This window comes from Curtanaerobium respiraculi (genome assembly GCF_024609215.1).
Lineage (GTDB): Bacteria > Actinomycetota > Coriobacteriia > Coriobacteriales > Eggerthellaceae > Curtanaerobium > Curtanaerobium respiraculi.
Map to the genome: position 1 here is coordinate 1 of NZ_JANIPD030000041.1, position 115343 is coordinate 115343.

Sequence of the window (115343 nt, forward strand, 5' to 3'; positions counted from 1 at the left end):
GACGCCATCATGGCGCGGATCGTGGAGGAGCTGAGCGCCTGCCTCGTCCCGATCCGCCGCGAGAGGGCCTATCCCCGCGACGGGGTGGATCACAAACTACGCGAATCGCTACAGCAACACGCACAAACGGGTCTTCTGAGTGCAGCCGCACGGCAATCCGCGGCGGAGCCATGGCAAAAACACCCACCGCCCCCAGCGGACGAAAACCGGGCGAACAGAAAAAGCCCCCGCGGCGAATCAACCGCCGCGGGGGCTTGTTCTAAGCGATGCCGGCTTGCATGTCACTCGCTTAAGTTAATGACATTGGTTAAATCCCCTCGGAACTGAACTCACCTGACGTTAACAGACATAGGAGCTGCGGGTGTAGAAGCTTCAGGCGTAGGAGCTGCGGGCGTAGGAGCTGCGGACGCAAAAGCTGCTGGGCGTAAAAGCTTCAGGCGTGCAAGCATTATGCTCGTGGCACTCCGAAAGCCTCGAGAATCTTTGCGAAGTAGGGCCGGTTACCCACGTCGGATGGTGAGAAGCGGCAGACGCGAGCGCCGGATGCAGTCAGTCGTGATTCGCGCTGGCGCTCGGCTCGGAGCACACCAGTAACATCTTTGCCGTTCATGAATGCTGGATCGTTGTATTTCTGGTTGCCGTCCAGTTCGCCGATGATCAGTCCTCCGTCCTCGGTGTTCCACAAAAAATCAACGCGGTAGGTGCTTCCATCTAGGGGATCGGTAAACTCCTTCTGCAGTTGAGGTATCGCGAATCCAAGTTCGATTATTGCCGCGCGCGCTACCGATTCACCGCCGTTTTCGGCTTTTCCATTGGCGTACTTCACCACTTTGCGCGCAGCCCCCACCCCTTTGTATCCTGCTTTGCCCCTCACGTATGCGTCAAGCTGTTCCTCGTCGATTAGTCTAAGCCGGAGTGCGGAATCGGCTACTGCCAGCCCATCCTCAAACGCCATGGAGCGTGTGCAGTCGAACACCGTGCGCAGGGGCGAAGTTACCTTGAATCGTTCCACTCGGCGTGGCTCGTCCCCTTCCACAACGCGGTAATTTACAAAGCCGGTGCTTCGGGCGTTTTTCTTTCGGGATGTTGCAAGTTTGATAGTTCCATACGAGTTGTGTGGAACGCATATGCCATAGAGGAAGGCGGCAGATTCGTAGCAGAAAACCGCACCCGGATGTTCATTCGACGCCGTACATAGCACGTATCGATAGCGCTGGTCGATAGAGAGGCTATTCCAAGTGGAGGCACGAACGAACATCCCTCGGAGTGGTTCAATCGCCTCGCCTTTGGCAACCCGGCGTCGGAATGCACGTGAACGGCGGCTATCGGTGGCAAATACACAAGCGGTGCGGGCTTCGGCGTTGTTGAATTCGTTGTTGATCTTTTCTTCGACGGTTGCGCTCATAACGGCATGGTCTCTTTCATGCTTGAAGTTGTGCATTGTAAAAATACAGATTTTTACATAAATAACGGTTTAAGAATTGGAAAAAAAGCAAAGATTTGTATTTTAATATCCTATCGCCAGAAGATGGAAGGAACGCTGCGAGACATCTTGTCGGTCGATGATTGTCTGCTGGCGGCGTTTGCGCTCCGCGACGGCAGAGCAAAGGGCATCGAACTCGTCGGCATCGAGCGACGAGACCATGCTCAGGCAGGGATTTGCGGCGGCCATGGCCGATTCCTATCCGCCCAAGCGACCATCAAGCCAGGGATGTCGCCAAACATAGGGTCGGATGGCCACTCGGGCAAATCTATGTTTGGCTTCGCCAATGGTATCATGCGGGTGTCAGGAAACCGAGTTTCGACCCGCACGCTCCGAAACTCTCGGAAAATCCCGTCATTGACCCGCTCGCTTCTACGCTCTCGGAAATCTTTAAACGTAACGGCGGGAGCTCAGCCATGCAATGAACCGCCTGGGCGAGTGATGGGCGCCAGTCCACTGCGAGCTGGCAGCTTTTTCTTTTTCGATGGTAGGTTGGTGAGGGTTGGCGGGCAGGTTGGTGAGGGTAGGTCGGTAGGTCGGTGAGGGTAGGCGGGTAGGAGGTTATGGTGAAGGTGCGGAAGGGGGTTGGCGAATTCCGGTTCGCTCTGTATAATCACATCATTGCTTTAGCACTATACTGTACTAAAGTGATACAGATTGGAGACTAATTATCCTATCTGGAAAGTTATCGCAGTCGAGACGCAATGTGCTTTGCCTGCTGCAATATTAAAATGAAGCGAATCGAGGGGAAAGGCGCGATCATGAACTTTGTGACTCCTGCCGGCCTGCGGGATGTGATGCCCGAAGAGGCGTCGCGGCGCGAGCAGATCACCACGAGTGTGGCAGATCTGTTTGCCCATCATGGCTATGCGCCGATCGAGACCCCCACGCTCGAGCGGATGGACGTGCTACGTGCGGCGGGGCGCATCCCGCCATCGCCGTTCAAGATGTTCGATACCACGGGCGACCTTCTCGCCTTGCGTCCCGATGTGACCATGCAAGTTGCGCGCATGTGCGCCACGCGCCTGCGCGGTCAGGAGGGCCCATTCCGTTTCCGTTACACGCAGCGTGTGTTCCGCGAGCCCGACCAACAGGCATCGCAACGCGAGCTTACGCAGATCGGTCTGGAATGCATCGGCGCTGAGGGTCCGGCAGTCGATGCCGAGATCATCGGCCTTCTCGTCGAAGCTCTGCAGACGGCGGGGCTTGACGACTTCAAAATCGCCCTCGGCACCGTGGGGGTTCTGCGGGCGCTGCTCGAAACATGCCCTGCCGAGGGCTCGTGGAAAAATGATGTCCTCGCTGCGTACCATGCCTCGGATTTCATCGAGCTCGATCGTCTGATCCATCTGGAAGGAGTGCCCACGGCCTTTGCCGGGGCGATTGCCAAACTGCCGTTCATTCGCGGAGGCCGCGAGGCGATTGAGGAGGCACGTGCCTTGGCAAAGCCCCTTGGGTGCGCGCGCGGCCTGGACGACCTGGCCGCGACCTACGATGAGCTATGCGCTAACGGTTTCGAGGGTGCGTTGCTCGTCGACTTCAGCATCATGAGCAGTTTCGATTACTACACAGGGGTCGTGTTCGAAGCCTACGTGCCGGGAATGGGAACGAGCCTTGGCAGCGGCGGACGCTACGATGGCATGCTCGCCTCCTACGAGGGCGCACCGTTGCCGGCGGGCGGATTCGCCTTCTACTTGGAGCAGGTCATGGCTGCACTGGCCAAGGACAGAACAGAGGAGCGGCCGCTCCGCATCGCGGTGCCCAAGGGCTCGCTCAACGCCGACACGATCCGCGCGCTTTCGGATGCGGGACTCGATACAGCCGGTCTGGACGATCCGGGGCGCCAGCTGATCATCGGCAATCCCGGAGTCGACTTCATCATCGTGCGCCCCACGGATGCTCCCGTGTTCGTCGCCATGGGCGCCGCCGACTGCGGCATCTGCGGACGCGACAGCCTGGTGGAGGCGGATACCGACGTGGTGGAGCTCGTGGATTTGCGGTATGGCGGGTGCAAATTCGTGGTTGCCCAGCCCAAGGGCGCCACGCCGACGGTGGAAAAACGCTATCGCAAGCTAGGCAGCATCCGCGTGACCACAAAGTATCCCAACATCACCAAAGCTTACTATGACCGCATCGGCCAGCAGGTGGAGGTCGTGCAACTGCACGGTAACATCGAGCTCGGTCCGCTCATCGGCATGTCCGACCGCATCGTGGACATTACGGCCACGGGCACTACGCTGCGCGAGAACAACCTGGAAGTTGTGGACGACGTGATGGGATCCACCGCGCGGTTCTTCGCCAACCCCTGCGCTTTCCGCATGGACGAGCGGGTGCTCGCCCTGTCCTGCTCCCTGAAGGAGAATGTGAGATGACGATTCGGGCCCAACGTGCGACCCCAGGAATTGCGGGACGTTTCGAGCGACATAACGGGCGGAAAGCGCTCTAGCATTCCCGTGCTTTCCGCAATTTACTTTGTTACGTAACCGCATGTGCCGGCACCTCGAAGGAATCGGCGCATGGAAGAAGGAGAAAAGCATATGAGACGAGTAACCCTGCAACCTGGTGAAATCCTGAGCAACGAGCAGATGCAGCGCTTCAGCGCATTCGACGCTCAAGCCATGCGCGCTGCCACCGATATTGTGGAAGCTGTGCGCGAGGGCGGCGACGCGACGCTGCGCGAGTATACGGCCAAGTTCGACGGCGTTGATCTGGACGACTTCCGCGTGAGCCAGGAAGCAATCGACGCGGCTCTGGCAACGCTGGACCCCAAGCTGGCTGCGAGTCTGCAGCACGCAGTGGACCAGGTGCGTGAATTCCACGAGCGCCAGCTGCAGGAGAGCATGTTCGCCGTGCGCCCGAATGGTGCGCTTGTCGGCAGCAAGATGACGGCGATCGAGGCTGTAGGCATCTATGTTCCCGGCGGCCGTGCGCTGTATCCCAGCAGCGTGATCATGAACGCCATCCCGGCGCAGGTTGCCGGTGTGGAGCGCATCGTGTGCGTGACCCCGCCCACAAAGGACGGCTCGCTGGATGCGGCGGTTTTGGAAGCCTGCCGTCTATGCGGCGTGACCGAGATCTACTCCATCGGCGGCGCCCAGGCCGTGGCGGCGCTAGCGTACGGCACCGAGTCCATCAAGCCCGTGAACAAGATCACCGGCCCGGGCAACGCGTATGTGGCGGCTGCCAAGAAGATCGTGATGGGCGATGTCGGCATCGACATGATCGCCGGTCCCAGCGAGGTGCTGGTTGTGGCGGACGAAACGGCCGACCCCCGCATGGTTGCCATCGACATCATGGCCCAGGCCGAGCACGACCCGCTGGCCACCTGCTACCTGGTGTGCTTCAGCGACGAATACGCCGACCAGGTGGAAGCGAACATCGCCGAGCACATGAAGCGCAGCACGCGTGCGGAGATCACCGCCGCTTCGCTGGAACACGGCCTGATCGTGGTCTGCCCGGATATGGAAACCGCCATCGGCGCCGTGAACGAGGTTGCGCCCGAGCACTTGGAAATGCACATCGACAACGCCATGGGCCAGCTGGGTGCCATCAAGAACGCCGGTGCGATCTTCCTGGGCGAGTGGACGCCGGAAGCCGTGGGCGACTACGTTGCCGGTCCCAACCACACGCTGCCCACCGGCGGCACCGCCAAGTTCAGCAGCCCGCTGGGCACCATGGACTTCATGAAGCACAGCAGCGTGATCCAATACACGAAGAAGGCGCTGGCCGACGATGGCGAGTCCATCGTGTCCATCGCCGACCGCGAGGGCCTGTGGAGCCATGCGGAAAGCGTGCGCCTGCGCCTGGCCGAGCTGTAGCGGGATAACACGTCGTTCGCTTTGTCCCATTTGAAAGGAGCGAAGGTGCTGCGTTCAAGCAACCCGCTGTTGGCAGGGGTGGAGCCCTACGACCCCAAATACCTGCCGGCGGATGTGATGGTCTCGGCTAACGAGATGACCTTCGACGTGCCTGCCGCCGTGCGGGCCGCCGTGGTCGATCGCTTGGCGGACCTGGCATTCAACCGCTATCCCGACCCGCTGGCCAACGAGCTGCGCGATTCGATCGCTCAGTGGTACGGCCTGGCGCGCGATAACGTGATCTGCGGAAACGGCGGCGACGAGCTTCTGTTCAACCTGGCGCTCGCCTGGGGCGGCGCGGGAAATTCCCTGATCAACGTGCCGCCCACCTTCAGCGTGTACGCCGCGAACGCGCACTTGACGGGCACGACGGTGGTGGATGTACCGCGCCGCACCGACTTCACGCTCGACGAAGATGCGATCGTGGAGCGCGCGAGCAAGGGCGATGTGGGCACGGTCATCATCACCAGCCCCAACAACCCCACGGGCGATTTGGCATCGCGGGAATTCGTGGAACGCCTGCTGAATGCAACCGATGCGCTGGTTCTGCTCGACGAGGCCTACATCGAGTTCGCGCCCGAAGGCTCCAGCTGCCTGCCGTTGCTTGCCAAGCACGAGAACCTGGTCATCCTGCACACCTTCAGCAAGGCGTTTCGTTTGGCCGGGGTGCGCCTGGGCTATCTGCTGTGCAGTCCGCGCGTGGCAAGCGAGCTCACCAAGGTGCGCCAGCCGTATTCGGTGGACGCCGTCTCCCAGGCCATTGCGCTTGAAGTGGTGAAGAATCGCGCCGCGTTTGCGGAGGGAATCCAGATGGTGAAGGCCGAGCGCGAGCGGTTGGCAGCGGGCCTGGCAGAGCTTCCCGGCGTGACGGTGTACCCCAGCTTCGCCAACTTCCTGTGCGTGCGCTTCGACCGCGATGCCGGCAAGCTGTGGCAGGATCTGTACGACCGCGGAATCCTGGTGCGCGACTTCAGCGCCAACCCCGCCACCCGCAACTGCCTGCGCATCAGCGTAGGAACCCCCGAGGAAAACGACAAAGTATTGAACGCCATCAAGGAGCTTGCGAATGTCTAAAAAGAAGAAGCAGAAGGCTGTCGCACCTGCGCACTGCGTGGGCCACGTGCAGCGCACCACTGTGACAACCAACCGTGTGACAACCAACCGTAGGGTGACAACCAACCGTAGGGTGACAACCAACCGTAGGAATTGACACATATGAGTGCGATAACCAACCATGGGGATGGGCATAGACACGTCGGCGGCAGCGTGCCAGTCTGCCGGAGGAAATAGCACGTTTTTGAACGAACATGGGTAAGAGAGACTGTGGCAAGCAACTGGCAAGCAACCGCAGTATGGCAAGCAACCGCAGTGTTCGTCACACCTCCGTTCGCTAAGTTGAAGAAAGGATCTCAATGGGTAAGAAAGACAAGAAGGCGAAGGCGCCGCGGCATCGCGTGGGCCACGTGCAGCGCACGACCAAGGAAACCGATATCGACCTGACCATCGACCTCGACGGCGTAGGAACGGTCGATGTGGAAACCGGTGTGCCCTTCTTCGACCATATGCTGAACGCGTTCGGCCGTCATGGTCTGTTCGACCTGACGGCGAGAGCGAAAGGCGACATCAAAGTCGACGCGCACCACACCGTCGAGGATGTCGGCATCGTCATGGGCCAGGCAATCGCCCAAGCGCTCGGCGACAAGCGCGGCATTGTGCGCTTCGGCAGCAGCTACGTGCCGATGGACGAGGCGCTTTTGCTATCCGCCATCGACATCAGCGGCCGCGGTCAGCTGCACTACGCCGTGAACCTGCCCATCGAGATCATCGGAACGTTCGACACGACGCTCGCGAAGGAGTTCTTCGTGGCGCTTGCCTCCAACGCTGGCCTCACGCTGCACATTCGCAGCCTGGCGGGCGAGAACAGCCACCATATCATCGAGGCCGCGTTCAAAGCGGCGGGTCGCGCTCTCTGCGATGCGACGCGGATCAACCTGCGCATCGCCGACGTGCTTCCCACCACGAAGGGGGCGCTGTGATCCCGCCGTCCTACGAAACGGCGGATTCGCCGACGCTGCAGACGGTTCTGGCGGCACATGGGATCCGCTCGGAGAAGGGGGCGGCGCAAAGGCCAGCCCTCATCACCGAGCGAATCCCGCGCCCTCGCCAGAACCGTACTCGCCGACTTCCTTGGGCGAACCTAGGAGTTTTTCATGATCGCAATCGTTGACTACGCGAAGGGGAACCTGCGCAGCGTGCAGAAGGGATTGGAAGCCGCAGGTGCGGAAGCAGTGGTGACGGCCGATCCTGCGGAAATCGCGCGTGCTCAGGCGCTCGTGATGCCGGGCGTGGGCGCGTATGCCGACGCCATGGCGAACATGACCGAAAACGGGCAGGTGGAAGCCGTGCTCGAGCGCGTGAAGGCGGGCGTACCGTTCCTGGGCATCTGCCTGGGCATCCAACTGCTGTTCGAAGGCGGAACGGAAGGCGCGCCCGAGGGCGGCGTGGTGAAGGGTCTGGGAATCCTGCCTGGTATATCCGACCGCCTTCCCAATCACGATACGGCTGGGGCTTTTTACAAGATTCCCCATGTCGGTTGGAACACGGTTGATCCTGTCGTTCTGCCGAACAACGGATTCGCCGACGCTGCGGACGGTTCTGGCGGCACATGGGATCCGCTTGGAGAAGGGGGCGGCGCAAAGGCCAGCCCTCATCACCGAGCGAATCCCGCGTCCTCGCCAGAACCGCCCTCGTCGACTTCCTTGGATGAACCCAGGAGTCCTTATTCTGATTGTCCGCTGTTCGAGGGCATTCAGCCGGGCGAGTACTTTTATTTCACGCACAGCTACGTGGCGCCGACGAGCGACTTCACGGTGGCCACCACCACGCATTCCATCACGTTCCCCAGTGCCGTGCAGCATGGCAACGTGTTCGGCGTGCAGTTCCACCCGGAAAAATCCTCGGATGCTGGCATGGCCGTGCTCCGCAACTTCGCCGATCTCGTCCGAAGGTGATGCAACCATGCTCGTGGCGCGATGAATCCTCGCACGAGGCGCTTGCCGAATGGTGAAAGGAATCCCATGCCATGTCGACCGTGTCATTCACCATGGAAGGCTGGCGCACGACGCAGTGCGGAACGCCGACGTAAGTTGCGCACCGTTTACAAAGAAGGTGAGGACGGCCGACGCGTATTCGACTGGGCGGGGTGTCTGGAATGCGGGACCTGCCGTATCGCCTGCGGAAGCACCATTGTCAAACGATGGGACAACCCCGGTCCACTGATGGGTGTGGGCTACCGATTTGGCTAAGGGGAGCCAGGAGCTCTGGTAAAATGCGGGGTCAGCAACGTGAAAGGACCCGCAATGTACCTACTTCCCGCAGTTGACATCCTGGACGGCAAGGCCGTGCGCTTGGCAAAGGGCGATTACGCAAAGGTCACGGTGTACAATGACAGCCCCGTTGACCAGGCGAAGGAGTTTGAGCAGGCGGGTGCCACGTGGATCCATGTGGTGGACCTGAATGGTGCCAAATCCGGCAAGCAGGAGAACCTGAAGCTGATCGAGCAAATCGCCGCGCAGACCAGCCTGAAGGTGGAAAACGGCGGCGGCATCCGCGACATGGCGGCCGTGCGGCGCCTGTACGACTCCGGCGTGTCCCGCGTGGTGCTGGGCAGCGCGCTCGTGGTGGACAAGGCTTTCGCTGAAGAGGCCATCGCCAAGTTCGGCGACCTGCTGTGCGCGGGTATCGACGCCAAAGGCGGGGAAGTGGCCATCCAGGGCTGGCGCGAGGGTGCGGGCGTGCCTGCGGAAGAGCTCATCGCGGAAGTGGCCGATCTGGGCTTCCGGCACTTGGTGTACACCGACATCGCGCGCGATGGCATGCAGACCGGCATCGACGCGGCGGCCTACGAGCGCATCGCCAAGGTCTTCCGCAATCCTGTGACGGCAAGCGGTGGTGTGACCAACATGGACGACCTGCGCAATCTGGCCCATGTGGCTGCCAGCATCGAAGGCGTGATCACCGGCCGCGCGATCTACGAAGGCAGCCTTCCCCTGACGGAGGCGCTCGCGTTCTGCCGCGCTTAGGCGCCCAAAACGAACGCAGTGATAATGTCGGCGGCTTCCGACTGCTGCTGCTCAGGCGTGATGGTGGCAACGCCGTCGTTCGCTTGCTCGCCGTAGCTGCCGAAGTGGCCGTGGTTGCCTCCTTCAATCGCATACGTCTGCGTGCCCGCGGGCAGGTTTCGCGCATTGTCCTCCATGGCGGTACGGTTGATAACTTCATCTTCGCTGCCGTAGATGCTCAATCCCGCAAGCCTGCTTTGCGACAGGTCATCCGTGGCGTAAGACGCCAGGAAGATGATGCCTGCGAGCGAATCCGCATTGCCCGAGGCATACATTCCTGCAGCTACACCACCCATCGAATGCCCGCACACGTACCAGTTCTGCACGTTGGGCGCAGCATCATAGGCCAAGTTGGCGGCGTCGGCGTCAACAATCGCCAGGTTGTAGGGCATCTTCAGTAGCACCGCCGTGATGCCGCGTTCGGCCAACTGCTGCATGAGCGGGGCGTACGCGGTCCACTCCACTTTGGCGCCCGGGTAAAAGGCAACGCCTACCGTGCTTTCGCCGTCTGCAGGTTCGAATACCATTACGTTGGCGTTGGTCTGCGAAACAGTGACTCCATTGGCGGATTCGCCTTGCTTTGCAGCAGAGAGCGCCGCTGCATCTGCATGATAGTAGTCGCCTATGTAGGCGCGACATCCGATAACCCCCACGTTCACTACCACGAGCAGGACAAGTAGGATTCGTTTCATCCGTTCATTTCGCATGAATGCATTATCGCGCATCGAAGCTGATTTCGCCGTATGTCTATACGCTTTACCATGGTAAAGTATTCGCTTGGAACCAATAGCGCCTTGGGCGCAACGCAGAAAGGACCCCACGATGCTCGCAAAACGTGTGATTCCCTGCATGGACGTGAAAGACGGCCGCGTGGTGAAGGGCGTGAACTTCGTGAACCTGCGCGATGCGGGCGACCCTATCGAGCTGGCTCAGCGCTACGACGAGCAGAAGGCCGACGAGGTCATCTTCCTGGACATCACTGCCACGCACGAGGGCCGCGCCACCACGGTTGCCCTGGCAAGCCGCGCGAGCGAGGAGCTGCATCTGCCGTACTGCGTGGGCGGCGGTTTCCGCACGGTGGAGGACATCCGCACCATGATTGCTGCCGGGGCCGACAAGGTGAGCGTGAACAGCGCCGCGGTGGACGATCCCGCCATCATCACGCAGGCCGCGCGCGCCTTCGGCAGCCAGGCCATCATCTGCGCCATCGACGCCAAGCAGATGGAGGGCAACCCCAACAAGTGGGAGGTCTACGTGCGTGGCGGCCGCAAGAACACGCACATCGATGCGGTCGAGTGGGCGCAGAAGGTGGAGAAGTGCGGCGCGGGCGAGATTCTGCTGACCAGCATGGACCGCGACGGCAGCAAAGACGGCTTCGACATTCCCCTGACGCGCACCATCGCGCGCGCGGTGCGCATTCCCGTGATCGCCAGCGGCGGCGTTGGCACGCTCGAGCATTTCGCGGAAGGCATCATCGAGGGCGAGGCGGATGCGGTGTTGGCCGCCAGCGTCTTCCACTTCGGCACATACACCGTCCGCCAGGTGAAGGAGTACCTCCGCAGCCAAGGCGTCCCCGTGCGTCTGTAGGCGGCTCATTCCCGAGCACTACGCACTCCTAGCCAAAGCGGTCGCCAAAGCGGTTGCCAAATACCAATAGCCCGCCGCTCGGGCGTCGCGTCTGCCCAAAATCACGCCGAACATGACTCACTCTGAACAAACAGACAAACTTTATCCATTTTGATGCCTTAAAGCGTTGAAAAATGGATAAATATCGTAATTCTATATGCAGAAAAGATTTTCTAGAAGGGAATCTTGTCGTAGCTGGGCCGTTCGTGGTCCGCAAGGAAGGCGAAGAACTCGACAGGCGTGAGAACCGGGACGGAACTTTTCTCGAGGTCTTTCCCGTTGCGTGCGATGATGGAATCCGCCCCTAGGTAGACCGCGGTTTGATGCACGCACGAGTTCGATGCACGCACGAGTCTTCGAAATCATCTCAGGGCGATCGGAGTGCCCGCCGAGGAAATCGAGGCGCGCTTCCTGTGCCCGGCGGGAGAGGGTGCCGCGATGCTTTTCGTGGGCGACTGCACGCACGGCAACGTGGGCGGCGGCTTCCTGTACACCAACAAGGAGTCCATATCCTTAGGCCTGGTGGCCACCAGGCCTAAGGATCAGTGCTTCCCTAGGCGAAGCCGCGGTAGGCGAGATCGCGGAGGTACTCGACGATGTACTCCGATTCGTACATAGCCTTGCCGTCGTGCACCAAGCAGGGGCTTTGCACCCGGCCGCCGATCGCCTCCAGCTCGTCGGCCACGCCGGGGGCCTCCACGTCGCGCATCTCGCATGCGATGTGCAGGCCCTCCATGTAGCGGCGCACCCTTTCCGAGTAGGGGCAGTTGTTCTTGTAATACAGCGTATAGCCTTGCAGCGCCGGCATGGGCATTCCTTCCGGTGTTTTCTCGGACCTGTCAGCATATCAGAATCGGGCCAACCCGCTTGCCCGACCGTTTTTGAGGCTCCATTCGTTGCTAAGTTGCCATACTTTGACCGGTTACAGAAAATGGAACCCCGTCCGCGAATCTGTGGGGTCGACTTGCAGGGAATCCTGATAACTTTTCAAGTGGACGCTAGTAGATCATGCGCGGCCGGCCGCGATAGCGCCCGAAACGCCAGGAGGCGTTTCCGCGGTAATCCCGCGCGCGAAGGGAAGGATTGCACATGTCCGATTTCAAGTATCCCGGCCAGGAATCCTACAAGCTCTACATCGGCGGTAAGTGGGTCGATGCAGGCGACGGGGCGACCCTCGAAGCCAAGTGTCCCGCCAACGGCGCGCATCTCGCAACGTTCGCCGACGCGACCGAGGCCGACGTCGACAAAGCCGCCGACGCTGCTCTCGCCGCATTCCCCGCATGGGCGGCGATGGACAAATTCGCCCGCGCGAACATTCTGAATGCGGTTGCTGACCGCATCGAGGAGCATGCCGAAGAGCTCGCCATGATCGAATCCCTCGACAATGGCAAACCCATCCGCGAGACCCGCGCCATAGACGTCGCCTTCTCGGTCGAGCACTTCCGCTACTTCGCCGGCTGCCTGCTTGCCGATACGGGCGAAGCCGACATCCTGCCCGGCAACGTGATGAGCCTCGTCCTGCACGAGCCCATCGGCGTCGTCGGCCAGATCGTGCCCTGGAACTTCCCGTTCCTTATGGCCGCTTGGAAGCTCGCTCCGGTTCTGGCCGCGGGCGACTGCACCGTGTTCAAGCCCTCCAGCGCCACGAGTCTGTCCGTGCTGGAATTCGCACGCCTCACGCAGGATATCATCCCCGCCGGCGTGTTCAACGTCGTCACCGGCCGCGGCAGCAAGGCCGGCCAGTGGCTGCTTGACAACCCGAAATTCGCGAAACTCGCCTTCACCGGCTCCACCGAGGTCGGCCGCAACGTCGCTATCGCGGCTGCGAAGCGCCTGGTTCCGGCGACGCTGGAGCTTGGCGGCAAGAGCGCCAACATCATCTTCGACGATGCCAAGATGAGCATGGTCGTCGACGGCATCCAGCTGGGCATCCTGTTCAACCAGGGCCAGGTCTGCTGCGCCGGCAGCCGTCTGTTCATCCAGGAGGGCGTCTACGACAAGCTCCTTGCCAAACTGGTCGACCAGTTCAACAAGGTCACCGTCGGCATGCCGTGGGAAGACGGCACCCAGATGGGCAGCCAGATCAACGAGGGCCAGCTGAAGAAGATCCTGGATTACGTGGAGATCGGCAAGCAGGAGGGCGGCAAGGTCCTGTGCGGCGGCGAGCGCTTCACCGACGGGCCGCTGTCCAAGGGCGCTTTCATGAAGCCCACGATCATCGAGATCCCGAATAACAAGCTGCGCGTGGCCCAGGAAGAGATCTTCGGTCCCGTCGTGGTCGTGCAGAAGTTCAAGACCGAAGAGGAAGTCATCGATCTTGCCAACGACAGCCTGTACGGCTTGGGCGGCGCCGTTTGGACGCGCGATATCAACGTCGCTCTGCGCGTGAGCCGCGGCATCCATACGGGTCGTATGTGGGTCAACACCTACAACAGCATCCCGGGTGGCGCTCCGTTCGGCGGATACAAGGAATCCGGCATCGGCCGCGAGACCCACAAGATCATGCTCGAGCACTACTGCCAGACCAAGAACATCATGATCAACATGTCCGAGGATCCTTCGGGCTTCTATCCGGAAAAGTAGCTACTCGTAGCTAGAGTCTCATATCCGTCTCGTCTGGAAACGCCTGCGATGCCTGTCGCGGGCGTTTCTTTGTGCGGTATGATAAATCGTGCCATCCGCTTCGAACCACAGGTGCCCGTGCTCCTGTTCGCGCGACCTTTCGCGTCGGAGCCGCGTTCCCGGCCGGTTTAGCCTACGCTTCCGCAGGCTCTGGCGGATGGCCCGCTCCCCGGGCGGTTTCCCGGAGATTGTCGGCTATTGCGGACCGAGGCAAGCGAAAGGCATGGCATGGGTAAGGAACAGGGCGCGCTGGGCGTTGCAGACCTCACGTACGACGAAGACGGGTTGATCCCCTGCATCGTGCAGGATGCGTCCACGCGCGACGTGCTGATGATGGCCTGGATGAACGCGGAAACCGTGCGGCGCACGCTCGATGAGGGCACCACCTGGTTCTGGAGCAGGAGCCGCCAGAGGCTCTGGCATAAGGGCGAGGAGAGCGGCAACGTCCAGAAGCTGGTGGAGCTCTTTTACGATTGCGACGGGGATACGCTGCTGGCCCTGGTGGAGCCTGCCGGTCCCGCCTGCCATACGGGGAAGGCCAGCTGCTTCTACCGTTCGTTTGCTAGATAGCGCCGGACCGATGACCATGTTGCCCTTGCCCGAGCACGTGCTGAAAACGCATTTCGGATACGATGCGTTCCTCCCCAACCAACGCGATATCGTCGCTGCCATGCTGGATGGGCGGGATGTGCTGGCCGTGATGCCCACCGGGGCGGGAAAGAGCATCTGCTACCAGGTGCCCGCCCTGTGCTCCGATGGCTTGACGCTGGTGGTTTCGCCGCTCATTTCCCTGATGAAGGACCAGGTGGAATCACTCGCCCAAGCAGGTGTTTCGGCGGCGTTCATCAACAGCAGCCTGTCCGCCGAGGAGCAGCGCGCTACCCTCGAGATGGCGGGCGACCGGGCGTTCACCCTGCTGTACGTCGCACCCGAACGGCTCTCCGCGCCCAGCTTTCAAGAGCTTTGCCTCCGTCATCCGCCGCGGATCGTAGCCGTGGACGAGGCGCATTGCATCAGTCAGTGGGGGCAGGATTTCCGCCCAAGCTATCTGGGCATACGCGAGTTCGTCGATGCTCTGCCCGTACGCCCGACCATCGGCGCGTTCACGGCGACGGCGACGAGGCGGGTGCGAGGCGATATCGGTGAGGCGCTGGGGCTGCGCGATCCGCTGATGGTCCAAGCGAGTTTCGACCGGCCGAACCTGCACTTCGAGACGCGACGCGCCATCGCCAGCAGCGGTCCGGGAAGCAAGGACGGGATGCTAAGGCAGATCGCCCAGGACCACGCGGGCAAACCGGGTATCGTGTACTGCATGACCACGAAGACGGTCGAGGACGTCTGCGACACGTTGCAGCGGTGGGGATTCTCCGCCACGCGCTACCACGGCAAGCTGAGCGCGGGCGAGCGGCGTGCGAACCAGGAGGATTTCGTCTACGACCGCGCCCAGATCATGGTGGCGACGAATGCCTTCGGAATGGGCATCGACAAGAGCAATGTCGGCTTCATCGTGCATTATGACATGCCGCTGGACGTGGAAAGCTACTACCAGGAGGCGGGGCGCGCCGGCCGCGATGGCGAACCGGCGGATTGCATCCTCTTCTATGCGGCGAAGGACGTGCATACCGCGGAGTGGCTCATCTCGCACAGCTTCGAGCAAAATTCGGTGGCATCGGAAGCGGATCGCCGCGAGCTCGCGGACCGAGCGTGCGACCGTCTGAAGATGATGACGTTCTACGCCACCACGCAGGATTGCCTGCGCCGGTTCCTCCTGCGCTATTTCGACGAGGACGCGCCGGGATACTGCGGCAATTGCGGCAATTGCGAGACCCAGTTCGAGGAGGTCAATATCACGGTGGAGGCGCAGAAGCTCATCAGCTGCGTGTACCGTCTGCAACAGCGTGGTCGTCGCGTGGGGAGGGCCATGATCTGCGACATTGTCCGGGGGAGCAAGGGTGCAAAACTGCTCGAAGCGGGGTACGACACCCTCTCCACGTATGCCATCATGAGGGAGGAGAGCACGCGGCGTGTCAGATTCTTGCTGGACGCCCTGATCGAGCGGGGCATGTTGGGAACGCAGTCGGTTGGCAGCGGCAGCTTCCAGGTGGTGGTCCCCACGGCAGGATCCGCCGAGTTCCTGCGCTGCGGCGAGGCGTTCGCCATCAAGGTGCCGAAGGAAGGCGCCCGAGAGCGCGATCGGAGGCGCAGGCTCGAGCGCGAATCGGGCGGGGGGATGCCGCAGCAAGGCGGCGAGGCGAATCCGCGTCTCTTCCAAATCCTCAAGGAGGTCCGCGCGCGCCTGGCCTCCGAAGCGGGTGTGCCCGCCTATGTGGTGTTCAGCAACCATAGCCTCCATGATATGTGTAGGCGCATGCCGAGAACCGAAGGGGAGTTCCTGGAGGTGGCGGGCGTCGGCCGGAAAAAGGCGGAACGCTACGGGGAGGCGTTCCTGTCCGCTATCGCGCGCTTTGCGCAAGAAGACGAAAAAGCGTCGCCGACCCGTCGTAAATCGAAATTTTTCGCTGAAAACGGTGCGCTCCCGAGCGATTAGGTACCGTTCACGCAGGATGGGGTTTGGCCTTATATCCAACCACCGCCAATCTTCGCACAATGATGGTGCGGTCTTGCGTCCCTTCAGTCGCCGGGCCGCGGTACGGGCCCCGGGAACGAACCGGGACAACAGATAGGGAGAAAGGACCCCACCATGTCAACCTATTATTTCATCCCTACTCGTAATGTGTTCGGCGCAGGCTGCGTCCAGGAAGCGGGCGAGCTCTTGGCCAGCGTCGGCGGAAAGAAGCCTCTGATCGTCACGGACGCCTTCTTGGGTTCGTGCGGCATGGCGGATGACATCGCCAAGATACTCAAGGACGCTGGGCTGAATCCCTCCATCTTCGCAGGCGCCGAGCCCAACCCCACGGATAAGAACTGCGTCGCCGGCCTCGAAGCCTACAAGGCTGCGAAGGCAGACTCCATCGTCTCGCTCGGCGGCGGGTCGGCGCATGACTGCGCCAAGGGCATCGGATTCTTGGCTTCCAACGGCGGCGAGATCTACGACTACGAGGGCATTGACAAATCCACGAACACCATGGTTCCCTTGATCTCCATCAACACCACGGCTGGCACCGCATCCGAGATCACCCGTTTCTGCATCATCACCGATACGCGCCGCAAGGTGAAGATGGCCATCGTCGACTGGCGCTGCACGCCGCTGATCGCCATCAACGACCCCGAGCTGATGCGCGGCATGCCCCCTTCGCTGACCGCCGCCACCGGCATGGACGCGCTCACCCACGCCATCGAGGCGTACGTGTCGATCGCCGCGACCCCGCTCACCGACTCCGCCGCCCTCATGGCAATCAATATGATCGTCAAATACCTGCCCCAGGCGGTTGCCAACGGCGACAACATGTTCGCCCGCGATAAGATGGCATACGCGCAGTATCTGGCCGGCGCCGCGTTCAACAACGCGAGCTTGGGCTACGTGCACGCCATGGCGCACCAGCTGGGCGGCTACTACAACCTGCCGCACGGCGTCTGCAACGCGATCCTTCTCCCGTACGTCGAGGAATTCAACCTCATCGCTTGCCGCGAGCGCTTCGTCGACATCGCCAAGGCCATGGGCCTCTGCACCGAGGGGCTGACGGTCGAAGCGGCGTCCGACCAGGTGATCGGCGCGATCCACGATCTTGGGCAGCAAGTCGGCATCCCTGCCACCTTGGCGGACCTGGATGTGAAGCCCAAGGACTTCGATATCATGGCCGACAATGCGATGAAGGACGCCTGCGCCGCCACGAACCCGCGTCTGTACACCAAGCAGGATGTCATCGACATCTACCAGCGTGCATACGACGGAATCCCGATGCGCGTGAAGTTCTAGCGTAACGTTCCGATATCCTCCTGCGCCCGCCGCCCCTTCATCGCGGCGGGCGCTTGCGTTGCGCGGGTGCGGCCCGCATCCGATTCTGACCGGCTCTGGAATGTCTGCCGTCCAGATAGCGTACAAGCTGACTGCAGCGGGGGCGAACGGGACGACCGGATATGCCCATGATGCGGGCAAGGCACCGATCGCGTAGCGCGGGCAAGCAGGTTCATCGCGGTCAGCCGGGCGCGTTATGCCGGTAGATCGATAGCGAGCCGCGCGAGCGGCAGTCCGCACCGCGCGAGCCACGCCACCGATCTTGCGTGGAGAAATGCGCGCAAGGTCAAGGGGCGCGATTTTTGCGCTATACTCTCCAGTCACAACCGAATAGTGCAAAGGCTACGACGAAGACAGCGTCGCGACCACACGTGAAATCAGAGAAGGGGCCCGTCGGCTGGAAGGCCCCGGCAGCGTTCGCGGCGATTCCCTTCACCAGCTGTGCGGCGGAACGTGCCGGCCAGGCGTCAGTAGGTCGCATCGGGAGCTCCCGTTACAGGGCGAAGAGTGGATGCGGCACGATCCGCGTCAACCAGGGTGGTACCGCGAGAGCCCCTTCTCGTCCTTGGAGGCAAGGAAGAGAAGGGGCTCTTTTTGGAAGGAGAGCAATGGCAATCGTTGAAGAACTGCAGGCGTTGCAGCGCGATGCCCTGTCCGCGATCGCGGGGGCGGGTGCAAGCGACGAGCTCGAGCGGGTGCGGGTGCGCGTGCTGGGCAAATCCGGGAGCCTGACGGCGTACCTGCGCAGCATGAAGGATGTTCCCAAAGAACAGCGCGCCGAAGTGGGGAAGACGCTGAACCAGGTGCGCAACGTCGTGGAAGGAGCTTTGGCGGATAAGAAGCGTGTGCTGGAGGACGCCGAGCTTACCGCCGAGATAGATGCCGGTGCAGTGGATGTCACGCTTCCCGGGCGCGCCCAGCAGGTGGGCACCCGGCATCTGATCAGCCGCATCACCGACGAGATCTCGGACATCTTCCTGGGCCTCGGATACAACGTTGTCGCCGGCAACGAGATCGAGACCGACTACTATAACTTCGAGGCGCTGAACACCCCTGCCGACCATCCGGCGCGCGGCATGCAGGATACCTTCTACGTGGTCGATCGCTCTGGCGACAAAGCTGCCGTCCGCGGCGAATCCGACGTGCTGCTGCGCACCCAGACCAGCGGCGTGCAGGCCCATGTGATGGAGGCCCAGAAGCCTCCCATCTACATCATAGCCCCGGGCAAGGTGTACCGCCGCGACGTGGCCGACCCCAGCCACCTGCCGCAGTTCAACCAGGTCGAAGGGCTGGTCGTGGACGAGGGCATCACCTTCGGCGATCTGAAGGGGACGCTGGAGTATTTCGTCAAGCAAATGTTCGGAGAGGATCGCAAGACGCGCTTGCGCCCGCATTACTTCCCGTTCACCGAGCCTTCGTGCGAGGCGGATATCAGCTGCGGCATCTGCGGCGGCGAAGGCTGCCGCTTCTGCAAGGGCACCGGTTGGGTGGAGGTGCTCGGCGCGGGGCTGGTCGACCCCAATGTGTTCGCCTATGCGGGCATCGATCCCGAAAGGTATTCGGGATTCGCTTTCGGCATGGGGGTCGAGCGCATCGCCTGCCTGAAGTACAACATCCCCGACCTGCGCATGCTGCTCGAAGGTGACATGCGGTTCCTGAGGCAGTTCTGATGGTTCCGCCGTTTTCTAGCGAACTGCCGATCCGCTGTCGTTGCGGCCGATTCTGCCGGCACTCGAGGCGCGTGTCGGAAGCTGCTGCGTTGGCGAAGCCAACTTGGACTTCCGAGCGGGCCTCAGCCACTCGCCAGAATCGCCCTCGCTGACTTCCTTGGGCGAACCTATTTTGTCAATGATTGTAGAAAGAGCACTCTCATGAAGGTATCTTTGAAATGGCTTTCCGCTTACGTCGACGTGCCGGCGGATACGCATACGTTCTGCGACAAGCTCGACTTGACTGGCACGGGCGTGGAAGGCGTCGATGAAAGCGGTGCGCAGTTCACCCACGTCGTCATCGGGCGCATCGCCGGCAAGGCAGCGCATCCCAACAGCGACCATATGTGGATCACCCAGGTGGACGTAGGCGGAGCGCATGTGGGACCCGACGGGAAGCCCGAGTTGCTCCAAATCGTCTGCGGCGCGCAGAACTTCAACGAGGGAGACAAGGTGCCCGTGGCCATGATCGGCGCGGAGTTGCCCGGCGGCAAGATCAAGAAGAGCAAGCTCCGCGGTGAAGTGAGCATGGGGATGAATTGCGGGCCGGAGGATCTGGGCTTCGAAGGCGATAACAGCGGTTTGATCATCCTTCCCGAAGACGCGCCGGTGGGAATGGACTACGCCCGATACGCAGGCCTATCCGACCGCATCCTCGATCTCGAGATCACGCCGAACCGCCCCGACTGCCTTTCGATGGAGGGCATGGCGCGCGAGGTGGGGGCCATGTACCGCATCCCGGTGAAGGACGCCACCGAAGGCTTCGATCTCGTCGAGGGGGTCGATTCTGCAGCCGATCATGTGCGGGTTGAAATCGTCGATGCCGGGCGGTGCCCCCGCTACACGGCGCGCCTGATCAAGAATGTGAAAGTGGGGCCCAGCCCCGCGTGGCTGGCCGAGCGGGTCGTTGCCGCTGGGGCACGCTCGATCAACAACGTGGTCGACATCACCAACTACGTGCTGTTCCTGTTGGGCCAGCCCCTGCACAGCTTCGACTTCGACAAGGTTGCCGGCGAGGACGGCATCGCGCGCATCGTGGTGCGCCCCGCCCGCGATGGCGAGACCCTCGAGACCCTGGATGGGGAGGTGCGCGAGCTGACCGACGACATGACCGTCATAGCGACGCCCCAGCGTCCCATCGCCCTGGCGGGCGTCATGGGCGGCATGGATTCAGAGGTGGACGATGCGACGACGAATATCCTGCTCGAAGCCGCCACCTTCAGCCCGTCGCATACGAGCCGCACGAGCCGCAACCTGGGACTCATCAGCGAGTCGAGCATGCGATACGAGCGCAAGGTCGACCAGATGGCGATTGCGCGCAACGCCGATTTCGCCGCGGCCCTGATCGCCGATGTATGCGGCGGGGAGGTGTGCCGCGGCCTGGTGGATGTCTGGCCCGTGCGCGAGGAACCCGTCGTCAACATCTACCGGCACGAGCGCTGCTGCGCCATGATGGGCGCTCCCATCCCCGCAAAGGAGGCTGTGGATATCTTGGAGCGCCTGGGATGCACGGTCGAAGCCCTGAACGGCCCCGAATACCGCGTGACGTCGCCCAGCTTCCGCCCCGACCTGGAACGCGAAATCGACCTGTACGAGGAGGTCCTGCGCCTCTACGGCATGGACAAGGTTCCCAGCACGTTGCCGGGGGGGCGCGGCCGCATCGGCCATCGCACGTGGAGCCAGCAGATCCTCTCCAAATTGCATATCACGATGCGCGCGAGCGGTGTGAACGAGACGCAGACCTACGCGTTCGCGAACCCGCACGATCAGGAGCAGCTGCGCATGCCCACCGGGGACGGCGAGGAGGCGGTCGAGCTCATCAACCCGATCAACGCCGACCAATCCGTCATGCGGCGAAGCCTCATCCCCGGGCTGGTGCGCAGCGTCGCCTACAACCAGAACCACGGGATCGCCAACATACAGCTGTACGAGGTGGGCAACGTGTTCGCCGTCCATGAGGGGAAGAAGGTTCCCAAGCAGCGCGAGAAGCTCGCCTGCGTGCTCGCGGGCGCCATGGGCGAAGGAGGCTGGAACCAGGCACGGCAGCCGTTCGATTTCTTCGATGGCAAGGGCGTCCTCGAGAGCATCGCCCGAGAACTTGCCCTTCCCAAGGTGCGCTTCAAGGCGCTCGACGCCGATGCCGCCCCCTGGCTTCAGCCCGGCCGCGCGGCGGAGCTGATCTCCGCCGGCGCCGTGATCGGCTGGGTGGGCGAGATCCATCCGCTCGCCGTGTGCGCCTTCGATGCGCAGGCGCCCGTCGTCGCTTTCGAAATCGACTTGCAGACGCTTGAGAAGCGCGCCCGTTTCGAACGCGAGACGTACGAGATCCCCGAATTCCCCCCGGTGACGATGGATGTTGCCTTCGTGGTGGACGAAGATGTGACGGCGGAGCGCGTCATGCAGGTCATGGGCAGTGCCGGCGGCAAGCTGCTGGGCGGCGCGCACCTCTTCGATGTGTATCGCGACGAGGAACGGCTCGGCGCGGGCAAGAAGAGCATGGCGTTCGCCTTGCGGTACCAGGCGCTCGACCGCACGCTTTCCGGGGACGAGGTCGAGCGCGTCCACGCGAAGCTGGTGCAGAAGGTCTGCAAGGCGACGGGTGCCGAGGTCCGCTCGTAGCGGGCCTCCGCACAAGATCGCGAAGCGCGCGGATGAAGGGGCGTTGGAGACAACGCCCTTTTCCGTTCGACATATTATCCGAAAATGGGAATATTTCCCATTGCGACAGTATGATTCAACGAGTACCATATGTGAGACGGAAAGGCGCGAAGTGCGCTCTTGCGATAGGGGGAAGGAACCATATGAAGAAATCGATGAAACTGGTCGCCGCAGCACTCGCCTGTGCGGCGCTGCTTGCCGCGATGGCGGGCTGCTCCAGCTCCTCGAACACGTCTTCCAGCTCTGCGACAAGCAGCGCGGCAGCGGATAAGGTGGAACTCCAGATCTTCGCCGCGAACTCGCTCGAGAAGGCACTGCCCGAGGTGCAGGCGCTCTACACGAAGGCGCATCCCGAGGTCACCTTCGCGGACACTCAGTTCAAGGCGTCCGGCGATCTGGTGAGCCAGTTGCAGGCCGATGCAACCGCGGCCGATATGCTGATCACGGCGAGCACGGCAACGATGGACAAGGCAGTGCAGAATTCGTCCATCGACGAGGGAACGCGCACGGACATGTTCAAGAACGACCTGGTGGTATGCGCTGCCGAGGGCAGCAGCATCACCGTCAGCAGCCTTGACGACCTCGTCGGCGACAGCATCAAGAGCTTCGCAATCGGCGCCCCTGCCTCCGTGCCTGCCGGCAAGTACGCCGCTCAAAGCCTGGCGTCTGCGGGCTTCCTCTCCCTGGGCGAGGACGGCACCACCATGAACTGGCAGAACCCCACCGTTGAGGAGAAGTGCAATGCCGGCGCCGACAAAGTGGGCACCGTGGCCTCCTACGTGAAGGAGGGCCAGGTCGATGTCGGGTTCGTCTACAGCTCCGACATCTACCGTTACAGCGGCATCAAGGCCATCTACACCACCCCGGCCGATAGCCACAAGGCCATCAAATACCCGGGTGCCGTCACCGCGCAGTCCGCGCACGCCGAGGCGGCTGCCGACTTCCTGAACTTCTGCATGACCGATGCCGGCGCCCAGAAGGTCTTCAGCGAGTACGGTTTCGAACTCATGTAATCGCCGCCGCCCGCAATCGCGCGTGCGGTAGTGGGGAGCGTCGGCGCATGCCGGCGCTCTTCTTTCGTCTCGAACAAGGATTTTCAGATGGTGGTACGACAGGCGCACTCGAACAAAGCCTTAGCCGCCGCCCTCGTGGGCGTCTGCATGCTGCTCTTCGCGGCCCTTGCCCTGCCCTGCACGGGAGTTGCGGAGGAGGCGGGAAAGAACGTCACGACCGCATCCGGGGTGATCGTGCCCGCGAGCTCGGTTTCCATCGATTCGAATGCCGATGTGAGCATCCGGGTATCGGATGGGGCGGACGCCGCTGTGCTCTCGACGGCCGATTTCGGCATCGGCGACTTCGTCCGGCAGAACAAGGGCACGAACCGTTCGACCGACGGGGCTTACCATGGCTACCAGTACACGATGTCGTCGCGTGACGCCTTCTCCGTGGTGAACACCCAGGGCGCCACGCTCGTGCACATCCCGCGCGACGTGGCGGACGGGTTGGGGATCGATATCTCTGACGAAGGATTCCAGTCGAAATTCCTGATGACATTGGCGGCGCTCGACCAGCGGGCGAGCCGCGGCGGAGTCCTGTTCCCCGACTTGAACAACACGTACCACTTCACGAGCGAGGACACGCTGGCCGTCGGAGAGTACACCTACCGGTTCGGCGTGGAACTCTCCGAGGGGGTGTACTACGCCACCGTCACGAAGGCCGGGTCGGAAGATGGGTCGGGCGGCGCGGTGTACATGGAGACCGGCGTGCTCGCCCCCGCCTCGGAAACCGTTGTGGAGGAGACGCCGACCGGCTTGGCGGCCCTGCAGAGGTTCTTCGAAGGGCTGGACTGGAGCCCCTTGTGGGTGAGCCTGCGCACCACGGGGGTTGCCATCCTCGTCATATTCATCCTGGGCCTTCTGGCGGCGTGGCTCACCTTGCGCGTTTCAGACCGTGCGAAGGGCATCCTGGATACGCTGTTCACCATCCCCATGGTGCTTCCGCCCACGGTATGCGGCTTCCTTCTGCTGGTGTTCTTCGGGACGAGCGCGCCCACCGGGCGATGGTTCATCGCGCACGGGATCGATATCGTCTTCACGTGGGAGGCAGCTGTGATCGCCTGCATCGTGGTCGGGTTCCCCCTCATGTACCGCACGGTCCGCGGGGCGTTCGAGAACCTCGATGCGAACATGCTCGACTGCGCGCGCACGCTCGGCTGGGGCGAGGGGCGCATATTCGCGCGGATCATGCTCCCCCTCGCGTGGCCGTCTATCGCTGCTGGAACCGTGCTCGCGTTCGCCCGGGCGATGGGTGAGTTCGGCTGCACGCTCTTCTTCGCCGGCAACTACGCGGGCATCACGCAGACCATCCCCATCGCCATCTATTTCGACTGGATGGCGGGCAATACCGATGCGGCAATCTTCTGGGTCATCGTGGTCATCCTGGTCTCGTTCCTCGTCATATTGTTCATCAACGTGTACACATCGCGCACGCAGCGGTATAAGAGGCGTTTGGGGGAGTAATGAGCCTGCATGTCGACATCAAGAAGGAGCTGGCGTCGTTCGATTTGGAAGTGCAGCTCTCCGTGGAGAACGAGACGGTGGGCCTGCTCGGCGAAAGCGGATGCGGCAAGAGCATGACCATGCGCTGCATCGCCGGCATCGAGACGCCCGACGAGGGGCGGATCGTCGTGAACGGAATGACGTACTTCGATTCCGGCGCGGGCGTCAACCTTTCCCCGCAGGAGCGCAAAACCGCGTTGCTGTTCCAGAACTACATGCTGTTCCCGCACATGACCGTGGCGCAGAACATCGCCGCGGGCATCGGCGACGACGCCGACGCCAAGGAGCGCGCACGCGTTGTCGCGGAGGAAGTGGAGCATTTCAGCTTGACGGGCATGGAGAAGCGCTACCCCTTGCAGCTCTCGGGCGGGCAGCAGCAGCGCGTCGCTCTGGCGCGCATGATGGCCGCGCGTCCCGGCATCCTCATGCTCGACGAGCCGTTCTCGGCCTTGGATGCGCATCTGAAGGCGCTGCTCGAGCAGAACCTCGTGTCGCTGTTCGGCGAATACGATGGCACCATCCTGTACGTGAGCCACGACATCGACGAGGCCCTTCGCTTCTGCGATCGCATCGCCGTGATTGAGGACGGGAGCATCATGGAGGTCAACACCGGCCGCGGCCTGGTGTCCCAGCCCGAGAGCCTGGCGGGCATCAAGCTATCGGGGTGCAAGAACGCGCACTCGGTGAAGCGGCTGGACGGCCATCGCTTCTATTGCCCGGAATGGGGTGTCGAACTGGAGACGGACGGCCCCATCCCGCCCGATGCGAAAGCGTTCGGCGTGCGCGCGTTCTATTTGCAGCGTGCCGAAGGGCCGGGGCGGAACGTATACCGCATGCACGTCGACCGAACGAGCGATTCGCGTTTCGAGCGCACGGTGCTTTTGAGCTTCATGGACCGCAAAGATCCCGACCGCAGCCACGGGGAGATGGGGGATCTGCGGCAGCACCTGTACTGGCGCGTCGATATGCTCAAGGAGCCCAGAGGTAGCTGGCCCGAGCGAGGCGACGAGCTGTATATCCGCATCCCCCCCGAATGCCTGTACCTGGTGAGCCGGTGATGTTGCGGGACGGCGGCGGTTTGTATGTTGGTAACAATTGGACCCACCTCGGTGCGCTTCCGCTATCATTACCGAAACCGGTTTGGGAAGACGGAGGAGCATCGTCATGAAGAAGTTCGCAAAAGCGCTCGGCCTGATCGCGTGCGCAGCGGCGTTCTGCGTGTGCGCGCTTGCGGCATGCTCTTCCTCGAATGGCAGCGCGACCAGCTCGCCCACCAGTTCGGTCGAAGCCGATACAACTTTGACGGTGGAGCTCCAGGTATCGGCCGACAGCGCCTTCGCGCGTGCACTGCTGGAAATCGAGCAGCTGTATTCCGAAACGCACGAGGGGGTCTCGTTCGCAGAGCCCCAGTTCTCCCAAACGGAGCAGTCTCCTTCGAAAGGCGTGGTCGCAAGCACCGTATCGAAGGCGGACGGCGATTCGGCGCACGCCGACATCGTGATCGCGGGCTCCAAAGCGAAGATGAACGCGCTTGAGCAGGAGGGCGCCATCCAGGCGAGCACCCGATTCGACCTTGCGCGGAACCGCCTGGTCATCGTCGCCGCTTCCGACAACGACTCCGTGACCGTCTGCACGCTGTCCGACATCGTCAACGGATTGCATTTCGTGGCCTTGGGCGATGCCGACGTGGCTTCGGGCGCCTCGGCGCGCGAAGCTCTTTCCACCGCCGGGGGGTATGCCTTCCAAAACGGCGGTTCCGCTTCCGATCCATCGTCTGAAGCGGGGTCGTATTCCGGCGCCTTGGCGGAACCCGGCGTGGTAACCGAATCGCCGACGACGAGTGCGGTTTGCGAGAATGTGCGGAAGGGCGTCTGCGATGTGGCGCTTGTCTACGCCACGGACGTGTATCGCTACGGTTCCCTGAAAATCGTGGGGGCGGTTGACGCATCGGCATATGCCGCGGTCGACTACCCGGTTGCGGTCTCCCAGGATTCTGAGCACATGGACGAGGCGGAGGCGTTCCTATCCTGGTGCGCGACGAGCGCCGATGCGCGCGAGATACTCCAGAAATGGGGCTTCACTCTGTAACGGTTCGAAGTCGGTGCCGCATCGCGGAGATCGATGGATTCGGTTATCGATTAGTATCCTCCGAAAGAGATTATTTACGGTGAAGGACGAAAGCGATGAGCGCGATTCGCGATGAGAAGGTGGCCTGATGAAGGATACTTTGGGGAGGACGATCGATTACCTGCGCGTCTCCCTTACCGACCGCTGCAATCTCAGGTGCATCTACTGCATGCCTGCGGAGGGGATCGCCCAAGTCTCGCATAATGACATATTGCGCTTCGACGAGATCGTGGAATTCATCCGCGTGGCGGCCGGGCTGGGCGTGCGCCGCATCCGTTTGACCGGGGGCGAGCCCCTCGTTCGAAAAGGCGTGGTCGGCCTCGTGGGGGAGATTCGCGCCATCCCCGGCATCGAGGATATCTCCCTCACCACGAACGGCATCCTCTTGGCATCGATGGCCCATGATTTGAAAGTCGCCGGGCTCGACCGCGTTAACATCTCCCTCGACACCCTCGATCCCGAGAAGTACGCAGCGGTGACGCGCGGGGGCGATGTGAAGCGGGTGCTCGAGGGCATTGAGGCGGCCTTGGCTGAGGGTTTCGACCCGGTGAAGATCAACGCCGTCGCCGTGCGCAGCCTCGATCAGGATTTTTACGAATTCGCCCGCATGAGCTGCGACCGTCCCCTGCACATGCGCTTCATCGAGTACATGCCCGTGGGGGATTCCGCAGGATGCAACGGGTCGGGCTGGGGTCCGCAGGATGTTGTCAGCTGCGACGATATCCGCTCTCAGATCGATGGGGCGGCGCGCGCGGCGGGACGGCATCCGCTCGTGCCCGCGTCGAATGGGAGCGCGCCCGACGGGGGCGGACCTGCGCGCTATTGGAAGTTCCCCGGCGCGTTGGGAACGGTGGGCTTCATCAGCCCGCTTTCGAATCATTTCTGCAGCCGGTGCAACCGGGTCCGGTTGACGGCCAAGGGGGGGATTCGGCCCTGCCTGTTCAGCGATGAAGAATATCCCGTGCGCGATGCGCTTCGGAACGGTTCGGAAGAAGAGGTCCGGGCGATCCTCATCCGCGCCATCGGCGCCAAGCCCGACGAGCACCATGAAGGGGGCCATGCGAACGCGACGGAGACGAATATGAACGCCATCGGGGGATAATCGCATTCCCCGGCACACATGACACATGACTGACGGCACATGTGGACAAAGGGACACATGGACAAAGGAGCCGTAGACTTTTGTCACGTTGGTTCCCCAAGGGACAAAGGTACCGTAGACTTTTGTCGGCATGACAGATGACTTCGAAAGGATATCCGAACAGTGGAACACGTACTCTCCCATATCGATGAAAAAGGCGAAGTCCGCATGGTGGACGTTAGCGCCAAGGCGGATACGGTTCGCATCGCCGTCGCCGAGGGCTTTATCAGCATGCAGCCGACGACGCTCGATCTGATCGTCGAGGGGAAAGCCGCCAAGGGCGATGTGCTCGCCTGCGCACGCGTGGCGGGCATCATGGCGGGCAAGCAGACCAGCAGCATCATCCCCATGTGCCATCCGCTGCTGATCACGAAGTCGAAGGTAGACTGCGCGCCGGTCCGTGCGGGCGAGCGTGGGGACGGCCGGGTGGGCATACACGTCGTGGCAACGTTCGGGGTGACCGGGAAGACGGGCATCGAGATGGAGGCGCTGACCGCCGCAAGCGTCGCCTGCCTGACGATTTACGATATGTGCAAAGCCGTCGACCGCGGTATGGAGATCATGGACGTGCGCCTGCTGGAGAAGGATGGCGGCAAATCCGGGCTGTGGCGGCGGGGGTAGCGCACACGCTTCCGCTCCGATCCATCCCGACCCGGTTTCTCGATTCGTTTCCTGGGACCTTCTGCCATGTGGGTATGCTGAAGAACCCGTGCGGATAGCGCCGGGCTTAACCGCCTATGGTAAACTTAAGAACTGCGCTTTGCGCGCAGGCGTAGGGCAAAACGTTCTCGAGTATTTGAAGGGAGTGCTAATGTCAGGGCATTCTAAGTGGGCGACCACCAAGCACCGCAAAGCGGCGCAGGACGCCAAGCGTTCGGCGCTGTTCGGCAAGCTTTCGCGCAACATCACCGTTGCTGCCAAGGAGGGGGGCGACCCGAACCCCGACAATAACGCATCCCTCGCGGCAGCCATCGAAAAGGCGAAGGGCTACAGCCTGCCCAAGGACAAGATCAAGACCGCTATCGACAAGGCGTTCAGCAGCAGCAAGGACGCCGCGTCATTCGAGACCGTCGTGTACGAAGGCTACGGTCCCGCGGGCGTCGCCGTGTATTGCGAGGCGTTGACGGACAACCGCAACCGCACCGCCGCCGATGTGCGCAGCGCCTTCGCGCATGCCAATGGCAACCTCGGCACCAGCGGTTCCGTGGCGTTCATGTTCGAGCGCAAGGGTCAGATCCGCGTTCCGAAGGAAATCGAGGGCACGGGTAAGAAAGAGGGCATGAAGCCCAACGGTCCCGCTGCCGATGAGGACGAGTTCATGATGGCCGTTGCGGAGGCAGGCGGCAATGATTACGAGGACGCAGACGACTCCTGGATCGTCTACACCAACCCGACCGACCTTATGTCCGTGAAGAAGGACCTGGAAGAGCAGGGCGTTGAGACCCAGGGAGCCGAGTTCGTCATGGAACCCACCACCCCGACGCAGGTGAGCGTGTCCGACGCCAAGAAAGTCATGCGCCTGATCGATCGTCTGGAGGAGCTGGAAGATTTGCAAAGCGTCTTCCACACGATGGACGTCACCGACGAGATCGCCGAGGCGCTTGCCGCCGAGGACTAGGCTCGCTTCTCACATCTCATCGCAAAGAGGACCCCGCCTGGGCATCGCCGCGGGGTCCTCGTGCGTTTTCCGCCAGGAACGGTTTCAAGGTCTTTTTCGTGGAAGCGGCCCCTGCTGGGGGAAACCACGCGGTCGGGGGTCGAGGGCGCGTGCTATCATCGGGGAAGCATACAGCAGCAAACGAACCCTAACCATCCCATCACTGCGAGGAGCTTTATCCGTGACCCGTACGGCCCGCATCGTCGATTTCGAAGAGGCGCGCTCCGCGTCGCGCCGTTCCCATCGGACGCGCGACGATTCCGCAGGTTCCGAGAGCCTTCATCGCGATGCCTCGCGTGCGGTGATGCCCACCGCCCGCCCCCTGGCGCATCAGCGCGAGGACAGCCGCGAGCATGCCCGCGTCGCTCCTAACCGCGATGCCCGCAACCGGGCGGTCCACGGGGGCGAAGCCGCCGGTGCCCGGCGCGGATCGCGGCCGCCGCGTGTCTCGGACCGACGGACCGTTGCGGGGACGCTGAAACAGCGCCAGCACGATGCGCGGAAGCGCAAGGCGGACCGTGCGTTCGACCGGACGGTGAAATCGGATGCCCCGGCAGCCGAATCGGGCCCGCGGCCCGCCGTGTACCGGGGGCAGATGGGGGCGACTCATCGGAAGAGCTCGCGCATGCGCACCCAGCAGGAGGCGGTCGCGCGGAGCGTCGCGATTCCCCACGCGGGCACCGGATCCGTTTCCAACGTGCCTCGTTTCGCGAAGATCATCGGCGCCATCGCGGCGTGCATGCTGATTTGCGTCGCTGCGGTGTACCAACCTGCGCATGATTACTATGTCGCCGTGCGGGACGAGGCGAAAGCCCAAGCTCAACTCGAGGTACTCAACCAGCAGAACGAGCTCTTGAAGCAGGAAGTGGCGTATCTGTCCTCCGATACGGGCATCCAGGATCAGGCGGCCCTCAATTACGGTTGGGTGCAAGAAGGGGAGAACCCCGTCGTCGTCACCGGCGTCACATCGGAGGCGAATCCGTTGGAGCCGGCGAACATCGCGTGCGTCGCGGCGGTTAAGGCGCCCGACACCTGGTATTCGGGTTTCCTCGACCCGCTTTTCGGGTACAGCGGGTGAGCATCCTGCCTCCGGGACCGTGCAACCGCGCATCCATCGCCGATTCGCCGGGCCTCGCGCAGCATGGTGGGAAACGGCATGGTGGCGGGCCGCACATTCTCTCGCACGGCCGCGGAGCGCAAGATTTACCGATTTACCGAGATTTACCGAAGTAGTGGGAATTTCCCTGTCGTGGCGGTTGCGCTGCTCAACGTAGTATCATAAAAAGTTGCATCATGCCTTGCGGGAGCGTGGCGAAATTGGCAGACGCAGCGGACTTAAAATCCGCCACCTTCGGGTTTGTGGGTTCGAGTCCCACCGCTCCTACCAGATGCGTGCATCGCATGCGGTACGATTCGGGGCTTCCCGCCCGGCCGCATGCCTTTAAGGGAAAGAACCGAAGGAGTTCGGCATAGTGACAGACGAAAGCGTTCGCTCCATTCGCGACATCATGGCCTCCGCCGAGAACCAGCCGACGACATTCGAAGAGTACCTGGCGACGTACGCCCAGCCTGTGGGCGAGCTCATCAACAGCTATCTGCCGCACGGGACCCACCCCGATATGGATGCCTACCTCTATGACCCGCTGATGCGGTTCAGCCAAAACGGGGGGAAGCGCCATCGTCCGCTCATCTGCCTTGCGGCGTGCCAGGCGGTCGGGGGCGACATCGAGCGCGCCATTTCGGCCGCGGCCGCCATCGAGCATTTCCAATCCGCCGCCCTCATCCATGACGACATCGCAGACGAGGGGGAGCTCCGCCGAGGCGCTCCCTGCATGCACTTGACCGAAGGCGTCGGCATCGCCATCAACGTGGGCGATTTGGCGCTCATGCTGGTCAACGGCACCGTCGCGCGCGATGCCGTCCTCGACGATGCAACAAAGGTGCGCGTGATCACCGAGCTGACCGAGATGACCAAACGCACCGTGGAAGGCCAGGCGATGGACCTCGGATGGGCGCGCGACGGGCGTTACGACATCACGCCCGAGGACTATCTCGTCATGGCCACCCATAAGACCGCCCACTATTCGGGGGCCGTGCCCTTGGCCGTGGGCGCGATCGTCGGCGGCGGCACCGAGTCCGAGATCGAGGGCCTGCGCAACTACGGCTTGGACACCGGTCTTGCCTTCCAGATCCAAGATGACCTGCTGAACCTCGTGGGGAGCGCGGAGTCCACACGCAAGGATTTCCGGACGGATATCACCGAGGGGAAGCGGACGCTGTGCGTGGTCCACGCCCTGCGGCATTCTCCGCATGCGGCGCGTTTGGAGGAGATCCTTTCCAGCCACGCGAAGGACCGCGACGTGCTCGATGAGGCGGTGCAGATCATGCGGGATTCGGGCAGCATCGAATGCGCGCGCGTCTACGCCGAGAACCTCACCAGCATTGCGAAGAATCGCCTGGTGGGCATGATCGGGCCCTCCAGGGCGCGCGATATGCTCATCTCGATGGCAGACTGGTTCGTGAACCGCCTGCATTAGAAGGAGCCCTATGGACACCATTTCTCTGAACGATAGCGGCGCGGCCGTCGAGGACGTGCAGCGCAAGCTCGCCAGCCTCGGGTTTCTGGAAGAAGGCCAGGTGACCGGCCATTACGACCAGGTGACCGCCGCCGCCGTCGCGGCATTCTGCGGAAAACGCAAAATCCCGCCCTCATTGGAGGTCGACGAGAAGGTGTGGGCCGCCCTGCTGGATGCATCGTTCCGGATGGGTGACAGAACGTTGTTCTTGCGCATGCCGTATTTTCACGGCAACGACGTGGAGCAGCTGCAGACCGCCCTGGGCGCCCTGGGGTTCGCGTGCGGCGAGGATGGGATCTTCGGCGCGCATACGGAGGCCGCCCTGCGCAAATTCCAGATGAACATGGGGCTGCCCAATGACGGCATCGCCGGCGCGTTCACCTACCGCGCCATCAACAACCTGCATCATTCGTGGGTGGGCAAGCCCGCGCCGCACGCCGCGGTGCATGTGGGGTTCGCCCGCGCCGCCGACGTGCTGGAGCGCAACGCCCTGTGCCTGTTCGGCACCGACGAATTCACCCGCAGCGTCGCTGCGCGCATGAGCAACCTGGCGCTTGCCACCAATCCCAACAGCAAGATCCTCAGCGCCGAGAACCTGCTGGTCGCCCCCGATGGCGGCATGCTGCTGGTGCATATCGTCACCAGCGAGGCGGATGCCGAGCCTGCGGTGCCTTTCGTGACGTACGACGAGGAAAGCACCTTGGCGCTGCGCCTTCGATCGGCCATGGGCGCGGTCGTGCGCACGCCGGGCCGCTTGGCGGTGTGCCTGCCGGGCGTGCAATGGGAGGACGCCGGCGAGGTCCGATCCGCCCAGCATTACGCGATCACGCTGCTCGACGCGTTCTGCAGCGCGCTGATCCCCGATGAGGAATAGCCTTGCGAACAGGAGGGGCACGGTGAAGGCAGAAGCTATCATCCTCGCCGCAGGCAAGGGCACCCGCATGAAATCGAAGCTTCCGAAGGTGGCGCACCGGCTTCTGGGAAGGCCGCTCGTCCGCTGGGTGGTCGAGGCCGCCCACGACGCCGGCGTCGAGCGTCCGGTATGCGTGCTGGGCCACGGGATCGACATCGTCAGGCCGCTGGTGGAGCCCGATTGCGCGATCGCCGTCCAGCCCGGAAGGCTGGGCACGGCGGATGCCGTCGCATCGGCGCAGCCGCAGTTCGACGGCGCGAAGGGAAGCCTGCTCGTGCTTTCGGGCGATTGCCCCCTCATCACGGCGGAGACGCTCACGTCGCTCGTGGCGGCGCGGGAGGAGTCCGATGCCGGCGCGGCGGTTCTGACCATGCGGATGGACGATCCAGCCGGCTACGGCCGCATCCTGCGCGATGGCGCAGGCGAGGTGGAGCGCATCGTGGAGCAGAAGGATTGCACTCCCGAGCAGGCGCTGATCAACGAATGCAACTCCGGATTCTACTGCTTCGACGCCGAACTGCTCTTCGACGCGCTTGCCAAGGTGGACAGCGACAACGCCCAGGGTGAGTTCTATCTGACCGATGTGGTCGAGATCGCCCGTGCTGCGGGGTGCGCCGTTGTGGGCGTGGAATCATCCGATCCCGCGGAATGCCTGGGCATCAATACCCGGGTGCAGCTCGCGGAGGCGCTTCGCATCATGCGGGACCGCATCAACCTGCGCTATATGCTGGCGGGGGTCACGCTGTGGGATCCGCAGAGCACCTACATCGGCCCCGACGTCCGCATCGCGCAGGACGTCGAGGTGCTGCCCCAAACGTTTTTGCTGGGCGATACCTCTATCGGGGCGGATGCGACGATCGGGCCGAACGCGTACCTCGTCGATTGCACGGTCGGGGCGGGATGCGCGGTGCACGACGCGCGGCGGGTCGGCGCGGCCCTCGCGGAGGGAAGCGTGTGCGACATGCATTCACATTGTGAAACTGGCGCCAAATAGGATCCACGTGCGATAATCGATGCCAAGCGCTGTCGCGGCACAGCGATGGAGAAGAAAGGGAATGCAATGGCCGAAATCATCCCCATGCCGAAGCACATCAAGGTGTTCAGCGGCACGGTAAATCCGGAATTGGCTGAGCAAATCGCCAGCGAGCTCGAGCTGAATCTGGGCAAGGTGAAGATCGAGAAGTTCGCCAACGGCGAGATTTACGCCCGCTTCATGGAGAGCGTGCGCGGATGCGACGTGTTCATCGTGCAGAGCGTTGCCGGCGAGCACATCAACGACGCCTTGATGGAGCTGCTCATCATGATCGATGCGGCCAAGCGCGCCAGTGCGCGCACCATCTCCGCCGTGGTCAGCCATTACGGCTACGCTCGCCAAGAGCGCAAAGCCGCTTCCCGCGAGCCCATCACCGCCCGCTTGGTCGCCGACATGCTCACCGTCGCCGGTGCGACCAACATGATCACCGTCGATCTGCACCAAGACGCAATCCAGGGCTTCTTCGACATCCCCGTCAACCATATGACCGCGCTCGACCTGTTCGCCGATTACTTTCGGGCCAAGAACTGGAACCCCGAAGAGGTGTGCGTCGTTTCCCCCGACGTGGGGCGCGCCAAGGCGGCGAAGAAGTTCCAGACCAAGCTGGACAGCGACATCGCCATTATGCATAAGGACCGCCCGCGGCACAATCAAAGCGAGATCACCGCGCTGATCGGCGATGTGACGGATAAGATCTGCATCATCAACGACGACATGATCGACACGGGCGGAAGCCTGTGCGCGGCCGCCGATACGTTGATGGCGAAGGGCGCTCGCGAGGTGTACGCTTGCGCGACGCACGGCATCTTCAGCGGCCCCGCGTATGAACGCATCGCGCAGTCGCAGATCAAGGAAGTCGTCGTCACCAATGCCGTGCCCGTTCCGGCCGATCGCTGCGGCGACCATATCAAGGTGCTGTCCGTCGCCCCCTTGTTCGCTAAGACCATACAACGCGTTTTCGAGTACGGCAGCGTCGCGGCCCTCTTTCCCGACTAAGAGGCGCTCGTGTATCTCATCGTCGGCCTGGGGAACCCAGGCGGGGAATACGAGCATACGCGCCATAACGCCGGCTTCGACACCGTGGACATCCTCGGCGCCGAAGCCGGTGCGCGCTATTGGAAGAGCGAGTGTGGCGCGCTGACCGCCAAAGGCGTGCTCGCGGGCGAAGATGTGGTGCTCGCCAAGCCCCAGAGCTTCATGAACACGAGCGGGGGGCCGGTCAAGCAGCTCTGCAACGCATACGGAGTCGCGCCCGATCACCTTATCGTCGTCCATGACGATCTGGATATCGCCCCCGGTTCCATCCGCGTGAAGTTCGGCGGCGGCCATGCGGGCCATAATGGGCTTCGCAGCATATGCGACAAGCTGGGGACGCGCGACTGGTTCCGCATCCGGTGCGGCATCGGGCGCCCTCCTGGAAGGATGCCGGTGGCGGACTTCGTGCTCTCGCGCCCGCGGCGCGAGGCAGAGGACGAGTTCGAGCAGACGTGCGGACTCGCGGCGGAGGCGGTCCCGTACCTCATACGAAACGGCTTGGACAAGGCCCAGCAGGAATTCAATTAGCGGACAAGCCGATCATTGGAGTCTAGCTCCGACAATATCTCGTGGAGGCCGGGATTGCTTCATCGACGAGGGTTCTCATGTCGCCTGTCGGCAGGCCGGAAGGGCTCGATAGCGGGTTTAACATTGCCGATGCCCCATCCTCAACGAGGTCGGGTTTGAAGGGGTCGGGACAGCTTCGAGACCTGCTGCCCCCCAAGTTTCTGCCCCACGATGGTGGAGTTGTCGGCGAGCGTGAGGGGGAATGCCGTTCCTCTCGCTAGTCGTAGATGTCGCACCGCTTGGACGTGTTCGCGGCCCATCCCCGTCGTCCCTTAGAAGTGAATCTTGCTGACGGTTTCCAACTTGATCATGTTGGTGGTGCCCCCTTGGCCGATGCGCCCGCCGGTGAGCACGATGTCGTCCCCGACCTTGAGCCCCAAGATCTTCACCACCTCCTGCATGGCGTGGAAGAACAGCACGTCAAGCGATTCGTACTCGGGGCACAGCATGGGCAGTACGCCCCATGAAAGCGAGAGCTTGCGGTAGGTCTTCTCGTTCGTGGTCATGCCGATGATCTGCACCGGGCAGCGGAAACGGCTCACCATGCGCGCGGAAAGCCCGCTGATGGAGTTGATGACCATGCACGCCGCCCCCAAATCGACCGCCATGGAGCATGCGGAGTGCGAGAGGGCGTCCAAATTGCAGCTGATGGTGAAGTCCATATGCCTGAACTTGCGCGCGTAGTCGATGCGCTCTTCAGTGTACCTCGCGATCTCCGCCATGGTTTCCACAGCTTCCACGGGATGCCTGCCCGCTGCCGACTCACCGGAAAGCATGACCGCCGAGGCACCGTCGTACACGGCGTTTGCCACATCGGAAATCTCTGCCCTGGTGGGGCGCACGTTGGTGATCATCGATTCGAGCATCTCCGTGGCGATGATGACGCGTTTGCCCAGCATCCGACACTTCGAGACGATCTCCTTCTGCACCGAGGGCACCGCCATGAAGGGGATCTCCACGCCCAGATCGCCGCGTGCCACCATGATGCCGTCGACAAACTCGGAGATCTCCTCCACGTTCGCCACGCCGGACTGGTTCTCGATCTTGGCGATCAGATCGATCTCCGCGCCGCCGTTGTCGTCCAAAAAGTCGCGGATCTCCTTCGCGTCGTCTGCGGTAGAGACGAAGGATGCGGCAACGAAGTCAACGTCGTTTTCGATGCCGAAGAGCAGGTCGGCCTTGTCCTGCTCGGAGAGGAACTCGTTGCGCATAAGACGCCCGGGAAAGTTCATGCTCTTCGTATCGGACAGCATGCCGCCCGCTTCCACGACGGTTTTCACGTCGCTGCCTTCAACTTGAACGACCTTGCAAATGACCAGGCCGTCGTTCACCAGAATGCGGTCGCCCGGCTCCAAGTCGCGGGCCAGGCCCTTGTAATTCACCGATACCCGGGAGGCGTCGCCTTCTATGTCGTCTGTGGTGAAGGTGAACTCCTGACCGTCTTCGAGCGTCACCTCATGGCCAGCGAACGTGCCGATGCGGTATTCGGGCCCCTTGGTGTCCAGCATGATGGCCACGGGCAGGCCGAGCCTCTCGCGTACGCTCTTCACCGCGTTGATCTTCTCCAGGTGCCCTTCGTGCGTGCCGTGCGAGAAATTCAGTCGCGCGACGTTCATGCCCGCCTCGCACATACGCGCGAGCACATCCTCCGACTCGCTTGCTGGCCCTATGGTGCAGATGATCTTCGTCTTGCGCATGTATGCTCCTCTCTGTTTTGCGACCTTGCGTGCCCGCTCGCAATGGTGTGCGTATGCAGATCGATTCGGTACCGCTTGGTTATCTCTGGCTCCTCTGCTCTTCTTCATCGATGATTCGGAGAATCTCCCTCCCCAAGTCGCTGTCGACGATCAGCGTGTCGATGAAGTTGCCCTTCGCCGCGCAACGCACCCCGTAAGCTTTGTCCGTCCCCGAGGCTACGGTGACCTTGTTGGGAATTCTTTTGAATTGATCGGTTTCAATCGAGATCGTGCGATCCCTCAGCGGCGTGTCGCACTCGTTCCCATCATGGTTGAAGAAGCGGATGGCGATGTCGCCCACCACGTTCTGCCCCCGCAAGCGTGCCACGTCTTCCGGTGGGATGAAGCTCGGCTCCGCAAGGATGGTGGTGGTCTTCGGATAGAACACGCCGATGCCGTTGATGGCGATGTTCACCTTGTCGAACATGTCGAACACGCCGGCGATGCTCTTCTCCCTTTTCAGCACCTTCACCGTCTCGGGCGAGTCCATGAGCGTCTCCGTCAGCAGCACATGCATGGTGCCCGAGAACGCCTTTGCAATCTGGCTTACCAGGACGCGCACGTCCCATTCGGGCACGCTGCTGGCAAGGGATCCGTGCAGCGTCACGAAATCAGCGTTCACCTTTTGCGCGGGATTCAGGTACCCGATCATGGCGCATACGGTGCTGCCCCAGGTGAAGCCGATCACGTCGTTGTCGGTGATGATACGCTGCAGGTAGCGGGCCGCTTCGAGGGCGACTAGGTTCTTCACGTTGTCGCTTTCGCCGGTGGCGCCCCCGGGTTCCAGAGACACGGCTGGGGCGATGATGACGTCGCTGATTCCCAACCTCTCCTTCAGCTCCGTTTCAAGGTCCAGGCATTCCACCAAGGGGTCGCGGATGACGAACTCGACGATCTTCTCCGCACGCGCCTTCTGGAGCAGGCGGGAGACAGTGGTGATGGAAATCTTCAGCACCTTCGCAATCTCCTGCTGGCTCTTCCCCGAGATGTAATACATATACGCTGCGCGAAGGACGAGCGACGTCGATTGATCATATTTGTTCGTAGGCACGGGCGATCTCCTGACTCCTTAGTCTTATCACGGTTGCAAATTATTTGACATGTCGAAAATATTTTCAATGCCTCTGAGATGAAATAATTTTCAATCTAGTAAAATATTTTCATCCTCTATATAGTCATACCCACAAGGCGCCCTTGATATCAGCCGAACTCTACGAAAAGCAAGCGTTCGTTCCATCAGGAGGTAATGAGATGATCCAGCAGAACAGGTTTTACAACACGTTGCTCAATCCGCTTTACGAAGGCTGCCAGATCGACGATCTGTGCGTCGCAACCTATCTGGTAGGTGCAGCCAAGGAAGAGGGCGCCATTCTGAAAGCTGTCAGCATCGGCATCGAGCAGACCACCGGTTCCTGGGTGGACGTGCCCGCCGAGACCGACGAGATGCGCGCCAAGTACGCGTCGAAGATCATCGGCGTTTACGAGGTCCCGAACTACGAGAACCAAGCCAACGTCAACCTCGACGTCGCCCCCGACGGCATGCGCTTCTACATCATCCGCATCGGCTATCCCGTTGCCAACATCGAAGACAACATCCCGCTGCTCATCGGAAGCATCGCCGGCAACATCATGTCCATGCCGTTCCTGAAGCTGCTCGACATCGACTTTCCGAAGAAGTTCGTCGACGCCTTCCAAGGCCCGAAATTCGGTATCCAGGGCATCCGCGACATCCTGGGCGCCCCGGAGCGTCCGCTGCTCAACAACATGATCAAGCCCTGCACTGGCTATACCCCCGAAGTGGGCGCCAAGCTGTTCTTCGAAGCTGCGGCCGGCGGCGTTGACATTATCAAGGATGACGAGCTTATCGGCGGCAACCGCGAGTTCAACAAGCTGGCCGACCGCGTGAAGCTGAACATGGAGGCCGTTGAGCGCGCCAAGGACATCAAGGGCGAGAACACCATCTACTCCTGCAACATCACCGACGAGGTCTCCCGCCTGAAGGAAAACGCCATGACCGTCATCGAAAACGGCGGCAACATGATCATGATCGACATCCATGGCACCGGCTACTCCGCATGCCGCATGCTGGCGGAAGACCCCGACATCACCGTGCCCATCATGGCCCACTCCTGCTTCAACGGCGCCTTCACCGCCTCCCCCTACCAGGGTATGAGCTCCAAGGTCGTCAACAAGCTGGTGCGTCTGAGCGGTGCCGACATCTACCTGACCCAGCCGCCCTACGGCAAGTTCGACAACACGTTCGACAACTACATCACCAACATCAACGCCTCCCAGGCGAAGTTCTACGACCTCAAGCCCATGCTTCCCTTCGTGGGCGGCGGCGTCATCCCCGGCCTGGTTCCCCAGTTCGTGGACGACTGCGGCTCCGACGTGCTGCTGGGCGTCGGCGCCGGCATCCATGCCCATCCGATGGGGCCCCGCGCCGGCGCAATCGCGTTCCGCGCTGCCATCGATGCGGTCATGGAAGGCGTCAACCTGCACGAAAAGGCCAAGGGCTGCGAAGAGCTGCAGGTTGCCATCGACAAATGGGGAATCTACGGCGAAGACCATAGCAAAGACCTCTACGCGATCTAGGATAAGCTGATGGAATAGGAGGGGCTCGAATCGACTGTCCGAAAGACGGACGGAAGATCGGCCCCTCCTTCAGTTAGAGGAGGACTGAACCATGATCATGCGATTTATCAAGAGGGTACCGGCCGGCATGATGGTCGTGCCCCTGCTGCTCGGCTGCCTGATCAACACCTTCTTCCCCCAAGCCCTTCAAATCGGCGGCATCACCACCGCCACGTTCTCGAGCGCCGGATCCAGCTGCATCCTGGGCATCCTGCTGTTCTGCATGGGCACCAACCTGCAGGTGAAGGAGATGCCGGCGGTGCTCAAGCGCGGCGGCATCCTGCTGGTGTCGAAGTTCGCCATCGGCGCCATCCTGGGCATCCTGGTGGGCACGATCTTCGGCCCCGCCGGCGTTCTGGGGCTCACCCCGCTCGCCATCATCTGCGCCGTCACCAACAGCAACGGCAGCATCTACTTCGCCATCTGCCAGGAGTACGGCGACGACAAGGACCAGGCTGCGTTCGCCCTGCTCGCGCTGAACGACGGACCGTTCCTCACCATGGTCGCGCTGGGCTTCAGCGGGCTGGCGAACATCCCCTTCATGAATCTGGTCGCTGCCCTGATCCCCATCGCCCTGGGAATGCTCGTGGGCAACCTGGACCACGAGTGCCAGAAGCTCTTCGGGCCGCTCGGCAACGCGGTCATCCCGTTCGTCGGTTTCGCCCTGGGCGCCGGCATCAACCTTCAGAGCGTTATCGCTGGCGGCCTGTCCGGCGTGCTGCTCGCCTTCGTCGTCATCTTCGTCGGCGGCTTATTCATCCTGTTCTTCGATAGGATAGTGGGCAAACGACCGGGTTACGCGGCGTGGGCCGTTGCGACGACGGCAGGTAACGCCGTTGCCGTGCCCGCCGCGGTCGCCTCCGCCGACGTCGCGCTGGAAGGCGTCGCCACCATCGCCACCGTCCAAGTTGCCGCCTGCACCGTCGTCACCGCCATCGTGGTTCCGCTGCTGGCCAGCTGGTGGGCCAAGCGCTACGGCTGCCTGCGCATCCCGCAAGGCACCCATGGCGTGGACAAGATGTACCTGGGCCATCCGTATAATCCCGAAGCGGAGGTAGCGGCGGAACTCATTGCCGAAGCCGAGGAGGAGAAGGCCGAAGAGGAGGCTGCCGCGGTGGCGGCAGCGAGCGTTGAGAAAGGTCCCGGAAAAGACTGACCGATTCCACCTTCCAAGAGGGGGCGAAGATGAACACGTATCTGATAATCGCCGACGACTTCACCGGAAGCTGCGATGCCGGCGTGAGCATGGCAAAGAACGGCATCGAGGTGCACGTTGTCTCCGACCCGAACAAGATGATCGCGGGGAAATCCTACGTGATCGACACGGAATCGCGCAACATCGATGCCGAGCAGTCCCGCCAAGCCGTCACGATTGCGGCGAAGGCCGCCAAGGAGCTTGATTTCGATTACTATTACAAGAAGGTCGACTCCACGCTTCGCGGGCACATCCGCACCGAGATCAGCGCCATCACCGACGTGCTGGACATCGACCTGATTGTCTTCAACTCGGCCTGTCCCGACGCCGCGCGCACGGTGACGGATGGCAACCTGTATTTCAACGGCATCATCCTGTGCGAGACGGAAATCGCCCTCGATCCGTTCTTCCTGTGCACCGAGAGCAATCTGGCAAAGATCATCGGCCCCTGCGTCGACGGTTCCGTGCAGAGCTTCGACCTGAAGAGCATCCGCAGCGGGCAGATTGCATGGGACGGTTCGAAGGCCATCACCTTCGACACCGAAACCAACGATGGCATCGATAGGATCGTCGAGTATGTGCTGACGCTGGGGAAGAAGGTGCTGTTCGTCGGGTCCGCGGGCATGGCGAACAGCCTGATCAAAATCGTCAACCGCCCCAACCCTGCGCTTGCGTTGGTGGGAAGCATCAGCGACACGTCGCGCGCCCAGGTGCGATTTGCGGAGGAAAAGGGCGCCCAGGTGGTCAAGCTGGACATGCGCGGCCTGATGAAGGACGGCAGCCCCGAGCGCTTCATCAGCCAGGCGCTCGACAGCCTGAAGAGCGGCTACGACACTGTCGTGTGCTCGGCGTACGACTACCGGGATTACCTTGACACCGTGAAGGTCGCCCAGGAGCTGGGAATGACCAAAGAGCAGTCGTCGAAGCGGACCCAGGCGATCTTGGGCGAGGTGGGAACCGCAATCGTCTCCCAGTTCGCCGTGTCCGGCGTGTTCCTGACCGGCGGCGACACCGCCATCAGCTTCATCGGCCAAGCCGATTCCGACTCGTGCGAGATCCTGTCCGAACCGCTTCCCATCATTCCCCAGATCAGGCTGGACAGCGGCATGTTCGCCGGCCTGAACTGCATTGCAAAGGGGGGCTCCATCGGCACCCCCGAAACCATCGATTACTGTTTCAACTATCTCAAGCAGCATCAGTAGAAACCAGGAGGAACCATCATGATCAACGGCATCACCGTAGGCGACCCCGCGGGCGTCGGCCCCGAAATCGTCCTGAAAGCCCTGAAGCGCGCGGGCGAGTATCAAGCCCAGTACGTGGTATACGGCCCCACGAAGATCATGGAGTACTACAATGGCAAATTCGACCTGGGCTTCAAGTTCAGGGAAATCGAGACCCCCGAAGAGTACGAAGACGGGTTCGTGAACATGATCAACTGCAAGGACATGTCCATGGACGATTTCGAGGTGGGCCAGCTTTCCGCCGAATGCGGCGACGCCGCCTACCAGTACCTGGTGCGCGCGATCCACGATGCCATGGACGGCAAGATCGGCGCTGTGGTGACCGCGCCGCTGAACAAGGAGGCCATGCATATGGGCGGTCACATGTTCGACGGGCACACCGAGGTCCTGGCCACCGAGACCGGCACCGAGAAGTACGCCATGATGTTCATGGGGCCGGTGAAGATCGTGCACGTGTCCACGCACGTCTCCTTGAAGGAAGCCATCAACCGCGTGAAGAAGGAGCGCGTCCTCACGTGCATCGAGTTCGCCGACGACATCATGAAGAAGTCCGGCATCGACCATCCCAGCGTGGCCGTTGCCGGCGTGAACCCCCATGCCAGCGAGAACGGCCTGTTCGGCGATGAGGAAGCCAAGGAGATCATCCCGGCCATCGAGGCTGCCAAGGCCAAGGGCATCAACGCCATAGGCCCGCTGCCCCCGGACTCCATCTTCGCGAAGAACCTCAAGGGCGTGTACGACGTGACCATCGCCATGTACCATGACCAGGGGCATATCGCCGCGAAGATGGGCAACGTGGACAAATGCGTCAACTGCACGCTGGGCCTTCCCATCATCCGCACCTCCGTGGACCATGGCACGGCGTTCGACATCGCCGGCAAGGGCATCGCATCCGAGGAGAACATGCTCGAATCCATGAAGTACGCCGAGGTGTTCCAGTCGAGAAGTTAATCGCACGGGGTTCGGAAGAGTCCGCGCCCCGACCTGTTGTCGCATCGCATCAGCATTCCTTTACCTGCCGGTGAACTGACGCATTGCATCGAAGATGGGCGCTGGATTTTCCTTCCAGCACCCATCGTTGCGCAGGGGTGCCCAGGGCGGGCGCAATCCTTGTCGGCCAGATCCGTCAGGGGCCCCGCATCCGGTGCGGCATCGGCAGCAAAGGCCGCCGGGCCGCATGCCGGTGGCGGACTTCGTGCTCTCGCGCCCGCGGCGCGAGTGTGGACGGTAGGGTGTTTTTACCCCTACGTGGATAAACTTCTTGACATTTGCACGCGAGTGCAAAGGACGAGTTCGAGCAGACGTGCGGACTCGCGGCGGAGGCGGTTCCGTACCTCATACGAAACGGCTTGGAAAAGGCCCAGCAGGAATTCCATTAGCCGAACAGCTCGTCATGCGAACCCGTCCTCTGGAAGACTGCGAGTCCGTTGCCGGTGCGCCACACGAGCAGCCAGTCCCCTGCGTTAGCGATATGGCACTCGTTGCTGTCCGCCCAGCTCCCGTGCAGCTGGTACATGTTGCGATGCCGCTTAAGCTCTTCTTTGGATCCGTTGGTGTCCTCGAGCACAAGATTGACGGCCTCTTTGAGCGGGTTCAAGTCTATATGCTTCTTTGCCAGGCGCTTTAAGTCCCTTGCGAACTGTCCGGTGTACTTCGCGGTGAGCATCTACAACCCCATGGATGCGAACATCTGCTCCCGCGGCGTTGCAGTTTGTGCGACAATGCAGGGTGAGAAACGCGAACGTATTGAAGGTCTTATCATGTCCGCAAGGTTTAACATCCAAGCGGCGGATGCCGCCGCTGTAGGCGTGCTGCAACGCACGCTCAATCTCCCCCGGTTCATAGCGACGACGCTGGTGGCCCGCGGCGTCGACACGCCGCAGAAGACGCAGGAGTTCCTTTCCCCGTCGCTCGAGCGCGATTGGCTGAACCCCTACATCATCCCCGGCATGGGGGAGGTCGTCGACGGGTTGGAGGCGGCCCTGCGCGCGAGCCTGCGCATACTGGTGTTCGGCGATTTCGACCTCGACGGCATCAGCGCGACGACGGTGCTGACGCGGGGGCTGCGGGTTCTGGGGGGCGACGCGGTCCCATTCATCCCGCGCCGTTCGGACGAGGGGTATGGCCTCACCGAAGCCGCCATCGACCGGTTCATGGCGTTCGAGCCCGATGTGGTCATCACGGTGGATTGCGGAATAAGCTGCCGCGAGGAGGTCACCCTGCTTCAGCATCGGGGCGTCTCCGTGTTCATCACCGATCACCACGAACCCGGCGACCAAGTGCCTCAGGACGTGCCGGTGTGCGATCCCAAGGTCGATCCCGGCAATCCCAGCAGCGTGCTCGCGGGGGTGGGCGTCGCCCTGAAGATCGTGCAGGCCCTGGGCGCGCGCTTCGGCCAGCCCCATTTGTGGCGCGAATTCACGGATATCGCCACGTTGGGAACGGTCGCGGACCTCGTCCCCCTGGTGGGGGGCAATCGCGCGCTGGTCGCCGACGGGGTGCGCCGCATGAACGCCGCCCCCCGCCCCGCCATCGCAGCGCTGCTCGCCGCGGCGGGCGTGGCCGACAAGCCTGTTGCGGCGACCTCGCTCTCGTTCAGCGCGATCCCGCGGTTGAACGCCGCCGGCAGGATGGGCGACGCCCAGGTGGCGCTCGATTTGCTGCTGGAGGACGATTTCAACGAGGCGAGCCGGAAGGCCGTGCGTCTCGAGGAAATCAACGACCAACGGCGCGCCATCGAGGCGGAGCTCGCCGAGATCGCCCGCCTGCAGGCTCAGGAGGTCTACCACGGCCAACGCGCCCTGGTGGTCTCCGGAGAGGGTTGGCACGAGGGCGTGAAGGGAATCGTCGCCAGCCGCCTCGTGCGGACGTACGGCGTGCCCGTCATACTGTTCGCCATCGACGACGCCGGCGAGGCGCGCGGAAGCGGTCGAAGCGTCGGGCAGGTGAACCTGTTCAAAGCGGTCGAAAGCTGCGCCGACCTGCTCACACGGTTCGGCGGCCACGAGGCCGCGGTGGGGGTCACGCTTCCCGCCGACAAGCTTCCCGAATTCACCGAGCGGCTCTGCTCCTTCATGGACGGACTCCCGCCCGAGCTGTTCCATCCGCGCATCGATATCGATGCGGTGATCGACTTGGGCGAGCTCACGCTCGAGAATATCGAAAAAATGGAGGAGCTCGCCCCCTTCGGTCAGGAGAACCGCCAGCCGCGCTTCCTGGCCCAGGGCGTGCTCATGACGCGCAGCCGCGCCGTCGGTGCGGATAAGAACCATCTGTCGACCACGCTTTCCGACGGTCGCAATTCCATTGCGGGCATCATGTTCCACGCGGGCAGCAGCATCGAATCGCTGTTGCGGTGCTCGTGCGTGGTGGATGCCGCATTCGAGGTGCAGATCGACGAATGGCGCGGGCGCCGCAGCGTGAAGGCCCTGCTGACGTCCGTCGCCCCGGCGAAGCCATGCTGCGCGCTGGAATCCATGATCGAGCCCGAGCACCGCTCGTTCGTGGCGGGGCTGTTCGCCACCGATGACGACGAACTCTGCGCCGACTGCCAGGATGACGGCTCCGAGTGCATCGGGAGCATAGAGGCGGCCGAGGAGAGGCGCGAGCAGTGGAGGGCGCGCGCCCAGGAGGATCCGAGCGGCCTGCGCAGTTCCCTAGTCCGCTCCTTCATAGGGGAGGGCAGCCTGTTCCCCTCGCAGCAACGCGTGCTGGACGCTCTGCAAAAGGATGCGTCCACGCTTGCCGTCATGGCGACGGGGCGTGGGAAATCCCTGGCATTCCAGGTGGAGGCGGCCCGCCGTGCGCTGGAGCTGGGCCAGGCGAGCCTGCTCGTTTACCCGCTGCGCGCCCTCATCGCGGACCAGGCCTATCATCTGGCCTCGGCGCTCGACCGCTTCGGAATCGACGTCGAGGTCGTCACCGGCTCCTCCACGCCGGAGGAACGGCACGCGGTGTTCGACGGCATCGCGGACGGCACGGTGGATATCGTGCTCACCACGCCCGAGTTCCTCGGCTACCATGCGGCGGAATTCGCCCGGTCGGGGCGTATCGGGTTCGCCGTCATCGACGAAGCCCACCATATCGGCCAGGCACGCGCGGGCAACCGCATGGCATATGCCAGCATGGGGAAGCAGATCGCCGCGCTGGGCGATCCGGTGGTCCTCGCCCTCACCGCCACCGCCGACGCACGCGCCGCCTCCGAGATCGAAGGGCAGCTGCGCATCGAAAACCGCGTGCTCGACGATGCCGATCGCCCCAACATCCAGCTGGACGACCAGCGCAACATCCGCTTCCGGGAGAGCTACCTCGCCAATATCATCGCGACGGGCGAGAAGACCGTCGTCTACGTCAACTCGCGCAAGCGGAGCGTGACGCTCGCGCGCGAGCTTCGCAAACTGGTGCCCCAGATGGCGCCGTTCATCGGGTTCTACAACGCCGGCTTGCCGCGCTCCGATCGCGAGCGGGTGGAGGAGATGTTCCGCGGAGGCCAGATGAACGTGCTCATATCCACGAGCGCGTTCGGAGAGGGTGTGAACATCCCCGACATACGCCACGTGGTGCTGTTCCATCTCCCGTTCAACGATGTGGAGTTCAATCAAATGAGCGGCCGCGCCGGCCGCGACGGCGAGCCCGCCTGCGTGCATCTGCTGTTCGGATCGGCGGATGCGCGCATCAACCAGGGCATCTTGGAGGACTCCACCCCCGGCCATGATACGATGGCACAGGTGTACCGCGAATTGAAGCGTTTGAGCCAGGGCGCCGAAGCCGGCTTGGTGCATGTGTCCGACTCCGATCTCGCGGCCGCATGCGGCAACCGGGTCCCCGGCCACAAGGTGGCGCCCGCATCCGTCTCGTGCGCCATCGCGGTGTTCCGGGAGCTCGGCCTTGTCGAGACGGCCATATCCGATACCGAAGACGGCCAGGAGCGCGCCATCCGTTTCGTTCCCGGCAAGAGCAGGGTGGAGCTGACCGACAGCGTGCGCTATCGCGAGGGACTCGGCGAGATGGACGAGTTCAACGCGTTCTGCGCCTGGGTGATGAAGAGCCCCGTCGCGGTGCTGCTCGACCGCATCAGCCGTCCTATTCTTCCGAGCGAGACGGCGCGGCAGAGCGTTCCGCCGTTCCCGGAAAGGGGGGATCGACATGGGCGAGATTGATTCCGTTTCCGGCGAAACCATGCTGGGCGAGGCCCTTGACCCAGTGGGGGGACCGTATCGCTTCAGCGACGGGTCCGATGCGTTGATCGGACGCGCTCATGCCAGCGAGCTATCGTTCGCCGCCAACGTGGGCGAGGCGGATCCCGCGCGCGTGGTCAGCAAAACGCCCGAGGAGCGTTTCGCGCTGCTGCAGGAGAAGACATCCGGCTACCTTTCGACCGATGAGGAAGAGCTGCTGAAGAAGGCGTTCGAGTTCGCGCGCGACGCCCATGCGGGGCAATGCCGCAAAAGCGGCGAGCCCTTCATCAGCCATCCGGTGGAGGTGGCGCTGATCCTCGCGGATTTGCGCATGGATGTCGAGACCCTGTGCGCGTCCCTGCTCCACGATGTCGTAGAGGACACGTCATACACGAAGGAGCAGATCGCCGAGGATTTCAACGAGAACGTCGCCGCGCTGGTGGACGGCGTAACGAAGATCACGCGAATCGAGGTGGAGAACCTCTCCGACGAGCAGGCCCAGACCATCCGCAAGATGTTCGTCGCCATGAACAAGGATATCCGCACCGTCGTGATCAAGCTTGCCGACCGCCTGCACAACATGCGCACGCTATCCGCGCTGCCGGAGGACCGTCGCATCTTCAAGGCGCGCGAGACGATGGAGATCTACGCGCCCATCGCGCACCGCTTCGGCATGGGAAGCGTCAAATGGGAGCTCGAGGACCTCTCGTTCTTCTACCTGGAGCCGAACAAATTCAAGCAGATCTCGCGCATGGTGCAGGAGAGCCGCACCGAGCGCGAAGCGTACTTGGGCCGCGTGATCGACATCCTGCGCCGCGAGATGGACAAGGTCCACATCGACTGCCAGATCATGGGGCGTCCCAAGCACCTGTACAGCATTTACCGCAAGATGACGGTGCGCGACAAGGATTTCAGCGAGATCTACGACCTGATCGCCGTGCGCATCATCGTCGACACCGTCGCGCAATGCTATTCGGCGCTGGGCGCGGTGCATAGTCTGTGGCAGCCCATGCCCGGGCGCTTCAAAGACTACATCGCCATGCCGAAGTACAACATGTACCAGAGCCTGCACACCACGGTCATCGGCCCGGCGGGCCGCCCGCTGGAGGTTCAGATCCGCACGGTCGAGATGCATCGCATGAGCGAATACGGCGTGGCGGCGCACTGGCGCTACAAAGAGGGCGGCAAGAGCGACGAGCAATTCGACAAGCAGCTCGCCTGGCTGCGCCAGATGATGGACTGGCAGGATGAGACGCAGGACAGCCGCGAGTTCTTGAAGAACCTGAAGGTTGACCTGGCGCCGTCCGAGGTGTTCGTGTTCACTCCGAAGGGGGACGCGAAGAGCATGCGCGCCGGCAGCACGCCGGTCGACTTCGCCTATGCCATCCACACGGAGGTGGGGAACCACTGCGTGGGGGCGAAGGTGAACGGGAGCATCGTGCCGCTTTCATACAAGCTGCAGATGGGCGATCGCGTGGATATCCTCACGCAGAAGAGCGCGACCCCGAGCCGCGACTGGATGTTCATGGTCAAGACGCCGCGCGCACGGTCGAAGATCCGATCGTACTTCGCGCGGGCGACGCGCGCCGACGATATCCAGGAAGGGCACGACCGCATCACGCGGGAAGTGCGCAAGCAGGGGCTCGGCATCAGCAGCCCGGCGGGCCAGCGCGCGCTTCGCCAGGTTGCGTCGCATATGGGCTTCAAGGACGTGGATGACATGCTCGCCGCCGTGGGCACCGGCAAGGAGAGCCTGCAGAGCGTGTCCCAGCGCGTCCTGAAGGTGCTGAGGCCCGACGAGGAGGCGAAGCCCGAGCATTCGCTCGAATCGTTCATGAGCACGGGGAAGACCCCGCCGATGGTCACGAGCGTGCGCCATCCGAAGACGAATAAGGCCAAGAAGGCCAGCAACGGCGTGATCGTGCAAGGCGAGGGCGGCATGCTCGTGCGCCTGTCGCGCTGCTGCAACCCCGTTCCGGGCGACGATATCGTGGGCTTCGTCACGCGCGGGCGCGGGGTGTCGGTGCATCGCCGCGATTGCCCCAATGCCGCGGCGCTGCTGGAGCGCACCGAGCGCATCATCCCCGTGGCATGGGAGAACGCCACGCAGATGGACACTTCGTTCAAAGTGGAGGTCGGGTTGGAGGGGCTCGATCGCATGGGGTTGCTCGGCGAAGTGGTCGCGGTCTTCTCCGAAGGCGGGGCCAACGTGCTCACCTCCAGCACATCGGTGCATCGCGACGGGATCGTCGAGATGCGGTTCTTGTTCCAGGTGAGCACCGTTTCCGCCATCAACCGCATCATCACCCGGCTGAACTCCATCGAGGGCGTGTTCGACGCCCATCGTCTGATGCCGGGCGAGAAGGGATAGATCGGCCGAAGGGCCCTTTGGAAGGACGGCAATGAGAACATACCAGGTGGACGGTGGATGCCTTTCGCTGCGCTTCGCGGTGATGGGGCCCATCGAGAACAACGTGTACCTGATAGGCGATGGCGCCGGCGGCACGATCGTGGTGGATCCCACGGCCCATGCGCAGGGCATCGTGGAGCTTGCAGGGGCGGCAGAGGTCAGCGCGATCTTCGTCACCCATCGCCATTGCGACCACATCGGGGCGCTCGCCGACCTGAAGAGGCTGACGGGCGCGCCGGTGTTCGCGTCGGAAATCGATGCGAAGCGCATCGAGGCGGGTCAGAGGGACGAGGGGCTCCGCCTCGACGTCCCGCCGTGCGCCGTGGATCGGAAGCTGCGCGACGGGGATGAGTTCACCGTGGGCGCTTCCTCGTGGAGGGTGCTGCTCACGCCGGGGCACACGCCGGGCGGACTGTGCTATTTCTGCCAGAAGGGGGATCGCTCCGGCGCGCCCCTGCTGGTGTCGGGCGACACGCTGTTCCGCGCGAGCATCGGGCGGACGGATTTCGAGGGCGGAAGCATGGCCGACATGCGCAAAAGTCTGCGCAAGCTGGGCACGCTCCCCGACAGCACCATCGTCCTGCCCGGGCACAACCAGCTGACCAGCATCGGGGACGAGCGCGTTCGCGTGATCGAGGCCCTGCGGCGCTGAGTCGGCGGGGCCGCCGCCCGCATCATCCCCTGCATCGCCCTGCATCATCCCGCACATGATTCGCGTAGGATTCGTAGGTTGAATTTCTAACCGCACCCCCCAGTGTTGCGGTTACATTTGCAACCAACCTTCGCGTAGGATTCGTCCCCCGCTTGGTAACCGATCGGCCGCAGCCGTGTGATATGAGGTAGAATCCAAAGCGTATCTGCGTATCTGCGCCCGGTAGAAGGGGAGTTCAACATGCCTCGCAAGAAAAAGTACGACTATTTCGCAGCGTTCGAAAAGCAGATGGACTACGCCATGCAGGAAGTCGACCTCCTCATCAGCGTGGTGGAGAATTTCGAGACCGCTGAGAAGCTTGCCGAGGTCATCCCCCTAGCGCACGAGATCGAGCACGCCGCGGACGAGGTGAACCAGTCGACATTCGCCGCGCTGGCAGCCGATTTCATCACGCCGCTCGACCGCGACGATATCATCTCGATCGCCTCGGCGCTCGACGATATCGTCGACGACGTGGAGGACGTCATCCACCTCTTCTACATGATGGACGTCCATTTCATGCATCGCGACGTCGCGGGCAGCGTCATCCTCATCCGCAAGAGCTGCGAGGCGCTGAAGGTTGCGGTCCATGAATTCGTCAACCGCAAGCAGAAGAAGAAGTTCCATGCCGCGATTCAGGAAGTGAACGCCCTGGAAGTGCAGGCGGACGAGTTCTACGAGCGCGAGATGCACAAGCTCTACACCACCGATAGCGAGAACCCGCTCCGCGTGATGGTGTGGACCCGCATCTTCGACCGCATCGAAGAGGTTTCGGACGATTGCGAGCACGTCGCCGACCTGATGAGCAGCATCAGCATCACGAACGCGTAGCCTCCGCATCTCCTTGCAGCCAAGCGCCCGGCCTCCGTCGGGGCGCTTCCCCCGTCTTCCATCCGCTGAACCGTCCAACCTTGTGGATTTCGACGCAGTCGCTACTCCGTCCTGCTATAGTAAAACCCGCTACGTTGATCGACAGGAAGACCTTATGGCACTCATCGTTGCTAAATTCGGCGGAACCTCCGTTGCGTCGCCCGAGCGCATAAAAATGGTTGCCAAGCGCCTTATAGGGATGAAGCAGGCGGGGGATCGCCCCGTTGCCGTCGTCTCGGCCATGGGTAAGAGCACCGATGAGCTGGTGGGGCTTTCCCACGCCCTGTCGAAGAACCCCCCCGCGCGCGAGATGGACCGCCTGCTTTCGACGGGCGAGCACGTCTCCATGTCGCTGTTGGCGATGGCCATCGAGGCCATGGGGTACCGCGCCATGAGCTTCAGCGGCCGGCAGGCGGGCATCCGCACCACCGGCGAGCATTCCAAAGCGAAGATCACGCTCGTGCATGCCGATCGCATACAGAACGCGGTCGATGCGGGCATTGTTCCCGTGATCGCGGGGTTTCAGGGCATTGATGACAACGGCGATATCACCACGTTGGGGCGCGGCGGTTCCGACACCACTGCGGTTGCGGTCGCCTACGGCATCGGGGCCGATGTGTGCGAGATATTCTCCGACGTCGACGGCGTGTATACCGCCGATCCGCGCGTCGCCCCCCGCGCGCGCAAGCTCGATGCGATCAACTACGACGATATGCTCGAGCTGTCGAGTGCCGGCGCAGGGGTGCTGCAGAGCCGTGCCGTGGAGTTCGCGCGGAAGTACAACGTCATCATCCACGCCCGGTCGGCATTTTCCGATTCGCCCGGCACGCTCATCAAGGAGGCCGATTCTCAGATGGAGCAGGCAGTTATCACCGGCATCGCCCACGATACGAGCGAGGTGAAGGTGACGATTCGCGACGCGCAGGACCGTCCCGGCATCGCTGCCCGCGTGTTCAGCGCGCTGGCGGGCAACATGGTGAACGTGGACATGATCATACAGAACATCAGCGAGGACGGCCATACCGACATTAGCTTCACCTGCCCGGAGGCGGACCTCGGCCGCGCGCGCGGCACGGTGGAGAGCTTGCTCGACACCATCGGGGCCCGCGGGTACGCGGTCGACGAGAATATCGCCAAGGTAAGCGTGGTGGGCACGGGCATGAAGAGCAGCCCCGGCGTCGCCGCGCGCACGTTCACCGCGCTCTCCGACAACAACGTCAACATACTGCTTATCAGCACCAGCCCCATCCGCCTTTCCGTGGTGGTATCCGCCGACCAAGTCGAGCTTGCGGTGCGCTGCCTCCATACCGCGTTCGGGCTGGATTCCGACAGCGTCTTCGAGGAGAAGATGCTGTCCGCCCAGGAGCTGGCGGATAAGAAGAGCAAGGGCCGCTAGCGAATGTTCCGCCGGCGGCAATCGATGGAGCCCGGGTCCCGGACCTCGGGCCGCCCATCCTCTGGACCGCTTCCCGGATGCCCCTCCCGGCTGCCGGATGCGAAACGCGAACGTCGATGAAGGAGATAGAAATGGCTTGGACGAAACAGATGCCCGCGAACCCCGTGGTCGCGGTATGCGGTGCGACGGGTGCGGTGGGGCATGAGTTCCTGAAGGTCCTCACCGACGTGGATTTCCCCGCCGCGGAGGTGCGCGCGCTCGCTTCGGCGAAATCCGCCGGCAAGCAGTTGCCCTTCGGCGGATGCGGCAGAGCGCGGGCGGGCAAGCTGACGGTCCGGGAGATGGGCCCCGAAGCGTTCGAAGGCGTCGACATCGCCCTGTTCAGCGCAGGTGCCGACATTTCCCGCACGTTCCGCGATGCGGTTGTCTCCGCCGGTGCGGTGATGATCGACAACAGCAGCGCGTTCCGCATGGAGGACGGCGTCCCCCTGGTGGTGCCCGAGGTCAATCCCGGGGATGCCGCGATGCACGACGGCGTCATAGCCAATCCCAACTGCTCCACCATCGAGATGGTCGTGGCGCTCAAGCCCCTGGCGTGCATCGCCCCGATCAAGCGCGTCGTGGTCTCCACGTATCAGGCGGCCAGCGGTGCGGGGCTTCCCGCCATGGTCGAGCTGTACGACCAGACGCGCAACTACCTCGACTCCATCACCATGGAGGCGAATGCGTTCGCGCATCCGCTGGCGTTCAACTGCATTCCCAAGATCGATCGCATGATGGACGACGGCTCCTCGAGGGAGGAGTGGAAGATGGTCGTGGAGACGCAAAAGATCATGCACGATCCCTCGATCGGCGTGAACGCCACCTGCGTGCGCGTGCCGGTGGTGCGCTGCCACGGTGAGTCCGTCAACGTGGAGTTCGCCGCTCCGGTCAGCGTGGAGACCGCGCGCGAGGCATGGAGCGCCGCCCCCATGGTCGAGATCATGGACGATCCCGCGAACGAGGTGTACCCGATGCCCGGCGAGCTGGCCGGCACGGATCCCGTGTACATAGGCCGCGTCCGCAAGGACGCCTCCGTTGAAAGCGGGCTGTCCTTCTGGCTGGTCATGGATCAAATCCGCAAGGGCGCTGCGTTGAACGCCGTCCAAATCGCCCAGCTGTTGCTTCCATGATCGCGCTGTGTGACCCAAGGGATCCGGGACTGCATCGAAAGCCCTGAACTAGTCGGCGGGATATCCCAGATGGGATGTCCCGCCGAATCAATTATGTGGCGGCTCGTTTCGCTCCGCCTTCCTTTGATCTCGGCGGCGTCCGTCGCCGAGATCCCAGCTTACCTTCCGGCATCGGGCGATCATCCGGTACCGCGTGGGGCGCTGCCTACTTGTCGGAGCGGAATAGCCGCGCGAAGAACCCGCCGATGCCGCGTCCCTTCTCGCCGGGCGCCGGCTCCTCGGGCGCGGGGGCGCCGGGTGCCTCTTGCGCTGCCGGGGCATCGACCGCGGCTTCGGGACGGGTGGCTGCCGCTTCCTCCGAGGCGGCTCCTTCCCGAGCCTCGGGTTGCGCTACCGCGGCTTTCCCCGTTGGCGCATCAGCCTGCGGGGTGGTGGCGGGTTCCGGCTCGACGGGGGCCTCCGCGGCTGCTTCAGGTTCGCCTGGCGCGCCTTCCGCGGCAGGATCCGCCTTCTCCGCACGGGGAGCGGCGGCATCTCCCTTCCTCGTCTCGACCGCGTTCTCAGCCGGGGTGGCTTCCAATTCCGCATCCGCATCTTCGAAGTCCTCCGCCAGCTCGTCGGGGGCGGGTTTGATCGACTCGGCCTTCGCATGGGCCGGGACGGCTGGAGCGGGAATGGGGGCAGGGGCGGACATGACCGCATGCTCGATATCGCCCACTTCCGCCCTCGCGTGCGCGGGCCTCTTCGTCGCGGCGACGGCGACGGGCATCGCGGCTGCCAGCGCCGCGGCGATGGCGGGTGCCATCTTGGCGGCATCTTCCAGCCCCACCGTGTCGGTGATGGCTTTCATCGCGGCCCGGATGTACGGCTCGTATGCCTCCTCCTCGGTGTTCATGTCGTGGTTCAGGGCTTCGGCGTAAATCGCCTCCAAGTCGGATTGTGCCTCGCGTTCGCGTGCCTGATCGCGTTCCTTCTCGCGGGCGTGGAAGGAGAGCTTCTCGTAGGCGGTCTTCTCGGAGAGCTCGATCTCGCGCGCGGCGGCGGATTCTTCGGCCGCCTGTACGATCAGATGCTCCTGGGCGTTGAACGCCTCGTCCCCGTCCTTCTTCAGGGCGCGCAGCGGGGTGTAGGTGCCGTCGGGCAGCAGCTCGCGCAGCTTCACATTGTCTCGCAGGCAGGCATCTATGTAATCGAGCACCCGCTGCCGCGGTTCCTCCCCCGTGACGGGCCATGCGATCTCAACGCGCTTATCCATGTTGCGGGTCATCAAGTCGGCGCTGGCGAGGTACAGGCGCATATCCTCCCGCGCTCCGAAGCCGTAGATGCGGCTGTGCTCGAGCAGGCGTCCCACGATGGACACCACGCGCACGTTGTCGGTGTATCCCCCCACCTGCGGGATGAGGCATGAGATGCCGCGCACCAACAGGGTGACCGGGACGTTCGCCTGGCTCGCTTCCGCGATCTTGTTGATGATGTCCTTGTCGGTCACGCTGTTCGTCTTGAAGAACAAGCCGCACGGCTTGCCCTCCTTCGCAAGGTCGATCTGCCCCTGGATGCCGGCGATGATGTTCTGCTTGATCTGCAATGGGGCAACCCACAGCGTCTTATAGTCGCTGCTCGCGTTCTCCAGGCCCATGTTGCGGAAGAATTCGACCGCGTCGCGGCCGATGGCGGGATCGGTGGTGATGAAGCTGAAATCGGTGTAGAGCTTGGCGGTCTTCTCGTTGTAGTTGCCGGTGCCCAGCTGCGTGATGTGCTGCAGCCCCTCGGGCGTGCGGCGCGTGATGTAGCAGATCTTGCTGTGCACCTTGTAGTCGTGGAACCCGTAGATGACGTTGCATCCCGCTTCCTCGAAGCGCTGAGACCACTGGATGTTGTTGCTCTCGTCGAAGCGTGCACGCAGCTCGAACAGGGCGGTCACGTTCTTGCCCGCCTCGGCAGCCGCGATGAGCGCCTCCGCCAGATGCGATTGGCTCGCCAGGCGGTAGAGGGTGATCTTGATCGATACCACGTACGGATCTGCCGCCGCCTCGCGCAGCAGCTGCACGAACGGGTCCATGCTCTCATAAGGGTATGACAGCAGCACCTCGCGCTCTTGGATCTGCTTGAGGATCGGCGCGTCGCGGCGCAGCTGCCCCGCCCAGGCGGGAGCGAACGGTTTGCTCGTCAGCTTGGCGCGGACGTCGCCATCGACCATGCCCGGCAGCGCGAACGCGAAGCCCATATCGAAGGGGACCGTCGTGGTGTACACCTGGTACGGCTCCAGCTTCAGGCGGGCTAGGAGGAACTCGCTGACGGTTGGCGACAGCTTGTTCTTGGATTCCAAGCGCACGGGCGCCAGGCGCGCGCGCTTCTTCAGGATCTTCTTCATGTGTTCGCGATAATCCTCTTCGCCCTCGTCGGCGGTTTCGGTGCTGTCGAGATCGGCGTTGCGCGTGACGCACACGATGTTCGAATGCTTGACCGTGTACATGCTGAAGATCCTCTTCGCGCTTGCTTCCAACGCGTCTTCCAACAGGATGTAGTTGAATCCCTCGCCGGGCACCTTGATGACGCGCGGTGCCTGTCGCGGCAGAGGCACGATGCCCAGCGTCACGCCTTCGGCGCCCTGGTTCTTCAGGCGCTTGCGCTCCTCTTTCGCGGCCTTCTTCTCCGCCTTGGTCATATCGGCGAGCGCGTTCGGGTCCTCGTCTATAAGGCGCACGATGATGTAGATCGACCCGTTTTCCAGATGGGGGAACGGATGCCGCGCGTTGATGATCTGCGGGGACAGGTAGGGGAGCGCGCTGGTTGCCAAGACGTCGCTCACGTAGTCGCGCTGGTTCTCATCCAGGTCGTCGTACTGCAGGTGGTGGATGCCCTCGGCGGCGAGCTGCTCGTCGATTTCATGGTAGATCTGTTCTTGCAGCGGGTACAGCTCATGGCAGCGGGCGTAGATGGCGTCCAATTGCTCGGCGGGGGTCATGTTGCTCTTCGTGTCGATGATGGGCTGTTTGAGCAGTTCCAAATCGGTGAGGCTGCCCACGCGCACCATGAAGAATTCCTGCAGATTGCTGGTGAAGATGCTGACGAACTGCAGGCGCTCGAGCAGCGGGACGGTCTCGTCGCGGCCTTGGTCGAGGCAGCGCTGGTCGAAGGTGAGCCAGGAGAGCTCGCGATTCTGCATGTAGGGAACGCGCGCGGCCTTGCGGGCCTCGGCGTCGGCTAAGGCGGATGATGCGGGGGATTTCTTATCCATGTTTTCCTCCAGGACGAACGTTTCTGGATGTCTCCATTCTAGCCGACCTGCCCCGTGCCGCCCGCTTTATTTCTTGGGTGAACGACGTCGTGCGCAAGTTGCCCGGCTGGTTCCATCCGCTTTGCCCCATCTGCCGTCCGCGGCGTCGGTGTACAATCGTCCCATGGGCGAATCGCGCATCTAAGGGGGTCCGCATGCTGGACAAAATCGATTTCGACGTAGCTCCCATCACGAAGGAGGAGTACAAGCCGGTCCATGACGAGCTGGTCAAACGATTGGTGGTGCTGCAGCAGGAAGCGAATTCCAAGGGCATCGGGCTCGTGGTGCTGTTCGAGGGGTGGGACGGCGCCGGCAAGGGCGGCCGTATTTCCGATCTGCTGTACAACCTGGATGCCCGCGCCACCGGGGTGCATGTGACGGAGAGTTTCGATACCGAGACCGCCAAGCGCCTGCGCAAGAGCAAGCGGGGGGTCAGCAGCTATTTTCCCATGATGCAGCAGTTCTGGAGCGCGCTGGGGCCGCGCGGCAACATGACCATCTACGATCGCGGGTGGTATCGCGATGCCCTGCAGAGGCTCGTGTACGGCGATCCGGACAGAACCATCAAGGATTTTGCAGATAATTTCGATGACGTCGCCGATGTGCGCAGCTACCTGGATAGCACGCGTGCCTTCGAGAGGCAGCTGTTCGACGACGGCTACATCGTCGTGAAGTTCTTCCTGCATATCTCGAAGAGAACCCAGCGCAAGCGTTTGAAGGGGCTGGCATCCGACCCCCAGACGTCATGGCGCGTCGAGAAGCGCTCCCTCGACACCATGGAGGATTACGATGAGAAGTACAAGCTGTACGAGAAGATCCTTCCGCTGACCAACTACGACTTCGCCCCATGGGTGGTGTTGAACGGGGAAGACCGCCGCCGCGCCAATCTGGGCATCGCGCGCACGCTGGTCGCGGTGCTGGATGACGCGCTGCACGCCGCGCCCGATCCCGAGGCGGTTGCCGCCGCCGCCAAGGCGGCTGCCAACAGCGCGGGCCGTGCCGAGAAGGACGAGAAGGACGAGCGGAGCCGCACGCCCGAGGAGCAGGCGAAGGTCCGCGAGAAGAACGAAGCGATCGCGCGAGCCCAGGCCGCCGCCGCGCCCGAGAGATCGGAGCGCTTCGTCGTTCCCAGCGACCATCCCACGCTCACCGGCGCGGACTACCATCTGCGCCTTGCTCCCGATGCGTACAAGAGGGCGCTGAAGAAGGAGCAGGACCGCCTGTTCAACCTCGAGATGGAGATGTACGTCAAGCGCGTGCCGCTCATCCTCATGTACGAGGGGCAGGATGCGGCCGGCAAGGGCGGGAACATCAAGCGCGTCGCGCAGGCATTGGATGCGCGCGCATACACCATCTTCCCCAGCCCCGCCCCCACCAAGCCCGAGCTGATGCACCCGTTCCTCTGGCGCTACTGGACGCGCCTGCCGAAGGCGGGACACGTGGGCATCTACGACCGCAGCTGGTACGGGCGCGTGCTCGTGGAGCGCGTGGAGGGATTCGCGAGCAGCGGCGAGGTCGCGCGTGCTTACGACGAGATCAACGAATTCGAGCGCGATTTGGTCGATTGGGGCGCGATCCTGCTGAAGTTCTGGGTGGAAATCGACCGTGAGGAGCAGATGCGCCGGTTCGAGGCCCGCGCCGCCGATCCGAGCAAGCAGTGGAAGATCACCGACGAGGATTGGCGCAACCGCGACAAGTACCCGCAGTACCGCGAGGCGGTGGAGGACATGTTCCGCCTGACCAGCACCGATTTCGCGCCATGGATCATCCTGGAGAGCAACGACAAGCATTATGCCCGCGTGAAGGCGCTGCGCATCATCAACGACGCGTTGGAGAAGCGCCTGCACGGATAGAGGCCGGAGGGGATCCTCGTCGACGCCGGTCGGGACGGCCTTCCCTGCAGGATTTCTGGAAGTTCGAAATGCGGGCGTCCTCGCCGCTCATCCGCATGTAAGGTGAGGGCATGAGCGGTTCCAAACGTATATTCTGGCGCGTGGTCTTCTGGCTGGCGCTCGCGGTATTCGCCATCTCGGCCGGTGCGCTGGCGTACTTCGCCTACACGTACTGGAAGGCGGACGCCGATTACGCCGACGTGGCATCCAAGGCGTTCCCCGTCTCCGAATCGTCGGCATCGGCGCCGCTTTCGCTTTCCGATATGACGGTCGATTGGGATTACCTGCGCAGCGTGAACGAGGACGTGGTCGCATGGGTGTACGTGCCGGGCACGCGCATCAACTACCCGGTCGTGCAGGGCGCGAACAATGACGAATACCTGCATACGAGCTTCTCCCAAGATGGGAGCTTCGGCGGGCGCGGCGGGGCGATCTTTCTCGATACGCTATGCGCGCCCGATTTCAGCAGCGGGAACAGCGTGATGTACGGCCACCATATGAACGACGGGAGCATGTTCGCCGCGCTGTCCGATGACCTGACCAGCCAGGAGGGGTTCAACGCCGTGCGGACGGTGTACGTGCTCACGCCTGCCCGCAACTTCAAGTGCGACCTGTTCGCCCTGGTGCGCACCACGGGCTCCGACTTGCTTGCCCAGGCGGATTTCGCGACGGATACGGACCGCGTGCGCTACGTGCAGGACAAGATCGACCGCAGTATCGTGCGGCCTGACGGTGGATTTCCCTCCGCCGAGGCCGTCGGGCAGCTGTTCACGCTTGCCACATGCGATTACGCCCAAAAGGATGGACGTGCCATCGCATTCGCCCGCGTTACGGAGACGGCGGTTCCGGGCGGGCGGGCAAGCGGCGGCATCGTCGATGCCGGCGATGCCTCTGCCGTCCGCAGTGCCGCTTCGGGGGAGTAGCCGCGTCGCTTCCATCCGCTCTTCCCCGATGTTGTAAACTACCTGTATCCCGAGGTTAGGAGACGATTGCCATGACCGACCGCATTATGGTGAGCCCCGGCTCTGCCGAAGACGCCCCCGCCATGCCCAGCTGGGTGGGCGAGGACACGGTTACCTACGCCCAGGCCGGTGTCGACACGGCCGAAGGCGCCCGCGCCGTGGACGCCATCAAGGAAAGCGTGCATAGCACCTACCGGCCCGAGGTCGTGGGCGATATCGGGGGGTTCGGCGGCTTGTTCAGCCTTGCCGCCGCGAAGGATATGGAAGACCCTCTGCTGGTATCCGGGACGGACGGCGTGGGCACGAAGCTCCAGTTGGCGAAGATCGCCGGCAAGCACGATACGGTCGGCATCGATTTGGTGGCGATGTGCGTGAACGATATCCTCGCCACGGGTGCCGAGCCGCTGTTCTTCCTGGACTACATTGCCATCGGCAAGCTGAAGAGCGAGGCGGTTGCCGAGATCGTCAATGGGATCGCGGAAGGCTGCAAGCAGGCCGGCTGCGCCCTCATCGGCGGCGAGATGGCGGAGCATCCGGGCGTCATGGACCCCGACGAGTACGACTTGTCCGGCTTCGCCGTGGGCATCGTCGACCGTGCTGCCATGCTCGATCCGGCCCAGGTGGAAGAGGGCGACGTCCTGCTCGGCCTGGCTTCCAGCGGCCTGCACTCCAACGGCTATTCCCTCGCGCGCAAGGTGTGCACCGAAGGCCGCACGCATTACGAGGTGACCCTGCCTCGGCCCAGCCTGGGGGGTCGCAGCGTTCTCGATGCCCTGCTGCAGCCGACGCGCATCTACGTGAAGCAGGTGAGGGCCGTCCTGGAGCAGCATCCCGGCGCCGTGCACGCGCTCGCCCACATCACCGGCGGCGGCATCACCGAAAACCTGAACCGAGCCCTGCCGAAGCATCTCGATGCCCGGGTCGAGGTCGGATCGTGGGAGATGGAGCCCATCATCCCGTTCGTCTGCGCCGCCGCCCGCCTGACCGAGGGCGATGCGCTCAAGACGTTCAACATGGGTCTCGGCATGATCCTGATCGTGAAGCCGGAAGCCGCCGATGCCGTGAAAGCCTCGCTTGAGGCGCAGGGCGAGACGGTGTATCGCGTGGGCACGGTGGTGAAGGGTTCCGGCGAGGTCTCATATGTCAACGAAGAGGATTTGTTCCCCGAGTTGCCGAGCGATCGCGAGGTGCCGCCCGCACCCGTCGTGCCCGATCCGGCGAACCGCACCACCGAACGCGATACTTTCTACGACGAAGAGGCCGACGAGTAGGAGCTTTGCCGAACGGAAGCGCCCCCGTCTGCACGGGGGAGGCTGTTGCGGATGAGGTCGATCGGCTGGCCTTTGCGGATGAGGCCGAGCGGCTGGCCTTTGCGGATGAGGCCGAGCGGCTGGCCTTTGCGGATCGGCCCCGCCTGCACGGGGGAAGCTGTACCGCCCCGCCCCGCCCCGCCCTGCATGTCGGATCCGAGCACCCCGCCTGCACGGGGGAGGCTGTCTAGAAACCCCCTCTGAGACTTCTGCTCATACGGCATATAGCATTTCAAGAAACATATAGATACTCTATGATGCATGTTTGAACAGATTGATAGGAGTTTTTAGACAGCCTGGGGGAGGGGACGCTTTCCCATCCGAGTCCAATCGCTGCGCGAAGAAGGGAAGTCGCATGCAAGAGCCTTTGAAAATCGGTGTCCTGATCAGCGGCAGCGGCACCAACCTGCAGGCGATCATCGACGAGATCGCCGCCGGCAGGCTGAACGTCGAGATCGTCCTGGTGCTCTCGAGCCGGCCCGATGCCTACGGGCTGAAGCGGGCGGCGGAGGCGGGCGTCCAGACCATGTCCCTTAATCGGGACGTATACGCCGATGCCGAGGCCGCCGATGCGCTCATAGCGTCCGTATTCAAGCGCGCCGGCGCGGAATACCTCGTCATGGCGGGGTACATGCGCATGGTCGGACCCATCGTCCTCGGTACGTTCGAGGATAGGGTGGTCAACCTCCATCCGGCGCTGCTGCCCAGCTTCAAGGGCGCCCATGCGATACAGGATGCTTTCGAAGCAGGCGTCAAAGTGACCGGAGTGACTGTGCACTTCGCCAATGCCGAATACGACAAAGGCCCCATTGTGGCGCAGCGTGCCGTGCCCGTACGCGAGGATGATACGGTGGACACGCTGGAGGCGCGCATTCACGAGGTAGAACACGAGCTGTATCCCTGGGTGCTGGGCCACCTGGCCAACGGCGACATCTCCGTCGACCCCGCCACGCGCCGCGTCCACATCGCCAACGCGTAGCTGCATGTGGCAAACCCCAGAGGTCTCCGCAGGTGTGCGGCGCTGTACGCTTTCTCCCGCAGCGCTGCTTTTGTCGCTGCGGGTTTGTCGCTGCGGGATGCGGGGTTTGCCGTTGGCGGTTTGTCGCTGGGGGATGCGGGGTTCGTCGCATGTGCGGCCAGTTTTGCGCCATGTGTGGTTGGTTCGCGATAGAAATACAAATTGTTACTAGTTTTAGGCTCTATTAATATCAAAAACGGATAAAAATTGTCATTTTACGAAAGAGGAAAGACGGTATGCAGAGGGAAACGCTGGTTGCGGTTGTCAACGACCTGAAAGCGGGGAAGGTGCCGGCGCTTTCGCCGGAAGATTTCACATGCTTCTCCTTTGAAGAAACCGAGGGCAATCCGAACATCTTGCCTGCAACGGCCCAGCAGATCGCGACTGGGCTGACTGAAGCTGATATCCCCACGTTTGAGCGAGCTATTCGTGCAATCGACGAGGGCGATCAGGCATGGCTGGGCTTCAAGGTGGTCTACGATGCCGCCGCTGCGCAGGCGAACACCGATAACGAGGTGACGAAGAAGTACGGTGGGATCGGCTCCGCGGATGGCGAATCGGCGGTGTTCTTCTGCAACGACGAGAAGGAGATCGTTGCCGCGCGTCCCTATTCCGATCGCGATAAATTCCAGATGAAGGATGTCACGCGGGGGCCGGCGATGCACAACGAGCAGTTCGATGGGCTCACCTGGTGCAGCGTTCCGCTGTTCGACGCCGTCCGCGTATGGCTGCTGGGCGCCAGCGATGTGGCGAGCGAGGTTGCCGCCCTAGCCCGTCACGTGGGCTTCAGCGTCACCGTCGTCGATTACGATGCGGCCTACCTGAATGAGGATCGCTTCCCCCATTCGGAGCTCGTCCTGCTCGATTCGTTCGACGACCTGGCCGGGCTGCCCGCCGGTCGCGCCGACTACGTGTGCGTCCTCACGCGCGGCCATATGCACGATCCGCAGGGATGCCTGTGGGCCGTGCGCCGCGGGGTGCATTATGCTGGCATGATGGGTTGCAAGGGCAAGAACAACCGCGTGCACGATCTGTGCATCGAAGGCGGTATGACCGAAGGGCAATGGGATGCGGTCAAGCGGCCCATCGGCCTGAAGTTCGGCGCGAAGACACCCGCGGAGCTCGCCATCGCCATCGTCGCCGAGCTGGTGGACGTGCGCTACCGCCAGCGCTACAGCGAAGCGGCCCGCGCCAGGCACGAGGCTGACCTGGGTAGGTAGCGGGTCAGAGCCCGACTGGGGCGTACTCGTCGATGTCGCGCCTCCCGTGGATAACGCGCCAGATCACGAGCTGCTCTTCGTCGAACGTATAAAAGATCCAATACGAGCCGGAGAGCATCCTGCGGTAATTGCCGTCAAGTCCCTCACCTTGGAAGGGCGTGCCGATTTCAGGTTGCTCGGCGATGATGTCGATGGTTCCGTACAGATCTTCCAGCGTTTTCTTCGCGGCATGCGGAACGCCTCGCTCAAGGGCAAGGAAGATATAGATGCTTTCGAGATCGGCTTGGCCTCGTGGGCACAGTTCCACGTTAAGCATGCAACATCTCAATTGCCGTGCGGATCGATTCCACCCGTTGCTTCGATTCTGCGAGGGAGACCGTTTTCTTGCGGTATTTTGCCTCAATCTCCGCTTCGCGCAATGCGCGGGTGAAGCGTTCGGCGTTGCGGCGCTCCTCGTAGGCTTCCCCATCCATCACGATGAGCGAGGGCTTGCCGTTGCGTGTGAGCACGATGGGCTCCTTGCTGGTCCGCGCGTGCTCTTCGATATCGTTGAGCTTCGTGCGCAAATCGCTGATGGGCCGTGTTTCATAGAGGGGAGCGGGTTCTGCCATGGCGCCTCCTGTTTCGGATGGCTTCCCTTCGTTCGAGGATACCTCATCGATGTGCAAAATATATGCAAAGGAGGATTTTCTCAATAAGAAAGGCGGGGGTCCAATCGGGCCCTCGCCTTGCAGCTGAATGAATTCGATCCTAGTGGTGGAAGAGACGCATGCCGGTGAAGCACATCGTCATGCCGTATCTGTCGGCGCACTCGATCACGTCGTCATCGCGGATGGAACCGCCGGGCTCGGCCACGTATTTGACGCCGGATTTGGCGGCGCGCTCGATGTTGTCGCCGAAGGGGAAGAACGCATCGCTTCCCACGGCGACGCCGGCCAGCCTCGCGATCCAATCCTTCTTCTCTTCGGCGGTCAGCACCTCAGGCCTCGCCTTGAAGACCTGCTCCCATTCGCCGTCGCGCAGCACATCCATGCACTCGTCGCCGGTGTACACGTCGATGGCGTTGTCGCGCGCGGGGCGTTTGATGCCGTCGACGAACTGCAAACCCAGGACTTTCGGATGCTGGCGCATCCACCAGTTGTCGGCCTTGCTGCCCGCGAGCCGCATGCAGTGCACGCGGCTCTGTTGGCCGGCCCCCACGCCGATGGTCATGCCGTCCTTCGCGTAGCAGCACGAGTTGCTCTGCGTGTATTTCAGCGTGATGAGCGAGAGGATCAGATCGTTTCTCGCCCCGCGCGGGAGATCCTTGCTCTTCGTGACGATGTTATCCAGCAGTTCGTCGTTGATCTCGAAGAAGTTGTGCCCCTGCTCGAAGGTGATGCCGAACACGTCCTTGTACTCCTCCTGCGCGGGGACATAGGACGGGTCGATCCTCACCACGTTGTAGGTCCCTTTGCGCTTGGTCCTCAGGATCTCGACCGCCTCCGACGTGAAGTCGGGCGCGATGATGCCATCGGACACCTCGGACTTCAGATAGGTTGCGGTCGTCGCGTCGCAGGTGTCGGACAGCGCCGCCCAATCGCCGTAGCTGCACAGCCGGTCGGCGCCGCGGGCACGGATGTAGGCGCAGGCGATGGGGGAGGGCTCGACGCCCTCTTCCACGAAGTAGATGTGCTTTTCCAAATCCGTGAGCTCCTGCCCCAACGCCACGCCGGCGGGGGACACGTGCTTGAAGCTCGCCGCGGCGGGCAGGCCGGTCGCGGCTTTCAATTCTTTCACCAACTGCCATGAGTTCAGGGCGTCGAGGAAGTTGATATAGCCAGGTCGGCCGTTCAACACCTCGATGGGCAGATCGCCGCCATCGCGCATGAAGATCCTAGCGGGCTTCTGGTTGGGGTTGCAGCCGTATTTCAATTCGAATTCCTGCATGTCTGGGCCTTTCTCTACGGGAAGAAGCTTCCTGGTTCGCATTAAGCTGGCGGGGCGATTCGGGCGGGCGTCTCGGTTGCTTCGGGGAATGGGCCTTCCCTCGTTGCCCCGACCCTCGGAGGGGTTGCGGAGCCGCCGGGGCGCCGGGTCCGGCTAGTCTCCCAGGTTCTTGTTGAAAATCGTCACCGCACCGTTCACGTTGGCGTACAGCGAAACCTTGTTGGCGGGGTTCAGCGCCTCCCAGACCTCTTCGGGCGTCGACAGGTTGACCGCGATCGGTTCTCCGGCGAACGTGGGCAGGGGGCTCCCGTCGCCTTGGTAGGTGCTGATGAAGTAGCCCATCCCCTCGCTCGCCCCTTCGTAGGCAAAGAATTCCCGCAGGCAACGCCCGTCCTGCCGCTTGAGGATGGAGAGCTCGAACGAGCCATCATCATGGCAGATGGCGGAGATGCGCGGTGTGAAGTTAGGGTCGTCCGGCTCATACTCGCGCTTGGCGAGGGCGGCGCGGAAATCGCCTGATTCGACGATCGTATCGGTTTGGTCGCCGTTCGTCACCACGAGCGCCCCATCGACCGCGCGCACGGGGCGGTAGATGATCAAACTGGGGTCGAGAAGCTTGGCGGGGTCATGCGCTTCGGTGCGGATGCCGTCCTCGGTCTCCACGAAGATGCGGTTGCGCGAGTTCTCGCTGCGCCCCATGATGAAGTAGTAGACTATGCCTTCTCCCACGACGATGCCGCGTCCGGGGTAGGGATTGCCGGATAGGATTTGGGTCAGGGATTGCACAGGAATCGCCCCCGCTTTCTTCCAAGGGAATAGACGGGAAAAGTATAGCGCACGCATGCACCCGGGTGCCATGTTCCCCGGCTTGTGCGAAAACGAGGGGCCAAGAGATCTGAGCAAGGCAACTTCTCGGCTCTAGAATCGCTGATTTCTCAGGCTATGCCCATCCAAACCCCTCCGAGGGACGTTTTCCGAGCAGCCGAGCCGATCGCTCCCGCCCCAAGCGGTGCCCCGGCCTCCGCATGCCGCAGCCTATACGGCACCGGATCGGGATGTCGCATGGGAGGCTGTCTAGAAACTCCCTCTGAGACTTCTGCTTATACGATATATAGTATTTTAAGAAGCATATAGATACTCTATTATGTATGTTTGAACAGATTGATAAGAGTTTCTAGACAGCCTCATGGGGTGCGCGATGCGGCCTAATGATCAGTGCTTCCCTGGCACGACATTGACCGCAACCTTGTCGAGCTAAGTGGTTGCAGTTACCTCGAATAGTTATCGAGATCTGAGCAAAAGGTCTGAGCGCGGCGCAGCGCGGCGCGATCGTGCGGATGGGGAAACCGTTTGCAGATCCCGCGCTACTGCTCGATCTTGGCCTTCTCTTTGTACGTGCGCATGGTCTCGACCATGCGGCGCAGCGTGCCGATGTCGTATGCAACGGCGATGCCGAAGAACACGATCAGCCCGGTGGAGATTCCCGCGCCCAGACTGGGCATCATCAACATGAGGAGCGGTCCGAATATCACGACGAACGGAACGACCAGTATGCTGGAGCACCCCTGGACCTCGCGGCTGATGGCGTAGAGCACGGTCGCGATCAAGTAGATGAACATCCCCGTGGCGATTCCACCCAGCGCCGCGCACAGCGCCAATATGCCCGCTTTCGACGCGGCGAGCACGCCGAAGGATCGAAGCTCCTTGCGGGCCTCCTCGTACTGCTGCTTGGCCGATTTGCGGGGGACTTGCGTGAAGATGGTGCTGAAGGGGTCGAACGGGTCGGAGAACGGGTCTGCGGTCTGGCGGCCGCCGGCGCCGGTCGCTTGCCCGGTTCCCACGTTGTCCCAGCTGGTCCACACATACGTGAACGGCATGCCATAGAATGGGTCGGCCTGCTGTCCCTGCGGGGCTCCGCCCTGCGAGGTGTATGCCGTGGCGCCTCCCGGCCAGACGTTGAAGGGATTGCCGTCGTACGGATTGTTGTACGTTCCCGAATGGCTCGCCCGCGGGCCGAACTCGGGATCCCATTTGCGGGAGATCAACACGTCGCGTGCCTCGTTGATGAGCTTCGTCTTCTCTTCGGCGCGCGCCTTCTCCACTGGATTGGTGAAGCGATCGGGGTGGTTTTCACGAATCTTCTGGCGGTGCGCCTTCTTGACATCGTCATCGGACGCACCGTCCCGCAGACCCAGTATGTCCAATGCTTCGCTTTTCTTCATGCGCTGCACTATACGAGGCGTCGGATGGTTTTTCGCGTGGGCGGGGAATGTGTCATCGGGGCGTAACTGTTCGGGCTGTGCGAGGCTGCTACAATGCCAGAAAAATGGTTCGGTTAGAGCGAGAATGATGAGCGAAGAACAACAGCAGAGCGACCAGGAGCAGCAGTCTCCAACGGAGGCGCCGCAAGGCAACCATGGCGGCGCGCCGGAGCCACCGCGCGATTGGCGCCCCGGCCTGTCGGGGCAGGATGCCGGAAACGACGACGCGTCGAATACCCCGCGACCCATGCAGCATCCCGTTTCCGGAGGCGGGGGCGAAAGCGGGTGGCAGGGGTTCCCCTGGGGCGGCGGAATGCCCGATCCCGGTGAGGTGCCCACCCCCTTCAAGCTAGGGTGGGGGCTCATCGGCTTTCTGACTGGCGTTTTCAGCCTGCTGTTCGTGCTCATCGGCACCATGCGGAAGCCCGTGGGGGTGCGCATCCTCGCCTTCCGCTACGCTATCTACGGTTTCTTGACCAGCCTCGTCATAGAGCTCATCCTCATCGGGACGCTCGGGGCCGACTACTTGAACTTTGTGAATAACGGCATCCTGTCCACCACGTCCACGGGAACCTCGGCGGGCAGCGCATTCTAGAATCCTGTGACGGGCAACCGTATTGTTTGTCACAAAGCAGCCGAACCTGTGACAGGCAACCGTATTGTTTGTCACAAAGTGTGACGGGCAACGGGGGTGTTTGTCGCAAAGCAGCCGAACCCAAGCGGTGCCCCGACCGTCGCATGTGTGACAGGCAACCGTATTCTTTGTCACATTATTGGGCAGAGGGTTGAACGTTCATATCAAGTAATGATTTCCCCTAAAATGCTCCTCCGGGAGGGCTGCGCATGGCCTTCCGGCTGGCCGTCGCGGGATCCGGACACCGGCTCTAATTAATTGCCTGCAAGGCCTCGCTGATCATGCCACCGGATCCTGTGCGGTCGTTTAACTCCCTTAAGGTTGATGCCGTTGCTCGTAGAATCAGTGCTTCCCTAACTGCGCCGTGTTGCGCGGCGATTCCCCGTCTCGGCGGCATCTGCCCGGACGACCCGGACGATCCTGTCTCTACGGTTCGTGTGTCCATGGCGTAAGCTCGTCTTTCCGGGTGGTAGAATCTTCTTTCGAAAAATCGGGCGCCGGCATCCAGGCGGGCGCCTTCCATTCGGATAGGAGCACATCCATGGCGATTCAAAAACCCGAGGGCACCGAAGACCTGTTGCCGGCCGACATGCGGTTCTACCGCACGTTCGTGGACACGGCCTTTAACGTGTTCGGGAAGTACGGTTACGCCCCCATCGAAACGCCCCTGTTCGAGCAGACGGATTTGTTCGTCCGCGGCATCGGCGAGGCCACCGACGTGGTGAGCAAGGAGATGTTCACCGCCATCTCTGCCGCAAACATGCAGAAGGTGCTCGCGGGCGAGAAACTTCGTGCGAAGAGCCGTTTGAGCTTGCGACCCGAAGGCACCGCCGGCACGGTGCGGGCGATTGCCCAGGCGGGCTTGGTGGGGCAGGGCACCGCACCCGTGAAGTTCACGTACGCCGGCCCGATGTTCCGCGCCGAGCGTCCGCAGAAAGGCCGTTTGCGCCAGTTCCACCAGGTGGGCGTCGAATGCATGGGTGCGGATGCCCCCTCCATCGATGCCGAGGGCATCATCATGCTCATGCGGTTCTACGAGGAAATCGGCATCCCCATGGACAAGACCCACTTGCTGATCAACTCCATGGGGGACGAGCACTGCCGACCGGAATATCGTGAGAAGGTCCGCACGTACATACTGGATCACGAAGACCGGATGTGCGACGATTGCCGCCGCCGTGCGGACGCCAACCCTTTGCGCGCCTTCGATTGCAAGGAAGAGGGCTGCCGCGCCGTCATGGCGGATGCTCCGAAGGTGACCGATGCCCTCTGCGACGAATGCAAGTCGCATTACGCGCAGGTGAAGGCTTACCTCGATGCCGCGGGCATCGTTTACGAAGAGGACCCGACATTGGTGCGCGGACTCGATTATTACACGCGCACCGTGTTCGAGATCCAGGTCGACATCGAGGGCATGGGCTCGAACGCCGCCATCGGCGGCGGCGGTCGGTACGACGGTCTTATGAAGGAGATCAGCGGGAAGCCCGCGCCGGGCTTCGGGTTCGCCATCGGGTACGAGCGCTGCCGGCTTGCGTTGGAGGCCGCAGGGGCGGCCACCGCGGTCGCCCCTGCGTGCGACCTGTTCATCGCCTGCGTGGACGACAGCACGCGCGCTGCTGCGTTCCCCCTGGTCCAGGCGTGCCGCGATGCAGGGGCCAGCGCCGAGGTCGATCACCAGTCGCGCAGCCTGAAAAGCCAGTTCAAGCTCGCCGACAAGCTCGGCGCCCGCAAGGTCGCTGTGCTGGGCCCCGACGAGGCAGCGAAGGGAGCCGTGAACCTGCGCGACATGGCCACGCACGAGGAGGAAATCGTCGCCTGGACGGATCTGCCGTCCCGCCTGTAGCCCCCAGGCTATCAAAAACTCCTATCAATTTGCTCAAGTATACAACATATAGTGTCTATATATTTCTTAAAACACCACATGTAGTGTGAACAGTAGTTTCAGAGGGAGTTTCTAGATAGTCTCTCCTTCCGGAATAGGCTTCTCGCCGCGGTGCCGCGGCGAATCTTCGCACGCCGCTTTTCGCAAAGCCGTCCGCCGTTTCCGATCGGAGCTCCCCTGCGGAGCTTGAACGCCTCGATGCGCTCTCTCCCTGCTGTGCCGACGCTCTCTCCGAAAGGCGATTCGAGGGGCTGGCCGCCTAGGGGAATCATCCAGCGGCTGTTCAGCTGACTTCGCAAATTGACTCGCCTAGGGAAGCACTGATGAATTCCGCCAGCCCGGGGACGGCATGCTGGCGCCGGAGCGGCTCGATCCCCGTTCACGGTCGGTGCGCTCGCTCGCCTTCCGCTGCTCCGGCACTCAGCCCGCCGTCCCTGTCCAAGGCGGAATTCATCGGCGGTTCCCTAAGGGAACCGAAGGGAATCTGTCCCCATTACGTGCAGGTTAAGCGGCGGCGACGCACGGGTATGCGAGCTCGGGCTACAATGGCGTGGTTTGAGCGTGAACAAGCGGGCGAAGCGTGCCCTCTCAATAAGGAGCAAAGGACAATGACGGACTATCTGAACGAGTACTGCATGCATACCGCCACATGCGGTGAGTTGCGCACGGCCGACATCGACCGCGAGGTGACCCTAACGGGCTGGGTGTGGCACAACCGCGACCACGGCGGGCTGATCTTCATCGATCTGCGCGATCGCGAGGGGTACACGCAAGTCGTCATCGATCCCGATTGCGTGACCGAGGAGGAGTTCCACATCGCCGAGCACGTGGGCCGCGAATACGTGATCGAGGTGCGCGGCCGCGTGCGCGCCCGCGGGGCGGAAAGCGTCAATCCCAATATGCTCACGGGCGAGATCGAGGTGCTTGCGGCGGGCCTGAAGGTCCTCAATTCCAGCGTCACCCCGCCATTCAGCATCGAGGACGGCATCGAGACGGATGAGACCACGCGCATGAAATGGCGCTACATGGACCTGCGCCGCCCCGAGATGTTCAAGAACCTCAAGCTTCGCCACACGGTCGTCCAGGCCATGCGCTCGGCGTTGAACGAACGCGGCTTCCTGGAGGTGGAGACGCCCATCCTGGCGAATTCGACCCCCGAGGGCGCACGCGACTACCTGGTGCCCAGCCGTCCGAACCCCGGCAAATTCTATGCGCTGCCCCAGAGCCCGCAGCAATTCAAGCAGATGTTGATGGTGGGCGGCATCGAGCGCTACTACCAGATCGCCCGCTGCTTCCGCGATGAGGATTTGCGCGCCGATCGCCAGCCGGAGTTCACCCAGGTCGACATAGAGATGAGCTTCGTCGAGGAATCCGATGTCATGGATATGATGGAGGGCGTGTTCGAGGAGGTGCTCGACGCGGCGGGCGTGGAGCATCCGTTCCCCCTGCGGCGCATGCCCTGGAAAGAGGCCATGGACCGCTTCGGCTGCGACCGCCCGGACACCCGCTTCGGCATGGAGCTCGTGGACCTGACGGAGATCGTGCGGGGCTGCGGCTTCGGTGTGTTCTCCAAGGCGGTGGAGGCCGGCAACATCGTGAAGGCCATCAACGCGAAGGGCGCCGGCGACTGGAGCCGCGGAGATGTGGAGAAGCTCGCCGACGTGGCGGCCGCCAACGGCGCGAAGGGCATGGCGTGGATCGCCTACACCTCCGACGGCAAGGAGAAGAGCCCCATCATCAAGTTCCTCGGCGAAGAGGTCCACGCGCGCATCAAGGAGGCGATGAGCGTCGAGCCGGGCGACCTGCTGCTGTTCGCCGCGGACACCTTCGACATCGCGAATGCCGTGCTCGCCGCGTTGCGCCTGCACATGGCCGACCGTCTGGGCATCGACCGTTCCGGGCATGCGCTGCTCTGGGTCGTCGATTTCCCCATGTTCAAATACGATGCCGACGAGAAGAAGTACGCTGCGGAGCACCATCCGTTCACGATGATCCCCGAATCCGATTGGGACAAGATCGAAACCGACCCGCTTGCCTGCAGAAGCTATAGCTACGATATCGTCATGGACGGCTTCGAGATGGGCGGCGGTTCCATCCGCATCCACAATGCCGAGCTGCAGAAGCGCGTGCTGCGCCGCTGCGGTGTCGACGACGCGGGCATCGAGGAGAAATTCGGCCACCTGATCCACGCGCTCGAACTGGGCGCGCCACCCCACGGCGGCATCGCCCTGGGACTCGACCGCCTGGTCATGCTGCTCGCCGGCAAGGAGAGCATCCGCGACGTGATCGCCTTCCCCAAGACCAGCAGCGCGGCGGATCCCATGACCGGTTCCCCCAACGAGGTTTCGGGGCGGCAGCTGAAGGAAGTCAACTTGCGGATCCTCTGATCCTCTTGCGCGGGCGGGCCGGCACGGTTCCGCCCGCGTTTTCATGGAAGGAGGGGGAAGCGAAGCGCCGGCGTCCCGAGGAAACCTCTTGGTTTTTCTTGCGGCGCGATGCGTTTTCACACATTGGAAACGTAGTTCCCCTACAATATCCCAGGTGTTCCTCAAGGGGGCGCCGACTAGGTTTAGCCACGTCTCACAGGGGGCCGCACATGGGCAAGAAACGCACGGACATCGATACTGTCCTCATCATCGGGTCGGGTCCCATCATCATCGGCCAGGCATGCGAGTTCGACTACTCCGGCACGCAGGCGTGCAAGGCGCTGCACAAACTGGGATATCGCGTCGTGTTGGTGAACTCCAACCCGGCGACCATCATGACCGACCCCGCCACGGCGGACGTCGTCTACATCGAGCCGCTCAACGTCGGCCGTCTGGAGAAGATCATCGCCAAGGAGCGCCCGGATGCGCTGCTCCCCAACCTGGGCGGGCAGACGGGCCTCAACCTGGCCAGCGAGCTTGCCGAAGCGGGCGTGCTCGACAAGTACGGGGTGCAGGTCATCGGCGTGCAGCTTGACGCCATCGAGCGCGGCGAGGACCGCGAGGCGTTCAAGGAAACCATGGCCTCCATCGGCATCGAGATGGCCCGCAGCGAGGTGTCCCATACGGTTGAGGAAGCCGTCGCCATCGCCGACAAGCTGGGCTATCCCTGCGTGCTGCGCCCCGCTTACACCATGGGCGGCACGGGCGGCGGCCTGGTGTACAACGTCGAAGAGCTCAAGACGGTCGTCGCGCGCGGCTTGGCCGCCTCTCCCGTCACCGAGGTCCTGGTCGAGGAAAGTGTCCTCGGGTGGGAAGAGCTCGAATACGAGGTCATCCGTGATGCAGACGGCACGATGATCACCGTCTGCACCATCGAGAACATCGATCCCATGGGCGTGCACACGGGCGACAGCTTCTGCGCCGCTCCCATGCAGACCATCTCGCAGGAGGTCATCGACCGCCTCGAGCGCAAGAGCCAAATGATCGTGGACAAGGTGGGCGTCATCGGCGGCACCAACGTCCAATGGGCGCACGATCCCGTATCCGACCGCGACATCATCATCGAGATCAACCCCCGCACCTCGCGCTCCAGCGCATTGGCTTCGAAGGCGACGGGATTTCCCATCGCGTTGGTCTCCGCCATGCTCGCGTGCGGCCTCACGCTCGGCGACATCGAATGCGGCACTTACGGCACGCTCGATAAATACAAGTTCCAAGGCCAGTACGTGGTCGTCAAATTCGCCCGCTGGGCGTTCGAGAAGTTCAAGGGCGTTCAGGACCGCCTGGGCACGCAGATGCGCGCTGTGGGCGAGGTCATGTCCATCGGCAAGACGTACAAGGAGGCCTTCCAGAAGGCGATCCGCTCGCTTGAACAGGGCCGTTACGGCCTGGGCTTCGCGAAGGACTTCAACGAGAAGACCAAGGACGAGCTGCTTGCCCTGCTGTCCTATCCTACGAGCGAGCGCCAGTTCGTGATGTACGAGGCGCTTCGCAAGGGCGCCACGATCGAGGAGCTGCACGAGCTCACGGGCATCAAGGATTACTTTCTGCAGCAGATGAGGGAGCTGGTGGAGGAGGAGGAGTCCATCATCGCATGGACGGCCGAGCATCCCGGCGCCGAGCTTCCCGACGAGATGCTGGCGCAGGCGAAGCGCGACGGATTCTCCGACCGCTATCTGGCGCAGATCACGGGCGCGACTGAGGGCGATGTGCGCGCCGCGCGCGAGAACATCGGTGTCGTCGAGGGCTGGCATGCGGTGCATGTTGCCGCCACGCCGGATAGCAGCTACTACTATTCCAGCTACAACGAGCTCGACCATGCGCCCGTGTCCGAGAATCCCAACAAGGTCATGATCCTGGGCGGCGGCCCCAACCGCATCGGACAGGGCATCGAATTCGACTACTGCTGCGTGCATGCGGCGCTCGCGCTGCGCAATATGGGCTTCGAGACCATCATCGTCAACTGCAACCCCGAGACGGTTTCCACCGACTACGACACGAGCGACAAGCTGTACTTCGAGCCGCTGACCGCGGAAGACGTGCTGGCGATCTACGCGAAGGAGAAGCCGCTGGGCATCATCGCGCAGTTCGGCGGGCAGACACCGCTCAACCTGGCTTCGCAGCTCGAGGCGGCGGGATGCCGTATCCTCGGCACCAGTCCCGAGGTCATCGATCTTGCGGAGGACCGCGACCGCTTCCGCGCCGACATGGCGAGCCTGAACATCCCCATGCCCGAAGCGGGCATGGCCGTGGATGTCGAGGAGGCTTTGGAGGTCGCCCATTCGATCGGCTATCCCGTCATGGTGCGCCCCAGCTACGTGCTGGGCGGCCGCGGTATGGAGATCGTCTTCGACGACGAAAACCTGCGCAGCTACATGGCGGCGGCGGTGGGCGTCACCCCCGATCGCCCGATCCTGATCGACCGCTTCCTGCGCCATGCGCTGGAGTGCGAGGCGGACGCCATCTGCGACGGCGCGCGCGCCTATGTGCCGGCGGTCATGGAGCATGTGGAGCTTGCCGGCATCCACTCGGGCGACTCGGCCGCCATCCTGCCCAGCGTGAGCATCTCCGACGAGCATGTGGCCCTGATCGAGGAGTACACGAGCCGCATCGCCGAGACCATGCACGTGGAAGGCCTCATGAACATACAGTACGCCATCGAGGACGACACGGTTTACGTGATCGAGGCGAACCCGCGCGCATCCCGCACCGTTCCGCTGGTTTCAAAAGTATGCGGCATCCAGATGGTGCAGGCTGCCACGGAAGTGATGATGATGCCCTTCACGGGTGCCGCTTCCCCCATCGACGATCTGCACGAGGTGAAATACAACCACTACGGCGTGAAGGAGGCCGTGCTTCCCTTCAACATGTTCCCCGAGGTCGATCCCGTGCTGGGGCCGGAAATGCGGTCCACAGGCGAAGTGCTCGGCTTGGCGCCGACGTTCGGCGAGGCGTATCTGAAGGCGCAGGAGGCGACGAAGACCGAGGTCCCGCTCGAAGGAACCGTGCTGATGAGCGTGAACAACCGAGACAAGGACGAGCTGGTCGAGGTCGGCAATCTGTTCGCCGACTGCGGGTTCGAGATCCTCGCCACCCAGGGCACATGCCAGATCCTGCGCGACGCGGGCATCCCGTGCACGCGCACGTTCAAAACCAGCGAAGGTCGGCCGAACCTGATCGATTTGATCATCAACGGCGATATCGACATCGTGGTGAACACGCCGACGTCGACCACGGCGAGCACGCGCGACGGGTCGATCATCCGCCGCAGTGCCATCAAGGCGCATATCCCGTACTTCACCACCATGGCCGCGGCGCGTGCCGCTGCGCTCGGCATCAAGACGGTGAAGGAGCACGGTGCCAGCGAGGTGAAGAGCCTGCAGGAGATCCATGCCGGCATAACCGAGAAGTAAAGGGTTTGCGATTCGCGTTTTGCCGTAAAGGGGATCGAGGTCCGCGAACGCAAGAGGCGTAAAGACGCCACAGGGCACAATAGATGCGATAGCTCCGTTTGCGCAGGTGGCAGGACTTAACAACGGAATTCTGCCTCCAAAAAACGCCCGAAATTCCAATTTGGGAATTTCGAGTCGAATGGGCCGCCTGCAATCCCGATCGAGGGCGGGAAAAGAGATCGAGGCGTTCCGTCTCGGGCTTAGCGCTGGGCGTCCTACTAATGACGGGCGGACCTCTTGCCGGATAGATACTCGATCTTCACTTCGATGAATACCATGTGCTTCCGCAGATTCGCCTCGCGCGGTTGGTCGGCATCGTCACCTCTTCCAGGGCCGCGCAGATCTCGTCGGAGCGCTATCATCTCGTCGCCCTCGACGATTCGCGCCTGCCCGAATGCGATGACGCTCCTGTATCCCCTGTTCAGGTTTCCTGGGTCAACGCCGGCTAAGTTCAAAACGCAGAACGAGACCCGCGGGTCGCGCTTGATCGCCTCGATCTTATGCCCCTCTGGCGCGCAATGGAGATACAGCGTGCCGAGGTCGTTTTCGGATTGAGGGGCGCGTGCGTACGAATAGTTCATGGGGAGGGTGTAGGGATATCCCTCGTCGCCGCTCACGGCGAGAAAGCCGATTTTGTTGCGTTCTAAGATCTCGAAGCACTCACATGGAGCGATCAGCTGCTTTTTACGTCTCATCTCGCGGAACATATGGGGAAGCCTCTCTTTCCTCGTTGGGTCTATCCTTCATCGTAGGAGATGGGGATCAATGTTGTCGAATGAGTGGGCTAGCGAAAAAGGCGGGCAGCATGATGTAGCCGCTGATCGGTGCAGGACCGGATACGAAGCAGGGCAGCCGATGGGGCCGCCCTGCGCATGATCGGATGGTGGGCGATGCAGGGTTCGAACCTGCGACCTACTGCTTGTAAGGCAGCCGCGCTCCCGCTGCGCCAATCGCCCGAAAGTCCGCCTATTCTCGCACACGCACCATCCCCATGCAAGCCATCGGCTGTGCAAATCCATCTGAGTCGTCCTATCGTCGAAGACGGTCGGTTGCAAACTTAACCGTACCCCCCAGGTCATCCAGAAACTCCTATCAATCTGTTCAAGCAAAGAACGCTTCTTAAAACACTATAAGTCGTATGAGTAGCGGTCTCAGAGGCAGTTTCTAGACAGCCTTTTCATCGGGTTTCCCCTCTCATCGTAAAGGGCTTTTGATACAACCCTTGTGAGATGATCATGCAGATGATGGAGCGTCGCAGCCGGACGATGCCCGCACAAGGTGGCAAGCAGCACACCGTGTACTCAGCCGTGCACTTTGGCAATGTGCTGGGCAGCAACGGCAGCATTGCCCCGCTGTTCAAGCACAAGGTTGTCGACGGCGGCTCGGTCACCGTCACCGATAAGCGCATCATACGCTACTTCATGATGATTCCTGAAGCTGTTAGCCTGGTGCTGCAATCGGGCTACTATGCCGAAGGCAGCGAAATCTTCGTGCTGAACATGGGAGACCCCATGAAGATCGATGACATGGTCCGCAAGCTTATACGCTTTTCCGGCTGCGGAACCCAAACGGGGCTGTATTACTGTATTACTGTGGCTCGTGTTGACTCCAGCTTCGTTCTCGGTGTCCATAACGAACCGAGTGTTCTCTGTATCACTGATTGTCGAATCCAACTACGAGCAAGCCAATTTCTCCAGATAACAGTTGCGTCGATTTAAAATTCTCTCTATCATCTGTCTATCAAAATGATGTTGAATACCGCGAAGGACATATCGATGAACGATATCGACCCTATGGATCTTATTTACTCTCTCGTTGGGTTTCCCCACGAAACTGAGTGGCTTGAATTTAAGGAGAACTCGGCTGATCCCGAACAGACAGGAAAAGACATCTCGGCTCTTGCGAATGCGGCGGCATATCATGGGCGGGATTTTGCTTACAAAATATGGGGTGTTCGCGACAGAGATCACAAACTGGTGGGAACAATCTTCAATCCCTTACGCAAGAAGGCGAAGGGGAACCAAGATCTACAAATATGGCTGCAAGCAATGCTCACTTTCAATGCAAATTTTGATTTCGAGACAATCGAATCCGCTGCTGGCAAGAAATTCGTGGTTTTAAAGATCTGCGCTGCAACCGAGCAGCCGGTGCGCTTCAACTCAATAGCCTATTTTCGTAGCGGAAGCAGCACTACGAAGCTCGTTCCGGGATCAGTACGTGAGGTCGAGCTTTGGAGAAGGCTGCAGCGTTCAGGATTCGAATCGAGAGCCGCCGTAGAAGACATCCGTCTCGATGATCTGCCCGATTTGTTGCACCTTGATGCATACTATGATTTAAACGACATTAAGCGACCTACTACGCTTGACAAGGTTTCTGAGGATCTTGTAGAACAAGGCCTAGCCAAGATTCAGGACAATGGCCACTATACGATTACGAATCTCGGGGCGCTTATTCTTGGTAAGAGGCTTTCTGCCTTTGCAGGATTGAGAAAAAGGCCCCTTCGGGTGGTTAGATATGCGGACAAGGGCAACTTCGAGATAATCGAGGATAAGATTTTTGATGAAGGCTATGCTCTTGCTCTTCAAGAGGCTGAAGGATACATCATGTCGATCGTTCCTGCGGAGGAGACGGTGAATGGCGCTTTCAGGAAGATCGTCCATGCTTATCCCCAGAGGGCGGTGCGCGAGTTCCTTTCCAATGCAGTAATACACCAAGATTTGACGGTTACATCTTCTGGACCGTTTGTCGGAATTTACGACAACAGGATTGAATTCAGCAATCCAGGGGCAACCCTTATCCCTATCGAGAGAGTCTTGAATGCCCAGCCAAAGACCCGTAATAATGATCTGGCCGATCGACTGAGGTTGATGGATCTCTGTGAGGAAGGTGGAACTGGATGGGACCTTGCTGTTGCTGCATGTGAGGCGCAGCATTTGCCCGCACCTAGGATTGAATCTTCGGAGGAGACTGGCACTAAAGTCACGCTATTCATAGGAAGTGCCTATTCCCATATGACGAAGAGAGAGAGAATGGATGCCGTCTACTGGCATGCGTGCCTGAAGTACGCGCAAGCTGAATCGATGAACAACCAGTCTCTTCGTGAGAGATTCGGCTTAGGGGATGAGCGAAAAGATTCGCTGGCTATTTCTCGGCTTATCAGGGAATGTTGCGAGTCTGGAGTGATTAGAGAAGAGGACGAAGATGCAGGGACAAGATACAAGCGCTATATCCCAGGCTGGGTATAATCTCTTTATCGCTTCTATATCAATTTAAGGTGAGCTTTGCCCTGGAGAGCCGGTCTGACTGCGCTTTAATGACAAATAGTGCGTGTTTCTCTATATCGCCGAATATCATCAATGGGTAAGTACAGGTGTAGACCCACCATTCGGTTCGACTATTTCGAACGCCTCTGGCGGGTACAGATAGTCCTTTTCGACTATGCGATACCACCCGTTTTCGATCGATTGAACTCCATATAGTTTGCCGTCAACCCCTCCTGCCAACGCGCCAACGTCCGTAACTTTTCAAAGTAACCGCACCTCCTAGTTTTGCATTATGAGATGAAAAGTTACCGTTCGGATTCCGCCCAAACCGAAAAGGGCCTTTCGCCGATATGGCTCGGCCGTGTGCATAGAGGCCGCGTCCGTGCTGTAGAATGCGGGCATGAGGATAGCCATATTGGAAGACAGCTTGAGCGAGGCGCGCTTGCTCAGGGGCTTGACGGAACGCTACTTTTCCGTGCATGCCTCCGACGTGAGCGTGGACTGCTACCAAACCGCTCGGGCCTTTTTCTCGGGTTTTGCCCCTGATCGCTACAGTATCGCCCTGCTCGACTGCTACCTGGATTTCCTGCATGGAAGCATGCAGGTCCCCGGAAAGGCGCTGCCCGAGCCGAGCGCCGCCAGCTTCACGGGTATCGATGTAGCCCGCCGCATCCGCGAGTCCGATACGCGCTGCAAGATCGTGTTCGTCACCTCCAGCAGGGATTTCGCCGTGGAAAGCTACGAGGTGCATGCTGAGGATTATCTGCTGAAGCCGATCACGTACGAACGCCTTGCCAGCGTGTTCGACAACATGGAGCTGGATGGCCTGGAGCCCCGCATCGTCCGCGTTGGAAACTGCGAGATCGATGCAAACGCCCTGTGCTGGGCGCGCACGTCCGGACACTATATTGAGCTGCATATTTCTGGGGGGGGGGGTGCTTCGATTCCGTGCCAGCTTCGCGCAGCTGCAGTCTGCGCTGTCCGAAATGCCGCAGTTCTATGTCTCAGCCCGCGGTTACCTTGCAAATCTCGACATGGTCGAGCAAATAGAGGATGGAGAGTTCGTTCTGCGGAATGGGGAGCGCGTGCCCATCAGCCGCAGGAACAGTGCCGAAGCGCGTGCCGCATGGGCGGACTGGGAGGCGCGAAACTTCGATAGAGCGCATCCGCAATCCGGTAAAGGATGACCATGGGCTCTTTCGCGGTGCAGATCATCTGGTCGGTTTCCGAGCAGCTCATCATGGTTCCCTCTGCGTATTTGGCAATCGAGCCGTTCTACAGGCATGGGAACATATCACGACGCGTTTTCCTGCTGCTCATGGCGTTCAGCGCGTTACTTGGCGTATCGTGTGGAATCCTGTACGTCTTCTACCCCCAACTGCAGATGCTGCTGTTTGCGTTAAGCGGGGTCGCCGTGGCGGTCATGCTCCCGCTGCTGCTTCGTGTCAGGTCCGTGCAGGGTCTGCTCCAATTCCTGTTCCTGTTCTCCTTTTCCGAGTTCCTCAACTACACCATTGTCAACCTGGCATTTGTCGCCGACGCCTACATGGGCGATTCCGCTCTCACCACCCACAGCTTGACATGGGTCGGGATGGGTATTCAGTGGGTTCTCGTCACATTGGAGATTCTGGCGTATCGGCGAGTGCTCCGTACCCGGATATCCTATCTGCTGGCATGCGGCCAAGATGGATACACCGATCTGTTCTGGAAGAGGATCTGGTTCATCCCCCTCGTCACGTATCTGGTTGAGATAGTCGCTATTCCCTACGACACGGCCATTCTCCGCGATGATGGAAACGGGGTGAAGGCCACGCTCCTGATGCTGATCATGATCATGTTCGTGTTGGTGGCGTTCGGACTCGAATACCGTCTCATGCGGGAAAAGGAAGAGGCCATCAGCCGTTTGCGCGAGAATGACCTGCTCCAATTGAGACTGCGGCAGATGTCGAGCCTTGAGAGCCGCATCGCAGAGGCGCGGAAGGCCCGCCATGACCTGAGGCATTTCCAGAACACGGTTGCCATGATGGCCGAAAGGGGCGATGTCGAGGAGATGCGTGCATACGCCCGCGCATTCGGCGAAGCATTGGACAGGGATCCGCTCGTGTGGTGCGAGAACCCCCTGGCGAACGCCATCATCGACTTCTACCTCGTCCATGCGCGCGACATTGGGGCCGAGGTGGAAGTCGATGCGGATGTTCCTGATGAGTGCGGCATCACCGACCTGCAGCTTTCGAGTCTGCTCGGCAACGTTCTGGAGAACGCCGTCGAAGCCATCGGGCGCATGGGATCGGTTGCCGGGGCCGTTGATGGTCGAGCAGATGCCGCTCCCTCAGGCACTCCATCGGCGCCACAGCTTTCCATCCGCCTGTCGGCAGGACCCGACTGGAAATTCGTGCTGGATGTCCGCAACTCATACAACGGGAAGCTGAAGCGCGATGGCACGGGAGTTTTTCTGTCCGCAAAGCATCCCGGTTCCGGCGTGGGAACGGCGAATGTCCGAGAGCTTGCCGAAAGCGCCGGGGGCTTTGCGCGTTTCGGGGACGAGGACGGCTTGTTCCGCACCTTCATCGTGATCCCCGTCCAACATGCTCAAGGCAAGATGCCATGATGGGGAGGCATACCCGCAGCAGCGCTTCCATCGGCCGCCTCCTTCGATCTTGAGTTCAAGCTTTCCCGCCTTTCCCTCGTCCGCGGCGTGAATGGTCACGTATAGGCACGAACGGCGTCCCCCTTGCATTGTCCGGCGATGCACCCTCGAACAAAATCGGATTACGGGTTTCCCTTGCGAGGGGCACGGCGTGATGCCGCGCCCAAAATCTGCTTGGGACTCACCCGATGGTCGAACTGGGTTCGGAAGACCTGCGGAGGCAGATGGAGGAGTCGCCATGGTTGTGAAGATGCGAGGCGTGTTGAGAGCAAGCGTGCTTTTCCTGGTTTCCGTGCTGGCGATTGCCGCGTTCCTGGCGATCGGCACGTCCCAGGCTTTTGCGGAAGAAGGGGAGCAGTCCGCTGAGACAATGGCTCCCACGCACAGCAAGGCGCTCACGTCTAACGGCGATGGAACCTACACGCTCTCGCTGAGCGTGACGGGCCGCGCTTCGAGCAGCACAACCTCAAACAAAGCGGACGTCATCGTCATCTTCGATCGCTCGGGCAGTATGGGAGAGGATGCTTCCGAAACAACATATGAAGAGCACCCGACGGGGAGCTACGGTCTTGTCAATGGCAGATATGTGAATCTTTATCGGCACACCGGTGGTTGGGGGAGCGGCTATTCCCAGATCGACAACGACACCACTTCTGGCACCGTGTACTATAGGGGGAGCGGTTCTTTCGCGGGCTACTACGAGTATACGGGCACGCGCTATAGAGCGCACACCATCACGGGCACGCGCCTCTCTGTCGCGAAAAGCGCCGTGAACTCGCTCGCGCAGCAGCTGCTCAGCAACAACACCGCCGACGATCCCGATAGGGTGCAGCTTTCGCTCGTCACCTTCTCGGATACCGCCGCAACGTCTCTTTCCGGGACGACCAACTTGAACACCTTCCAGAGAACGGTGAACGGCATCAGGGCAAACGGAGGCACCAACTGGGAAGATGCGCTTCAAAAGGCCAATGACGTGCAGACGCGCGAGGGCGCAGACGTTCACGTGATCTTCGTTTCGGACGGGAACCCGACGTTTAGGAACACCAAGGGCGGCGGCGCTTATTGGGGCGAAGATGCGGAGCACGGCTTTTGGCCCAACTACTACTATGGCTCCGGCAGCAGCGACAACAATGGCAAGAACTTCCGATATGCGCTGGTCCAGGCGCAGAACATCGTGAATGCCGGCAAGGCCTTCTATTCGGTGGGAACGTTCGGCGACGCGAGCAACATGCAGGATCTTGCCACGCAAAGCGGTGCCCCGGCATCCAACTATTACGATGCGACCGATCAAAGCGCATTGAATGCGGCGTTTGCCAACATCATCAACAAGATCACAAACGCGCTCGGCTATACGAAAATCAGCATCAGGGATGGCATAACCGCCATGACCTCGACTGCGTTGGTAAGCGGGCAGCCCGAAGGGTTCGCCTACACCAGGAGCGGCGGAAGCTACGGAGGCGGGACTCCATGGGGCGATGCTCCCCAGGCGATGTACGATGGCTCCGCCGTCTCCTGGAACCTCGAAGATATGGTTCTGGAGGACGGCGTGACCTATACGGTAAGCTTCAGGGTGTGGCCCTCGCAGGAGGCATACGACCTCGTCGCCGACCTCAACAACGGCATAAAGCGGTACAACGACCTCACCGAGGAGCAGAAGGCGCAGATCGTCTCCGTTGAAGGCGGCTACGGCTTGAAGACCAACACGGACACGTCAGTCGGCTACACCCAGGTCGAAACGGTGACGACGTCGGTCCTCCCCGAAGGCGCCGTGCAAAACCCCGACGGAAGCTACTCATACGATGGGTTCACCTATACCAAGAACGATGACGGAACGTGGACCGGCAGGAAGGAGACGCCGGGGGAGAGCGCATTCGAAAACCCCGACCCCATGCCGCTCACGAACAGCAAGATGACCGTCGCGAAGGCATGGAACGACTCGCTCGATACCGGCCAGCGCCCGGAGAACGTCACGCTGCGGATAAAACGGGACGATGACACCTACATCGACATCATCTTGAACGGCGGCAACAGCTGGACGAAACAGATAGACGTGGCGCCGGGCCTGAAGGCGGATGGCGAGATTCTGGAGGAGGGCCACGATTACACGATCGAGGAAGTCGATGCGGATTACCACTTCGAGCTCAAGGCCGATCCCTTCCATCCCATGATCGTCGACGGCGTTCTGAACAAAAACGAGACCGGTGGGGCGACCGTCACAGCGACGAACGACCTCAAGGGCGGTCTGAACATCACGAAGGCCGTCACGGCCGACGAGGGGCTGACGGCTCCCGACGCCAAGTTCAGCATGACGGTGACGCTGACGAAGCCCGACGGCACGCCGTGGACCGAAGGCACCTATAACGGCACGATCGACGATAACGACCTGAGCTATCTGAAGTACCGGATCTTCCACAAGGACGGCACCTCCACGGACAAGATGATGATCAAATCCGGCGATGTGATCACGCTCGCGGCGGGCGAGTCCGCGCGCATCATCAACGTTGCCGCAGGGACAACCTATAGCGTGGAGGAGACGAACATCCCATCCGGCTTCACGCTCGCTTCGACGCCCGCGGGCACGAGCGGAACCATCAACGCGAACTCCGGCCCTAGCGTGACCTTCATCAACAACTATTCCGTGAGCGAGATGACCGCGTCTATTCCGGTGACGAAGAAGCTCTCCCTGCCTGCAGGCGTCGATCCGAAAGACCACGACATCACGGGCAAGTACACTTTCACGTTGACGGCGGACGGCAACGCGCCGCTCCCGGCTACCACGAGCTGCACCAACCCGGATGCCGATGGCGGCAATATGAGCTTCGGCGATATCACCTACGACAAGCCGGGCACCTATACCTACCATGTCGCGGAAACCGGATCGGCTCCGGGTGTCTCCAATGACCCGCAGTCCTCCAAGACCGTGACGGTCGTCGTGACCGACGGGGGGAACGGAACGCTTTCGGCGCAGGTCCAAGGCGCGGATGGAACGGCTGCGGCTCCGAGCGAAAGCACGACCTTCACCAACACCTATTCGGTGGATGAGGTGACGGTCGCCATCCCGGTGACCAAGAGCCTGACCATCCCGGCGGGGCAAACGGGCCCCGGGAGTATCGCGGGCAAGTACACGTTCACGCTTTCACCGGAAAACGGGGCTCCGATGCCGGCTGCGGGCGGCGAGGTCGTCACGAACCCGAATGCGGGCGGCGGTACGGTGAACTTCGGGAACATCACGTACACCGCACCCGGCACCTATGCCTACACGATCACTGAATCGGGCACCGTCGACGGCGTCGCCAACGATGCGGCGGCTGCCAGCGGCAAGAGGGTGAGCGTCGAAGTCACCGATAACGGCGACGGCACGTTGAACGCCTCCATCAAGGGCGCAGACTCCACTGCCGCGGAGGCCAAGGCAAGCACGACCTTCACGAACGCCTATAATGCGACGCCCGCCAAGGCGAGCATCCCGGTGAAGAAGGTCTTGAGCGCTGCTGCAGGGCTGACACCCCCGGACATCACCGAGAAATACACCTTCACGCTCAGCTCTTCCTCCGGTGCGCCGCTGCCGGCTGCGACCGAGCTCAAGAACCCCGACGCCGACGGCGGAACGGCCACCTTCGGCGAAATCTCGTATACCAAAGTGGGAACGTACAATTACACCCTCAGCGAGAGCGGCACGGTCGACGGTGTCACCAACGACAACAGCGGATCGAAAAACGTCATCGTGACCGTGACCGATAACGGCAGGGGCGCTCTTGTCGCCGCCGTCAGCTCATCTGCCGCCAACCCGGTCACATTCACCAACACCTATGCGGTCAACCCCGTCGAGGCGACCATTCCCGTGACCAAGGTTCTGGATACGGGCGACTTCGAGGGGCCTTCCTCGATCGCAAACGCCTACACCTTCAAGCTGACGCCTCAGAACGGGGCGCCTGCGGCGAGCGTTTCCGAGGTCAAGAACCCCGATGCTGCGGGCGGCACGGCGTCGTTCGGCGCCATCAGCTTCACCGCTCCGGGCACCTACACGTATGTGATTACGGAAAGCGGCACAGTAGCCGGCGTCACCAACGACGAGGCAGCTACATCGGGCAAGACCGTGACGGTCGAGGTCGAGGACAAGGGAGACGGCACCATGAGCGCCACCGTCAAGGGAGCGGACGGTACCGGCGATAACCCGAGCAACACGACCTTCACGAACACGTACAAGGCGGTCCCGGCAAAGGCCAAGATCCCGGTGACGAAGTTCCTGTCGTATGACAGCGTCCTCACGCCGCCGAGCATCCAGGATAAATACACGTTCACGCTGAATGCGGAAGCGGGTACCCCGATGCCCGAGACGACCAGTTGCACTAATCCGAGTGCCACGGGCGGTGATATGAGCTTCGGCGATATCGCCTACGACAAGCCGGGCACCTATACGTACACGGTGACGGAATCCGGCGAGGTTGCCGGCGTCACCAACGACGCGGTGCCCACCAAGACCGTGACGGTCGAGGTCAAGGACAAGGGCGACGGCACGTTGAGCGCCACCGTCAGGGGCGCAGATTCCACGGGTGGGGAGGTTAGCGGCAACACGACCTTCACGAACACGTATGCGGTGAAAGCGGCCGAGGCATCCATTCCCGTGGCAAAGGCGCTCGTCGTTCCCGAAGGCCTGACGGGGCCGGATATCACCGAGGCATACGCTTTCACGCTCGCTGCGAAGGACGATGCCCCGCTGCCGGAGACGACGGTGCTCAAGAATCCCGGCGCGACCGGTGGAGAGGTGAGCTTCGGGAAGATCGAGTTCACGGCTCCCGGTACCTACACCTATACGATCACCGAAGAGGGTGCGGTGAGCGGCGTGACGAATGATGCGGCCGCTGCAGCGGGCAAGACCGCGATCGTCGAGGTGACGGATAACGGCGACGGCACGTTGAACGCCGAGGTCAAGGGCGCAGACTCCACTGCCGCGGAGGCCAAGGCCAGCACGACCTTCACCAACACCTACGGCGTCAGCCCCGTGAAGGCGGCCATAACCGCGAAGAAGGTCCTTAAGAACGGGGAGCTTGCCCAGGGCGCTTTCAATTTCACGATAAGCGCAGCGACGGAAGGCGCCCCGATGCCCGTTTCACCGAACGCGATCAACGCGGCAGACGGAACGGTTGCCTTCGGAGACATCACCTTCAGCAAGCCAGGCACATATAAGTACATCGTCAAAGAGGTTGCGGGAGCCGCCGGGTGCTACGACTACGATACGTCGGAGAAGCCGGTGACGGTTACGGTCACCGACAATATGGACGGTACGATGTCCGCCTCCGTCGAAGGAGGGGGAGCTTCCGCCACCTTCACCAACACATACCATGCCGAGAGCGGCGATGTCTTCTTGGGCGCGGTAAAACTCGTGAACGGGGAGGCGGCTCCCAAGGATATATTCCAATTCACCATCAGCGCCGATGACGGGGGCAGGCTGCCGGAAGCCACGACCGTCACGAATAACGGCGGGAGCGTCTCCTTCGGCCCCATCAAGTACGATGCGAGCATCTTCGAGGACATTGCGGATGGGGGAGACAAGGTTGCGGATACCGCCGACGATGCTTCCGCGAAAGTCGATGCGACGGTTGACTTGGGCATGATATCGGGTGCGAAGATCTCGGTCCAGCTGCTTGCGGGCGGCAAGGCCGTCGGCGAACCCGTTGCTCTGGAGAAGGACGAAGGGGGAGCTTGGAAGGCGCACTCCTGGGAGGGCCTCGACAAGCTGGACGAAAGCGGAAAGGACATAGCATACTCTGCGACGTACAAGGTTGACGAGGGCGAGTCCGTGCCCGTGCCTGCCGAACGCCTCTCGATCACCGAGCAGGAGGCTGCTCCGGCGGCCGACCAGAAGGAGGATAAGGCGGCGAAGCCTACTCCGAGAACCAAGACGTACCACTACACCATCGAGGAGATTGCCGGGAGCGCGCCGGGATATACCTATGCGACCGATGCGGTGCATGCGACCGTCACCGTGACCGATGACGGATCTGGCAACCTCGTTGCGACGACCCGATACGATGGTGGCAATACCTTCCGCAACACGTACGAAGCCCATGGTGGCGCCGTGGTCAATGCCAAGAAGACCCTGGAGGGCGCTGCGCTGGCCGAAGGGCAGTTCACCTTCGGGCTCTTCGAGGGCGACGAGCAAGTCGGGGTGGCGACCAACGCCGCCGATGGCTCGGTCGAGTTCGATCTCGCATATGACCAGGGCGATGCGGGAACGCACCGCTACACCATGCGCGAACTGGTCAACGCACCGCAGGTCGGCTATACCTACGATAGCAGCGTCAAGACCGCTTGCGTCACCGTGACCGACAACGGCGACGGGACCATGGCCACGCAGGTCGAGTACGATGGGGACATGACTTTCGCCAACTCGTACGATCCGCTGCCGGTCAACGTCACCCTCGCCGCGACCAAGGTCCTGGACGGCGCCGCCCTGCAAGCCGGGCAGTTCAGCTTCCAGGCGAAGGATGAAAGCGGCAAGGTCGTTCGGACCGCAAGCAACAAGGCCGACGGGTCGATTGTGCTCGACGGCATAGGCATAGCGGCGCCCGGTACTTACACATATACGGTCAGCGAGATCTCCGGTAAGGAGAAGGGCATCACATACGATACCAAGGTTGCGACTTACGTGGTCTCGGTGGAAGACGCGGACGGCCAGCTCGTCGTGACGGGCATCACGGTCGACGGCGCGAAGGATGCGCAGGCGGTGTTCACCAACGTCTACGCGGGGCAAGTCAATCCCCCTGCCGAGGACGCCGAAATTCCTCCCGCCGCGAACGCTGGGGCATACAAAGAGGGTATGCCGCTCACCGGCGACGGCGCGGGACTTCCATGGCTTGCTTTTGCCGTTGGCGTTGGAGCTGCAGTTATGGCAGTCGCCCTGCGCGGAATCCGGCAATCTGAAAGAGGAAGGATACGGGGAAGCCATATAGCGGGGAGGAAGCGCAAGTAGATTGAGCGACATACGGCCTGACGGCTCCGGGGGAGAAGCCCGGTAGTCGAGGCTGTATCGAAAACCCCTTCGGGAAGAGGGCCAGGACCTGGCATGAACTGCCTCCTATTCCTTGGACACAGGAAATGGGAGGCGGTTCAGCGGGATCCGGTCCTCGCTTTTGTTGTGCGTTCGCGCCCCCGCAGGTTATCTAAAACCCTCCTTGCCAACGCGTCAGCGCCAACGCAAAGGCAGGTTGAATTTTTAACCGCACCCCCTGTGTTGCAGTTAGATTTGCAATTAACCGCCGAAAACGCATCGACAACCTGCTGAACATCCGCCCAGTGTTGCAGTTAGATTTGCAACCAGCGCCAACGCAAACGTGTGGAGGAATCGTGAAAGCTCGTTTACGGGGATGGTAAAATGAACCCGGAGATGATTTCATGCAAGGTTTTGAATTGAATGATACGGTTTTGTACGGCAACAACGGAGTGTGCCGTATCGATGCGGTCGAAACGCGCGCGGACGGCGACTACTACATCCTGGTTCCCGTCCATAAGGACCGCACTAAGCTCATAGTCCCCCTGCGCAATGAGATGCTGGTGGGCCGCATGCGCGCCATCCCCAGCAAATCCGATGCCGCTAGCTATATCCGCGAGGCGGCGAAGAAAGACGCCCGTTGGATCTCCGACAGCACGGAGCGCAAGGAGCATGCGAAGAAGGTCCTGCACAATGGCACCGAAGTCGAGCTGCTCCTTCTGGCGCGCAGCTTCGCCACCCATAAGCAGAAGATGCTCGAGGCGGGCAAGAAGACCTCGTCCAGCGATAACGGAATACTGCGTTCGGCGCAAGATCGCGTGCGTGACGAATTCTCCGTCGTGTTCGACATCGCGCCCGATGAGGTGGACGACTTCATTGCCTTGCAGGCAGTGTAGCAAAGGTCCATCCGGAGTTCGGCGCGGCTTCTCACGGCGCAACGGCTGATCTCGTGAGAACATCAAGGCAACGGGGCTCCTCCAGAGCTTGACGCGGTTTTTCACGATGCGGGCGTCCGCCGAAATGATGGGGGCCGCGGGACGACGTGTGGGCATAAGCTCCTTGTTCGTTATGCTAAAGTGGCCCCAGATGAATCATTCAGACAAGGAGGTCCCGCATGTATAAGTCCATTCTCGTCCCTTATGATAAGTCCGAACATGCCAAACATGCCATGCGGCATGCGCTGGATATCGCGGCGGCAAGCCCCGATAGCTCCATCACCGTCATCTACGTTGCGGAATTGCCCGAGCTGGAAGACCCGACGTTCGTCGTGGCCGCCCAGATGGCGGGTCTCGGCCATGCCAATCACGACTCTGTTACCATGCAGAAGGAATTTTACAACGAGGCGAAGAAGAAGATCGCCGCCGACGTCCAGGAGCTTCTGGGCGATTCGGACGTCCCTGTCACGGTCACGACTGCTTCCGGCCGTCCGCAGGACGCCATCGCCAGCGCCGCGGCATCGGGCGACTACGACCTGATCGTCATGGGTTGCCGCGGGCTGGGTGCGCTGCGCGGCGCTTTGGGTAGCGTCAGCTTCGCCGTGCTCCGCTCGGTCGATATCCCGGTTCTTGCGGTAAAGTAGTACACGCGCATACGATGCGGGGGCACTCGGCGCGGCGGCGCTGGGTGCCCCTTCTTGTGGGAAGGATGCACATGTCCGAACAGGCTGATATCATCATCGTCGGCGCGGGGCCGGCGGGCATCTTCTGCGCGCTTGAGCTGCTGGAAAGCGGATATGCGGGCCATATCGTCATGGTGGAGAAGGGCCTGCCGATCGAGGATCGCTCCTGTCCGAAGAAGAAGGCGGGCAGCTGCGTGGGTTGCCAGTCATGCCGCATCACCACCGGGTTTTCAGGCGCGGGTGCATTTTCGGACGGGAAGCTGTCCCTCTCGTGCGAAGTCGGCGGCGATCTTCCGAAGCTGATCGGCGCGGATCGCGCGCAGCAGACCATCGACGAGGTGGACGGCATCTACCTGCGATTCGGCGCCGACGATCATGTGGAGGGAGTGGGCGCCGCAGGGGCGGTTGCCGACATCCGCCGCCGTGCGATCGCGGCGGGTCTGCAGCTGGTCGATTGCCCCATCCGCCATCTGGGCACCGAGCGCGCCCAGGAGATATACCGCTCCATCGAGCGCCACCTCATCGACGCCGGCGTCGACATGCGTTTTTCCGCCGCCTGCACCGATGTGATAATCGAGGACGGGATGTGCCTGGGAATAGTGTGCGAGGACCGCGAGGGGTCTCGCGAGGTGCGCGGCCCCATCACGATCGTCGCCACCGGACGCCGCGGCGCCGATTGGTTCGACCGCCTGTGCCGCGAGCACGGCATCGGCCACGAGCCGGGTCCGGTAGATGTGGGGGTGCGCGTGGAGGTGCGCAACGAGGTGATGGAGAACGTGAACAACGTGCTCTACGAAAGCAAGCTCATCGGATACCCCAAGCCGTTCAAGAACAAGGTGCGCACGTTCTGCCAGAACCCGGGCGGATTCGTCAGCCAGGAGAACTACGATGGGGGCCTTGCCGTGGTGAACGGCCACAGCTACAAGGACCTGAAAAGCCCCAACACGAACCTCGCCATACTCTGCTCGATGAATTTCCGCGAGCCGTTCGACCAGCCGATCGCGTATGCGCAGAAGGTAGGCGAGCTCACCAATATGCTCGGGGCCGGCCATATATTGGTGCAGCGGTTCGGCGACATCCTCGATGGCAAGCGCACGTGGCAGAAAGAGCTCATGCAGGGCAACGTGCGTCCCACGCTACCCGACTGCATCGCGGGCGACATCACCAGCGCCATGCCGTATCGTGCGATGACGAACATCATCAATTTCATGCTCGCGGTTGACAAGGTGGTGCCGGGTTTCGCCTCGCACGAGACGCTGCTCTATTCGCCCGAGCTGAAGTTCTACAGCAACCGCGTGAAGATGGACGACGCCTTCACCACCAGCGTGCGGGGGCTGTTCGTTCTGGGCGATAGCAGCGGATGGACGCGCGGGCTGATGATGAGCAGTGTCATGGGGCACTTGATGGGCGCCCGGTTGGCTGCGGAGGCGTAGGGAGCGGCTATGGAATGCGAGAATGTCAGGTTCGAACGCGGAGGCGTTGCCGTTTCGATCATCGACCAGACGGCGCTGCCCAACGAAGAGGTTCGTTTGACGCTGGAGACTGCCGAGGAGTGCCGATCCGCCATCGAGCGGCTTGCCGTGCGCGGGGCGCCGGCGATCGGCATCTTCGCGGCGTTCTCGTTCGCGATGCTCGCCCGGCAGACGGCCGCGTCGACGGGAGCGCGCGGATGGGAGCTGCCCGTCGGGGACGGATTCGTCCATGATATGGCCTGTCTGCACGATTACCTTGCGGAAAGCAGGCCCACGGCGATCAACTTGCGTTGGGCGCTCGACCGCATGATGGGCGTTGTCCGCATACACAGCGGGGAGCCTCGCTTCGACATGCTGAGCGCCCTGAGGGCCGAGGCGATCGCCATCCAAGAGGAAGATGCTGCCAGCTGCCGCGCCATGGCGGAGCTTGGCCTGGGGTTAATTGAGGACGGGTGGGGCCTGATCACGCACTGCAACGCGGGGCCGCTTGCCACCAGCCGTTACGGCACGTCGCTTGGCCCCATGCTCCTGGGCCGCGAGCGCGGCATGAGCTTCCACGTGTTCGCCGATGAGACCCGTCCCTTGCTGCAAGGTGCGCGCCTGACCAGCTACGAGTTGGATAAAGCGGGCGTTGACGTTACGCTGATCTGCGACAACATGGCGAGCATCGTCATGAGCCAAGGATGGGTGCAGGCGTGTTTCGTGGGGTGCGACCGTGTGGCGGCCAACGGCGATGTCGCGAACAAGATCGGCACGAGCGGACTCGCCATCATCGCGGAGCATTACGGGGTGCCCTTCTACGTGATGTGCCCCACCAGCACGATCGACATGGGCTGCGCGACGGGAGCGGACATCCCCATCGAGGAGCGCGATCCCGACGAGATCAAGACGATGTTCTACGAGCGCCCCATGGCGCCTGAGAACGTAAGATGCTACAACCCCGCGTTCGATGTGACCGATCATTCTCTGGTGACGGCGATCGTGACCGAGCGGGGAATCTGCCGCCCGCCGTATGAAAAGAGCATTGCGGAGGCGCTTGCGGAGAAATAGGACGATTTATTGAGCGGAATTCGGACTTAGGAGCCAACTTGGGGCATAGTGGCAATGCGGCGGAATGCGTAACCTGGGGAAATGTGGGGTGCCTTTGCTCCGTTCTTTCCGATACCGGGGTGTGAACGCGGTTTTGCCGGAACGAATGACTCCTAAGTCCGAATTCCGCTCAGTTTTTCGCCTTTTTTCTCCGAGAATGCATCTGCGGCTCGCCAGCTGCAGCCAACCGATTGAGGAACGGCAAGCTGTCGCATCGAAATCCCCGATTCGCGAAGGGGGAGGGTATGAGAATCGGAATCGTCTCTGACCTGCACGGGCATGTGCCCGCTGCGTTGCATGACGAGCTGCACTGGGTCGATCGCATACTGTGCGCCGGCGACGTGCAGCGCGAAGAAGTGCTCTGGGAGCTGGAGACCATCGCGCCGGTCATCTGCGTGCGCGGCAACAACGATTGGTCGCTGGGCAAACTGCCGGCATCCAGCACGTTCACGCTGGGCGGAGTGAAGTTCTTCATGGCGCATTTTCCGTCCGACATGGGGAAACGGCCCGCCGGTACGCAGGTATGCGTGCACAGCCATACGCACGTGCCGCGCGACGAGACGCGCGGGGGCGTCCGCTTCTTGAATCCCGGCAGCACCACGTTCCCCCGGGGCGGCAGCGAGCCCTCGTGCATGCGCGCCGTCGTGGAGGGCGGCAAGATCTCCAACGTGCAGCTGATCGCATTGCTGTATTAGGGGATTCCGAGAGTTTCGGAGCGTGCGGGTCGAAACTCGTGTGACAGGCAACCGTATTGTTCGTCACACAAGTGGTGTCCCGGCCGCCGCATGCCGCAGCCCATGCGGCACCTTATGACGGGCAACTGTGACGGGCAACCGTATTGTTCGTCACATTAATTAGATTGGGCAGAGGGTTGAACGTCCGTATAAGTTAACGGTTTCCCCTGAAATGCTTCTCCGGGAAGGCTGCGCATAGCCTTCCAGCTGGCCGTCGCGGGATCCGGGCACCGGCTCTAATCAATTGCCTCCAAGGCCTCGCCGATCATGCTGCCGGATCAGTGCTTCCTTAGGGGCTTCGGTTCCGCTGGCTGGTAGGCAGAGCGTCGCTTTCGATTTGGCATTGTCGTTGCGCCGCAGTTCCAACACGCCTCTCTTGGGCGCACCGCCCGTAGTCGGGGCTTGTTGCGCGGTTCTTGCCGCCGTCCCATTGCCCCCGGTCACGTAGGTTGAATATCTAAACGCACCCCTGGGGATGCGGTTACATTTGCAACCAACCTTGCCCCCGGTCATGGTGTGCAATCTGTCGGGAGGCGCGCAAGCGGATGGTTTCCATGGCATAATGGCGCACATGGAATACATCGAAGGAAAACGCCCGGTCATCGAAGCGCTTCGCACGGGCATGCCCATCAGCGGCGTGCTGATCGCAGACAACGCGCAGCGCGACGGGCTCATCAAAGACATCATCCGCAAGGCGAAATCTGTCCATGTCAACGTGGAATTCGTGCCGCGCGCACGATTGGATAGGCAGAGCGAGCGGGGCAGCCATCAGGGCGTGATCGCCAGTGTCGCGTCGTTCCCGTATGCCGGCATCAACGATGTCATGGCGCATGCGGAGGCCCAGTTCAGACGCGATGGGCGCGCGCTGATCGTCGTGTGCGACCATCTGACCGATTCGGGTAATCTGGGCGCCGTCGCGCGCAGCGCCGAAGTGGTGGGCGCGGCGGGCGTCGTGCTCCCCAACAAGCGGAGCGCCCGAGTGACCGCCGCTACCTACAAAAGCAGCGCGGGAGCCATCGCGAATATCCCGGTCGCTCAGGTCGCGAATTTGAAGGCGATGCTGGAACGCTGCAAGGAGTCGGGGTTCTGGGTCGCCGGGGCGAGCGAGAAGGCCGACCAGAACATCTGGCAATCCAACATGAAGGGCAAGATGGTGCTCGTCCTCGGAAACGAAGCCGAAGGCCTTGCGCGCCTGACGCAGGAGACGTGCGATTTCCTCGTGGCGCTTCCCCAGGTGGGCAAAACTGCGAGCCTCAATGTGGCGCAATCGGCAACGGCCATCATGTACGAATGGCTGCGCCAAAACCAGGCGTAACGGCGCCCCGGGCCGTGAAACACGAGGCGTGATCCAATGAAAAGCCGCAAAAAGCTCCTGATCGTCGACGGATACAACATCCTGCGCAGCGGAAGCCGCTACCGCCACTTGCAGCAGGCGGAGGATTTCACCTACGAGGTCTTGAACAAGGTGCGCGAGGCGCTGATCAACGACGTGATCGCGTACATGGGCCGCGATTACGCACGCGCCTATGTGGTGTTCGACTCGGGGTCCAATCAGGAATCGGACGGAACCGAAGAAGTCGTCGGCGGCGTCCACGTGGTGTTCAGCGGGGCGAACCGCAGTGCCGATACGGCCATCGAAAAACTTGCGCACGACGGCCGCGAGCGCGGGTGGGAGGTGATGGTGGTCACCAGCGACGCGACCATCCAGGACACCGTGTTCGGCCTGGGGGTCGATCGAATGAGCGCCGACGGGTTCTCGCGCGAGGCAGACCTGCTCGATGAAGAGGCGCGGCAAGAGCAGGGGCCGCGCATCGCACGCAAGGCGACCGTCGCCGATCGCATTCCCACCGACACCCTCGCCAAGCTGAAAGCCCTTCGCGACGGCGAATAGCCGCACGGAGCCCTTGCATTCAGACGGCCCTGTACCACATTCCGCAGAAAAAATCCACGGCTTTAAAAAATTTTTCTTGACCCGGCTTCGCGCAGGGCGTATTCTATGCATTTGAGTTTTTTCGCAAAATCGCGGATTTTCCAAAGGAGGAACCTGCCCGTGGCGCAAGCACAAAAACCCGCTTCCACCAGCCTTTATAGGAGCCGCAGAAGCTTCGCGAAGATTCCGGATGTCATCGACGTTCCGAACCTCATCGCCATCCAGACGGAAAGCTTCAAATGGCTCACGACCGAAGGCCTCACCGAAGCGTTCCAGGACATCTGCCCCATCGAGAGCAACACGAAGGACATGCGCGTCGAGATCGGCAAGCACGAATTCGGCGATCCCAAGTACTCGGTGGACGAATGCAAGCGCCGCGACATCAGCTACCAAGCGCCGCTGTTCGCCGAGGTCCGCTTCACGAACCTCGAGACCGGCGAGATCAAAGAGCAAGACGTCTTCATGGGCGATTTCCCCATCATGACGCCGCGGGGCACGTTCATCATCAACGGCACCGAGCGCGTCGTCGTCAGCCAATTGGTGCGCAGCCCGGGCGTGTACTTCGGCGCCGAGCGCGAGAAGACTAGCAACAAGATCGTATACAACGCCAAGGTCATCCCCAGCCGCGGCGCTTGGCTCGAGTTCGAAACCGACAAGCGCGACATCCTTTCCGTGCGCATCGACCGCAAACGCAAGCAACCGGCGACGTTGCTCCTGCGCGCTTTGGGCATGGCCGAGACCCGCGAGGACATCATCAACACGCTCGGCGACAACGAGATGGTGCTCCGCACGCTCGATCGCGATCCCGCCACCACGCGCGACGAGAGCCTCATCGAGCTGTACAAGCGCTTCCGCCCGGGCGAGCCGCCCACGATCGACAGCGCCCGCACGCTGCTCGACGGCCTGTTCTTCAACCCGCAGCGCTACAACCTGGCGAAGGTCGGCCGTTACAAGATCAACAAGAAGCTCGGCTTCGACCCCGAGAACGATGCCAGCACCCTGACGCAGGAAGACATCATCGAGACGATGCGCTACATCGTGGCGCTGCACGAAGGTGCCGAGGGCTTCACCACCGACGACATCGACCACTTCGGCAACCGCCGCATCCGCACCGTGGGCGAGCTGATCCAGAACCAGTTCCGCATCGGCCTGTCCCGCATGGAGCGCGTCGTCCGCGAGCGCATGAGCATGCAGGAGCCCGACGACATCACGCCGCAGAGCCTGATCAATATCCGCCCCATCGTGGCCGCGATCAAGGAGTTCTTCGGCAGCAGCCAGCTGTCCCAGTTCATGGACCAGTCCAACCCGGCCGCCGGCATCACGCACAAGCGCCGCCTTTCGGCCCTGGGCCCGGGCGGCCTGTCGCGCGAGCGCGCCGGCTTCGAAGTGCGCGACGTCCACACCAGCCACTACGGCCGCATGTGCCCCATCGAGACGCCCGAAGGCCCCAACATCGGCCTTATCGGCTCGCTGGCGACCTACGCCCGCGTGAACAGCTTCGGCTTCATCGAGACCCCGTACCGCCGCGTCGTCGACGGCAAGGTGACCGACGAGGTGGATTACCTGACGGCGGACGAGGAGGAGAAGCACACCATCGCCCAGGCGAGCGAGAAGTTCGATCCCGAGACCCGCATCTTCGGCGAGACCGTCGACGGGAAGTTCGCGCCCCGCGACCGCGTGCTCACGCGCACCAGCAACTCCAAGGGCGAGTTCGGCGATCCCATCGAGATGCCGGTCGACGAAGTGGACTACATGGACGTGTCCCCGCGCCAGATGGTGTCCGTCGCCACCAGCCTGATCCCCTTCCTGGAGCATGACGACAGCCGCCGCGCCCTCATGGGCTCGAACATGCAGCGCCAGGCCGTGCCCCTGCTCAAACCGCATGCGCCGCTGGTGGGCACCGGCATCGAACACCGCATCGCGGTCGACTCCGGCGAGATCCTGGTCGCGCAGAACCCCGGCGTGGTGGACTATGTGGACGGCGAAGTCATCACCGTGCTCACCGATGCGGGCGAGTACGACGAGTACCTGGTGCCCAAGTTCCAGCGTTCCAACCAAGGCTACTGCATTAACCACCGCCCCATCGTCCGCAAGGGCGACCGCGTGGAGGCGGGCGACGTGCTGGCCGACGGCCAGAGCTGCGACCACGCCGAGCTGGCGCTGGGCCAGAACCTCATGATCGCCTACATGCCGTGGGAGGGCTACAACTACGAGGACGCCATCATCATCAGCGAGCGCGTGGTGTCCGAGGACCTTCTGACCAGCATCAACATCGCGGAGTACGAGATCGACGCCCGCGACACCAAGCTGGGGCCCGAGGAGATCACCCGCGAGATCCCCAACATCAGCGAGGATATGATCGCCGACCTCGACGCCGACGGCATCATCCGCGTGGGCGCCGAAGTGCACCCCGGCGACGTGCTGGTGGGCAAGGTCACGCCCAAGGGCGAGACCGAGCTCACGGCCGAGGAGCGCCTGCTGCGCGCCATCTTCGGCGAGAAAGCTCGCGAGGTGCGCGACACCAGCCTGAAGGTGCCCCACGGCGCCGGCGGCCGCGTGATCGACATCCAGCATGCCCGCCACGAGGACGGCGATGAGCTGTCCCCGGGCGTCAACGAGCAGGTGCGCGTGTTCGTCGCGCAGAAGCGCAAGGTGCAACCCGGCGACAAGCTTGCCGGCCGCCACGGCAACAAGGGCGTCATCAGCCGCGTGCTGCCCGTGGAGGACATGCCCTATCTTGCCGACGGCACCCCCGTGGACGTCATGCTCAACCCGTTGGGCGTGCCCTCCCGCATGAACGTGGGGCAGCTTCTCGAATGCCACCTGGGCTGGGCGGCGAAGTGGGGCTGGTCGGACGACGAGAGCTCCACGGAGCCCGTCGACCATTCCATCTACGTTTCCACGCCGGTCTTCGACAGCGCGACCGAGGCCGAGATCGCCGACGTCATCAAGAAGGCGAACCGCAATCTCATCAACCTGAACCACCGGAAGTACGGTGACCTGGCGCGCGACGAATTCGTTCCCCAGTTGAACGAATTCGGCAAGACCACGCTGTACGATGGCCGCACGGGCGAGAAGTTCCGCGAGCCCATCACCGTGGGCTTCCCCTACTTCCTGAAGCTGGGCCATATGGTGGACGACAAGATCCACGCGCGCTCGACCGGCCCGTACAGCCTGATCACGCAGCAACCGCTGGGCGGCAAGGCCCAGTTCGGCGGCCAGCGCTTCGGCGAGATGGAAGTGTGGGCGCTGTACGCGTACGGCGCGTCCAACGTGCTGCAGGAGATCCTCACGGTCAAGTCCGACGACACCGTCGGCCGCGTGAAGAGCTACGAGTCCATCGTCAAGGGCGAAAACCTGCCAGCTCCCGAGGTCCCCGAATCGTTCAAGGTGTTGGTGAAGGAAATGCGCAGCCTGTGCCTGAACGTGGAGATGGAGGGCGAGCAAGGCGTGCTCGACGTGGCGGAATCGCACGAGGAGCACGACAAGGAGAACAACGTGCTGGCAGGGCTTGTGGCCGATGCGCGCAAGACCGAGGACGAAGAGGAAGATGCCCTTTCCAGCATCGCTGCCGAACTGTCCGACCTGCTGGCCGACGATTTGAAGGATGGCGATGACGGACTTGACCTCATCGGCGGGGCAGAGGAGTAGGCAATGACTGAGTACGATGTGCAGAATTTCGATGCCATTCGCATCTCCCTGGCTAGTGCCGAAGACGTGCGCGGCTGGTCGCACGGCGAAGTGAAAAAACCCGAGACCATCAACTACCGCACGCTGAAGCCCGAGAAGGACGGCCTGTTCTGCGAGCGCATCTTCGGCCCCACGAAGGACTGGGAGTGCGCTTGCGGTAAGTACAAGCGCATCCGCTTCAAGGGCATCGTGTGCGAGCGCTGCGGCGTCGAGGTGACGCGCAGCAAGGTGCGCCGCGAGCGCATGGGCCACATCGAGCTGGCTGCGCCCGTGAGCCACATCTGGTACTTCAAGGGCAGCCCCAGCCGTTTGGGCTACCTGCTGGACATCCCGCCGAAAGATCTGGAGAAGGTGCTGTATTTCGCCAGCGCCATCATCACCAGCGTCGATGCGGAAGCCCGCGAGGAAGACGCCGACGAGCTGCGCGACGAGCTGGCCGCCGACCTGGACGAGCTGGATGCCGAGCGCGACCGCCTGGTCGCCAGCACCCGCCGCCTGTCCACGGACTACGTGCCCGACGATGACGAGTTCGTCGACGACATCGATGATGACGAGCACATGACCCCGGAAGAGGTCGAGGACGAGCTCGCCGACATCTACGAGGAGTTCAACGAGCGAAAGGCGCTCCGCTCCGAGGCGTTCGAGGCCTTCATGAAGGTCGAGCCTAAGCAGCTGGTGCCCGACGAGGCCCTGTACCGCGAGATGCGCCTGAACTACAGCGATTACTTCAAGGGCGGCATGGGCGCCGAGAGCGTGCGCAACCTGCTCGATGCGATCGATCTGGAAGACGTGGCCGAGGAGCTTCGCGAGACCATCGCCAACGGCAAGGGCCAGAAGCGCGCCAAGGCCGTCAAGCGCCTGAAGGTCGTGGACGCGTTCATCAAGAGCGACAACAAGCCCGGCGACATGATATTGGACGTCATCCCGGTCATCCCGCCCGACCTGCGCCCGATGGTGCAGCTTGATGGTGGCCGTTTCGCCACGAGCGACCTGAACGACCTGTACCGCCGCGTCATCAACCGCAACAACCGACTGAAGCGCCTGCTGGACCTGGGTGCCCCCGAGATCATCGTGAACAACGAGAAGCGCATGCTGCAGGAGGCGGTGGACAGCCTGTTCGACAACGGTCGTCGCGGCCGCCCGGTCACGGGCCCCGGCAACCGCCCGCTGAAGTCCCTGGCCGACATGCTCAAGGGCAAGCAGGGCAGGTTCCGCCAGAACCTGCTGGGCAAGCGCGTGGACTATTCCGGCCGTTCCGTCATCGTCGTGGGGCCGGAGCTGCAGCTGCACCAGTGCGGTCTGCCCTCTGAGATGGCATTGGAGCTGTTCAAGCCCTTCGTCATGAAGCGCCTGGTGGAGCTCGAGTATGCCGCCAACATCAAGGCTGCGAAGCGCGCCGTGGACCGCGGCGCCAGCTACGTGTGGGACGTGCTCGAAGAGGTCATCACCGAGCATCCCGTGCTGCTGAACCGCGCTCCCACCCTGCACCGCCTGGGCATTCAGGCGTTCGAGCCGGTGCTGGTGGACGGCAAGGCCATCAAGCTGCATCCGCTGGTATGCACCGCGTTCAACGCCGACTTCGACGGCGACCAGATGGCCGTGCACGTGCCCTTGAGCAGCGCCGCGCAGGCCGAGGCCCGCGTGCTCATGCTCTCCGCCAACAACATCAAGAGCCCTGCGAACGGCAATCCGCTCACCATTCCCACGCAGGACATGATCATCGGCCTGTACTACCTGACCATGCCCCGCGAAGGCTTCCCGGGCGAGGGCCGCGTGTTCGACGGATTCGCCGATGCGCGCCGCGCGTTCGAAGCCCACGCGGGCGTTGACACGCAGGCGAAGATCAAGGTGCGCCTCGATGCCGACACCAAGATCGCCACGGCGTTCGGCGAGTTCACGCTGCAGAAGAAAGGCGAGTACGTCGAGACCACGGTGGGCCGCGTCATCCTGAACAGCGTCCTCCCCGACGACTACCCGTTCCTGAACTACGTGTTGGACAAGCGCCAGGTGGGCAAGCTCATCGGCGATTGCTGCGAGCGCTACACCACCAGCGAGATGGAGCCCATCCTGGACGGCCTGAAGAGCTACGGCTACCATTACGCCACGCGCGCGGGCCTGACGGTGTCCATCTACGACGCCACCATGCCCGAGAGCAAGAAGGACATCCTCGCCGCCGCCGACGAAGAGGTGAACGTGCTCGAAGAGGAGTACGAGAACGGTTTCATGAGCGATGAGGAGCGCCACGCCAAGGTCATCGAGGTGTGGACGGAGGCGAACGAGCACGTCGGCCGCGACATGTACGCCAACTTCGACCACTTCAACCCCATCTACATGATGGCCGATTCCGGCGCCCGCGGCGACGAGAAGCAGCTGCGCCAGCTGGCCGGCATGCGCGGCCTGATGGCCGACCCGAAGGGCGAGATCATCGACCGCCCCATCAAGGCGAACTTCCGCGAGGGTCTTTCCGTCCTGGAGTACTTCATCAGCTCGCACGGCAACCGCAAGGGCCTTTCCGACACCGCCCTGCGCACCGCCGACTCGGGTTATCTGACCCGCCGCCTGGTGGACGTCGCGCAGGACGTGATCGTCCACGATCTGGATTGCGGCACGTCCGAGGGCGTGACCTACGGCATCCTCGATGAGAAGGGCAACCTGGATATCAACCTGGTCGGCCGCTGTCTGTCACAGCCGGTCGTCGCTCCCGACGGCACCGTGCTGATGGAGGCTGACGAGTATATCGACGGCAAGCAGCGCCTGGAAGAGTGGGTCGCCGCAGGCGTCGAGGAGGTTACCATCCGCACCATCATGACGTGCCATGCCGAGCACGGCGTGTGCCAGAAGTGCTACGGCTGGGATCTGGCCACGGGCCGTCCCGTGAACGTGGGCACCGCGGTGGGCATCATCGCCGCGCAGTCCATCGGCGAGCCCGGCACCCAGCTGACGATGCGCACGTTCCACAGCGGCGGCGTCGCGGAAGCAGGCGGCGACATCGTCGGCGGCCTGCCGCGCGTCACCGAGCTATTCGAGGCGCGCAAGCCCAAGGGCCAGGCCGTCCTTGCGGAAATCGCGGGCACCTGCCAGATCTCCGGCGACAAGACGGCAAAGACCATCACCGTGCACGACCAGGAGGGCAACATCCGCGAGTACGTGGTTTCCGCGCGCGCCCAGATGATGCCCGGCGTTACCGACGGCTGCGAGGTGAAGGTGGGCCAGCAGCTGACCCGCGGTTCCGTGAACCCGCACGACCTGCTGCGCTTGACCGACCCCAACACCACGCTGCGCTACATCGTCGGCCAGGTGCAGGACGTGTACGTCAGCCAGGGCGTTGACATCAACGACAAGCACATCGAGGTCATCGCGCGCCAGATGCTGCGCAAGCTCGCCGTGCTCGACGCGGGCGATTCCGACTACCTGCCCGGCAGCCAGGTCAACCGCTACGAGTTCGAGGACGTTGCCAACAAGCTGATGCTTGAGGGCAAGGAGCCCCCCACGGGGCAGCCGCTGCTGCTGGGCATCACCAAGGCGTCGCTGGCGACCGATTCCTGGCTTTCCGCCGCGTCGTTCCAGGAGACCACCAAGGTCCTCACGGACGCCGCCATCGAAGGCAAGACCGATCATCTGGTCGGATTGAAGGAGAACGTCATCATCGGCAAGCCGATTCCCGCAGGCACCGGCCTCAAGCGTTACCGCAACGTGGGCCTCACCTACAAAGGTGCCCCGGTGCACACCGGCAGCAACGACACGCTGCCCGATTACGCGCCCGAGGAGCTGCGCGAGACCGAGGAGATGCTCCCGCAGCCCGAGGATTGGTCGTTGGATGGCGAGAGCTACCTGAACCTGGGCGGCAGCTACAGCAGCTACTTCAGCAGCCTGGGCGCCAATCGCGCCAACAGGCTCGCCGACGAGGATGCGCGCCTGTACATATACGATGACCTAGGCGTTTCGCAGCGCTGGGCGAACAAGTTCAGCGAGGCTGGCATCGAGACGGTTGCCGACTTGGTGGGCCATACTGAGGACGATCTCATGCGCATCGAGGGTATCGGCGCGAAGGCGATCGAAGAGCTCAAGGCGGGCTTGGAAGAGCACGACCTGCTGCATGTGATCGAGGACGACCTGAACGCCAGCGGCGATGACATGAGCCAGCTGCTGGACATGGTCTTCAGCCCCGATGACACCATCCTCATCGGCGGCGATCAGCCGGCCACCTTCAGCTCCGACGGCGAGGACATGCTGGGCGAGGCGTTGCCGCCGCGCAGCTACCAGCGCAAGCTGGAAGAGCTGGATGCCCTTCTGGGGAACATGGGCGATTTGGGAAGCCTGGGCTTGCACCTGAGCGATCATGATGAAGCCGACGACATGGAAGATGATTCCAAAGAGTAGCTTCCAGCACGCTGTTTCGCGTAAGCAGTTGAAAACGACCCGAGGCTCCGGCCCCGGGTCGTTTTTGTCGTCCTATCCTCGCAGCGGGTGGGATGTAGTAGCGTCGCGCAGCTTGTAGCGGGCGAGCCGACGCAGACGGCGCAGCTTGTCGGACGCCCCGATTACCCCATTCGTATGCAGCGCGTTTATCTGGTGCAGGGGGGCGTTGAACGGCATGTCTCCATAGGGTTCGATCAGATCCCAATCGATGCAATCCATCATCTCGATGAATTCGGCTTCGATGGACGGATCGCTCTTCGCGGCAAAATCTATATCGCGCAGCATGTCCATGCGGGCGGTGGCGGTGATCCAATGCAGCAGCGCGAGGTCGTGCTCCTTGGAAAGCAGCAGGTTCGCCTTGAGCCCGGCAATGGTCTCGTGCATCGCCTGCGCGGAGACGGCCCGGCCGTGGTCGCCGATGGTCAACTCGTATACTGGCCGATCGACCGCGTAAAAGCTTTCGGCGGCGATCATGGCGCGGATGAAAAACTCGGGGTCTTCGCAGTAGCGGCGCCCGGGGAACCGCAGGCTATTTGCCACGAGGAAGTTCCTGTCGTATATGAAACGGTAAAACCCGAAGTCGTATTGGTAATCCCTATAGCGGAACACCCCGTTTCGACCGAACCGCATGTAGGTATCGTCGTACCCTTCCGCCCGCTTGCCCAGGTCTTTCGGTTGGGACTGGGCATCGGAGAGGGCGAGCTCGGGCGACCAGGAAGGGTGCTCGTCGTGGACAAGCTCCCCCCGGTAGCGACGCTGCAGACCGCCGCCGCATACGGCAGCGCCATTTTCTACTGCCGCGCGGTAAAGAAGCTCCAGCGTGTCATCGGAGGCGAACCGATCGTCGGAATCAAGGAATGCGATATATTCCCCCCGCGCTGCGGATATGCCGGCGTTGCGCGCCGCACCCGTTCCTCCATTCGACTGATGGAGTACAAGCGTGCGGCCGTCGTTACGGGCGAATTCGTCAAGCATGCCCGCCGATCCATCCGAAGACCCATCATCGACGAAAACGATTTCAATGCCGTCCAGCGTCTGCTTCAGCAGATGCTCGTGCAATCCATGCAAGAGCCTCGCACGATTGAACACAGGAACGATGACAGATACGGGCGGCTGCTTCATGAATGCCCCTTCACGAAAAATTGCATACGCAAGTAATTATATCCGGTGAGCCCGGTGGCAGGGGCACTGGGCCGAACGGGATGTGCCTCATGGGGGATTCAACGGATTTTTCGTTCAACGGATTTTCTATTCGAAACGGTTTACTGGGGCTGCAAGTCTGCCGATTAGGTCGATTTATACCATCCTCGGAGAAGATGATTGGTTTTTTGAGCGCTTTTCGGACTTAGGAGCCACTGGGCGAATCCTTTTTTAAAATGCGCGGTCAAAAGGGACGAAGTGATAAATTGCGACCTGGGGTTATCCAACTCTGTCGAATTAATCCCCTTCTCTCGTTGACTCCGAGCAGTGGTTTTCGCAATCGAAATGGCTCCTAAGTCCGAAAAGCGCTCAAAAAAACATCCGATTTCCCCGCGATGGGCATCTCGAGGAGGATCCAGGGAGAGGTTTTGGCTCTCCTAAATCGGTAGCTCGCCTTGGAAGGGGGTTTCGCTACCGCAGAGAGCCAGAGCAACTGCTACATCAATTGCCACCACGCCTCGGAAGGGGGTTCCGCTACCGCAGAGAGGGGATTCGGTCCCACGCAAGGTTGTGCGACGCGGAATTCACTTGCTGTCGAAACGCATCCCATCTTGGAGCTATTCTGCACTATGTTGCAAAAGCATGTTGCATTGCATGCCCTCTGCATCGCGTACGGGGTTTTGGCGCTCGAGGAAGCCCTTGTCAAGCCTTGGCTCTTTTGCAGGATACAATAGACGATACGCGAGGAAAGGGTATACATGCGTTTTTTCGGACGTAACGGCAAGGATATTGAAATGGCCTCTCGCTGTAGAGACGGGTTGTCCGATTGCGCCGATGGCGCAATCGGACATGGGGCAGGTCGGAGCATTTGGGCGCGGAACAAGTCGCAGACCGTTGCCGATGCCTGCGCATGCCCAAAAGTGTCGGTGCTCGTGCCCATATACAACACCCCCGAGCCGATGCTGCGCCAGTGCCTGGACTCCCTCGTCGGTCAAACGCTGCGCGATATCGAGATCATCGCCATCAACGACGGCAGCACCACCAGCGTGCCTCGGGTGATTCGGGAATATGCCGATCGCGATGCCCGCATCCGCGTGCTCGACAAGCCGAATTCCGGGTACGGCGACTCCATGAACAAGGGAATCGCCATCGCCAACGGGGAGTTTATCGGCATCTGCGAGCCCGATGATTTCGCCGACCGTCGGATGTTCGCCGACCTGCATCGCGCCGCCCGTCGTTACGATGCGGACATCGTGAAAAGCAACTTCATCGAGCACTTCGACGGGGAGGATGGCAAGGCGCCGCATGAACATCTGGCCCCCATCTTCGACGCCTTTCCCTACAAGAAGCCGTTTGCGCCCGCTGACAACCTTGCGGTCGTGCGCGTCATGCCCGCCATCTGGGCGGCGATCTACCGTCGGAGCATGCTGGTCGACAACGGCATCCGGTTCAGCTCTACGCCGGGCGCCAGCTTCCAGGACACCGGTTTCGTGCAACAGTGCTGGATCAGCGCACGGCGCGTGGTCCTGTTGAAGAAGGGCTACCTGCACTACCGCATGGACAACGCGGCAAGCAGCAGCAAGTCCGGGGCGAAGGTCATGGCGGTCTGCGGCGAATACGAGCGCACGTTCGAGTTCCTGCGCAATCGGGGGGCTGAGGCGCTCGAGACGTTCGGCCCCATCCTGAATGCCATGCGGTTCGATGGCTACACGTGGAATTACGACCGCATCAGCCCCGAGCATCATATGGAGTTCGCACTCCGCTGGGCACAGGATATGCGCGAGCAGATGCAGGCCGGGCTGGTCGACGAGGGCCTGCTCAGCCCCCGGTATCGAAAACGGTTGGCCCTGCTGCTGGAAAGCCCCGAGGAATTCTGCGCCGCCCATCCGGATGGAATCGACCTATAGGCGGCTTCGGTTCGGGGGTGCAGCGAATGGGCGCGGTCCGGGTGGACGGCTGCACGGCGAGCCTATCTCGCGCCTGGTTTGGCTGCAAGCGCGAAACCGTCGTGGGATGCCCGGCCCGCCCGCGAAGAGCGGTTCGGCACGATGATCGGGCGGAACAAGGACAGCGGGTAGATGAGATGGCCGCGAACCATGAGCAACGGCGGGTTCGGATGCGTTGGAAAGATAACCACCTGCACACGGGAATCGTCAGCGCGGAATGGGTACAATGGCGGCATCGATCGCGCAAGCCGTTTCTGGCGAGACGAAGGAGACGTATGGGAAGTGAAATACCGATGGTCACCGTCATCGTTCCGCTGTACAACGTGGAACCTTATGTGGCCCAGTGCATCCAGAGCCTACGCGATCAGACGTGGACGGATTTCGAGGCGATTTGCGTGGACGATGGCTCGTCCGACGCGTCATTAGAGGTTGCGCGCGCGACGGCGGGAGATGATCCCCGTTTCCGATTCCTCAAGCAGCCCGAGAATCGCGGTCAATCCGCAGCCCGCAATCTTGCCTTGGACCATGCGCGTGGCACCTATGCGGTCAACCTGGATGCCGATGACTACTACGTGCCCGACGCGCTGGAGCGGCTGGTCGCATGCGTGCAGGCGGACGATCTCGACCTGCTCTTCTTCGCTGCCAGCACCTTCTATGAAACGCGCGAGCTGCATCGCACCCACCCGGAGATGCAGGACAATCGAGCCGATATCCCCGGCGTCATGACCGGCAGGCAGATCTACGTGGAATTCGAGCGGACGGATGCGTTCCGCCCCTCCGCCTGCATGTTCATGGTCAGGCGCGATTTGATCGAGCGCGGCGGATTGCGGTTCGAGGAGGGGATCATCCACGAGGACCTCCTGTTCACCATGCAGGTGTTCCCGCTTGCGCAACGCGCGGCGTTCCTGAACGAAAGCCTGTATCGGCGGCGCATGCGGCCCGGCTCCACCATGACCACCGAGCGCGGCATCAAGAACGTCCAAGGGCTGTTCACCGTGGCGCGCAGGCTGGAGGGCTGGTTCGAGGCGAATCGCCCCGACCTGCCCCGGGATTTCCGTGACGCCTTCTGCCATCGCCTGTTCGCGACGTGGGAGATCATCGCCCGCGACCTTCCCGATCTGGATCCCCTCGTCGTCGAGGAGTATCGTGACGGCCTTTCGGAAGAAGATCGGGACGCGTTCAATCTGCACGTGTACGATTTCGCCCGCGTGTTGGATGACGCGTACAAAAGCGTGCTGGGGTCGCGCACCTATCGCGTGGGACATGCGATCACCGTGCTGCCCATGTGGGTGCGCAACCGCGTGAAGCTGCCCGACTGATATGCAGATAAGGCTCTAAGCAGCGGAAAGACCGTGGAGTCGGCGGCTTAGACCGGTTCGCTTGGTACAATATCCAGGTTAATCGCGATACATAGAGAGGGCGCCGTGGCTAGAACGTACGGAAAGCATGCGAAGCATGCGAGTGGCAAGCCTGCTTCCAACGGAGGGTATGCTCCAAACAGCCCGAGCGAGTCGCGCCGCGTTCGATCGCAGCCAAGCCCCGCCGCCCAGCCATCCGCAGGATCGAGCCGGGTCCCCGGCGCACGGCAGCCATACGATTATCAGCGCAACTACCAGGCCCAGCAGCGCAGGCAGCAGTCGCACTATCGCCCTGCCGCCCCGTCGTGTCCCCAGTCCGAAACGGGCATGTACTCCCGCGGCAATTACGGCAACGGGCGGGAGGTGCTCATCCCGGCGAGGAAACGGCGCCGTCGCAAGCTCACGATCGTGCTCGCCGTCATCATCGCGCTGCTCCTATTGGTCGGAACCGCTGCCGGTCTGTACCTGCACCAGCTCGGTTCGAACATGGGGCTCGACCAGTCCGATTCCTCTGCGGTTCAGGCGGCACTCACCGAACCGCGGGCGAACGAACCGTACTACGTGCTGCTCGTCGGAAACGACTCGCGCGAGGGGACGACATCGGAGTACGAGGCGTCCATGAGCCACGGCCAGCGGAGCGACGTGATGGTGCTCGTGCGCATCGATGCCGCGAACAAGCAGGTGACCATGCTCAGCATCCCACGCGACACCCCCTATAAAAAGGCCGACGGAACCTATGAGAAGCTGAACAACTCGTATTCCGAGGGCGGGGCTTCCGCCACCATCAAGGCGGTCGAGTCCGTGACGGGCGCGAAGATCGCGCACTACGCGGAGATCGACTACGAGGGGTTCGAGACGTTGGTGGACAGCCTCGGCGGCATCGAGGTCGACATTCCCGTCGACTTCACCTACTCGAATGCCCTTACGGGGGAAGTGTACGATTTCAAAGCCGGCAAGCAGGTCCTCAACGGAGCCGAAGCCCAGGTGGTCGCCCGCGAGCGTTTGGTGTACGGTATCGATCAGGACAAGACGCGCCAAGATATGGTGCGCCAGATCATCAAGGCCATCATGAAGGCGGCGCAGAAGCAGCCGGTGACCCAGTTGCCGCAGGTCGCACTCGATATAGCCAATTGCGTGAAGACCGATTTCACCTCGACGGAAGCCATCGCGCTCGCGCAGGCGCTCAGCGGCGGCGTCACCGTGTATAGCGGCACGGGACCCTATGCCGGCGCGGTCAACCCCGCCGTCGGCGGCCTGTGGTTGTGCTATCAGGATCCTGACGGCTGGGCGCGTGTCATGGAAACCGTGAACGCTGGCGGCGATCCGTCAACCGTAAGCTATATTGGCGACGTGGTCACGATAGCGGGAACGGGCGAAACGCTTACAATTACGCAGTAACATTCCATCGATGAGGGGAAACAAGATGGCGAAGGCAAAACACACCATCCTCAAGGTCGCGCTGACGGCATGCCTGGCGGCTGCGCTGCTGGCTTTGGCGGCATGCGCAAAATCGGAGTCCAACGCGACCACCGACGTGCAGCAGACGCAGGACAACATGTCTAGCGAGACGAGCAAGACCGTCAACGTGAGCACCGATCCATTCTACGTCCTGCTCGTCGGACGCGATTCCCGCGAGGGGACCCCCTACTACAAAACCGGCAATGCGCACAACTACGGCGACCGAAGCGACACGATCATGCTCATGCGCGTCGACCCGGTGAAATACCAGGTCACGCTCGTCACCGTTCCACGTGATACCAAGGCGACCCTCGACGGCGAAACCGTCAAGATCAACGAGGCTCATAACCGCTACGGCATCGAAGGAACGATTTCGGCCGTCAAAGAGCTCACCGGCGTTTCGCCCGACTATTACATGGAGATCAAGTTCACCCAGTTCGCGGAATTCATCAACGACATGGGCGGCGTGAACGTGGATGTTCCGATGACCATGACGTTCGACGACATCCTCAACCACAATGCCAAGCTCACGCTTGAGGAGGGCAACCATACCCTGGCTGGAAACGAAGCGCTGGTGTTCGCCCGCCAGCGCAAGCAGTACGCCGACGACCAGGATGCATGCCGCCAGATCCAAGACCGCCAGATCGTGCAGCGCATCGTCGAAGCGACGTCCGGCCAGCCCGCCGGCAACGCGGAAACCTTCGCCAACATACTGCTTTCCCAGGTGAACACCAACATGGATAAAGACGTGCTGGTCGCCTACATGCAGATGTTCATGGCCAACGGCAAGGTCAACTCCTTCCAATCGGGCACCGGCCCGTACAAGGGCGACATCGACGAAGCGTCGGGGCTGTGGGTGGCAATCCGCGATGAGGGCACCTGGAGCCAAGTCATCGCCGAGGTCAACGCAGGGGGCGACCCCACGGACATCGTGCCCTTGCCCGTCGTGGAAAAGGGCGAGTAATCCCCAGCTCCTCTTCGTGAGCCGCAAGAAGCGACATATCGTCTACGCTTTCCTGGCGCTTTTCGATGCCGCGATCATCGTCGCTTCCTATCTGATCTCGTCCCGGCTGTACGTGGGCTCGCTCAAGACGCTGGCAGGCTTGGATTACCTGCATCTGCCCCTGCGCTACAACTCGGGCATGATCGTGCTCGTGGTGTATGCGTGCATACTCGTTGCGTTTTACGCGGCAACGCGGATGTACGGATCGATCTGGCTTGGCAGAACCCGGGATATGGCAAAGCGCGTGCTCATGGTGAATACCGTGGGCATCGTCGTGTTCGCGGCGGCTTTGTACGTGCTGCATATGGACGATGTCAGCCGCATGACGCTGTTCATCTTCTATCTCACCTCCACGGCGTTGGTCGTCTTCAAAGGCTGGATCACCATCCAGGTATTCTACCGCATGCGCAAATCGGGGAAGGGCATGCGGCCCGTCCTGGTGGTGGGATGCGGCAACCTGGCGCAGCATTACGCCAACGTGATCGGCAGGTATTCCGCTCGGCTGGAGCATGTGGTCGGATACGTCGTCCCCACGATGGCTCTCGCAAGCGAGCAGGAGGTTGCGCGGGATTGCCCGCTGCTGCGCGAAAGACTGGGTTTCGCCAACGAGCTCGATCGCATCCTCGAAACGCATTCGGTCGAGGAGATCATCGTCGCGCTCGAATACGATGAGTACGACAACATCCGCTTCGTCGTCGCCGCGGCCGACAAGTACGGAACCGCCCTCACGTTGGTGCCGTTCTACAGCGACATCATCCCGCGCCGCCCGGATATCGATTCGGTGGAGGACGTCAAGCTGGTGGATATGCGCAGCATCCCGCTCGCCAAGCCGTTGTCCGCCTTCGTGAAGCGCACCCTCGACATCGTCGTCAGCATCGTCGTCATCATCCTGACCTCGTGGATCATGCTGCTGGCTGCCATCGGCGTGAAGGCATCAAGCCCGGGCCCTGCTCTGTTCAGGCAGGAGCGCACGGGCCGCCGCCGCAAACCGTTCAAGATGCTGAAGTTCCGCAGCATGCGGTTGACGGACAAACCGGTTTCCACATTCAAAGAGGATAAGGACGCACGGAAGACCAGGTTCGGCAGCTTTATCCGCAAGTACAGCATCGATGAGCTGCCCCAGTTCTTCAACGTGCTGGTGGGGCAGATGAGCATCGTGGGGCCTCGCCCCGTTGTGGAGAGGGAAACCCTCGCCTACCGCGACCGGATCTCCCGTTACATGCTGCGCCATCAGGTGCGGCCGGGCATCACGGGCTGGGCGCAGATCAACGGCCTGCGCGGCGATCCCTCGATCGAGAAAGCCATCGAGCGAACCGAATACGATCTATGGTACATCGAGCATTGGTCCGTCTTGCTCGATGTGAAGATATTCTTCCGCACGCTGTTCGGGGGCTTCATCAATTCGGAGAAGCTGATATGAGCGAACGCCCCTCCATCTCGATCGCGGTTGCCACGCATAAGCCGTATCGCATGCCGGATGATCCGGTGTACCTGCCGCTGCAGGTGGGGAAGGCGCTGCATCCCGAGGTCGACCTGGGATTCGCGACGGATGCGACGGGGGAGAGCATCTCTGATTTGAACGGCGTGCTCTCGGAGCTGACCGCCCTGTACTGGATGTGGAAGAACTCCGATGCCGCCTACAGGGGCCTCGTGCACTATCGCAGGCATTTCAGGAGCCCCCAGGCGAAGCGGCAGGATGGCCGATTCGCGCGGATCGCGGGCGAGGATGATTTCCGCCAGGCACTGGAGCGGGCGGATATCGTGGTGCCGGCGAAGCGCAACTACTATATCGAGACCATCGCCAGCCACTACGAGCATACGCACGCCAAAGAGCATCTGATCGAGACGCGTCGCGTGCTCATGGGCATGTGCCCTCAGTACACGCATGCCTTCGATCGGGTGATGCACGGGACGTCGGCGCATATGTTCAACATGCTGGTCATGCGCGATGAGCTGCTGGACGAATACTGCACGTGGCTGTTCCCGGTTCTGTTCGCGCTCATGCGGCGTATCGATCCGGCATCGTGCGGGAGCGAGTTCGAGATGCGCTATCCGGGGCGCATCAGCGAGATGCTGCTGGATGTGTGGATCGCCGCGAACGGATACGCGTACACCGAGCTTCCGACAATCATCCCCGAACCTGTGAACTGGGCGAGGAAGGGCAGCGCGTTCCTCGCCGCGAAATTCGCCGGCAGCACGTACAAGAAGAGCTTCTAAGGCGCCCCCATGAAACTGACCACGTTCGATATGCTCAAGAACATCCCCGCGCGCGACGGCATGGTGGAGATCGATGATAAACAGCTTCGCCGCTTGCAGGACCTTCTGCTGTGCATGCTGGGTGATGTCATCGACTTCTGCGATGCGAACGGCATCGATTATCAGCTGTACGGCGGCACGTGCCTGGGCGCGGTGCGCCATCATGGCTTCATCCCCTGGGACGACGACCTGGATATCAACATGCCCCGCAAGGATTTCGAGCGATTCATGAAGCTGTTCCCGCTCCAGCACGGTGATGCCTACTGGGTGCATGATCCCGCCAGCACCGACCATCTTGAGCTGGGGTTCGGGCGCATCCGCAGGAAGGGGACCGCGTTCCGCACGCGCGATGACTACAGCACTGATGAGGCGGGCGTGTTCATCGACATATTCCCCGTGGACAACGTGCCGGACAATCCCGTCGCGCGCGGCGTCCATGGAGCGGTGTCTATGGGACTCGGCTATCTGCTTTCCTGCCGCCGTTTTGCCGCGCATGAACGAGAATACCTCGCTTTGGCGGAAGGGAACGAGGCGGCGGGCCGCACCTTCCGGTTCAAGATGCGCGTGGGGTCGATCATCGGTTTCGCCTCTATCGCCGGATTGCGCACGATATGGGATGCGTGGAACTCGCTATGTAAAAACGAAGATTCTACCTACGTGACCATCCCCGCCGGCCGCCGCTACTACTTCGGCGAGATGGAGCGCCGCGATGTCATGTATCCGGCGGCAATCGCGGAGTTCGCAGGTCTGCCGGCGAAGATTCCCGCGGATGCGGATGCCTACCTCACGCGCATGCATGGCGACTACATGACGCCGCCTGCGCCCGAAGACCGTGAAAGCCATGTAGTGTACGCTTTTGACCTGGGGTCGCTATGCTAGACTTATAAAGTCTGCAATAGAAACCGAGGGGCAGTGCTACAGACCCTGCAAACAATTTTACGGGACAATTGGGAATGGCGCGGCCAAATCGGGCGTCTTGCCATCTTCGATTTGATGAAGCGATCGCGCGGCGCGGTTTTCAGCTATGCGTGGCTGTTCGTGCGACCCGCCATCTTCATCTTCGTGTTCTGGTTCGCCTTGGAGATCGGCCTGCGCGCGGGCGGGGATGCCGAATGGCCCCCTTATATCATATGGCTCGCTGCCGGCCTTATGCCCTGGTTCTTCATGGTGGACATGATGGGACCTGGCGCCAACGTGCTGCGTCGGTACTCCTACCTGGTGAACAAGATCAAGTTTCCGCTCTCCGCCATCAGCGCCATATACACGTGCTCTTCGATGCTGGTCGAGCTCGGGTTGATCGTCGGGCTGTTCGGCATGTACTTCTTCGCAGGTCTCCCTCTCGATATTTATTTCCTGCAGGTGCCGATAATCTTGCTCCTCATGTTCGTATTCTGGGATTGCTTCTCAATCTGGACCAGCCAGCTCTCCGCGCTGAGCAAAGACTTCGCGAATTTGGTGAAGGCGATGATCCAGCCGTTCTTCTGGCTTTCCGGCATCATCTACAACACGGCGACGCTCCCCTTGGACTGGATTCAAACCGTATTGCTCTTCGACCCGGTCACGTTTTTCGTCACGGCTATGCGCAACGCGTTCTACGACAAGATGTGGTTCTGGGAGAACCCCGAAATGTGCTGGGCTTTCGTGTTCATGTTCGTCGTGCAGCTTGTGCTGATGCTGGCAGTTTATAAGAAAACGAACGAGGATGTTGCCGATGTCCTCTAGTGAAGAGCTGAACGTATCGAAGAAGACCGCCGTTTCCGATGAAGTGGTGGTCCGGTTCGATCATGTGACCAAGACGTATAACCTGTACAAGAACGAGAAGGGCCGTTTCCTGGGGATTTTCAACTTCCAGAAGAAGGGAGATTTCCTGGGCAGCGTGAATGCGAGCGACGATCTGTCGTTCGAGATCAAGCGCGGGGAAGCGGTTGCCTTCATCGGCGAGAACGGC

85 protein-coding genes, 2 tRNA genes and 3 pseudogenes (1 of these 90 running past the window's edge) are annotated in these 115343 nt (G+C 62.0%); 72 read left to right on the forward strand and 18 right to left on the reverse strand.

Annotated elements, in window-relative coordinates:
• Positions 1–448: 448 nt before the first annotated feature.
• The gene (locus NOV21_RS09425) at positions 449–1405 is read right to left on the reverse strand and encodes a type IV toxin-antitoxin system AbiEi family antitoxin domain-containing protein (protein WP_283170886.1); all 957 of its coding nucleotides are present in this window, start codon (positions 1403–1405) and stop codon (positions 449–451) included.
• Positions 1406–1507: 102 nt separating this feature from the next.
• Positions 1508–1672 (reverse strand): hypothetical protein, encoded by a 165-nt coding sequence (locus tag NOV21_RS09430; protein WP_283170885.1) that lies wholly within the window; start codon positions 1670–1672, stop codon positions 1508–1510.
• 572 nt (positions 1673–2244) lie between these two features.
• Here NOV21_RS09430 and hisZ point away from each other — a divergent pair.
• The 7 genes and pseudogenes from hisZ (at position 2245) to hisA (ending at position 9422) form a co-directional block, all read left to right on the forward strand.
• The gene (hisZ, locus tag NOV21_RS09435) at positions 2245–3855 is read left to right on the forward strand and encodes an ATP phosphoribosyltransferase regulatory subunit (RefSeq protein ID WP_283170884.1); all 1611 of its coding nucleotides are present in this window, start codon (positions 2245–2247) and stop codon (positions 3853–3855) included.
• A gap of 165 nt (positions 3856–4020) precedes the next feature.
• A complete protein-coding gene (gene hisD / locus NOV21_RS09440; RefSeq protein ID WP_283170883.1) occupies positions 4021–5301 on the forward strand; it encodes a histidinol dehydrogenase in 1281 nt (426 codons plus the stop codon).
• Positions 5302–5346: 45 nt separating this feature from the next.
• Positions 5347–6414, forward strand: a complete 1068-nt coding sequence (gene hisC, locus NOV21_RS09445) for a histidinol-phosphate transaminase (protein WP_283170882.1) — start codon at positions 5347–5349, stop codon at positions 6412–6414.
• 338 nt (positions 6415–6752) lie between these two features.
• A complete protein-coding gene (hisB, locus tag NOV21_RS09450; RefSeq protein ID WP_283170881.1) occupies positions 6753–7376 on the forward strand; it encodes an imidazoleglycerol-phosphate dehydratase HisB in 624 nt (207 codons plus the stop codon).
• Positions 7377–7550: 174 nt separating this feature from the next.
• Complete coding sequence (gene hisH, locus NOV21_RS09455; RefSeq protein WP_283170880.1) at positions 7551–8351, forward strand: imidazole glycerol phosphate synthase subunit HisH; 801 nt, start codon at positions 7551–7553, stop codon at positions 8349–8351.
• Positions 8352–8495: 144 nt separating this feature from the next.
• Positions 8496–8645 (forward strand): annotated as a pseudogene (locus NOV21_RS09460) (ferredoxin family protein); the annotation flags it as partial.
• A gap of 54 nt (positions 8646–8699) precedes the next feature.
• Positions 8700–9422: a 1-(5-phosphoribosyl)-5-[(5-phosphoribosylamino)methylideneamino]imidazole-4-carboxamide isomerase gene (gene hisA / locus NOV21_RS09465; RefSeq protein WP_283170879.1), complete on the forward strand. Its 723-nt coding sequence runs from the start codon at positions 8700–8702 to the stop codon at positions 9420–9422.
• On the opposite strand, the gene NOV21_RS09470 is transcribed toward hisA, so the two are convergent.
• The gene (locus tag NOV21_RS09470; protein WP_283170878.1) at positions 9419–10186 is read right to left on the reverse strand and encodes an alpha/beta hydrolase; all 768 of its coding nucleotides are present in this window, start codon (positions 10184–10186) and stop codon (positions 9419–9421) included. The genes hisA and NOV21_RS09470 overlap by 4 nt on opposite strands.
• Before the next feature lie 97 nt (positions 10187–10283).
• On the opposite strand from NOV21_RS09470, the gene hisF reads away from it, so the two are divergent.
• A complete protein-coding gene (gene hisF / locus NOV21_RS09475; RefSeq protein ID WP_283170877.1) occupies positions 10284–11048 on the forward strand; it encodes an imidazole glycerol phosphate synthase subunit HisF in 765 nt (254 codons plus the stop codon).
• A gap of 212 nt (positions 11049–11260) precedes the next feature.
• On the opposite strand, the gene NOV21_RS09480 is transcribed toward hisF, so the two are convergent.
• Positions 11261–11416, reverse strand: a complete 156-nt coding sequence (locus tag NOV21_RS09480; protein WP_283170876.1) for a hypothetical protein — start codon at positions 11414–11416, stop codon at positions 11261–11263.
• Between the two features lie 52 nt (positions 11417–11468).
• Between NOV21_RS09480 and NOV21_RS09485 the strand changes: the two are divergent.
• A pseudogene (locus tag NOV21_RS09485) lies at positions 11469–11618 on the forward strand (FAD-dependent oxidoreductase); the annotation flags it as partial.
• 22 nt (positions 11619–11640) lie between these two features.
• Here NOV21_RS09485 and NOV21_RS09490 read toward each other — a convergent pair.
• The gene (locus tag NOV21_RS09490) at positions 11641–11895 is read right to left on the reverse strand and encodes a glutaredoxin family protein (protein ID WP_283170875.1); all 255 of its coding nucleotides are present in this window, start codon (positions 11893–11895) and stop codon (positions 11641–11643) included.
• A gap of 281 nt (positions 11896–12176) precedes the next feature.
• Here NOV21_RS09490 and NOV21_RS09495 point away from each other — a divergent pair, with 281 nt between their 5' ends.
• From NOV21_RS09495 to pth, 20 genes are all read left to right on the forward strand, one after another.
• Entirely contained in the window at positions 12177–13670 is a 1494-nt protein-coding gene (locus NOV21_RS09495) for an aldehyde dehydrogenase family protein (protein WP_283170874.1), read from the forward strand.
• A 267-nt stretch (positions 13671–13937) separates the two neighbouring features.
• The gene (gene hisI, locus NOV21_RS09500; protein WP_283170873.1) at positions 13938–14279 is read left to right on the forward strand and encodes a phosphoribosyl-AMP cyclohydrolase; all 342 of its coding nucleotides are present in this window, start codon (positions 13938–13940) and stop codon (positions 14277–14279) included.
• Between the two features lie 10 nt (positions 14280–14289).
• Positions 14290–16257 carry a RecQ family ATP-dependent DNA helicase gene (locus NOV21_RS09505; RefSeq protein ID WP_283170872.1) on the forward strand — a complete coding sequence of 656 codons (1968 nt, stop codon included), beginning with the start codon at positions 14290–14292 and terminating at the stop codon, positions 16255–16257.
• 153 nt (positions 16258–16410) lie between these two features.
• Positions 16411–17586: an iron-containing alcohol dehydrogenase gene (locus tag NOV21_RS09510; protein WP_283170871.1), complete on the forward strand. Its 1176-nt coding sequence runs from the start codon at positions 16411–16413 to the stop codon at positions 17584–17586.
• Between the two features lie 647 nt (positions 17587–18233).
• Complete coding sequence (gene pheS, locus NOV21_RS09515) at positions 18234–19295, forward strand: phenylalanine--tRNA ligase subunit alpha (RefSeq protein WP_283170870.1); 1062 nt, start codon at positions 18234–18236, stop codon at positions 19293–19295.
• 201 nt (positions 19296–19496) lie between these two features.
• Positions 19497–21953, forward strand: coding sequence for a phenylalanine--tRNA ligase subunit beta (gene pheT / locus NOV21_RS09520; protein ID WP_283170869.1), 2457 nt, complete (start codon positions 19497–19499; stop codon positions 21951–21953).
• 182 nt (positions 21954–22135) lie between these two features.
• A complete protein-coding gene (gene modA / locus NOV21_RS09525) occupies positions 22136–23005 on the forward strand; it encodes a molybdate ABC transporter substrate-binding protein (RefSeq protein WP_283170868.1) in 870 nt (289 codons plus the stop codon).
• Positions 23006–23092: 87 nt separating this feature from the next.
• Positions 23093–24511 carry a molybdate ABC transporter permease subunit gene (gene modB, locus NOV21_RS09530; RefSeq protein WP_283170867.1) on the forward strand — a complete coding sequence of 473 codons (1419 nt, stop codon included), beginning with the start codon at positions 23093–23095 and terminating at the stop codon, positions 24509–24511.
• Positions 24511–25608 (forward strand): sulfate/molybdate ABC transporter ATP-binding protein, encoded by a 1098-nt coding sequence (locus NOV21_RS09535; protein WP_283170866.1) that lies wholly within the window; start codon positions 24511–24513, stop codon positions 25606–25608. The genes modB and NOV21_RS09535 overlap by 1 nt, the downstream gene beginning before the upstream one ends.
• Before the next feature lie 106 nt (positions 25609–25714).
• The gene (locus NOV21_RS09540; RefSeq protein WP_283170865.1) at positions 25715–26638 is read left to right on the forward strand and encodes a molybdate ABC transporter substrate-binding protein; all 924 of its coding nucleotides are present in this window, start codon (positions 25715–25717) and stop codon (positions 26636–26638) included.
• A gap of 127 nt (positions 26639–26765) precedes the next feature.
• A complete protein-coding gene (gene moaA / locus NOV21_RS09545; RefSeq protein ID WP_283170864.1) occupies positions 26766–27779 on the forward strand; it encodes a GTP 3',8-cyclase MoaA in 1014 nt (337 codons plus the stop codon).
• 162 nt (positions 27780–27941) lie between these two features.
• Entirely contained in the window at positions 27942–28439 is a 498-nt protein-coding gene (moaC, locus tag NOV21_RS09550; RefSeq protein ID WP_283170863.1) for a cyclic pyranopterin monophosphate synthase MoaC, read from the forward strand.
• Between the two features lie 190 nt (positions 28440–28629).
• On the forward strand, positions 28630–29436 hold the full coding sequence (locus NOV21_RS09555; protein WP_283170862.1) for a YebC/PmpR family DNA-binding transcriptional regulator: 807 nt from the start codon (positions 28630–28632) through the stop codon (positions 29434–29436).
• Between the two features lie 220 nt (positions 29437–29656).
• Complete coding sequence (locus NOV21_RS09560; protein ID WP_283170861.1) at positions 29657–30553, forward strand: FtsB family cell division protein; 897 nt, start codon at positions 29657–29659, stop codon at positions 30551–30553.
• Between the two features lie 224 nt (positions 30554–30777).
• A tRNA-Leu gene (locus tag NOV21_RS09565) sits at positions 30778–30862 on the forward strand.
• A gap of 121 nt (positions 30863–30983) precedes the next feature.
• Complete coding sequence (locus tag NOV21_RS09570) at positions 30984–32012, forward strand: polyprenyl synthetase family protein (protein WP_283170888.1); 1029 nt, start codon at positions 30984–30986, stop codon at positions 32010–32012.
• Positions 32013–32022: 10 nt separating this feature from the next.
• Entirely contained in the window at positions 32023–32925 is a 903-nt protein-coding gene (locus tag NOV21_RS09575) for a peptidoglycan-binding domain-containing protein (protein ID WP_283170860.1), read from the forward strand.
• A 22-nt stretch (positions 32926–32947) separates the two neighbouring features.
• The gene (locus NOV21_RS09580; protein ID WP_283170859.1) at positions 32948–33958 is read left to right on the forward strand and encodes a bifunctional UDP-N-acetylglucosamine diphosphorylase/glucosamine-1-phosphate N-acetyltransferase GlmU; all 1011 of its coding nucleotides are present in this window, start codon (positions 32948–32950) and stop codon (positions 33956–33958) included.
• A gap of 66 nt (positions 33959–34024) precedes the next feature.
• The gene (locus tag NOV21_RS09585) at positions 34025–34993 is read left to right on the forward strand and encodes a ribose-phosphate diphosphokinase (protein ID WP_283170858.1); all 969 of its coding nucleotides are present in this window, start codon (positions 34025–34027) and stop codon (positions 34991–34993) included.
• 9 nt (positions 34994–35002) lie between these two features.
• The gene (pth, locus tag NOV21_RS09590) at positions 35003–35560 is read left to right on the forward strand and encodes an aminoacyl-tRNA hydrolase (RefSeq protein ID WP_283170857.1); all 558 of its coding nucleotides are present in this window, start codon (positions 35003–35005) and stop codon (positions 35558–35560) included.
• Positions 35561–35871: 311 nt separating this feature from the next.
• Here pth and pyk read toward each other — a convergent pair whose 3' ends face one another.
• Positions 35872–37296 (reverse strand): pyruvate kinase, encoded by a 1425-nt coding sequence (gene pyk, locus NOV21_RS09595; RefSeq protein WP_283170856.1) that lies wholly within the window; start codon positions 37294–37296, stop codon positions 35872–35874.
• A 79-nt stretch (positions 37297–37375) separates the two neighbouring features.
• A complete protein-coding gene (locus NOV21_RS09600) occupies positions 37376–38386 on the reverse strand; it encodes a sugar-binding transcriptional regulator (RefSeq protein ID WP_283170855.1) in 1011 nt (336 codons plus the stop codon).
• Positions 38387–38586: 200 nt separating this feature from the next.
• Here NOV21_RS09600 and NOV21_RS09605 point away from each other — a divergent pair, with 200 nt between their 5' ends.
• From NOV21_RS09605 to pdxA, 4 genes are all read left to right on the forward strand, one after another.
• Entirely contained in the window at positions 38587–39930 is a 1344-nt protein-coding gene (locus NOV21_RS09605) for a RuBisCO large subunit C-terminal-like domain-containing protein (protein ID WP_283170854.1), read from the forward strand.
• 91 nt (positions 39931–40021) lie between these two features.
• Entirely contained in the window at positions 40022–41125 is a 1104-nt protein-coding gene (locus tag NOV21_RS09610) for a 2-keto-3-deoxygluconate permease (protein WP_283170853.1), read from the forward strand.
• A 29-nt stretch (positions 41126–41154) separates the two neighbouring features.
• Positions 41155–42366 carry a four-carbon acid sugar kinase family protein gene (locus tag NOV21_RS09615; protein ID WP_283170852.1) on the forward strand — a complete coding sequence of 404 codons (1212 nt, stop codon included), beginning with the start codon at positions 41155–41157 and terminating at the stop codon, positions 42364–42366.
• 18 nt (positions 42367–42384) lie between these two features.
• Positions 42385–43356: a 4-hydroxythreonine-4-phosphate dehydrogenase PdxA gene (pdxA, locus tag NOV21_RS09620; protein ID WP_283170851.1), complete on the forward strand. Its 972-nt coding sequence runs from the start codon at positions 42385–42387 to the stop codon at positions 43354–43356.
• Between the two features lie 424 nt (positions 43357–43780).
• Here pdxA and NOV21_RS09625 read toward each other — a convergent pair whose 3' ends face one another.
• Positions 43781–44071: a type II toxin-antitoxin system YafQ family toxin gene (locus NOV21_RS09625; protein ID WP_283170850.1), complete on the reverse strand. Its 291-nt coding sequence runs from the start codon at positions 44069–44071 to the stop codon at positions 43781–43783.
• Between the two features lie 94 nt (positions 44072–44165).
• On the opposite strand from NOV21_RS09625, the gene recJ reads away from it, so the two are divergent.
• The 6 genes from recJ (at position 44166) to NOV21_RS09655 (ending at position 54121) form a co-directional block, all read left to right on the forward strand.
• Entirely contained in the window at positions 44166–47564 is a 3399-nt protein-coding gene (gene recJ / locus NOV21_RS09630) for a single-stranded-DNA-specific exonuclease RecJ (RefSeq protein WP_283170849.1), read from the forward strand.
• The gene (locus NOV21_RS09635; RefSeq protein ID WP_283170848.1) at positions 47551–49953 is read left to right on the forward strand and encodes a RelA/SpoT family protein; all 2403 of its coding nucleotides are present in this window, start codon (positions 47551–47553) and stop codon (positions 49951–49953) included. The genes recJ and NOV21_RS09635 overlap by 14 nt, the downstream gene beginning before the upstream one ends.
• A 31-nt stretch (positions 49954–49984) precedes the next feature.
• Positions 49985–50644 (forward strand): MBL fold metallo-hydrolase, encoded by a 660-nt coding sequence (locus tag NOV21_RS09640; RefSeq protein ID WP_283170847.1) that lies wholly within the window; start codon positions 49985–49987, stop codon positions 50642–50644.
• Positions 50645–50884: 240 nt separating this feature from the next.
• Positions 50885–51514, forward strand: coding sequence for a DUF47 domain-containing protein (locus tag NOV21_RS09645; protein WP_283170846.1), 630 nt, complete (start codon positions 50885–50887; stop codon positions 51512–51514).
• 154 nt (positions 51515–51668) lie between these two features.
• Entirely contained in the window at positions 51669–52949 is a 1281-nt protein-coding gene (locus NOV21_RS09650) for an aspartate kinase (protein ID WP_283170845.1), read from the forward strand.
• A 131-nt stretch (positions 52950–53080) separates the two neighbouring features.
• Positions 53081–54121, forward strand: coding sequence for an aspartate-semialdehyde dehydrogenase (locus NOV21_RS09655; RefSeq protein ID WP_283170844.1), 1041 nt, complete (start codon positions 53081–53083; stop codon positions 54119–54121).
• A 205-nt stretch (positions 54122–54326) separates the two neighbouring features.
• Here NOV21_RS09655 and ppk1 read toward each other — a convergent pair whose 3' ends face one another.
• Positions 54327–57359, reverse strand: a complete 3033-nt coding sequence (gene ppk1 / locus NOV21_RS09660) for a polyphosphate kinase 1 (RefSeq protein WP_283170843.1) — start codon at positions 57357–57359, stop codon at positions 54327–54329.
• A 194-nt stretch (positions 57360–57553) separates the two neighbouring features.
• On the opposite strand from ppk1, the gene NOV21_RS09665 reads away from it, so the two are divergent.
• The 3 genes from NOV21_RS09665 (at position 57554) to purM (ending at position 61523) form a co-directional block, all read left to right on the forward strand.
• Positions 57554–59251 (forward strand): polyphosphate--AMP phosphotransferase, encoded by a 1698-nt coding sequence (locus NOV21_RS09665; RefSeq protein ID WP_283170842.1) that lies wholly within the window; start codon positions 57554–57556, stop codon positions 59249–59251.
• Positions 59252–59361: 110 nt separating this feature from the next.
• Positions 59362–60213, forward strand: a complete 852-nt coding sequence (locus NOV21_RS09670; protein WP_283170841.1) for a class B sortase — start codon at positions 59362–59364, stop codon at positions 60211–60213.
• 71 nt (positions 60214–60284) lie between these two features.
• Positions 60285–61523 carry a phosphoribosylformylglycinamidine cyclo-ligase gene (gene purM, locus NOV21_RS09675; protein WP_283170840.1) on the forward strand — a complete coding sequence of 413 codons (1239 nt, stop codon included), beginning with the start codon at positions 60285–60287 and terminating at the stop codon, positions 61521–61523.
• On the opposite strand, the gene NOV21_RS09680 is transcribed toward purM, so the two are convergent.
• Positions 61499–61786 carry a hypothetical protein gene (locus NOV21_RS09680; RefSeq protein ID WP_283171798.1) on the reverse strand — a complete coding sequence of 96 codons (288 nt, stop codon included), beginning with the start codon at positions 61784–61786 and terminating at the stop codon, positions 61499–61501. The genes purM and NOV21_RS09680 overlap by 25 nt on opposite strands.
• A gap of 131 nt (positions 61787–61917) precedes the next feature.
• Between NOV21_RS09680 and purN the strand changes: the two genes are divergently transcribed.
• Together purN and NOV21_RS09690 are read left to right on the forward strand one after the other, a co-directional pair.
• Entirely contained in the window at positions 61918–62541 is a 624-nt protein-coding gene (gene purN / locus NOV21_RS09685) for a phosphoribosylglycinamide formyltransferase (protein ID WP_283170838.1), read from the forward strand.
• Between the two features lie 275 nt (positions 62542–62816).
• A complete protein-coding gene (locus NOV21_RS09690) occupies positions 62817–63800 on the forward strand; it encodes an XdhC family protein (RefSeq protein ID WP_283170837.1) in 984 nt (327 codons plus the stop codon).
• 4 nt (positions 63801–63804) lie between these two features.
• On the opposite strand, the gene NOV21_RS09695 is transcribed toward NOV21_RS09690, so the two are convergent.
• The 5 genes from NOV21_RS09695 to NOV21_RS09715 form a co-directional block, all read right to left on the reverse strand.
• Complete coding sequence (locus NOV21_RS09695; RefSeq protein WP_283170836.1) at positions 63805–64116, reverse strand: type II toxin-antitoxin system RelE/ParE family toxin; 312 nt, start codon at positions 64114–64116, stop codon at positions 63805–63807.
• The gene (locus NOV21_RS09700; RefSeq protein ID WP_283170835.1) at positions 64109–64411 is read right to left on the reverse strand and encodes a type II toxin-antitoxin system prevent-host-death family antitoxin; all 303 of its coding nucleotides are present in this window, start codon (positions 64409–64411) and stop codon (positions 64109–64111) included. The genes NOV21_RS09695 and NOV21_RS09700 overlap by 8 nt, the downstream gene beginning before the upstream one ends.
• A gap of 139 nt (positions 64412–64550) precedes the next feature.
• Entirely contained in the window at positions 64551–65729 is a 1179-nt protein-coding gene (locus NOV21_RS09705) for a phosphoribosylaminoimidazolecarboxamide formyltransferase (protein WP_283170834.1), read from the reverse strand.
• Between the two features lie 153 nt (positions 65730–65882).
• Positions 65883–66515, reverse strand: coding sequence for an IMP cyclohydrolase (locus NOV21_RS09710; RefSeq protein ID WP_283170833.1), 633 nt, complete (start codon positions 66513–66515; stop codon positions 65883–65885).
• A 578-nt stretch (positions 66516–67093) separates the two neighbouring features.
• A complete protein-coding gene (locus tag NOV21_RS09715; RefSeq protein ID WP_283170832.1) occupies positions 67094–67951 on the reverse strand; it encodes a J domain-containing protein in 858 nt (285 codons plus the stop codon).
• 124 nt (positions 67952–68075) lie between these two features.
• On the opposite strand from NOV21_RS09715, the gene NOV21_RS09720 reads away from it, so the two are divergent.
• The 4 genes from NOV21_RS09720 to carB all read left to right on the forward strand — a co-directional run bounded on the left by NOV21_RS09720 (position 68076) and on the right by carB (position 76345).
• Positions 68076–68585, forward strand: coding sequence for a hypothetical protein (locus tag NOV21_RS09720; protein WP_283170831.1), 510 nt, complete (start codon positions 68076–68078; stop codon positions 68583–68585).
• A gap of 580 nt (positions 68586–69165) precedes the next feature.
• Positions 69166–70467, forward strand: a complete 1302-nt coding sequence (hisS, locus tag NOV21_RS09725) for a histidine--tRNA ligase (protein WP_283170830.1) — start codon at positions 69166–69168, stop codon at positions 70465–70467.
• Positions 70468–71114: 647 nt separating this feature from the next.
• Positions 71115–72893 carry an aspartate--tRNA ligase gene (aspS, locus tag NOV21_RS09730; protein WP_283170829.1) on the forward strand — a complete coding sequence of 593 codons (1779 nt, stop codon included), beginning with the start codon at positions 71115–71117 and terminating at the stop codon, positions 72891–72893.
• Between the two features lie 209 nt (positions 72894–73102).
• Positions 73103–76345 carry a carbamoyl-phosphate synthase large subunit gene (gene carB / locus NOV21_RS09735; protein WP_283170828.1) on the forward strand — a complete coding sequence of 1081 codons (3243 nt, stop codon included), beginning with the start codon at positions 73103–73105 and terminating at the stop codon, positions 76343–76345.
• A 257-nt stretch (positions 76346–76602) separates the two neighbouring features.
• Here the strand turns inward: carB and NOV21_RS09740 are convergent, their stop codons facing one another.
• Together NOV21_RS09740 and NOV21_RS09745 are read right to left on the reverse strand one after the other, a co-directional pair.
• Positions 76603–77079: a pyridoxamine 5'-phosphate oxidase family protein gene (locus tag NOV21_RS09740; protein ID WP_283171799.1), complete on the reverse strand. Its 477-nt coding sequence runs from the start codon at positions 77077–77079 to the stop codon at positions 76603–76605.
• 186 nt (positions 77080–77265) lie between these two features.
• A tRNA-Val gene (locus NOV21_RS09745) sits at positions 77266–77340 on the reverse strand.
• Positions 77341–77619: 279 nt separating this feature from the next.
• Between NOV21_RS09745 and NOV21_RS09750 the strand changes: the two genes are divergently transcribed.
• The 15 genes and pseudogenes from NOV21_RS09750 (at position 77620) to NOV21_RS09815 (ending at position 104195) form a co-directional block, all read left to right on the forward strand.
• Positions 77620–78102, forward strand: coding sequence for a polysaccharide biosynthesis protein (locus NOV21_RS09750; RefSeq protein ID WP_283170826.1), 483 nt, complete (start codon positions 77620–77622; stop codon positions 78100–78102).
• A 57-nt stretch (positions 78103–78159) separates the two neighbouring features.
• Entirely contained in the window at positions 78160–79629 is a 1470-nt protein-coding gene (locus tag NOV21_RS09755) for an RNA/DNA-binding domain-containing protein (RefSeq protein ID WP_283170825.1), read from the forward strand.
• 616 nt (positions 79630–80245) lie between these two features.
• A pseudogene (locus NOV21_RS11395) lies at positions 80246–80434 on the forward strand (LytR/AlgR family response regulator transcription factor); the annotation flags it as partial.
• A gap of 79 nt (positions 80435–80513) precedes the next feature.
• Positions 80514–80834 carry a LytTR family transcriptional regulator DNA-binding domain-containing protein gene (locus NOV21_RS11430; RefSeq protein ID WP_487292728.1) on the forward strand — a complete coding sequence of 107 codons (321 nt, stop codon included), beginning with the start codon at positions 80514–80516 and terminating at the stop codon, positions 80832–80834.
• Positions 80835–80836: 2 nt separating this feature from the next.
• On the forward strand, positions 80837–82255 hold the full coding sequence (locus NOV21_RS09765; RefSeq protein WP_283170823.1) for a sensor histidine kinase: 1419 nt from the start codon (positions 80837–80839) through the stop codon (positions 82253–82255).
• Positions 82256–82532: 277 nt separating this feature from the next.
• Positions 82533–89264, forward strand: coding sequence for a Spy0128 family protein (locus tag NOV21_RS09770; RefSeq protein ID WP_283170822.1), 6732 nt, complete (start codon positions 82533–82535; stop codon positions 89262–89264).
• Between the two features lie 437 nt (positions 89265–89701).
• The gene (locus tag NOV21_RS09775; protein WP_283170821.1) at positions 89702–90178 is read left to right on the forward strand and encodes a CarD family transcriptional regulator; all 477 of its coding nucleotides are present in this window, start codon (positions 89702–89704) and stop codon (positions 90176–90178) included.
• 218 nt (positions 90179–90396) lie between these two features.
• The gene (locus NOV21_RS09780; RefSeq protein WP_283170820.1) at positions 90397–90861 is read left to right on the forward strand and encodes a universal stress protein; all 465 of its coding nucleotides are present in this window, start codon (positions 90397–90399) and stop codon (positions 90859–90861) included.
• A gap of 71 nt (positions 90862–90932) precedes the next feature.
• Positions 90933–92333: an NAD(P)/FAD-dependent oxidoreductase gene (locus tag NOV21_RS09785; RefSeq protein WP_283170819.1), complete on the forward strand. Its 1401-nt coding sequence runs from the start codon at positions 90933–90935 to the stop codon at positions 92331–92333.
• A 9-nt stretch (positions 92334–92342) separates the two neighbouring features.
• Entirely contained in the window at positions 92343–93422 is a 1080-nt protein-coding gene (mtnA, locus tag NOV21_RS09790) for an S-methyl-5-thioribose-1-phosphate isomerase (RefSeq protein WP_283170818.1), read from the forward strand.
• Between the two features lie 284 nt (positions 93423–93706).
• Positions 93707–94156: a metallophosphoesterase family protein gene (locus tag NOV21_RS09795; protein ID WP_283170817.1), complete on the forward strand. Its 450-nt coding sequence runs from the start codon at positions 93707–93709 to the stop codon at positions 94154–94156.
• A 610-nt stretch (positions 94157–94766) separates the two neighbouring features.
• The gene (gene rlmB / locus NOV21_RS09800; RefSeq protein ID WP_283170816.1) at positions 94767–95510 is read left to right on the forward strand and encodes a 23S rRNA (guanosine(2251)-2'-O)-methyltransferase RlmB; all 744 of its coding nucleotides are present in this window, start codon (positions 94767–94769) and stop codon (positions 95508–95510) included.
• A gap of 36 nt (positions 95511–95546) precedes the next feature.
• On the forward strand, positions 95547–96086 hold the full coding sequence (locus tag NOV21_RS09805; RefSeq protein ID WP_283170815.1) for an NYN domain-containing protein: 540 nt from the start codon (positions 95547–95549) through the stop codon (positions 96084–96086).
• A gap of 159 nt (positions 96087–96245) precedes the next feature.
• Positions 96246–99776, forward strand: coding sequence for a DNA-directed RNA polymerase subunit beta (gene rpoB / locus NOV21_RS09810; RefSeq protein WP_283170814.1), 3531 nt, complete (start codon positions 96246–96248; stop codon positions 99774–99776).
• A gap of 3 nt (positions 99777–99779) precedes the next feature.
• Complete coding sequence (locus NOV21_RS09815) at positions 99780–104195, forward strand: DNA-directed RNA polymerase subunit beta' (RefSeq protein ID WP_283170813.1); 4416 nt, start codon at positions 99780–99782, stop codon at positions 104193–104195.
• Positions 104196–104267: 72 nt separating this feature from the next.
• Here the strand turns inward: NOV21_RS09815 and NOV21_RS09820 are convergent, their stop codons facing one another.
• A complete protein-coding gene (locus tag NOV21_RS09820) occupies positions 104268–105356 on the reverse strand; it encodes a glycosyltransferase family 2 protein (RefSeq protein ID WP_283170812.1) in 1089 nt (362 codons plus the stop codon).
• A gap of 812 nt (positions 105357–106168) precedes the next feature.
• Here NOV21_RS09820 and NOV21_RS09825 point away from each other — a divergent pair.
• The 9 genes from NOV21_RS09825 to NOV21_RS09865 form a co-directional block, all read left to right on the forward strand.
• On the forward strand, positions 106169–107281 hold the full coding sequence (locus NOV21_RS09825; protein ID WP_346428556.1) for a glycosyltransferase family 2 protein: 1113 nt from the start codon (positions 106169–106171) through the stop codon (positions 107279–107281).
• A 314-nt stretch (positions 107282–107595) separates the two neighbouring features.
• Positions 107596–108639: a glycosyltransferase family 2 protein gene (locus NOV21_RS09830; protein WP_283170810.1), complete on the forward strand. Its 1044-nt coding sequence runs from the start codon at positions 107596–107598 to the stop codon at positions 108637–108639.
• A gap of 105 nt (positions 108640–108744) precedes the next feature.
• Positions 108745–110076 carry an LCP family protein gene (locus NOV21_RS09835; protein WP_283170809.1) on the forward strand — a complete coding sequence of 444 codons (1332 nt, stop codon included), beginning with the start codon at positions 108745–108747 and terminating at the stop codon, positions 110074–110076.
• 25 nt (positions 110077–110101) lie between these two features.
• A complete protein-coding gene (locus tag NOV21_RS09840; RefSeq protein ID WP_283170808.1) occupies positions 110102–111100 on the forward strand; it encodes an LCP family protein in 999 nt (332 codons plus the stop codon).
• 16 nt (positions 111101–111116) lie between these two features.
• Positions 111117–112559: an exopolysaccharide biosynthesis polyprenyl glycosylphosphotransferase gene (locus tag NOV21_RS09845; protein ID WP_283170807.1), complete on the forward strand. Its 1443-nt coding sequence runs from the start codon at positions 111117–111119 to the stop codon at positions 112557–112559.
• Positions 112556–113356: a DUF4422 domain-containing protein gene (locus NOV21_RS09850; protein WP_283170806.1), complete on the forward strand. Its 801-nt coding sequence runs from the start codon at positions 112556–112558 to the stop codon at positions 113354–113356. The genes NOV21_RS09845 and NOV21_RS09850 overlap by 4 nt, the downstream gene beginning before the upstream one ends.
• A 9-nt stretch (positions 113357–113365) precedes the next feature.
• Entirely contained in the window at positions 113366–114274 is a 909-nt protein-coding gene (locus NOV21_RS09855; protein ID WP_283170805.1) for a LicD family protein, read from the forward strand.
• Between the two features lie 33 nt (positions 114275–114307).
• Complete coding sequence (locus NOV21_RS09860) at positions 114308–115117, forward strand: ABC transporter permease (RefSeq protein ID WP_283170804.1); 810 nt, start codon at positions 114308–114310, stop codon at positions 115115–115117.
• Positions 115107–115343 carry the beginning of an ABC transporter ATP-binding protein gene (locus NOV21_RS09865; RefSeq protein ID WP_283170803.1) on the forward strand. It continues 540 nt past the right edge of the window, so the window shows 237 of its 777 coding nt (coding positions 1–237); its start codon is at positions 115107–115109; its stop codon lies beyond the right edge, outside the window. The genes NOV21_RS09860 and NOV21_RS09865 overlap by 11 nt, the downstream gene beginning before the upstream one ends.

Excerpts from the sequence above, each read along its gene's own strand:
- NOV21_RS09510 (WP_283170871.1), top strand. The coding sequence starts at position 16,411 with ATGTCAACCTATTATTTCATCCCTACTCGTAATGTGTTCGGCGCAGGC.
- moaA (WP_283170864.1), top strand. The coding sequence starts at position 26,766 with ATGAAGGATACTTTGGGGAGGACGATCGATTACCTGCGCGTCTCCCTT.
- purM (WP_283170840.1), top strand. The coding sequence starts at position 60,285 with ATGACCGACCGCATTATGGTGAGCCCCGGCTCTGCCGAAGACGCCCCC.
- NOV21_RS09830 (WP_283170810.1), top strand. The coding sequence starts at position 107,596 with ATGGGAAGTGAAATACCGATGGTCACCGTCATCGTTCCGCTGTACAAC.
- NOV21_RS09780 (WP_283170820.1), top strand. The coding sequence starts at position 90,397 with ATGTATAAGTCCATTCTCGTCCCTTATGATAAGTCCGAACATGCCAAA.
- NOV21_RS09540 (WP_283170865.1), top strand. The coding sequence starts at position 25,715 with ATGAAGAAGTTCGCAAAAGCGCTCGGCCTGATCGCGTGCGCAGCGGCG.
- NOV21_RS09750 (WP_283170826.1), top strand. The coding sequence starts at position 77,620 with ATGCAGATGATGGAGCGTCGCAGCCGGACGATGCCCGCACAAGGTGGC.
- NOV21_RS09615 (WP_283170852.1), top strand. The coding sequence starts at position 41,155 with ATGAACACGTATCTGATAATCGCCGACGACTTCACCGGAAGCTGCGAT.
- NOV21_RS09425 (WP_283170886.1), bottom strand. The coding sequence starts at position 1,405 with ATGAGCGCAACCGTCGAAGAAAAGATCAACAACGAATTCAACAACGCC.
- NOV21_RS09665 (WP_283170842.1), top strand. The coding sequence starts at position 57,554 with ATGCTGGACAAAATCGATTTCGACGTAGCTCCCATCACGAAGGAGGAG.
- NOV21_RS09575 (WP_283170860.1), top strand. The coding sequence starts at position 32,023 with ATGGACACCATTTCTCTGAACGATAGCGGCGCGGCCGTCGAGGACGTG.
- NOV21_RS09770 (WP_283170822.1), top strand. The coding sequence starts at position 82,533 with ATGGTTGTGAAGATGCGAGGCGTGTTGAGAGCAAGCGTGCTTTTCCTG.
- pdxA (WP_283170851.1), top strand. The coding sequence starts at position 42,385 with ATGATCAACGGCATCACCGTAGGCGACCCCGCGGGCGTCGGCCCCGAA.
- NOV21_RS09820 (WP_283170812.1), bottom strand. The coding sequence starts at position 105,356 with ATGAAGCAGCCGCCCGTATCTGTCATCGTTCCTGTGTTCAATCGTGCG.
- NOV21_RS09645 (WP_283170846.1), top strand. The coding sequence starts at position 50,885 with ATGCCTCGCAAGAAAAAGTACGACTATTTCGCAGCGTTCGAAAAGCAG.
- NOV21_RS09650 (WP_283170845.1), top strand. The coding sequence starts at position 51,669 with ATGGCACTCATCGTTGCTAAATTCGGCGGAACCTCCGTTGCGTCGCCC.
- NOV21_RS09755 (WP_283170825.1), top strand. The coding sequence starts at position 78,160 with ATGAACGATATCGACCCTATGGATCTTATTTACTCTCTCGTTGGGTTT.
- hisH (WP_283170880.1), top strand. The coding sequence starts at position 7,551 with ATGATCGCAATCGTTGACTACGCGAAGGGGAACCTGCGCAGCGTGCAG.
- NOV21_RS09720 (WP_283170831.1), top strand. The coding sequence starts at position 68,076 with ATGATGAGCGAAGAACAACAGCAGAGCGACCAGGAGCAGCAGTCTCCA.
- purN (WP_283170838.1), top strand. The coding sequence starts at position 61,918 with ATGCAAGAGCCTTTGAAAATCGGTGTCCTGATCAGCGGCAGCGGCACC.
- NOV21_RS11430 (WP_487292728.1), top strand. The coding sequence starts at position 80,514 with ATGCAAACGCCCTGTGCTGGGCGCGCACGTCCGGACACTATATTGAGC.
- NOV21_RS09715 (WP_283170832.1), bottom strand. The coding sequence starts at position 67,951 with ATGAAGAAAAGCGAAGCATTGGACATACTGGGTCTGCGGGACGGTGCG.
- NOV21_RS09555 (WP_283170862.1), top strand. The coding sequence starts at position 28,630 with ATGTCAGGGCATTCTAAGTGGGCGACCACCAAGCACCGCAAAGCGGCG.
- NOV21_RS09740 (WP_283171799.1), bottom strand. The coding sequence starts at position 77,079 with ATGAGACGTAAAAAGCAGCTGATCGCTCCATGTGAGTGCTTCGAGATC.
- carB (WP_283170828.1), top strand. The coding sequence starts at position 73,103 with ATGGGCAAGAAACGCACGGACATCGATACTGTCCTCATCATCGGGTCG.
- modB (WP_283170867.1), top strand. The coding sequence starts at position 23,093 with ATGGTGGTACGACAGGCGCACTCGAACAAAGCCTTAGCCGCCGCCCTC.
- hisS (WP_283170830.1), top strand. The coding sequence starts at position 69,166 with ATGGCGATTCAAAAACCCGAGGGCACCGAAGACCTGTTGCCGGCCGAC.
- NOV21_RS09470 (WP_283170878.1), bottom strand. The coding sequence starts at position 10,186 with ATGCGCGATAATGCATTCATGCGAAATGAACGGATGAAACGAATCCTA.
- rlmB (WP_283170816.1), top strand. The coding sequence starts at position 94,767 with ATGGAATACATCGAAGGAAAACGCCCGGTCATCGAAGCGCTTCGCACG.
- ppk1 (WP_283170843.1), bottom strand. The coding sequence starts at position 57,359 with ATGGATAAGAAATCCCCCGCATCATCCGCCTTAGCCGACGCCGAGGCC.
- hisZ (WP_283170884.1), top strand. The coding sequence starts at position 2,245 with ATGAACTTTGTGACTCCTGCCGGCCTGCGGGATGTGATGCCCGAAGAG.
- NOV21_RS09610 (WP_283170853.1), top strand. The coding sequence starts at position 40,022 with ATGATCATGCGATTTATCAAGAGGGTACCGGCCGGCATGATGGTCGTG.
- hisA (WP_283170879.1), top strand. The coding sequence starts at position 8,700 with ATGTACCTACTTCCCGCAGTTGACATCCTGGACGGCAAGGCCGTGCGC.
- NOV21_RS09690 (WP_283170837.1), top strand. The coding sequence starts at position 62,817 with ATGCAGAGGGAAACGCTGGTTGCGGTTGTCAACGACCTGAAAGCGGGG.
- NOV21_RS09765 (WP_283170823.1), top strand. The coding sequence starts at position 80,837 with ATGGGCTCTTTCGCGGTGCAGATCATCTGGTCGGTTTCCGAGCAGCTC.
- NOV21_RS09640 (WP_283170847.1), top strand. The coding sequence starts at position 49,985 with ATGAGAACATACCAGGTGGACGGTGGATGCCTTTCGCTGCGCTTCGCG.
- NOV21_RS09700 (WP_283170835.1), bottom strand. The coding sequence starts at position 64,411 with ATGGCAGAACCCGCTCCCCTCTATGAAACACGGCCCATCAGCGATTTG.
- NOV21_RS09585 (WP_283170858.1), top strand. The coding sequence starts at position 34,025 with ATGGCCGAAATCATCCCCATGCCGAAGCACATCAAGGTGTTCAGCGGC.
- NOV21_RS09655 (WP_283170844.1), top strand. The coding sequence starts at position 53,081 with ATGGCTTGGACGAAACAGATGCCCGCGAACCCCGTGGTCGCGGTATGC.
- NOV21_RS09490 (WP_283170875.1), bottom strand. The coding sequence starts at position 11,895 with ATGCCGGCGCTGCAAGGCTATACGCTGTATTACAAGAACAACTGCCCC.
- NOV21_RS09785 (WP_283170819.1), top strand. The coding sequence starts at position 90,933 with ATGTCCGAACAGGCTGATATCATCATCGTCGGCGCGGGGCCGGCGGGC.
- NOV21_RS09430 (WP_283170885.1), bottom strand. The coding sequence starts at position 1,672 with ATGGCCGCCGCAAATCCCTGCCTGAGCATGGTCTCGTCGCTCGATGCC.
- NOV21_RS09815 (WP_283170813.1), top strand. The coding sequence starts at position 99,780 with ATGACTGAGTACGATGTGCAGAATTTCGATGCCATTCGCATCTCCCTG.
- mtnA (WP_283170818.1), top strand. The coding sequence starts at position 92,343 with ATGGAATGCGAGAATGTCAGGTTCGAACGCGGAGGCGTTGCCGTTTCG.
- pheS (WP_283170870.1), top strand. The coding sequence starts at position 18,234 with ATGGCAATCGTTGAAGAACTGCAGGCGTTGCAGCGCGATGCCCTGTCC.
- NOV21_RS09825 (WP_346428556.1), top strand. The coding sequence starts at position 106,169 with ATGGCCTCTCGCTGTAGAGACGGGTTGTCCGATTGCGCCGATGGCGCA.
- hisF (WP_283170877.1), top strand. The coding sequence starts at position 10,284 with ATGCTCGCAAAACGTGTGATTCCCTGCATGGACGTGAAAGACGGCCGC.
- NOV21_RS09795 (WP_283170817.1), top strand. The coding sequence starts at position 93,707 with ATGAGAATCGGAATCGTCTCTGACCTGCACGGGCATGTGCCCGCTGCG.
- NOV21_RS09635 (WP_283170848.1), top strand. The coding sequence starts at position 47,551 with ATGGGCGAGATTGATTCCGTTTCCGGCGAAACCATGCTGGGCGAGGCC.
- recJ (WP_283170849.1), top strand. The coding sequence starts at position 44,166 with ATGTCCGCAAGGTTTAACATCCAAGCGGCGGATGCCGCCGCTGTAGGC.
- hisD (WP_283170883.1), top strand. The coding sequence starts at position 4,021 with ATGAGACGAGTAACCCTGCAACCTGGTGAAATCCTGAGCAACGAGCAG.
- NOV21_RS09605 (WP_283170854.1), top strand. The coding sequence starts at position 38,587 with ATGATCCAGCAGAACAGGTTTTACAACACGTTGCTCAATCCGCTTTAC.
- modA (WP_283170868.1), top strand. The coding sequence starts at position 22,136 with ATGAAGAAATCGATGAAACTGGTCGCCGCAGCACTCGCCTGTGCGGCG.
- pyk (WP_283170856.1), bottom strand. The coding sequence starts at position 37,296 with ATGCGCAAGACGAAGATCATCTGCACCATAGGGCCAGCAAGCGAGTCG.
- NOV21_RS09625 (WP_283170850.1), bottom strand. The coding sequence starts at position 44,071 with ATGCTCACCGCGAAGTACACCGGACAGTTCGCAAGGGACTTAAAGCGC.
- NOV21_RS09855 (WP_283170805.1), top strand. The coding sequence starts at position 113,366 with ATGAAACTGACCACGTTCGATATGCTCAAGAACATCCCCGCGCGCGAC.
- NOV21_RS09705 (WP_283170834.1), bottom strand. The coding sequence starts at position 65,729 with ATGCAGGAATTCGAATTGAAATACGGCTGCAACCCCAACCAGAAGCCC.
- NOV21_RS09670 (WP_283170841.1), top strand. The coding sequence starts at position 59,362 with ATGAGCGGTTCCAAACGTATATTCTGGCGCGTGGTCTTCTGGCTGGCG.
- NOV21_RS09680 (WP_283171798.1), bottom strand. The coding sequence starts at position 61,786 with ATGCCGTATGAGCAGAAGTCTCAGAGGGGGTTTCTAGACAGCCTCCCC.
- NOV21_RS09505 (WP_283170872.1), top strand. The coding sequence starts at position 14,290 with ATGACCATGTTGCCCTTGCCCGAGCACGTGCTGAAAACGCATTTCGGA.
- hisB (WP_283170881.1), top strand. The coding sequence starts at position 6,753 with ATGGGTAAGAAAGACAAGAAGGCGAAGGCGCCGCGGCATCGCGTGGGC.
- aspS (WP_283170829.1), top strand. The coding sequence starts at position 71,115 with ATGACGGACTATCTGAACGAGTACTGCATGCATACCGCCACATGCGGT.
- NOV21_RS09695 (WP_283170836.1), bottom strand. The coding sequence starts at position 64,116 with ATGCTTAACGTGGAACTGTGCCCACGAGGCCAAGCCGATCTCGAAAGC.
- NOV21_RS09535 (WP_283170866.1), top strand. The coding sequence starts at position 24,511 with ATGAGCCTGCATGTCGACATCAAGAAGGAGCTGGCGTCGTTCGATTTG.
- hisI (WP_283170873.1), top strand. The coding sequence starts at position 13,938 with ATGGGTAAGGAACAGGGCGCGCTGGGCGTTGCAGACCTCACGTACGAC.
- NOV21_RS09850 (WP_283170806.1), top strand. The coding sequence starts at position 112,556 with ATGAGCGAACGCCCCTCCATCTCGATCGCGGTTGCCACGCATAAGCCG.
- NOV21_RS09495 (WP_283170874.1), top strand. The coding sequence starts at position 12,177 with ATGTCCGATTTCAAGTATCCCGGCCAGGAATCCTACAAGCTCTACATC.
- NOV21_RS09570 (WP_283170888.1), top strand. The coding sequence starts at position 30,984 with ATGGCCTCCGCCGAGAACCAGCCGACGACATTCGAAGAGTACCTGGCG.
- NOV21_RS09805 (WP_283170815.1), top strand. The coding sequence starts at position 95,547 with ATGAAAAGCCGCAAAAAGCTCCTGATCGTCGACGGATACAACATCCTG.
- NOV21_RS09840 (WP_283170808.1), top strand. The coding sequence starts at position 110,102 with ATGGCGAAGGCAAAACACACCATCCTCAAGGTCGCGCTGACGGCATGC.
- pheT (WP_283170869.1), top strand. The coding sequence starts at position 19,497 with ATGAAGGTATCTTTGAAATGGCTTTCCGCTTACGTCGACGTGCCGGCG.